This is a genomic window from Streptomyces sp. NBC_00388 (assembly GCF_036061255.1).
In the GTDB taxonomy this organism is placed as follows: Bacteria; Actinomycetota; Actinomycetes; order Streptomycetales; family Streptomycetaceae; genus Streptomyces.
This window is the reverse complement of sequence record NZ_CP107948.1, coordinates 5153747-5266406: the sequence shown is the minus strand read 5'-3', so window position 1 is coordinate 5266406 and position 112660 is coordinate 5153747. Positions and strand designations below refer to the sequence as shown.

Here is a 112660-nt window from a genome sequence, read left to right as displayed (position 1 = left end):
CGTGGTGCGGGCGTCCGATCAGCGGCCGGAGCTCCGCATCGGTGACGGTGAGCGGCAGCTCCTGCTCGCCCAGTTCGTGCTGGGCCGCGACCTTCCGCAGCAGCCTGGCGACGGACCGCTCCAGATTCCGCACGCCCGCCTCGCGGGTGTACTCGCCCGCCAGCCTGCGGAGCGCGGAGTCGTCGAGCGTCACCTCGCCCGGTTCGAGACCGGCGCGCTCCAGCTGCCTGGGCAGCAGGTGGTCGCGGGCGATGACGACCTTCTCGTCCTCGGTGTAGCCGTCGAGCCTGACCAGCTCCATCCGGTCGAGCAGTGCCTCGGGGATGGCTTCCAGCACGTTCGCGGTGGCCAGGAACACCACGTCGGACAGGTCGAGCTCGACCTCCAGGTAGTGGTCCCTGAAGGTGTGGTTCTGCGCCGGGTCGAGCACTTCCAGCAGAGCGGCGGCCGGGTCGCCCCGGAAGTCGGAGCCGACCTTGTCGATCTCGTCCAGCAGGACGACCGGGTTCATCGATCCGGCCTCCTTGATCGCGCGCACGATCCGGCCGGGCAGCGCACCGACGTAGGTGCGGCGGTGTCCGCGGATCTCCGCCTCGTCCCGTACGCCGCCGAGCGCGACGCGGACGAACTTGCGGCCCATCGCGTGTGCCACTCCTTCGCCGAGGGAGGTCTTCCCGACGCCGGGCGGCCCGACGAGCGCCAGTACGGCGCCGCCGCGCCGGCCGCCGACGATGCCCATGCCGCGGTCGGCACGGCGCTTGCGCACCGCCAGGTACTCGGTGATGCGCTCCTTGACGTCGTCGAGACCGGAGTGCTCCGCGTCCAGGACGGCCTTGGCGCCCCTGATGTCGTACTCGTCCTCGGTGCGCTCGTTCCACGGCAGTTCGAGGACGGTGTCGAGCCAGGTCCGGATCCAGGAGCCCTCGGGGCTCTGGTCGGACGAGCGCTCCAGCTTCTCGACCTCCTTGAGCGCGGCCTCCCTCACGTATCCGGGGAGGACGGCGGCCTCGACCCGGGCCCGGTAGTCGTCGGACTCGTCGTCCGCCTCGCCGTTGAGCTCGGAGAGCTCCTTGCGTACGGCCTCCAGCTGGCGCCGGAGCAGGAACTCGCGCTGCTGCTTGTCCACGCCCTCCTGGACGTCCTTGGCGATCGACTCGGCGACGTCCTGTTCGGCGAGGTGCTCGCCCAGCCACTGGACGGCGAGCTTCAGCCGGGCCACCGGGTCGGCGGTCTCCAGGAGCTCGGTCTTCTGGGCGAGCGTGAGGAACGGCGAGTAGCCGGAGTTGTCAGCGAGGGCCGATACGCCCTCGATCTGCTGGACTCTGTCGACGACCTGCCAGGCTCCACGCTTCTTCAGCCAGTCGGTGGCCAGCGCCTTGTACTCCTTGACGAGAGCGGTGACGGCGCCGGACAGCGGCTCGGGGTCGGTCTCGTCGACCCGGATCCCCTCGACCCAGAGCGCGCTGCCCGGGCCTGTGGTGCCCGCGCCGATGCGCACCCGGCCGCGGCCGCGGACCAGGGCGCCGGGGTCTCCGTCGGAGAGCCTGCCGACCTGCTCGACGGTGCCGATGACGCCGGTACTCGCGTAGCTGCCGTCGAGCCGCGGAACGAGGAGCACCAGCGGTTTGTTACCGCTGGAGCGTGCGGAGGACGCCTGGGCGGCCTCCACCGCGGCACGTACGTCCGCTTCGGAAAGGTCCAGCGGCACCACCATTCCGGGCAGCACGACCTCGTCGTCGAGCGGCAGCACGGGCAGGGTGAGCGGTGTGGACGTGTCAGCCATGATCTCCCCTTAGGCAGTGAAGTTGAGCTATGCAGACTCAATGCCGAGAAGGGGGCTGGTGTTCCCGGACGGGCGTTCGCTCTCAGCGATCGGGCCCTGCGGAGGCCGCAGGGGCCGTGCCGGGGGCGCCCTGGACGGCCCCGGAGGAGGTCACGGACGAGATCGCGGGGAGGCCGGGAAGGACAGGGGCGCCCGGGTCGTCCGGCGCGGCCCCGGGGAGGGCCGGCCCGCTCCTGGCGGCAGCCCAGCGGCGCACCAGCGGCCAGCAGGCCACCCCTATGGCGAGCGAGAGCGGATGGCCCCAGTCGGTGAGCGGGTCGCCGAGCACCAGCAGTGCCTGGACGAGCACGGTGGCCACGGCCGCCAGGAGCGGCCAGCGCAGCAGCGGCGGGAGCAGCCCGGCGAGGGCTCCGACCCCGGCCATCAGACCGAAGCTGATGCCGTAGTCCAAACGGTGGAGCGAGGAGTCGGGAAGGTGCCCCGCGGCGACCGCCACACCGACCGGGATCTCGGTGGCCAGCGTCGCCAGGACATGCCCGGTCAGGAACACGGCGCCGGTGCGCAGGGCCCCTATGCGGCGCTCCAGGGCGGTGAGGACGAGCAGGAAGCCGATCGCCGAGAGCGAGAGCATCCCGCCCGCTATCCACAGGGCGCTGCCCACCAGGACCAGCAGCGGGGTGCGGGCCAGGTGCGCCATGTCGGTACTGGAGTCGCGCAGCACGGTGGTGACGGTGTGCGGGTCGGCGTGCTCGGCGAAGAGCGAGGTGGCGACGAGCACCAGGGCGTAGACGAAGGTGAAGGGTGTCCCGGCGGGGGTGGGCAGCAGGCGCAGCAAGGGCAACAGGGCGCGACCGGCGGAACCGGTGGGTCGTCGCATCCGTTGTATGTGGTGCACTCTGCCTGTCCCGTCGGCCGTCGGTCTGTCCGTTCGACTCCACTCCCCCCAACGTTCACTCTCCGCGATAGCCTCCGACCGCGCCTATGACGCGCGCCACACGAAGCAACCCCCGCACCCCCCGAGGCGTCCGGGGTCCGGCCCTGGAGGAACCACCATCGAGACCGAGGACGTACGCACTCTTGACCGGCGCGATGGCCCGTTCGGCGAGGTCGTGCTGCGCGAGCGCGGGGAGCACTTCGAGATCATCGCCAACGGGTGCTTCCTGATGGACACCTCGGACGGACGTTCGGAGCGGTTGCTGATCGACGCGGCACTGGCAGCGCTGCCGGCCGGTCCCGACCGCCCCTCCGTGCTCATCGGCGGACTCGGTGTCGGCTTCTCACTCGCTCATGCCGCGGCGGACCCCCGCTGGGGCCGGATCACGGTCGTCGAGCGCGAGCAGGCCGTCATCGACTGGCACCGGGAGGGCCCGCTCGCCCGGATCTCGGGCGCGGCACTGGACGATCCCCGGACTGTGATCCTGCCCACCGACCTGGTCGCCCACGTCCGCGGATCCGCATCGGCATATGACGCTTTGTGCCTGGACATCGACAACGGGCCAGGGTGGACGGTCACCGAGGACAACGGTGGCCTGTACACCGCGAGCGGGCTCGCAGCCTGTATGGAACGGCTCAAACCGGGAGGAATCCTTGCCGTCTGGTCGGCCCAGCCCTCGGCGACTTTTGAGGAAGCCTTGCGGAATGCCGGGTTCACCGGGGTAAGGACCGAAGAGGTCCCCGTTGCCCGGGGCGTCCCTGACGTGGTCCATCTCGGTGTTCGCCCTGCGTAGCCGGGACGGCTTCCGTGCATCTAGTCTGCTGACCGGCAGATGAGATCTGGACGCCGTGTCCAAGAGCGCAGCTGGGAACACAGCCGCGTACGCAGCAGAACGCACACCAAGAGCGCACTTCCAGGGGCGGGCGATGGAGCAGACACACACCACCCAAAACGGCGTCGCGGCCACCCCGGGCGCTCAGCGCCGGGTCCTGGTCGTCGAGGACGACCCGACAATCGTCGACGCCATCGCCGCACGGCTGCGGGCCGAGGGCTTCCAGGTGCAGACGGCCACGGACGGCCCGGCCGCCGTGGACGCGGCCCAGGGCTGGCAGCCGGACCTGATGGTCCTCGACGTGATGCTGCCCGGCTTCGACGGCCTGGAGGTCTGCCGCCGGGTCCAGGCACAGCGGCCGGTGCCGGTCCTGATGCTCACCGCGCGGGACGACGAGACCGACATGCTGGTCGGCCTCGGCGTCGGCGCCGACGACTACATGACCAAGCCGTTCTCGATGCGTGAGCTGGCGGCGCGCGTGCATGTCCTGCTGCGGCGGGTGGAGCGCGCCACGATCGCCGCGTCGACACCGCGCAGCGGCATCCTGCGCCTCGGCGAGCTGGAGATCGACCACGCGCAGCGCCGGGTCCGGGTGCGCAACGAGGACGTCCACCTGACGCCCACCGAGTTCGATCTGCTGGTCTGCCTGGCGAACACGCCGCGCGCCGTCCTCTCCCGCGAGCAGCTGCTCGCGGAGGTCTGGGACTGGGCCGACGCCTCCGGCACCAGGACCGTGGACAGCCACATCAAGGCGCTCCGCCGGAAGATCGGCGCGGAGCGCATCCGTACGGTGCACGGCGTCGGATACGCGCTGGAGACCCCGGCGCCATGAGCCGGCTGCGGTTCCACCGGGGCCGGAGCGGTGCCCGGCCCCGCGATCCGGCGCGGAATCCGGGCCGGAGCGTGAGCCGGTTCCTGCTGCGGGCCCTGCCCTGGCCGCAGCCGAGGGACCGGCAGCGGCCCCTCCCGGTCTCGATCAAGGCCAAGCTGGGCACGCTCGTGGTGGTGTCCGTGTTCATCACCACAGGGCTGCTCCTGGTGGCGCTGCGCACCAAGACGGAGCTGCGCTTCATCACGGTGTTCTCGGTGATCGCCTCGATGCTGATCACCCAGTTCGTGGCGCACAGCCTGACCTCGCCGCTGGACGAGATGAACACCGTGGCCCGGTCGATCTCGCACGGCGACTACACCCGGCGGGTCAGCGGCGCCGACCGCAGGGACGAGCTGGGCGACCTGGCGACGACCATCAACCGGATGGCCGAGGACCTGGAGGCGGTGGACCGGCACCGCAAGGAGCTGGTCGCGAACGTCTCCCACGAGCTGCGGACCCCGATCGCGGCCCTGCGGGCGGTGCTGGAGAACGTCGTGGACGGGGTGTCGGCGGCCGATCCCGAGACGATGCGCACCGCGCTCAAACAGACCGAACGGCTGGGCAGGCTCGTCGAGACGCTGCTCGACCTCTCCCGTCTCGACAACGGAGTGGTTCCGCTCAAGGCGGCCCGTTTCGAGGTGTGGCCGTATCTCTCGGGCGTCCTGAAGGAGGCGAATCTCGCAGCCGCGCAGCGCGCGGGCGCTTCGGGCTCCGGGGGTCAGCACACCCGGACGGACGTCCATCTCCATCTGGATGTCTCGCCGCCCGAGCTGACGGCGCACGCCGACGCCGAGCGTCTCCACCAGGTGGTCGCCAACCTGATCGACAACGCGGTCAAGCACTCCCCGCCGCACGGCCGGGTCACGGTCCTCGCCCGCCGCGGGCCGCAGCCGGAATCCCTCGACCTGGAGGTCGTGGACGAGGGGCCGGGCATCCCGGAGTCGGAGCGGCACCGGGTCTTCGAGCGCTTCAACCGGGGCCGCGCCCCGTCCCCGCACGGCCCCGGCGGGGACGGCGGTACCGGGCTCGGTCTTGCCATCGCCCGCTGGGCGGTCGATCTGCACGGCGGACGGATCGGGGTGGCCGAATCATCCCGTGGCTGCCGCATACGCGTCACTCTTCCGGGCGTATCCCGAACACCAAGTTGACGTAAAGTCTTCAGCGGAAGCCCGCGTTCCGTGCAGAACCCGCGGGTAAGCGCGTCAGAGGGTGCCGGCCAAGGGGCGGTAGCTGTGACGCGTCATACCCGCATGATGGGGAACCACGCTTGTTTCCCGCCATTTCAAGCCCCGAAACCAGCTTTCGAGTGTGACTTACGCGACGTTGCCCCGCCCGGCCTGCACCTCCAGGCCGGGGAGGCGTAGCCTTTATTTCCGCTGTCCATCACCTTGTGAAGCGGAAGAGGGCGGTTCACGCCGTGTCGTCTCAGTCCCCCAGTAATTCGAGCATCTCGACCGACCAGGAGGGGCAGGAAAAGAGTCCTGCCGACGCTTTTGGTCCCAATGAGTGGCTCGTCGACGAGATCTACCAGCAGTACCTCCAGGACCCGAATTCGGTTGACCGTGCCTGGTGGGACTTCTTCGCCGACTACAAGCCAGGTTCTGCCGGTGCTCCCACCGCGGGTGCGGATCCCGTGAGCGCGAGCCCTCCGCACCAGTCGGGCGAGAGCGGCCGTGCCGCCGCCGCGCAGGGTGGTGCAGCCGCGGGGGCTGCTCCCACCACAGCAGCGGCTCCGGCCGCCGCACCCCGTACTCCCCAGGCTGCCGCGCCCGCAGCGCCGCAGGCCCCGGCTCCGGCCGCGCCTGCTGCCGCGAAGCCCGCGGCCGCCGCTCCGGCGGCCAAGCCCGCGGCCAAGGCCGAGGCGAAGCCCGAGGCCGCCGAGCCCGAGGCTCCGGCAGGCCCCGAGCTGGTGACGCTGCGCGGTCCGTCCGCCGCGGTCGCGAAGAACATGAACGCATCGCTGGAGCTGCCGACGGCCACGTCCGTCCGCGCGGTCCCGGTGAAGCTGCTCTTCGACAACCGCATCGTCATCAACAACCACCTGAAGCGCGCCAGGGGCGGGAAGGTCTCCTTCACCCACCTCATCGGCTTCGCGATGGTGCAGGCCCTCAAGGCCATGCCGTCGATGAACCACTCCTTCGCGGTGAAGGACGGCAAGCCGACGCTGGTCAAGCCGGCCCACGTCAACCTCGGCCTCGCCATCGACCTGGTGAAGCCGAACGGCGACCGCCAGCTCGTCGTCGCGGCCATCAAGAAGGCCGAGACGCTCAACTTCTTCGAGTTCTGGCAGGCGTACGAGGACATCGTCCGCCGGGCCCGCGCGAACAAGCTGACGATGGACGACTTCACCGGGGTCACCGCGTCGCTCACCAACCCCGGCGGCATCGGCACCGTCCACTCCGTGCCCCGCCTGATGCCCGGTCAGGGCCTCATCATGGGCGTCGGCGCGATGGACTACCCGGCCGAGTTCCAGGGCACGTCGCAGGACACCCTGAACAAGCTGGGCATCTCGAAGGTCATGACCCTGACCTCGACCTACGACCACCGGGTCATCCAGGGCGCGGCCTCCGGCGAGTTCCTGCGGATCCTCGCCAACCTGCTGCTCGGCGAGAACGGCTTCTACGACGACCTGTTCGAGGCGCTGCGCATCCCGTACGAGCCGGTCCGCTGGCTCAAGGACATCGACGTCTCGCACGACAACGACGTCACCAAGGCCGCGCGCGTCTTCGAGCTGATCCACTCCTACCGGGTCCGCGGTCACGTCATGGCCGACACCGACCCGCTGGAGTACAAGCAGCGCAAGCACCCCGACCTGGACATCATCGAGCACGGGCTCACCCTGTGGGACCTGGAGCGCGAGTTCGCCGTCGGCGGCTTCGCCGGCAAGTCGATGATGAAGCTGCGCGACATCCTCGGCGTGCTGCGCGACTCGTACTGCCGCACCACCGGCGTCGAGTTCATGCACATCCAGGACCCCAAGCAGCGCAAGTGGATCCAGGACCGCATCGAGCGCGGCGCACACGCCAAGCCCGAGCGCGAGGAGCAGCTGCGCATCCTGCGCCGGCTGAACTCGGCGGAGGCGTTCGAGACCTTCCTGCAGACCAAGTACGTCGGCCAGAAGCGCTTCTCGCTCGAAGGCGGCGAGTCCGTCATCCCGCTGCTCGACGCCGTCATCGACTCGGCCGCCGAGTCGCGCCTCGACGAGGTCGTCATCGGGATGGCCCACCGCGGCCGTCTCAACGTGCTGGCCAACATCGTCGGCAAGTCGTACGCGCAGATCTTCCGCGAGTTCGAGGGCAACCTCGACCCGAAGTCGATGCACGGCTCGGGCGACGTGAAGTACCACCTCGGCTCCGAGGGGACCTTCACCGGCCTGGACGGCGAGCAGATCAAGGTCTCGCTGGCCGCCAACCCCTCGCACCTGGAGACCGTCGACCCGGTCGTCGAGGGCATCGCCCGCGCCAAGCAGGACATCATCAACAAGGGCGGCACGGACTTCACCGTGCTGCCGGTGGCGCTGCACGGCGACGCGGCCTTCGCGGGCCAGGGCGTCGTCGCCGAGACGCTCAACATGTCGCAGCTGCGCGGCTACCGCACCGGCGGCACCGTGCACATCGTGATCAACAACCAGGTCGGCTTCACCGCCGCCCCGGAGTCGTCGCGTTCGTCGATGTACGCCACCGACGTGGCCCGCATGATCGAGGCGCCGATCTTCCATGTGAACGGTGACGACCCGGAGGCCGTGGTGCGCGTCGCGCGCCTCGCGTTCGAGTTCCGTCAGGCGTTCAACAAGGACGTCGTCATCGACCTGATCTGCTACCGCCGCCGCGGTCACAACGAGGCCGACAACCCCTCGTTCACGCAGCCGCTGATGTACGACCTGATCGACAAGAAGCGCTCGGTGCGCAAGCTCTACACCGAGTCCCTCATCGGTCGCGGCGACATCACGCTGGAAGAGGCGGAGCAGGCGCTCCAGGACTTCCAGGGCCAGCTGGAGAAGGTCTTCGCGGAGGTCCGCCAGGCCACCGCCGAGCCCGCCGAGGCCTCGGTCCCGGTCCCGCAGGCGGAGTTCCCGGTCGCCGTGGACACCTCGATCTCGCAGGAGGTCGTCAAGCGGATCGCCGAGTCGCAGGTCAACATCCCGGACCGGATCACCGTGCACCCGCGGCTGCTGCCGCAGGTGCAGCGCCGGGCCGCGATGATCGACGAGGGCACGATCGACTGGGCGATGGGCGAGACCCTCGCCATCGGCTCGCTGCTCCTTGAGGGCACCCCGGTCCGCCTCTCCGGCCAGGACTCGCGCCGCGGGACCTTCGGCCAGCGCCACGCGGTGCTCATCGACCGCAAGACCGGCGAGGACTTCACCCCGCTGCTCTACCTCGCCGACGACCAGGCGCGTTACAACGTCTACGACTCGCTCCTCAGCGAGTACGCGGTGATGGGCTTCGAGTACGGCTACTCGCTCGCCCGCCCGGAGTCGCTGGTCATGTGGGAGGCGCAGTTCGGCGACTTCGTCAACGGCGCGCAGACCGTGGTGGACGAGTACATCTCGGCCGCCGAGCAGAAGTGGGGCCAGACGTCCGGCGTCACCCTGCTCCTCCCGCACGGCTACGAGGGCCAGGGCCCGGACCACTCGTCCGCCCGCCCGGAGCGCTTCCTCCAGCTGTGCGCGCAGAACAACATGACGGTCGCCATGCCGACGCTCCCGTCGAACTACTTCCACCTCCTGCGGTGGCAGGTGCACAACCCGCACCACAAGCCGCTGGTGGTCTTCACCCCGAAGTCGATGCTCCGTCTCAAGGCGGCCGCGTCGAAGGCGGAGGAGTTCACCACGGGTGGCTTCCGTCCGGTGATCGGGGACGACAGTGTCGACCCGAGCGCCGTGCGCAAGGTCGTCTTCACGGCCGGCAAGGTGTACTACGACCTGGACGCGGAGCGCACCAAGCGCGGCGTCACGGACACCGCGATCATCCGGCTTGAGCGTCTGTACCCGCTGCCGGGTGCCGAACTGCAGGCGGAGATCGCCAAGTTCCCGAACGCCGAGAAGTACCTCTGGGCGCAGGAGGAGCCGGCGAACCAGGGCGCGTGGCCGTTCATCGCGCTCAACCTGATCGACCACCTGGACCTGGCGGTCGGCGCCGACGTCCCGCACGGTGAGCGCCTGCGCCGCATCTCGCGGCCGCACGGCTCGTCGCCCGCGGTCGGCTCCGCCAAGCGCCACCAGGCGGAGCAGGCCCAGCTGGTCGCCGAGGTCTTCGAGGCCTAGGCGGAACGAGCGGTTCACCCGCGGGGCCCGGACGCATCGTGTGATGCGTCCGGGCCCCGCGGCGTGCCGCGTGCCGTACGGGCCGCGCGCCCCGCCCGGACCAGGTGCGGCCCGGAGCCGCGGACCGTGAGCGGGCACGACCCGCTGCGGACCGGGCGGACCCGCGCCGCGCATAATCGGAAAAGGACCATCCGGAACACATCAGGAGCGACACGTGTACTTCACCGACCGCGGCATCGAGGAACTGGAGAAGCGGCGGGGCGAGGAGGAGGTCACCTTCGAGTGGCTCGCCGAGCAGCTGCGTACGTTCGTCGACCTGAACCCGGACTTCGAGGTCCCTGTCGAGCGGCTGGCGACCTGGCTGGCCCGGCTGGACGACGAGGACGACGAGGACGAGTGACGGCACCCGGCCGGGTGCCGTCGGCCGGCGCCGCCGTCAGACGCCCGCCCGCATCCGGTCGTAGGCGAGACCCAGGACCCCGTGCGCGACGAGCAGCGCGGCCGCCGTCGTCCAGCCGCCGCTGCGGCGGCTGAAGCCCCAGAGCACGAGCGGGACACCGGCCGCCAGCTGGGCGGCGCCGAGCGCACGGGCCCGCGGGCCGCGCAGCCAGGGGCCGAGGGCGCCGTCCTCGAAGGCCGCGAGCTCCGCACGTACGGCCTCCCCCAGACGGCTCTTCGGCTCGATCCGCCCGGTGGCCGGCTGGACCCTGGCCACCTCGCGCAGGCGGTCGGCGGGGTCGCCGGGGGTGAGGCCGGTGGGCAGGGCAAGACCGGCCCGCGCGAGGACGGCGATGAGACCTGTCAGCCGGGAACCCGAGTCGGCGAGCGGATCGGGGAGGGTGAGCTCGGTCAGGGTCGCGAGGTCGAGCACGGGGTCGAGGCCGAGCCGTGCTCCGAACGTGCGCATCGCGCCGTCCTCCCCCACCGGTGTGCCGTCCGCACGCCACATATAGCCGACCGGCCGCCGGAATCCGGAGGCCAGGGTGAGGCCTGCCCGGTCGCCGTCCCACCAGAGCGCGAGCACCGGCCAGGGCGAGGCGACCGCCAGGGTGGTGACCCAGCCGCCGGCCACCCGGTCGACCGGCTCGTCGCCGTGCAGCCAGGGCTTCCCCTCGGGGACGAGCACACTCCAGTCCTCGCCCGCCGGGGAGAGGAGCAGCCGCTCTCCCAGCATCCGGGCCGGGACACGTACGGCGGCCGGGGCCGCCCGGCAGAGCAGCAGGGCACCTGTGGCGTTCTCTGACATGGCACCACGCTAGGACAAAACCTCGCGTTCCACCCCTGCGCTTGACTTCATGGAACCGCGATATATCGTGTTCTGCAGAAGACGCGATATGTTGCGTCATGGTCGACCGGGGAGGTCAGTTCCATGTCCGTGAGGTCAGTGGCGGAGCCGCAGAAGCTTTCCTTCGACGAACCCGTGACAGCGCTGCAGGTGCGCATCGTCAACGGAACGGTCAACGTCGTGGGTACCGACGAGACCGTGCTCGACGAGCAGGGCGGCGCCCGGCTGGAGGTCTCCGAGCTGGAAGGGCCTCCGCTGGTCGTCACGGTGCAGAACGGCATACTGACCGTCGCCTACGAGGATCTGCCCTGGAAGGGCTTCCTGAAGTGGCTCGACCGGAGGGGCTGGCACCGGAAGGCCGTGGTCTCGCTCGCGGTGCCGGCGTCGGCGAGGGTCGAGGTCGGCGTGGTGGGGGCCGGCGCGGTCGTGTCCGGCATCCGCGGGCGCACGGAGGTGCGCGGGGTCACCGGCGACACCGCCCTGGTCGGCCTCTCCGGCACCGTCCTCGCCGAGACCGTGTCCGGGAACGTCGAGGCGCAGGCCGTCAGCGGCGACCTTCGCTTCCACTCGGTCTCCGGGGACCTCACCGTGATCGAGGGGGCCGGCTCGTCCGTACGGGCGGAATCGGTCAGCGGCGACATGGTCGTCGACCTCGACGCGACGGGCAGGCCCACCGACATCGCCCTCACCACCGTCTCCGGCGAGGTCGCCATCCGGCTGGCCCAGCCGACGGACGCGCAGGTCAGCGCGAACACGACGAGCGGCGCCGTGTCGAACGCCTTCGAGGATCTGCGGGTCAGCGGCCAGTGGGGTGCCAAGAAGATCACCGGTACCCTCGGCGCGGGCACCGGCCGCCTCCGGGCCACCACCGTGAGCGGGGCCATCGCCCTGCTGCGCCGCCCCGCACAGGACGACATCGCCGAGAAGGTGCTCTGACATGGCCCCCGTATTTGCCCACGGCCGACTGCGGCTCTACCTCCTCAAGCTCCTGGACGAGGCCCCGCGCCACGGCTACGAAGTGATCAGGCTGCTCGAGGAGCGCTTCCAGGGGCTCTATGCGCCGAGCGCGGGCACCGTCTATCCCCGCCTCGCCAAGCTGGAGGCGGAAGGGCTCGTCACCCACGCGTCGGAGGGCGGCAGGAAGGTGTACTCGATCACCGAGGCCGGCCGCACCGAACTGGCGGGTCGCAGCGGTGAACTGGCCGACCTGGAGATGGAGATCCGGGAGTCGGTCTCCGAACTGGCCGCGGAGATCCGGGCCGATGTCAGCGGCTCGGCGAACGACCTGCGGCGCGAGATCCGCCAGGCCGCGAAGGAGGCGCGCGGGACGGCGGGCGGGGGCAGCGCTCCCGGCACCGGGAAGCCGTTCCCCGGATTCCCGGAAGCATCCGACTTCTTCGACGGGAACTGGGCCGACAAGGAGGGCTGGCGCCAGGCCAAGGAGGAGTTCAAGCGCGCCAAGCAGGAGTGGAAGGAACAGGCCAGGAGGGCGAAGGACGAGTCGCGCCGGGCCCGCGAGGACGCGCAGCAGGCACGCCGCCAGGCCAGGGAGGCCCAGGAGTACGCCCAGGAGCAGGTGCAGCGGGTCGCCGCGCAGGTCCAGGACCATTTCGCGCGCGGGGACTGGCCCGCCGGGGTGCGTGAAGGACTCGCCGAATTCACCCGGGAGCTGGGCCGTTTCGGCCGGCCGGCGGAGCCAGGGGCAGGAGCGGGGAAGGACAGCCGCACGGACACCGGAGCCGGCCCGGACCCGCGCGGCGGTACGGACACGGACACCGGTCCGGACGCCGCGACGGGTCCCGCCGCGGGTACGGACACCACCGCGGGCACGGACACCACCACGGCCACCGGCGCGGCCGGGCCCGTCCGCTTCGGCAAGGACGATGCCCGGCCCGCACCCGGGCCCGCGTGGGCGCGGGAGGAGTCGTCCGGCAGCCCGGCACGCGATCTGGAGCGGCTGCTCGACCGCTTCCGCGACGACATCCGGGACGCGGCACGCGACCACGGGGTCACCGAAGGACAGCTCCGGGACGCGAGGCGGCATCTGTCGGAAGCCGCCGTACACATCGGCGCCGCGCTGCGTGGCACCGAGACCTGAGACGGGGCCGGGCCGCGCCCGTCCACCCCCCCCTCGCGGTGGGGCGGGCGGGCGCGGTCGCGTCACGCGGCGCTCACACCGCGCTGAGCAACCCGTCACCCGGCTCGCCCCCGTGGAGCACCCGCTCCACCGCCTCGTACGACACCCCGCACGCCGCCAGCGCGTCCGCGGCCACCCCGCCGCGCTCGACGAGGGCCAACAGCAGGTGCTCGTCGCCGAGATGGCGGTCCCGGTGCGCCGCCGCGGTCCGCAGGGCGATCCGCAGCGTCTCCTTCGCCCCGGGCGTGAGCGGCCTGCGCACCGCCCTGACCTGCGCCCGCCTCTCCGCCAGCGCGCCCGGCCCGTGCTCCTCCTCGATCCGCCCGACGACCTCGTCGAGATCGATGCCGAGCCCGGCCAGCGCTTCCGTGTCGGCCTGCGACAGCCCGCCCCGGCGCCTGGCGTCGTCCAGCGCTCCGGTCAGCCGCTCGCGCCACCGCGTGACACCGAGCGAGGCCAGGGCGGTGGACGCCTTCGTCCCGCGTGCGTCGAGCAGCGCCATCAGCAGATGCTCCTCGGTGATGCGGGGCTCACCCCCGCGGTCGGCGTACCCGACCGCCCCGCTGACCACGTCCCTGGCCCCCTGGGTGAAGCGTTCGAACATCACTGCCTCCCGTGCTTCTTGTGGACCGCCTGCCTGCTGACGCCGAGCTCCGCGGCGATGTCCTGCCACGACCAGCCCTGGTTGCGGGCGCTGCGCACCTGTACGGATTCGAGCCGTTCGAGCAGCCGCCGCAGCGCGGCCACCGCCCGCAACCCGACTCGCGGGTCACTGTCGCCCGCCCGGGCGGCGAGCTCCGTTGCCTCGGTCATGGTGTCAATTTACGTTGACACCCGACAAGTGTCAACCTTCATTGACAGTGCGAGCGGTGCGGGGCCGGCATCCGGAAACGGGAAGACCGCGGGCGGAGGACGGGCGTACCGTGCCGCCGTGATCGACTACTTGCACGGCGCCCCCGTCCCCTGCAGCCTCGATGTGGACTGGCACCACGGAAGCCCCTCCCCGGAAGGCGATCCAGGTCCGCGGATCCAGGTCCACGCCTGCACCGAGCACACGCTCATCCTGCGGCAGAACAAGTCCGTGCACTTCGAAGCGCCCTTCCTCTTCCTGCTCTTCGGGAACGACAGGGCGCTGCTGCTCGACACCGGCGCCTCGGAGGATGCGGCGCACTTCCCGCTGCGGGCCACCGTCGACGCGCTGACCGACCAGTGGCTGCTGCGCCACCCACGCGAGCGGTACGGGCTGCTGGTCGCCCACACCCACGGCCACGGCGACCACGTGGCGGGCGACGCGCAGTTCGCCGGACGGCCGCTGACCACCGTCGTGGGCCGGGACCAGGAGGCGGTCGCCGGGTACTTCGGGCTGACCGACTGGCCGCACCGGCAGGGCGAACTGGACCTCGGCGGGCGGGTCGTCGATCTGATCCCCGGCCCCGGCCACCAGAGCGCGGCGGTCGTCTTCCACGACCGGCACACCGGACTGCTCCTGACCGGTGACTCGCTCTACCCGGGCCGGATCCACGTATCCGACGAGGCCGCCTTCACCGCCACGGTCGAGCGGCTGCTGGCCTTCTGTGCGGACCGCCCGGTGACGCATGTGCTCGGCTGCCACATCGAGATGACCACCACCCCGCACGTGGACTACCCGCGCGGCACCGCGTACCAGCCGGACGAGCCGCCGCTCCAGCTCACGGCCGGGCACCTGCAGCGGTTGCGGCAGGCGCTGGCGGACGGAACGGACGACCCGCAGGGCGAGTTCCTGGTGGTCACCGGGTGCCCGCGGTTCAGGCCCCGGTCAGCACGATCTTGCCGAAGAGCTCACCCGACGCCATCTTCCCGAAGCCCTCACGGGCCCGGTCGAGCGGCAGCACCTCGTCGATGACGGGCCGCACCCCGGTGGCCGCGCAGAACGACAGCAGGTCCTCCAGCTCGTCCTTGGACCCCATGGTCGAGCCGACGACCCTCAGTTCCAGGAAGAAGATCCGGGTCAGCTCCGCCGACACCGGGTCCGAGCCGCTGGTGGCACCCGAGATCACCAGGGTGCCCCCGGGCTTGAGCGACTTGACGGAGTGCGACCACGTGGCGGCCCCCACCGTCTCGATGACGGCGTCCACCCGCTGGGGCAGCCGCGCACCCGGTTCGAAGGCCTCCACCGCGCCCAGCTCCACGGCCCGCTTCCGCTTGGCCTCGTCCCGGCTGGTGGCGTACACCCGCAGGCCCCCGGCCTTGCCGAGCACGATGGCGGCCGTCGCCACCCCGCCGCCCGCGCCCTGGACGAGCACGGAGTCACCGGGCCGCACACCGGCATTGGTGAAGAGCATGCGGTAAGCCGTGAGCCAGGCGGTGGGCAGGCAGGCGGCCTCCTCGAAGCTCAGCTCCTTCGGCTTGCGGAGCACGTTCCACTCCGGGACCGTGACCTGCTCCGCGAAGGTCCCCTGGTACTTCTCCGTCAGGATGGACCGCCCCTCCTTCGGGCCGACCCCGTACCCGGTCTGCCCGATCACCGAGTGCAGGACGACCTCGTTGCCGTCCTGGTCGACCCCGGCCGCGTCGCAGCCCAGGATCATCGGCAGCTTGTCGGCGGCGAGCCCGACGCCGCGGAGCGACCAGAGGTCGTGATGGTTGAGGGAGGCGGCTCTGACGTCGACCGTCGTCCAGCCGGGCCGGGCGGTGGGGGCCGGACGCTCCCCCAGCTCAAGGCCGTTGAGCGGGTGATCGCGGTCGATGCGGGCTGCGTAGGCGGCGAACATGCCCCGACGATAGGCGTGGCCGGTTCCGCAGGGAACCGGCCACGCGTGTGACGCTGCTAGCATCCGGCGGCCCGCACCGCCGGAGCGGCGCCGTCCCCCGCCCGCACCGGACCGCCGGGGCGTGGCAGTCACGGCCGCGAAACGGGCGGGGGCCGGGAGCCGTACCCGCGCTCCCGGCCCCCGCCCTCCGGATGCCTCAGCGCCGGGCCACGCCCTCCGCGCGGGCCGCGGCAGCCACGGCGGCGGTGACCGCAGGAGCGACCCGCTCGTCGAACGGCGACGGAATCACGCAGTCCGCGCTCAGTTCACCGGCCACCACGGCCGCCAGCGCCTCCGCGGCGGCGAGCTTCATGCCCTCCGTGATCCGCGACGCCCGCACCTGGAGCGCCCCGGCGAAGATCCCCGGGAACGCCAGCACGTTGTTGATCTGGTTCGGGAAGTCGCTGCGCCCGGTGGCGACGACCGCCGCGTACTTGGCGGCGATCGTGGGATGGATCTCCGGGTTCGGGTTGGCCATCGCGAAGATGAAGGAACCCTCGGCCATCGAGGCGACCGCGGGCTCGGGGACCGTACCGCCCGAAACCCCGATGAAGACGTCCGCACCGGACATCGCCTGCTCCAGCGAGCCGGTCAGGCCCGCCTTGTTGGTGTAGCTCGCGACCTCACGCTTGATCTCGGTGAGGTCCTCACGGTCGGAGGAGACGATGCCCTTGCGGTCGCACACCGCGACATCGCCGATTCCGGCCTCCACGAGGATCTTCGCGATGGCCACACCCGCCGCACCCGCACCCGAGATGACCGCACGCAGCTGCCCCAGCGAGCGCCCGGTGAGGGTGGCCGCGTTGCGCAGGGCCGCCAGGGTGACCACGGCGGTGCCGTGCTGGTCGTCGTGGAAGACCGGGATGTCCAGCTGCTCCTGGAGCCTGCGCTCGATCTCGAAGCAGCGCGGCGCGGAGATGTCCTCCAGGTTGACACCGCCGAAGGAGGGCGCGAGCCGGACCACGGTCTCGATGATCTCGTCCGTGTCGGTGGTCGCCAGCGCGATCGGAACGGCGTCGACGCCGCCGAACTGCTTGAAGAGGATGGCCTTGCCCTCCATCACGGGGAGGGACGCCTCCGGGCCGATGTCACCCAGCCCCAGCACCGCCGTACCGTCCGTCACGACGGCGACGACCTGCGACTTCCAGGTGTAGTCGTGGACGAGCTCCGGCTTCTCGGCGATAGCGCTGCAGACCTTGGCGACGCCGGGGGTGTACGCGAGGGACAGGTCGTCCCGGTCCCGCACGGGCACCGTGGCCTGGACCGCCATCTTGCCGCCGCGGTGCAGGGCGAAAACCGGGTCGAAGGTCTCCTCGTCCTGCGAGGAAGTGCTGAAACTTTCGCTGCGAGGATTGACGATCTCCGCTGCCATTGGTTGTTACCCCTTAAGTCTTCATCAGTTGAGGGTGGCCACTCCTGGTTGAGGAGGGGTGGGCGGGCACCGCGTATGCGCCCCGCGCCGGCCGGATGGCCCGCCGGGCGGGGGGAGGTGCATACGCGCGGGCGCGCCGCACACGCGCCCTGAGCCCCGGATGAGGGGTGTAACCGTCTGTTCTACCGGATGGACCGCACATCGGACGAGTCCATATCGAGTCCGCACCGACGCGGTGAGATGACTCATAGCGGGATATCGGGGCAGGTCGGCCCGGTCCCCGGAACAGGTCCATCCTTCGAGACGCGCCCCGGAACGGCACGGGGCTGACCGGAGATCCTCCGGCGGAAGGTGCCTTTGCCAGCAGATGGTCCGGTCGTGCCGTACCGGCCAAGTGGAGAACGGGGGTGACCCGTTACCCGATTTTGACATGAGCAGCGACCTGTTTGGACCAGTGCGGCTGGCAAGATGCCGTCATCCACACAGCGCCGTGGCACCGGAACACCGGGTGCCGCGGCTCCAGCATTCAGCTGTCTCTGATCCGCCGGAGGACCACCACCATGACCGCACGCCCCACTCGCCGCACGACCGCAGTGAAGTCCCGGACAGCCGCGGTCGGCGCGATCGCGGTCGCCGGCGCGCTGCTGCTGTCCGCCTGCGGCGACCAGACCAAGAACGACAGCGCCGGCACGTCCGCCGCGCCGCTCGCACACCTGCTGCCGCAGGCCGTCCGGGCCAAGGGCACCATCAAGGTGGGTTCCGACATCGCGTACGCCCCCGTCGAGTTCAAGGACAAGACCGGCAAGGTCGCCGGAATCGACCCCGACCTCGGCGCGGCGCTGGGCAAGCAGCTGGGCGTGAAGTTCCAGTTCGAGAACGGCACCTTCGACACCCTGGTCACCGGTCTGCGCGCCAAGCGCTACGACATCGCGATGTCGGCGATGACCGACACCAAGGACCGGCAGAACGGCATCGCGGACGGCAAGAAGGTCGGCGAGGGCGTCGACTTCGTCGACTACTACTCCGCCGGTGTGTCGATCTACACGCAGAAGGGCAAGGACGAGGGCATCAAGACCTGGTCCGACCTGTGCGGCAAGACGATCGTCATGGAGCGCGGCACGGTCTCCCACGACCTCGCCAAGGCGCAGGCGAAGAAGTGCCCGGCCGGCAAGAAGCTGACCATCCAGCCCTTCGACGACGACCAGCAGGCCCAGACCCGGCTGCGGTCCGGTGGCGCCGACGCCGGTTCGGCCGACTCCCCCATCGCCGCGTACGCGGTGAAGACCTCGGGCGGCGGCAAGGACTTCCAGATCGTCGGCCCGACGGTCGAGGCCGCCCCGTACGGCATCGCGGTCGCCAAGCACAACGACCAGCTCACCAAGGCCATCCAGCAGGCCATGGACGCGATCATCAAGAACGGCACGTACGACAAGGTCCTCGCCAAGTGGGGCGCCGAGCAGGGTGCGGTCACCTCGGCCAAGCTCAACGGCGGATCCTGACCGGACGCCGGCGCTGAGAGGTATCACCTATGACTGCTGACATGGAAAAGGCGGGCGCGGTCGACGCGCCGCCCACCGCCGGGCCGCAGGCCATCAAGGCCATACCGGTACGGCACTTCGGGCGCTACGTCGCCGCGGTCGTCGCCGTGGCCCTGCTCGCCTCGATCGTCTACGCCTTCTCCCAGGGCAAGATCAACTGGGGGGCCATCCCGGACTTCTTCTTCGACCACCGGATCATCCACGGGGTGGGCCAGACCCTGCTGCTCACCGTGCTCTCCATGGTGATCGGCGTGGTCGGGGGCATCGTCCTCGCGGTGATGCGGCTGTCCAAGAATCCGGTGACCGCGTCGATCTCGTGGTTCTACATCTGGTTCTTCCGGGGCACTCCGGTCCTCGTCCAGCTGATGGTCTGGTTCAACCTGGGCCTGGTCTTCCAGTACATCAACCTCGGTCCGATCTACAAGGACTACTGGTCGAGCTTCATGACGCCGCTGCTGACGGCGCTGCTCGGGCTCGGTCTCAACGAGGCCGCGTACATGGCGGAGATCTGCCGGGCCGGGCTGCTCGCGGTCGACGAGGGCCAGACCGAGGCGGCGCAGGCGCTCGGTATGAGCCACGCGAAGACGCTGCGGCGGATCGTGGTCCCGCAGGCGATGCGGGTCATCGTGCCCCCCACGGGCAACGAGGTCATCAACATGCTCAAGACCACCTCGCTGGTGGCCGCCGTGCAGTTCTACGAACTGCTCAGGACGGCCCAGGACATCGGACAGACATCCGGGGCCGCGGTCGAGATGCTGTTCCTGGCCGCCGCCTGGTATCTGGTGCTCACGACCATCTTCTCGATCGGTCAGTTCTATCTGGAGCGCTACTACGCGCGCGGCTCCAGCCGCAGCCTGCCGCTGACCCCGCTCCAGCGGGTCAGGGCGAATCTGGCTTCCTTCAGCAACCGCTCGGGGGTGTCCGCATGACCGCGATGGTGAAGGCCGAGGGCGTCCACAAGTCCTTCGGAGCGACTCAGGTACTCAAGGGGATCGATCTTGAGGTCGCCCCGCGTGAGGTGTTCTGCCTCATCGGCCCCTCGGGCTCCGGAAAGTCGACGTTCCTGCGGTGCATCAACCACCTGGAGAAGGTCAACGCCGGACGGCTGTACGTCGACGGGGACCTGGTCGGCTACCGCCAGAAGGGCGAGAAGCTCTATGAGCTGAAGGACAGCGAAGTCGCCCTGAAGCGCCGGGACATCGGCATGGTCTTCCAGCGCTTCAACCTCTTCCCCCACATGACGGCCATCGAGAACGTCATGGAGGCGCCGGTCCAGGTGCGCGGTGAGGCCAGGGCCGTCGCCCGCGCCCGCGCCGAGCGGCTGCTCGACCGGGTGGGGCTCTCCGACAAGGCGGGCAACTATCCGACCCAGCTCTCGGGCGGCCAGCAGCAGCGGGTGGCGATCGCCCGTGCGCTGGCGATGGAGCCGAAGCTGATGCTCTTCGACGAGCCGACGTCGGCGCTCGACCCGGAACTGGTGGGCGACGTCCTGGACGTGATGCGCGGCCTCGCCGAGGACGGCATGACGATGATCGTCGTCACCCACGAGATGGGCTTCGCCCGTGAGGTGGGCGACGCGCTGGTGTTCATGGACGACGGCGTGGTGGTCGAGTCGGGCCATCCGCGGGACGTCCTGACGGCCCCGCAGCACGAGCGGACCAAGTCGTTCCTGTCGAAGGTGCTGTGAGCGGGCGCACGAGGCAGCCGTGAGAGGGGGTACGGGCCGGCGAGGCCCGTACCCCCTTCGCGCTGCGGACTCCCGGCGCACTACTTCACCGCGAGCACCAGAGTGTCCGAGGGCGAGGCCCAGACGGTCCTGGCCTCGGCGAAGCCCGCCGCGCGGAGGGTGTCCGCGTGCCACCGCGCGGACGGCATGTCCCCGTCGGCGTGCTCCCCGTAGATCCGGTACCGCTCGGCGGTCGGCCCTGCGAGGACCGGGTCATCGGCCGCGAGGGCCCACCAGTCCGCCCAGTCCAGGGCGCCCGCGGCCCTGGCCCGGTCCATGGCTGCGTGCCGGTGGGCGCGCTCGGCCGCGTTGATCCGCGGGGTCCCTTCGTCGATCATGTGGTCGGCGTTCATGAAGACGCCGCCGTTCACGACGAGGGAGCCGAGCTGTCCGTAGAGCGCGGCGAGCGGCTCGGTGTGCAGCCAGTGCAGCGCGGTCGCGGTGAGCACCGCGTCGTACTCCCGGTGCGGCAGGAGGCCGGTCCAGCCGGGATCCTTCAGATCGGCGGTCACGAAACGGGCCCGTTCGTCGCCGGCGAAGCAGCCCTCGGCGATGGCGAGCAGCGCCGGGTCCAGGTCGACACCCGTGCTGGTGGCTCCGGGGAACCGCTTGAGCAGCCGATCCGTGATACTTCCCGTACCGCATGCGAGATCAAGTACCCGGGGCGCGGACCCCACCAGCGCCTCGACCATGTCCAGCATGACCCGGAAACGTTCCTCGCGGTCGGGCATGTACCACTCCTGCTGGCGGTCCCAGCTCTCCTGCCAGGCCCACCAGTCCGTACCTGCCGCCGACTCCGACTCCGTCACTGCCGCCTCCACCGATGCCGATTCCGCCGCCGCGAACCGTCCGTACCGTCCGCAATATCCGCGTAAGTAATACCCTCGAAGGATGAGCAGCCATTACGGCCGCACGCCCGTCGACACTAGACCGCCTCCGTAAGGACTACAAGTGGAACTGGCCTATTACTCGGACTACGCCGTGCGCCTGGTGAACACCGAGGAGCCGGCCCGCAACAAGGACTCACTCACCTCGGTCGACGCGGTGCGCGAGCTCTTCGGCGCGAACGCGTCCGCGGCGCGGCGTGCCACGGACGCCGACGTCACCCGCTTCCGCTCGGTACGGAGCAGACTGCGCGCCGTCTTCACGGCGGCGGACGAAGGGGACGAGACCCTGGCGGTCGACCTGCTGAACTCACTGCTGCTGGAGTTCCCCGTCTCGCCGCAGATCTCCGGCCACGACCACCGGGACGACGACGACCGGCCGCTGTGGCACATGCACCTGGCCGACCACCCGTCCAATGCGACGTCCGGCTACGCGGCCATCGCCTCCATGGGGCTCGCCTTCCATCTCACGGAGTACGGGGTGGACCGGCTCGGTCTGTGCGAGGCGGCGCCGTGCCGCAACGCCTATCTCGACACATCGACAAACCGCTCGCGGCGCTACTGCTCGGACCGCTGCGCGACCCGCGCCAACGTGGCCGCCTACCGTGCGCGCAAGCGCCTGGAGACGTCGCGGTCCGCGAACACGGGTCGCACCGCCGAGGCCAGCCAGGAGAGCACCACCCCGGCCGAGCGCTGACGCCCCCGGGTGATGGGCCGGTACCGGGCCCGCACCCGGCCGAGGAGCAGCTCATCGGGAACGGTGCCGAACGCGCGGCTGTCCACCCCTTCGGAGTGGGCGTTGTCCCCCAGCACCCACCAGCCGGCCTCACGCCGCTCGACCAGCCGTTTCACGATCAGCAGGTCCTGCTGCAGCGGATGACGGAGCACAGCCACATCCCCCGGCCTGAACTCGGCGCCGTAGTGCACCAGTAGCTGGTCCCCGTGGAGCAGAGTGGGCAGCATAGACGGCCCCGTCACCTCTGCCACACCCAACGGAGCCCGCGTCTCGCGCGCCTGATCCGTCATCCGGCCCTCCCGGTCCGATCGTCCACCCGTCCCATATTGACCCTGGACTTTTGTCCTAAGCCCCAGGGGGCACTCGCGAAAAGGGGCTACTCACGGAGTAATGTCCCACCCGAGAAGACGATCACGAGGAAGGACAGCTCCATGCTTTCCCGCCTGTTTGCCCCCAAGGTGAAGGTCAGCGCCCACTGCGACCTCCCCTGCGGCGTGTACGACCCGGCCCAGGCCCGTATCGAGGCCGAGTCGGTCAAGGCCGTTCAGGAGAAGTACCAGGCCAACGAGGACCCGCACTTCCGGGCCCGCGTCACGGTCATCAAGGAAGAGCGCGCGGAGCTCGCGAAGCACCACGTCTCGGTGCTCTGGAGCGACTACTTCAAGCCCCCGCACTTCGAGAAGTACCCCGAGCTCCACCAGCTCGTCAACGACGCCCTCAAGGCGCTGTCGGCGGCCAAGGGCTCGACGGACCCGGCCACGGGCCAGAAGGCGCTGGACTACATCGCCCAGATCGACAAGATCTTCTGGGAGACCAAGAAGGCTTGATCTCCGGTTGGGCCGCCTGACCTGCGTTTTCGCCGGTCACGTCGCCTACCTCTCCGCACCCGGCCCGCAGGCCGCCGAGAACGGCGTCCCTGACGGACCGGGTGCGGTCTTCTTTTTCCGTCCGCGGTCGCGCACGGGTCCGCCGGGTGACGTGTGCGGCGTTACGACGGGTCGGCCCTCCGGCAGGACCGAGCCGGCGGGTCAGGAGGCGGCCGGTTCGACCTGGATGTCGACGGCGTCGTCGACCGGGTCCTTGACGCGCCAGATCTTCAGGACCTTGATCCGGACGCCGTAGTCGGTGAGCGTGTCGCCCTGCTTCACCGTGTGGAAGTGCGCCTTGGCGGTGTCACCGTCGAGAAGCACATCGATCCGGGCGGTGCGCGGCGCCGTACCGTCGTCACGCTTGAGCAGCCCCAGCCCCGCCCTGGTGCCGTCGGTGAGCGTGACCCCGCCGGTGGGGTCGGAAGGATTACCGACCCGTATCACGGTGAGACGCTGGACGCCCGCAGCGTGGGAACCCAGCGGCGGTGGCCGGTCCGTGCCGTCGTCGTGCCCGCCGGGGGCCCTGAGTACAACGACAGCCACGACGGCGACGGCGGCGAGCAGGACTGCCGCCGACCCGAGCCACAGGGCACGGCGGGGGCGGATGGCGGTCACTGCGGGAGCCCCCGGTCGACGGTGAAGGCGATGTGGCCGTCTCGGGTACCGGGGACCACCTCGGTGAAGACGAGGACATGTGCGCCGGTCCTGACTTCGTCGCCGGGCCTGACATCCCGGATCTCACCGTAGCCGGAGCCGCGGTCGACGATGTTCACGCGGGCGAACGGGTCCTCCGGGTCGGTGCTGGTCCGCACGATGCCCAGGGTGAGGTCGCCGTGGCTGAACTGGCTGCGCCGGCCGAGGCGGAAGAGCTCGGGCATGCGGTCAGACTCCCGTCTTGGTGAGGCCGATTTCGTCGAAGTTCTTGCGGTACTCGTCCTGGGTCAGGGTGATCTCCTGCGGCATGACCCTGCCATTCTCCACACCACCGCTGCCCCACGGATTGAGCAGCGTGATGGTGGGCGGATCGGCGTTCATGTCGACCCGCTCGACGGAGTACTCGTGTCCGCTGACGATACGGTCGTCATGGACGTCACCGTCGCCCCTGGTGCCGGAGGTCACGGCCTGACCGTCGTTGATCTTCTCGTCGATGTCGGCCAACGAAAGGTCACCGGTGTCCGTTCGCTGCGTGGGCTGCCCGGTGAGGTCACGCAGGCCGACATCGCCCCAGCCTCCGTCGATCTTCCCGTAGCCGCCGCGGAACTGCGCGTACGCCTTCTCGTAGACGGCCACCCACATGACCTGATCGGGGGCTTTCGCGTAGGCCGGGCCGCCGTCGGAACCCACGGGAAGCTTGTTGTCGACGGTGATCTCGACGGGCTGCGCCGGCATGCCGGGGAGCGGACCCTGCTGGTAGAAGGTGACCGTGTAGGTCCCGTTCGGGTTCTGCGTGATGTGCTGCTGGAAGAAGGACGGGTCCCGCTCCGATATAGCCGCGAGCGACGAGAGGAACCAGCAGTCACCGTCCTGTCCCTGGTGCAGGTCGTGCTTGATGTCCACGCCGTTCGGGCCGAAGAGGGCGCCGTCCACGGGCTGGTAGGTGAGCCCGTCGGTGTACTGGGTGTCGGGGTCGGGCTGGAACTGCAGATTCGACAGCACCGGAGTGATCTTCGCCAGCGTGGCGGGGCCGAGGCCCTTCGTCAGCATGTTGACCCACTGGGCCTTGACGCTGCCGTCGGCCCCGCCCGCACCCCACCACGAAGAGCCCTCACCCAACTGGCCGTTGAGCTCCTGCACCTGCTTCGGGGTCATACGGCTCATCACCGCATCGAGCTCGGCCGGTGACAGAGACCTGAACTTGTCCAGCACCTCCTCAGCGCCCTGTGCGGAGTTGGACCACAGGAAGCCGCCGGAGTCGTCGATGTGGTCGTCGAAGTACGACAACGCGTCATCGATCTTCTTCTGGTCCGGCACCGGCTCGTCGTCGAAGTACAGGCCTGGGTCGACGTGGTAGCCCTTGAGCTCCAGCTGCTGTATGCCGTCGATCTGGGCGCAGCGCCGGGTCAACGAGTCCGATGTGTCGTCGAGTTCGGGGTGCAGTGAGGCCGGCAGGCCCGAGTAGAACATCGGTATGACCTGGCCGACGAGTGGTTCGAGCAGGGGGCTGGTGGTGGCGGGCTTGCCGTCGAGGAGGCCCTGCGCCTCCCTGAGGACGCTCGCCACATCACCGTGGAGTCTGCGGGCCCCCGGTCCGATCTTCTTCATATCGCCGGCCATGGCGCGTATCTGTGCGCTGTCGAAACCGCGGAAGGCCATCAGTGGTGCCCTCCGGGCTTCTTGGCCGCCTGTTTCGTCGCCTCGTCCTCGATCCTTCCGGCCTCGGACTCCCAGCGCGCCACGTCCCGCAGCAGATCACCGGCCATGTCGCGCAGATGACTCTGCCGCTGCCCCAGCGTCAGCGTGGTGTCCTCCGCATAGGGGCCGGTCCAGATGGGCGGCGCAGCGGTTGCCTGTTTCACCGTCTTGTCCAGGTACGGTCCGAGAGTCCCTGCCAGCCCGCGCGCACGGCGGGCGCAGTCCCTGAGTTTCCTGGCCCGTTCCTTCATCTGCTGAACCGTCTCGGCCTGCGCTTTCTGGTTCCCCACCGTTCCCCCGTGTCTCGTCCGGCACCCCACGACAGTGGCTGGATTGTACGGTGCACCGGCATTCGGCGGAGGTACGGCGCCGGGCGCCGCCCACCCCCCTCCGCTGTCGTGGCCGACGGTGAAGGACGCCCTTCCGTGACCGGCAGTCATGTCCCGGGCACGGATGCCCCCTTCGACCCGGCCGCCCCGCCCGGGCACGCGCAGCCGCGGCCCGCGGCAGGGTGGGGGCAGCACCTCAGATGTCGAGGAAGCGGACGTCTCCGGCGTTGCGCTGGATGAAGGAGCGGCGCGCTTCGACGTCCTCGCCCATCAGGACGGCGAACAGGTCGTCCGCCACCGCCGCGTCGTCGAGGGTGACCTGCCCCAGGACACGGTGATCGATGTCCATGGTGGTGACGCGCAGTTCCTCCGCGTTCATCTCGCCCAGGCCCTTGAAGCGCTGGATGGAGTCGTCCCTGACGCGGCGGCCCTCCCGCAGGCCGCGCTCGACGAGCAGGTCGCGCTCCCGGTCGGAGTAGGAGTACTCCACGTGGTCCCGGCCCCACTTGAGCTTGTAGAGCGGGGGCCGGGACAGGTACACGTGTCCGTGCTCGATCAGGGGGCGAAGGAAGCGGAACAGGAACGTCAGCAGCAGGGTGTTGATGTGCTGACCGTCGACATCGGCGTCCGCCATCAGGATGATCTTGTGATAGCGCAGCTTCCCGATGTCGAAGTCCTCATGGACCCCGGTACCGAAGGCCGAGATCAGCGCCTGGATCTCCTGGTTGTGCAGGATCTTGTCGATCCGCGCCTTCTCGACGTTGAGGATCTTGCCCCGGATCGGCAGGATCGCCTGGAACTCCGGATTGCGGCCGGATTTCGCCGAGCCGCCGGCGGAGTCGCCCTCGACGATGAAGATCTCACTCGTCGCCGGATCGCTGGACCGGCAGTCCGACAGCTTTCCCGGCAGTGCGGCGGACTCCAGCAGACCCTTGCGGCGGGTCAGATCGCGCGCCTTGCGGGCCGCGATGCGGGCGGTGGCCGCCTGGATCGCCTTGCGGACGATGCCGGCCGCCTCCTGGGGATGGCGGTCGCACCAGTCCGTGAGGTGTTCGTGCACCACCTTCTGCACGAAGGCCTTCGCCTCCGTGTTGCCCAGCTTGGTCTTCGTCTGGCCCTCGAACTGCGGCTCGCCCAGCTTCACCGAGATGATCGCCGTCAGACCCTCGCGGATGTCCTCGCCCGAGAGGTTGTCGTCCTTATCCCTCAGCAGCTTCCGCTCCCGCGCATAGCGGTTGACGACGGTGGTCAGCGCCGCACGGAAGCCCTCCTCATGGGTACCGCCCTCGTGGGTGTGCACGGAGTTGGCGTACGAGTAGACGCTGTCGGAGAACTGGCTGTTCCACTGCAGCGCGACCTCCACCGACAGCCGCCGCCCGCCGTCCTCGGCGGCGAGGGACACGACGGTCGGGTGGACCGGCTCGCCCTTACGGGCGTTGAGGTGGGAGACGTAGTCGGTGATCCCCCCGTCGTAGCGGTAGACGACCGTCCTTGCCTGCCGGCCCTCCCCGGTGCCCGGTCCGGCCTCGTCGGCCGCGGCCGTAGCGCGGGCGGACGGGCGTTCGTCGGCGAGGGTGAGGGTGAGCCCCCTGTTGAGGAACGCCATCTCCTGGAAGCGCCGGGACAGCGTCTCGAAGGAGTACACGGTGGTCTCGAAGATGCCGCCGTCCGCCCAGAACGTCAGCGACGTGCCCGTGGACGCGGTGGCCTCGTGGCGGACGAGCGGCGCGGTGGGCACCCCGTTCCGGTACTCCTGGGTCCACCGGTGACCGTCGGTCCGGATCTCCGCCGACAGCCGGGTCGACAGCGCGTTGACCACCGACAGGCCCACCCCGTGCAGCCCGCCGGAGACCGCGTACCCGCTGCCCCCGAACTTCCCGCCGGCGTGCAGCGTGGTCAGCACGAGCTCCACGGCCGGTTTCCGCTCCACCGGGTGCATCCCCACCGGGATGCCCCGCCCGTTGTCCACCACACGTACGCCGCCGTCGGCCAGGATCGTCACCTCGATCCGGTCGGCGACGCCGGCCAGCGCCTCGTCGACCGAGTTGTCCACGATCTCCTGCACCAGGTGGTGCAGGCCCCGCTCCCCTGTCGTACCGATGTACATGCCGGGCCGCTTGCGCACCGCGTCGAGTCCGTCCAGCACGGTGATCGCGCTCGCGTCGTACGCGGCAACGCCTGCGAGGCCGGAGCCAGGGGTCCCCGGTGAGCCGGAAGGGGCGGGGTCGGAGGCCTGGGAAGCGGATGCGGCAGGGGCGGGAAGACCGGAATCGGTCACGGTTGCTCTCTTTTCTGGCACGACAAGCCGCGCTCCCGCGCAGGGCGGCGGAAGCGGACTGATCACTCGGCGGATGACGGACCGCGGGCATGGCGAAGGGACCGGCGGCCCGGATGTTCCGGATCTCACCACGACCCGAAGACAGCGCCCATCCTACCGAGCCACCACCTCCCAGCCGGGCCCACAAGACCCCTGCGTGCCCCCGTGACGCCCCGGCGCCCCGTCACCCCATCCCCCCTGCGTCACGAGCCGATCAGGGCCGCAGAGGTGCCGTCAGGGTCCCTGTGGATACGGCGCCGCACGCCGTTGAAGAGGGTTTTTTACCGCCTGCCCGACCGGCCGGCCCGTCGTCGCTGCCGCTGCCGCTGCGTCATGACCGTGCGGGCCCGAGCAGGTCCCGGCGCAGAGCGGCGACCGTACGGTCGCCGATGCCCAGCCGGTCGGTGGCGTAGCCGTGCACGGAGCCGTACCGCTCCTTGAGGGCGGCGATGAAGAGGCGCATCACCTCTCCGGGGGCGCGGCCGTAGCCGGGCCAGATCGCCCCACGGTCGGGGTGTTCCGCCCGCCAGTCGGACAGGAGACGTTCGGTGGCGAGCCCGGTGAGGGCGAAGTCGTCGATGATGTCGGGCTCCGGCACCCCCAGGAGCGCCAGCATCAGCGCTGCGAGCAGGCCGGTGCGGTCCTTCCCCGAGGTGCAGTGGAAGACAGCGGGGCGGCCCCCGGCTGCGGCGATCACCTCGACGGCCTGCCGCAGCTCCCCTGCGCCGTCGTGGGCTACCTCAAGGTACCGCTCGGCGAGGTAGGGCCCGGCCTCGACCTCCGGGCCGAGACCCGGCTGGTCGTAGGGCCGGTGCTCGACGCTGAGGTGGTGATAGGCGAACGACGGGTGCTCCGGGACACGGCCCTTCGTGTCGATCTCCCAGGAGTACCGCAGATCGATGACGGTGCCGACGTCCAGCGCGAGGAACCGCTCCCAGTCCGAGCCCCCGAGCTTGCCCAGCGAGTCGGCACGAAACAGCCGCCCGGGGAGAACCGTTCGGCCGTCCTCTGCCGAATAGCCGCCCAGGTCACGGAAGTTGTGCAGCCGGTCGAAAGGCAGGTGTCTGTCCATAGCGCGGCAGCCTAGTGAGACGGACCCCGGACCGGCGGACGGCCCGGCCGCGGCCGTCGCTGCCCGGAACGGCGAGTGGTGCGGCCCCGGTCGCGAGCGACGCGCTGCTCCGGGACGCCCGGGGCCTGTGCCCCGAGCGGGCCCCCCGCCCCGTCTCACCCGTGGAGTTGCCGGTCGGCGGGGCCGACCGCGAACCGGGTGAAGCGGACCCGCAGCCCCGCCCGCTGCGGTGAGCAGCAGAACGGTCCCGCAAGGGCCTTCGCTCCCGGGTCGAGCGGTGCCAGCCGGATCATCCGCCACGGCTCACCACCGGCGCGGGCCCGCACCGTCACGGCGTCCCCCGCGCGGCTGACCCGGACCGTGACGGGGCGGCCCGCCCACTCCGGGACCGGGGCCATGGACCAGTCCGACACCCCGCGGGTGGCCACCGCGCCCACATGCGGTGCGCCGTCCGTCATCTCGACGCCTGCCTTGATCCAGTTCTCCTCGTCGGTGCGGACCAGGACGCCCGCCTGGTCGTAGAGCGTGTCGAAGTCGGCCAGGAAGGTCACCTCCACCGCGGACCCCGCGCTCAGCTCGGTCAGCAGGGCATGCCCGTCGTCACGGACGAAGCCGTAACCGGTCGTCCGCCAGAAGTCGGTGTTCTCGCGGGTGGTCACGACCAGTTCCGCGCCGTCGGTCGCGGCGTGCGCGGGCGGGTTGAGCCAGTCGGCGTCCGACCAGCCGAGTGCGTATCCGTTCTGCCAGGGAATCACCTGGGTGACGGCTTCCACCGGGAGCGGTCCGTAGAGGTGGGGGAACGCGTCGGCGCCGGGCGCGGGGACCTCGTAGCGCAGCGGTACGGAGAGCCGGTCGCTGTCGATGACGAGGACGACCAGGTCACCATGGCCCTCCCCTGCTCCGCCGCCCTTCCCGCCTCCGTAGAGGAAGGTGGCGACCGCGACCAGCTGTCCGCGCAGGGAGCAGTGGATGAACCCCTCCTCCTGGAGGGTGCGGCCGCGGGTCGACATCTCGTACGTGCCGGCCGCGCGGGCCGCCTCCCACAGGGAACGCTCAGTGATGTGCAGCAGTTCGGTCATGAGCCAACGCTATGCGTCACACGGCTCAGGCCCGGCCCGGAAATCCCTGCCCGCGGTCGCCCTGCCCCCGGTCGCCCTGTCCCGGCACGCCGTGTGCCGGGCCGGCGGGCTTCGCGGTCTCGGTGAGCAGGCCGTGTTCGGCGAAGACCTTCCTGGCCACAGCGGTGGCGTTGAGCGCCTTGGGCATCCCGCAGTAGACCGCGGAGTGCAGCAGCGCCTCCACGATCTCCTCCGCGCTGAGGCCGACCCTGAGTGCGGCATTGATGTGGACGTCGAGCTGCGGTTCGCAGCCGCCGAGCGCGGTGAGCATGCCGAGGGTCACCAACTGCCGGTCGCGCAGGGCCAGCTGGGGCCTGGAGTAGATGTCGCCGAACGCCCAGGCGACGATGTGGTGCCCCAGGTCGGGCGAGATGTCGGCGAGTGAGTCGATGACCTGCCGGCCGCCCTCGCCGACGACGCGGTCGAGCATCCCCATCCCCCGCTGCAAACGGTCCTGCCGGGTCTCGGCGACGGTGTCGGACGAGAGATCCGTGACGCCCTCCGGGGTGGCCGGATCGCTTGTGGTTCTCATAGCTGCTCCGTTCCGGGCCGCCCCTCGGGTGTGGAGCGGCCGTACAAAGTGACCGTACGAGGTGGCCGTACGAAGTGACCGTACGGGCTGCCCGTACAAGGTGGTTGAACGTTCGCCGTTCTCTGGGAAGACGGTAAGTGCTGGGCCCGGTAAGGGAACCCGCCGGGACCCGGCGGACCGTACGGCAATCTCGCGGCGGGTTCCTGAGCGGCAGGGCAGGCCCGGCTCACGGCGGCCGGCAGCGATCGGCGTACTTCGCGTGCCCACCGGCGCCGGGGCCCGCGGCCCCGCGCCGCGGCTAGGGTGCGGGGATGGGCGGACGGTGGTGGGCGTGCGGCGCGGCGGTGGTGACGGTCGCGGCGGGGCTGGGCGTACGCGCCCTGGCCGACGGGGCGTTCGCCAAGTACGCGGGGGACGCCCTCTATACGGTCCTGGTGTTCCTGGTGGTGCTGATCGTCGCACCACGTCTGCGGGCCGCACCGGCTGCCGGGATCGCCCTCGGCTTCAGCTGGGCCGTGGAGTTCCTCCAGATCGCCGGGGTGCCCGCTCCGCTGCGACCGGTGCTCGGCTCCACGTTCAACGCACCGGACCTGCTCTGGTACGCCGTCGGGGCGGGGTTCTGCTGGGCGGCGGCCGTCCGCAGGGCCAGGTGAAGGGAACGGACGGCGCCACCGCACCGGCCGCCCCGTCCACCGGCCACAGGGCGGAGAGGGAGCGCGGCCGTCAGTCCGCGCTGTGGTGGGCGGAGAACATGTCCACCAGCCCCTTGGGGGCGTCGTCGCTGAAGCAGACCAGGAGATTGGCCGCGGACTCCGCGGCGGACGATTCCGCGCGGCGGAACATGGCCTGTTCGTACCCGGCCAGCGCGGTCTCGGTGTCACCGCGGTGGGCGGCCAGCGCCACGCCCAGGTCGGCGCCGTCGATCATGGCCAGGTTGGCACCCTCTCCGGCCAGAGGGGACATCACATGCGCGGCATCGCCCAGCAGGGTCACGCCGGGCACCCGGTCCCAGCGATGGCCCACCGGCAGCGCGTGGACGAGGCGCGGCACCAGAGGGCCCTCGGCGTCGGCCACCAGCGCGCGCAGGCTGTCGTCCCAGTCCTCGAACTGCCGCAGCACGGCGGCCTTGGCGCCCTGGACATCGGTGAAGTCGATGGTGGAGGCCCACTCCTGGGGAACGGTCAGGGTGGCGTAGACGTGCAGGCTGCCGTCGGACTCGCGGTGGCCCAGGAACCCCTTGCGGTCACCGAGGGCGAAGAGCATGCCGCCGCCGACCACCACGGCGGAAGCCGGGTGGCGGGTCGCGGCGTCCGGCAGATCCGCCTCCACCATGCTGATCCCGGTGTACGCGGGCACAGCCGGTGACAGCAGCGGACGGACCTTCGACCAGGCGCCGTCCGCTCCGACCAGGAGGTCGGCAGTGAAGGTGGTGCCGTCGGTCAGGGTCACCTCATGGCGGCCGTCGGCCAGGGTGCGGGCCCCGGCTGCCCTGGCCCCCCAGCGCACGGCCCCCTCGGGCAGCGAGTCGAGCAGCAGGTCGCGCAGGTGGCCGCGGTCGACCTCGGGGCGGGTGTTGCCCGAGTGTTCGTCCTCCTCGTCCAGGTGGACCACGGCGTGCTTGTCGAGGACCCGCATGGCCTCTCCGCCGGGCAGGACGAGGGCGCGGAAGCCCTCCAGCAGTCCGGCGGCGCGCAGGGCCACCTGGCCGGAGTCCTCGTGGATGTCGAGCATGCCGCCCTGGCCGCGGACGTCGCGGGAGGCCTCCAGGTCGTAGACGGCGGCGGACACGCCGTTGACGTGGAGGACGCGGGCCAGGGTCAGGCCGCCGAGGCCGGCTCCGACGATCGCGACGGCGTGGTGGGGGGTGCTCATGGCGCTTCTCCTTACGAGGGGGCGGCGGGCCGGCCGGTGCGGTCAGCGCTGCGGGGGCGGGCTCACGCCGGGACGGGACGCGGTCGCCGGCGCCGGAGTGTGGGCGACACCGTTGATCAGGACCTGGAAGCCCCAGGAGAGGCGTTCGCCCGGTGCTCCGGAGATCAGCTGCCCGGCCAGGGCCGCGATCCGCGGATGGGTCTGTCCGTCGGCGGTGTGCACGGCGTGGGCCAGCGCGTCCCACTCGTCCTGGGAGTCGATGGCCTGGTCGCGGGTCGACTGCTCGGCGGCGGTCGCGGTGGCGTGCTGCATCAGCACATCCACCCCCCAGGCCGCCTGGCCGTCGGGCACGCCGCCCTCTTCCAGAAATCCCAGCAGGGACTCGATCAGGTTCAGGTAGTGGGGGCCGCTGGGCCGGGACACCAGCGCGGAGCGCGCCAGTCCGGGGTGGGCGAAGAGGATCACCGTGTAGGCGGTCAGCAGCTGTTCCAGCCGCGTGCGCCAGGGGCCGTCGGGAGGCTGCGGCACTGAGCCCAGGAGTTCGTCGAGGATCGCCGCGTGCAGCTCAGCGGTGTTGCTGACGTAGACGTAGAGCGAGGCCGGGCCGGTGTCGAGATCCTGCGCCAGGCGGCGCATGGTGACCTTCCCCAGACCGTCGGCCCGCATGATCCCCATGGCGGCAGCCACGATCCCGTCCCTGGTCAGAGCCGGTTTGGCGGGCCGCTCACGGCGGCTGCGAGGTGCGGAACGAGGAGGCATGCCCCCACCGTAACGAACCCGTCCGTCAGGAACAAGTACGTGACGAACGACATCGTGGCGAGCGCGTTCGTGAAGAACAGCATCGTCACGAACGCGCACGTACCGAACGTGCACGTAACGAACATGTTCGCTACGGTGAGATCCCGGCCCCCACCGCACCGTCCGTCCGGACGGCGCGGGACGGCGCGGGCCGGAATACGGACCGAGATACGGAGATGATCACCATGACTACCGAAACCGCACCGCCCACCCCGCGCGCCCCGGGCATCGCGGCCCTCTCCAGGGCGGCCTTCTGGCTGACCCTGGCGCTGGTCCTGCTGGCCGACGCGCTCGACATGATCGATTCCACCGTCACCAACATCGCCGCGCCCACGATCGTGCACGAGATCGGCGGCGGCGAGGCCCTGATCAAATGGCTCGGCTCGGCCTACGCACTGGCCATGGGCGTCCTGCTGGTCATAGGGGGGCGCCTGGGCGACAGACTCGGCCGGCGCCGTCTCTTCCTGATCGGCATGACCGGCTTCACCGCCGCCTCCGCCGTCGCCGGCCTCGCCCCCGACCCGGCCCTGCTGATCGTCGCCCGGGTACTCCAGGGGGCCTTCGGCGCCCTCCTGATACCGCAGGGTATGGCCATCATGACCCGCACCTTCAGCCGCGAGCAGATGGCCAAGGCGTTCAACCTCTTCGGCCCCCTCCTCGGTGTGGCCACGATCGGCGGCCCGGTCCTGGCCGGCTTCCTCATCGACGCGGACGTGGCCGGCCTGTCCTGGCGCCCGGTCTTCCTGATCAACCTGGTCCTCGGCACCCTCGGCGTCCTCGCCGCCGCCCGGCTCCTGCCCCGCGACACCGGCGACCGCTCCCTCACCGTGGACGGCGTCGGTTCAGGACTGCTGGCGGTGACCATGTTCGGCCTGCTGTTCGGCCTCATCGAGGGCTCCACCGGCGGATGGGGCATCCTGCCCGGTGCATCCCTCCTGCTCGGGATGGCCGCCCTGGCCCTGTTCGCACGCCGCCAGCGGACCGCCGCCGACCCGCTGATCAGGCCCAGCCTGTTCAAGAACCGCGGATTCACCTCCGGCACCGTCGTCGGCCTGCTCTACTTCGCGGTCACCAGCGGGCTCCTCTACGTCATCTCGCTGTTCCTGCAGCAGGCGCTGCACGCCACCCCCGGTGACACCGCCCTGGCGCTGCTTCCGCTGACCCTGGGCATCATCGTGGCGGCCTTCGCCGGAATGGGCGGCCTGACCCGGAAGCTGGGCCGCAACCTCGTCGCGCTCGGCATGCTCCTCACCCTCGCGGGCGGCGGCTGGCTGCTGGCCCTGGTCCTGGCCGAGGGCACCGGCGTGAGCCTCTGGTCCCTGTCACCAGCCGTCTTCGTCACCGGCCTGGGCATGGGCGCGTGCTTCGGCACCATCTTCGATATCGCCCTCGGCGACATCTCCCCCGAGGAGGCCGGCAGCGCAAGCGGCTCCCTGACCGCCGTCCAGCAACTCGCCAACGGCATCGGGTCCGCCACCGTCACCACCGTCTACTTCCACGCAGGAGCGCCCGCCCACGCCATGACCGTCAGCCTCGTCGTCGTCCTCGCCATCACCGCAGCCTGTCTGCCCGCCCTGCGCCTGCTGCCCCGCAAGGCTCCCGAGGAAGGCACCCACGGCTGACGTGCCCACCCGGGGACCCGGTGTCCGCGTGCGCGGCAGGACGGTGCCCGTCCGGGCCCGCCGGAGGAGCGGGAAGCGGAGGCTGCGGCGACTCGGACCCGGAGCGGGATGCGAGATGCGGGATGCGGGATGCGGGATGCGGACAGACTCCTCCTCCCCGGCACTCGACACCGAGTACCGGGGAGGCCGTCCGGTGAACCGGGGTGCCCACCGCCGCCGCGGGCGGCGGGCTACACGGCGGCCGGGAAGGGCGCCTGCAGGGTGGACCCGGGCGGGAGCTGCTCCTGGATCAGGGCGACCGCCGCACCGAAGTCGCCCTGGTCGTTGCCCGATACGTAGCTCGTGCCGCCGTAGTGCAGCGTGACGCCGAGATCGGTGGCCGGCCGGCGCAGGGCCAGCAGACAGCTCAGCGTGGCCTGCTGCGCCGTACTGTCCCCGGCGACGACCGGGAGCGGCATGTCCCACTCCAGGACACAGTCGCTCAACGGCCCGGCCCCCTCCGGCGCGTCGTCGCCCACCGGCGCGAACGTGTCGAACGAAGCTCCGGCGTAGTCGACTCCCCTGATCCGGGTGCGGAGTTGACGCTCTACTGCGCTGATCACTAGGGCATCTGATCCATGGCTGTCCCGGTACCAGCCGGCCCATGACTGTGGTGTCATGAGCGCGACTGTAGCGCTGCCACCAGCCCTGCGTCACCAAGAGTGATCAAGTCCGGAATTACTGGTTCCTGGTGCGCTTCGCGCCGGGCGCCCCATTCCTGACGTCCCGAAAGGTACCCGTCCGGCCGTCGGGACCCCGGCCGAACGTGCCGAGGCCACCGACGTGCGCACGTACGAGTGACCGGCCGGGCCCCGAACGGGTGAGCCGCACACGGCCCGCCCCCGGACTCGCAGACGGCCGGACGCAACCCCACTGCTCAACCCCACTGCTCCCAGCCCCTGTTCGACACCCTGCTCAGCGGCGCGGCTCACGCCACATGGGCCACATCTGCGGGCCGTCGGGCAGCTGGACCGCGGTGCCCATGAACGCGAACCCGAGCCGCTCGTACAACCCGCGGCTGCGCGCACTGCTCGCCTCCAGATACGCCGGGACCCCGTCGCGGTCGCAGCGCTCCAGTACCGGGGCCATCAGCGCGCTTCCCAGGCCCTCACCCTGGCGTTCCGGGGCCACCCCGATCATCAGCAGGTAGGCGTGCGCCCGGTCATGCGGATGGATCCGGCCCATCAACCGCCCTACCAGTTCTGCCCGTTCGTTCTCCGGATCGGCGGCCTCCCGCATCCGGGCCGGGGTGTCGTCCTTCCCCTCCGGCACCCCGGCGGGGATGTCGAGCCAGAGCGCCATCGCCGTGTGGTCCTCGGCCAGGTCCACCCGGCCCTCGGCGAGGGCCACATCGATGAACACCCCGAGGAACTTGCCGTGCACGTCCTTGCGGTGGGCCTCGTCGGGAAACACCCAGGTGCTCACCGGATCCTGCATGAAGGCCTCGTCGAGCAGCCGCACGAGCACCTCTCGGTCGGCTTCGCCCGCCTGTCGTATCGCCACGCCCATGGTCCGGTCCCTCTCTCACGTTCACATCGCTCGGTCCGGTGGATGATCCACCGATAACTCGCAGACGTGATCCTAGAGTTGACCCTGCAGGACCGGGCCATGGGCAGTACCGTCAGCGACTGCGCCGCGTCACGTACTCCGCGAGGGAGAGCAGACCGCCTGCCGCCGCGAGGTCGGGGACCGCCCGCGAGAGATGGCCCACGGCTCTGGCCATCCGGTCGGCCGCCTCGGTCTGCGCCCAGTCACGGCCGCCCGCCCGGTCGACCGCGTCGGCGGCCCGCCTGATGCCGTCCGCGTCGAGCGGCCCCGCGTACAGCTCGGCCAGCTCCGCCGCCGCCGGTGTGCCCGAGCCCAGCGCGGCCACCACCGGCAGGGACTTCTTGTGGGCGGCGAGGTCCGCACCGGCCGGTTTACCGGTGTGGGACGGCTCGCCCCAGATGCCGATCAGGTCGTCGATCAGCTGGAAGGCGAGCCCGGCCTCCCGGCCGAACGCGTCCATGGCTGCCGCGGCCTCAGGACCGGCGCCCGAGTAGAGCGCGCCCATCGCACAGGCGCAGCCGAGCAGCGCCCCGGTCTTGGCCTCGGCCATGGTGAGGCATTCGTCGAGCGAGACCTCCGCGCGGGTCTCGAAGGCGCAGTCCGCCTGCTGGCCCGCGCAGAGCTCGATGACGCAGGCCGCAAGCCGCCCTGCCGCCCCCTTCGCCGCGGGGTGCGGATCCTCGGCGAGCAGTCGCAGAGCCAGCGCCTGCATCGCGTCCCCGGCGATGATCGCATCGGGTATGCCGAAGACGGTCCACGCGGTCGCCCGGTGTCTGCGCGTGGCGTCCCGGTCGATGACGTCGTCGTGGAGCAGGGTGAAATTGTGCACCAACTCCACGGCGGTGGCTGCCCGTACGGCCTGCCCCATCTCGCCGCCCAGAGCCTGGACAGCGGCGAGGACAAGCGCGGGTCTGATCGCTTTGCCCGCCTGCCCGGCGGCCGGCGAGCCGTCCGCGTGCTCCCAGCCGAAGTGGTACTTCCCGATGTTCCGCATGGGCCCGGGCAGGGACTCCAGCGCGGAGCGGAGTTCCGGGTCGACGACGGTGCGGGTCTGTTCCAGGAGCGCCGCGGCCTCGTGCCCCTCGGTCGCGGCGCTCGTTCTCGTCATGGTCATGTTCGCTTCCTCTGCAGCGTGCGTACGGCGCGGTCGCCACGGGGCGCCGGGGACGCACCGGTCCCGGCGGCGGAGTGACCGCCGCCGTCCGGGCCGGTGCGTCCGGGCGTCACCTCACCGCCAGCGGCTGACTTCGACGTTCTCCAGCACTCCGAGGGCGTCCGGCACCAGCACCGCCGCGGAGTAGTAGGCCGTGACCAGGTAGGAGATGATCGCCTGCTCGTCGATCCCCATGAAACGGACCGAGAGGCTCGGCTCGATCTCGTCGGGGATGCCGCTCTGCTGGAGCCCGATGACGCCCTGCTCGGCCTCGCCGGTCCTCATGCAGATGATCGACGTGGTGCGGGCGTCGCTGACCGGGATCTTGTTGGACGGGAAGATCGGCACTCCCCACCAGGCCGGCACGTGGTGGCCCCCGACATCGACACTCTCGGGCACGAGTCCGCGCCTGTTGCACTCACGTCCGAAGGCGGCGATGGCCTTCGGGTGGGCGAGGAAGAGCTTGGATCCGCGCCGTCGCGACAGCAGCTCGTCCATGTCGTCCGGGCTGGGCACTCCGTCGTGCGGCTGCAGCCGCTGTCCGTAGTCGCAGTTGTTGAGCAGACCGAACTCGCGGTTGTTGATCAGCTCGTGCTCCTGGCGCTCCCGCAGCGCCTCGACCGTGAGCCGCAACTGGTGCTCGGTCTGGTTCATCGGCTGGTTGTACAGGTCGGCGACCCTGCTGTGGACCTTCAGGACGGTCTGCGCGACGCTCAGCTCGTACTCACGGGGAGCACCGTCGTAATCGACGAAGGTGTGCGGGACGACCGCCTCACCGACATGACCGGCGGAGAGGTCGATCTCCGCTTCACCGTATTTGTTGGTGCGCTGCGCCGGCAGCGCCGCCAGTGACGCGAGATGCTCACGCAGCGAATCCGCGCGCTCCGCCAGGTTCAGCACGTCCGACCTGGTCAGTTCGAGCACGACGCACGAGGTCGTGGCACGTGCCGTGTAGTCCCAGGTGGCACCCTCCTCCAGCAGTGCCTGGTCACCGAAGTAGGCCCCGTCTGCCAGCGAGCCGAGTGCGGTCTCGTCGCCGTAGGGCCCGGTGCCGACCTTCTGGACCCTGCCGTGGGCCAGCAGGAACACCCGGTCCGCCGTGTCACCGGCGGTGGCCAGCACCTCGCCCTCCGCGAACTGGCGCTGGGTGCAGCGCTGCGCCAGCTCTGCCAGGGCAGCCTCGTCCTCGTAACCCCGCAGTGCGGGCAGCTCGCCGAGCTCGGCCGGGATGACCTGGACCCGGTCCCCGGTCTGCACGAACGTCACCCGACCGTCGCCGACCGAGTAGCTCAGCCGCCGGTTGACCCGGTACGTACCACCCTGTACCTGGACCCACGGGAGCATCTTCAGCAGCCACCGTGAGGTGATCTCCTGCATCTGGGGCGCGGACTTGGTGGTCGTTGCGAGGTTCCGCGCAGCTGCCGTCCCCAGACTCTGCTGCGGCGGTGCCTGCGTGTCACGAACCTCTTCACCAACGGACATCTGACGTCCTCTCGCTCATCGACTGACCTGCCTGAAGAGCCTTTCAGGGCAGGGTGAAGGAGCGCCATTACACAAAAGAGTGTGACTAATAGGCCTTTGGACTGGGCACGCTGTCGCTCGTTGTCGATCACGGTCAGAAGTTGCATCGTTTTGCGCGTTACGGACGGAGTACCGGGCCGCCGCGCCGGAGCCACCCGCTCCAGCCCGCACCTGTCGCCTCCGCACCGGACCGCTGCCCCGGGGCGGCCGGGGGCGGACAATGGACCCATGTTCCCTGGAGCCCGCGGTCCCGGCCGGGACCGGCCGCCTCAGCCGTCCGCCCTGCCGGCAGCCGCCCTGCCGCCGCCCCTGCTGCCGTCACCGCTGGAGCCGCTCGACGACGACCGGTTCGCGCGCCACGGCGTACAGCTGCTGCTCAAACGGGACGACCTGATCCATCCGGACCTGCCGGGCAACAAGTGGCGCAAGCTCGTCCCCAATCTGACGGCCGCCGCCGGGCGGACCGTCCTGACGTTCGGCGGCGCCTACTCCAATCACCTGCGGGCCACCGCGGCGGCGGGCCGGCTGCTCGGATTCCCGACCGTCGGTGTCGTACGGGGGGACGAGCTGGCCCACCGCCCGCTGAACCCGTCCCTCGCCCGGTGCGCGGCCGACGGTATGCGGCTGCACTTCGTGGACCGGGCCGCCTACCGCGCCAAAGCGGTGCCGGCCGGTCTCGACACCTCCGCGATGTACATCGTCCCGGAGGGCGGCAGCAATGCGGCGGCGGTGCACGGCTGCCTCACCATCGGCCGGGAGCTGCACGGGCTCGCCGACACGGTCGCGGTGGCCGTCGGCACCGGCGGCACGCTCGCGGGGCTCGCGGGCGGCCTCACGGCGGACCAGCGCGCCCTCGGCTTCCCCGTCCTGAAGGGCGGCTTCCTCGGCACCGAGGTCGCACGGCTCCAGCAGGCCGCCTTCGGTGCCAGGACCGGGGACTGGCTGCTGGACGAGCGGTTCCACTTCGGCGGTTACGCCCGCACGGCCCCGGAACTCGACCGCTTCGCCGATGGGTTCGAGGAGCTCCACGGTGTCCCGGTCGAGCGGGTCTATGTCGCCAAGATGCTGTACGGACTCACGGTGCTCGCCGCCGAAGGGGCCTTCGCGCCGGGCACCCGGATCGCCGCCGTCGTCACCGGTCAGCCCGCCTCCTCCTCGCGGTAGGCCGCGGCCTCCTCCAGGTCGAGCCTGCGCAGCAGCGTCCTGAGCAGTTCGTCGTCGATGCGCCGCCGGTCGCGCAGCTCGACGAAGACGGCGCGCTCGGCGCCGATCATGGCGCGTGCGAGCCGCCGGTAGGTGTCGTCCGCGCTCTCCCCGGTGTGCTCGTTCACCGTGCCGAGCCGCTCCCAGACGGCGTTCCTGCGCCGGGCCATCACCGCGCGCAGCCGGTCGGCGAGCGGCTCCGGGAGGCTGTTGTCCTCGTCGGCGAGCATCGCGTCCAGCAGCTCGTCCGCCGCCTGGGACGCCGCGTTCTGCGCCTGGGCCTCGGCGAGCGTCTCGGCGTGCACGTCGCGGCCCGGGATCTTCAGCAGCCGGATCAGCGGCGGCAGGGAGAGCCCCTGGACGACGAGGGTCGCGATCACCGTCGTGAAGGTCAGGAACAGCACCAGGTTCCGGGCCGGGAACGGTGCGCCGTGCGCGGTCAGCGGGATCGAGAAAGCGATGGCGAGCGAGACCACACCGCGCATTCCGGCCCAGCCGACGACGACCGGTGCGGTCCAGTCCGTATCCGGTTCGCGTTCCCGGATCCTGCGGGAGAACACGCGCGGCAGGAAAGTGGCGGGAAACACCCAGACGAACCGCACCACCACGACCACCAGGAAAACGGCCAGCGCATACCAGAGGGCCTCCCCTCCCCCGTAGGTGCCGAGTCCCCTGAGCACAAAGGGCAATTGCAGCCCGATCAGAGCGAAGACCGTCGATTCGAGAATGAAGGAGACCATTTTCCACACCGCCTCCTCCTGGAGCCGGGTGGCGAAGTCGACCTGCCAGGAACGGTGTCCCAGATAGAGCGCCACGACCACCACGGCGAGCACCCCCGAGGCGTGCACCCGCTCCGCGGCCGCATAGGCGACGAAGGGAATGAGCAGCGAGAGCGTGTTCTGCAGCAGCGCTTCCCTGAGGTGGGTGCGCAGCCAGTGCAGCGGCACCATCAGGACCAGGCCCACGCCGATTCCGCCGACCGACGCCAGCGCGAATTCCCTGAGCCCCTCCGCCCAGGAGACCCCGGCGCCGACCGCGGCCGCGAGCGCCACCTTGTAGGCGGTGATCGCGGTCGCGTCGTTGACGAGTGACTCGCCCTGCAGCACCGTCGTGAGCCGGGACGGCAGCCCGAGGCGCCGGGCGATGGCGGTGGCCGCCACCGCGTCGGGCGGCGCGACCACCGCACCGAGCACCAGGGCCGCGGTCAGCGAGAGGTCGGGCACGATCAGATAAGCGAGCCAGCCCACCGCGAGGGTCGCGAAGAGCACATAGCCGACCGAGAGCAGCGCGACCGGCCGCAGATTGGCCCGGAGATCCAGGTACGAGGAGTCGACGGCCGCGGTGTAGAGCAGCGGCGGCAGCACCACCGGCAGCACGATCCCCGGGTCCAGCGTGTACTCGGGCACTCCCGGCAGATAGGCGGCGCCCAGCCCGACCGCGACCAGGAGCAGCGGTGCGGCCACCGGTGTCCTGCGGGCGACGCCCGCCACCGCCGCGCTGCCCGCCACCAGTGCCACCAGCGGCAATGCGTCCATGGGTCTCCCCGCCCTCACTCCCGGTCCGTCGTAACCTGGCAATCATGAGCGAGTGCCAGCATGTTGCAGAACTGCCGCGCCCCGAGCCGGCTCCGTTGAAGGACACCTGTCCCGAGTGCCTGGCCATCGGGAGCCATCCCGTACAGCTGCGTCTGTGCCTGGTGTGCGGGCACGTCGGCTGCTGCGACTCCTCCCCGTACCAGCACGCCACCGGCCACTTCGAGGAGACCGGGCACCCGGTGATGCGGAGCTTCGAGCCGGGCGAGAGCTGGCGGTGGTGCTTTGTCGACGGTTCGATCGTCTGAGCACTGGGTACGTCAACCGTTCGCTGCGTCTTTCCAGTTGGCCGAAGCACCCCGGGAAACCCGCGGAGCCGCCCGGACATTCCGGAGAATCACAGCGCCGCAATCGGATGTGCACACCCCTGACGACGTTACGTACGCATGGGCTTACCATGAGTGACAGTCGTGGGGTGGGGGTCCTGGCGACAGGGAACCTTGGATCGCGATAGCGTCACGGCGTCAGGAAGCGACCATGTCACGCACGGTTGCGGGAGCACTGTTTCCCCGACCATGAACGAGCTTGTGCCACCTTGGAGGTGAGGGTGTCCCAGATCGCAGGCGAGCCCGGGACCCAGGACTTCGTGGAAGTCCGGCTGCCCGCTGAGGGTGCCTACCTGTCCGTGCTGCGTACGGCCACGGCCGGCCTCGCAGCACGTTTGGACTTCACCCTCGACGAGATCGAGGATCTGCGCATCGCGGTCGACGAGGCCTGCGCGATCCTGCTTCAGCAGGCCGTGCCCGGCTCCGTGCTGAGCTGCGTGTTCCGGCTCATCGAGGACTCGCTCGAAGTGACGGTGTCCGCGCCCACCACGGACGGCCGCGCGCCGGAGCGCGACACCTTCGCCTGGACGGTGCTCTCGGCACTGGCGGGCAAGGTCGAGTCGACGGTGGCCGACGACCGTACGGTCAGCATCAGTCTGTACAAACAGCGCGGCGCTGGACCTGGACCGGCGTGAACGGGGACGGTCCGGTGCGGGACGACGAGCGCGGCGCGCGGGCGCTGGGCGCGGGGGACATCCCGGAGCAACAGGCCCGCCCGCATCCGGTGGAAGGCCTTTTGGAGTCGGCGGATCAGGCGGGCCTCATGAGCGAGCATCACGAGCACCACGAGCACCACAATCCGCGGGACCGCAGCGGGGCGCGGGCGCTCTTCATCGAGCTGCGCGAGCTCTCGGACGGTTCACCCGAGAAGGCCGAGCTGCGCAACAGGCTGGTGCGGATGCATCTGCCGCTGGTCGAGCACCTGGCCCGCCGGTTCCGCAATCGCGGAGAACCGCTGGACGACCTGACACAGGTCGCCACGATCGGTCTGATCAAGTCGGTTGACCGGTTCGACCCCGACCGGGGGGTGGAGTTCTCCACGTACGCGACTCCGACGGTGGTCGGCGAGATCAAGCGGCACTTCCGCGACAAGGGCTGGGCGGTCCGGGTGCCGCGCCGCCTCCAGGAGCTGCGGCTGTCGCTGACCACGGCGACCGCGGAGCTCTCCCAGCAGCACGGCCGGGCGCCCACGGTGCACGAGCTGGCGGAGCGGCTGGGCATCTCGGAGGAAGAGGTCCTGGAGGGCCTGGAATCCGCGAACGCCTACTCGACCCTCTCGCTGGACGTCCCGGACACGGACGACGAGTCGCCTGCGGTGGCGGACACCCTGGGCTCGGAGGACGAGGCGCTCGAAGGCGTCGAGTACCGGGAGTCGCTCAAGCCCCTGCTGGAGGATCTGCCCCCGCGAGAGAAGCGGATCCTGTTGCTCCGGTTCTTCGGGAACATGACGCAGTCGCAGATCGCCCAGGAAGTAGGGATCTCGCAGATGCACGTCTCGCGGCTGCTGGCCAGGACGCTGGCGCAGCTGCGCGAGCGTCTGCTGGTCGAGGAGTAGGCAGGCCGCTGGGGGCTCCGCACGAGGCGCGACTGCGCGGTGCGGGGCCCCTTCTCCGTTTTCTCCGTGTCCCGTGGGCTGCCCGTCCGCAGCGGGGCAGGACCGGCGCACGCGGGGGCGGCCCTCAGGCCCCCCGCGGCCCCCTGATGCCGAGTGCCTTGGCCGTCGTCGGGTTCACCAGCAGCACGAGCGCCGCCACGGCCACCACCGCGAGCACGACACCCGCGGGAATCAGCATCGCCTGGGCGGAGAGCAGCGTCCACGCCACCGGCAGGGCGATGATCTGGGTGACGATCGCGGGGCCGCGGCTCCAGCCGCGGCGGAGCAGCAGCCCGCGGGCCGCGAGCAGCGGGATGAGGGCGAGCACGATCAGGGTGAGACCCGCCAGGACCGACTGCTCGGGGCTGTCGCCGCCGGCGAGGACCCCCTTGCCGATCACGTACAGTCCCCCGGCGGCCATCGCCGCCCCTTCCAGCGCGGCCAGCGCCGCCGCGGCGGTCAGACGGGCGGGGCGCGGTCCGCTGGGCTGCTCTGCGGTCTGGTCGGTACTCACCCCTGCAGCGTAGCGGGCGCCGTCCGGGCCGGATCGAGGCCGGGGCTGGGCCCGGTTCCGCGCGGTAGGTAATCTTCAGGTCATGCGCGCACTCCTCGTGGTCAATCCGGCAGCAACCACCACCAGTGCCCGCACACGCGACGTACTGCTCCACGCGCTGGCCAGCGAGATGAAGCTGGAAGCCGTGACGACCGAGTACCGGGGGCACGCCCGCGATCTGGGCAGACGGGCTGCGGAGAGTGACGACATCGATCTCGTCGTCGCCCTGGGCGGTGACGGCACGGTCAATGAGGTGGTCAACGGTCTGCTCCACCACGGGCCCGATCTCGAAGGGCTGCCCGGCCTGGCGGTCGTCCCCGGTGGCTCCACCAATGTCTTCGCCCGCGCACTCGGCCTGCCCAATGACGCGGTGGAGGCGACCGGCGCGCTCCTGGACGCGCTGCGTGAGCGCCGGGAGCGGACGGTCGGCCTGGGGCTGGCGGCCGGCACCCCGGGGACACCGGACGAGGGGGTTCCCTCGCGCTGGTTCACTTTCTGCGCCGGACTCGGATTCGACGCGGGCGTCGTCGGCCGGGTCGAACAGCACCGGGAACGCGGAAAGCGCTCCACGCACGCTCTCTATATGCGTCAGGTGGTCCGCCAGTTCCTCGACGAGCCGAGCCGCAGGCACGGCGCGATCACCCTGGAGCGCCCGGGCGAGGAGCCGGTCACGGACCTCGTGATGTCCATAATCTGCAACACGTCTCCCTATACCTACCTGGGCAATCGCCCCATGTACGCCTCCCCCGAGGCCTCCTTCGACACCGCGCTCGACGTGCTGGGTCTGTCGAAAATGTCACCCGCTCATGTGGCACGTTTCGCTACTCAATTGCTCACCTCGACGCCCGAACGAGGTCCCCACGGAAAGCACGCAGTTTCGCTGCACGACCTGACGGACTTCTCCTTGCATTCCAAGGTCCGACTCCCCTTCCAGATGGACGGCGACCACCTGGGACTGCGTACGAGCGTGACGTTCACAGGCGTACGCCGTGCACTGCGTGTGATTGTGTGAGTGGAAGTGGCCAAAGTCCTTTAACTCGAACGTTTGGGCTGGGATCCACCCCATGGAAGTACGGCTGTGACCTAGCCGACACCGAGGAATCAAAAAAAACTTTCCAGAAGGGGTTGTATCCGCCGCCGAGGTTTGCGAATCTCTACATGGCGCTCGGGACGGCCCGCAACACCGGCCTCCCTGAAAGCCAGAACCCCTCCTCAACACACTGGACCGCAACCAGGTCATCTGGAAGTCGGCCCTTCACTTGCGGGGGGATTCGTGAAAGCGTTCACATTCACAAGCACCTGCACGTAACACCCTAAGAGAGGTAGCAGCCATGGACTGGCGTCACAACGCCGTTTGTCGTGAGGAAGACCCGGAGCTGTTCTTCCCCATCGGCAACACCGGTCCCGCGCTGCTGCAGATCGAGGAAGCCAAGGCCGTCTGCCGCCGCTGCCCCGTCATGGAGCAGTGCCTGCAGTGGGCGCTTGAGTCCGGCCAGGACTCCGGCGTCTGGGGTGGACTCAGCGAGGACGAGCGCCGCGCGATGAAGCGCCGTGCCGCTCGCAACCGGGCGCGTAACGCGACCGCCTGACCACCCTGTTCACGAGCTTGAGCCCGGCGGCGCGCGTACAGCGAGTACGCACCACCGTCGCCCCCGAAACGCAGCGCGCAGTACCCCCGATGCGCACGCAGTACTAGAACGCCAGGGAGAGTTCTTCTCCCTCAGGCACAGAGTGAGCCCCGGACCGTGTCAGATCATCGGTCCGGGGCTCACTGCTGTGCCCGTGGGTCGCGGCCCGGCTACGCGTCGCCCGGGACCGGTATGTCGAGCACCACCTGGGTGCCGCGTCCAGGAGCGGGCACCATATCGAACGATCCGCCCAACTCCCCCTCCACCAGCGTCCGTACGATCTGCAGGCCCAGATTCCCCGCCGTCTTGGCGTCGAACCCCTCGGGCAGCCCGCGCCCGTCGTCCTGCACCGTGATGAGCAGCCTGGCGTCCTCGCGCGTCCCGCCCCGGACGGCCGAGACCTCGACGGTGCCCAGCTCGCCCGGCCCGAAGGCGTGCTCAAGCGCGTTCTGCAGGACCTCGGTCAGCACCATGGAGAGCGGGGTGGCGACCTCGGCGTCCAGGATGCCGAAGCGGCCCGTACGGCGGCAGTCGACCTTGCCGGGCGAGATCTCGGCCACCATCGCGATGACGCGGTCGGCGATCTCGTCGAACTCGACGCGCTCGTCCAGGTTCTGCGAGAGCGTCTCATGGACGATCGCGATGGAACCGACGCGCCGCACCGCTTCGTTGAGCGCCTCCTTGCCGCGGTCCGAGTCCATCCGCCTGGCCTGGAGGCGCAGAAGCGCCGCCACCGTCTGGAGGTTGTTCTTCACCCGGTGGTGGATCTCCCGGATGGTCGCGTCCTTGGTGATCAACTCGCGCTCGCGGCGGCGCAGTTCCGTGACGTCGCGCAGCAGCACCAGAGAACCGATCCGTACGCCCTTGGGGGAGAGCGGGATGGCGCGGAGCTGGATCACCCCGTCGTTCCCCTCGACCTCCGTCTCGCGCGGCGCGTAGCCGCTGGCCAGTTTGACCATGGCCTCGTCGACCGGGCCGCGGGCCGGCGCGAGATCGGTGGTCAGCTGGCCGAGGTGCTGGCCCACCAGGTCGGACGCGAGTCCGAGGCGGTGGTAGGCGGAGAGCCCGTTGGGGCTCGCGTACAGGACCACTCCGTCCGCGTCGAGCCGTATCATCCCGTCCCCGACGCGGGGGGACGCGTCCATGTCGACCTGCTGGCCGGGGAAGGGGAACGAACCCGCCGCGATCATCTGGGCCAGGTCGGAGGCCGACTGGAGATAGGTCAGTTCGAGGCGTGAGGGCGTACGGACGGTGAGCAGATTGGTATTGCGGGCGATCACCCCGAGCACCCGTCCCTCGCGGCGCACCGGGATGGACTCGACCCGTACCGGCACCTCCTCGCGCCACTCGGGGTCGCCTTCGCGCACGATCCGGCCCTCGTCGAGAGCGGCGTCGAGCAAGGGGCGCCTGCCGCGTGGAACGAGATGGCCGACCATGTCGTCCTGGTAGGAGGTGGGGCCGGTGTTCGGCCGCATCTGCGCCACGGAGACATAGCGGGTGCCGTCGCGGGTGGGCACCCACAGCACGAGGTCGGCGAAGGACAGGTCGGAGAGCAGCTGCCACTCCGAGACCAACAGGTGCAGCCACTCCAGGTCGGTGTCGCCCAGAGAGGTGTGCTGACGTACGAGATCGTTCATGGAGGGCACGTGTGTGAGCGTACCCGCCGGATTCTTTCTGTCGTACGCATGGACATCGGCGAATGGTCTAGTCCACAATGTGCGTGCAAAGACTTCCGCTCTCCCCGCACAGGAGAGTGGAGACGAGGTACGCGGCGCTCTCTGCCCTGACTGCGCCAAGTCCTCCCCACGGCCGCCGGGCACCGCACACCTGACGGCCGATGCAGCTGAGGGCTGCGGTGCCGTACGGCCGGGCCGAGGGTCCCGACCGCACCGGCGCCGCGGCCCGCAGTCGTTTCCGGGGGTTCACCCCGCCACCGCACTCCCCGCCGGCCCGGGTCAGGCCCGCCACGGCCCTGGCCGCCGACCCGGCGTTTCCTCGTCCCGTTCCGGCCTCGATCCACATGCGTTCGCCGCGCCTTCGGCCGACCATGGGAAGACGGAGGGAATCGCAGGCAGGGACGGCTCGCTCTGCTAGATTGGTCTATACCACATGTTTGCACTCTCCAGATCGGCAGGCCCAGCGTGGAAGTTGTCATCGTCCCGGACGCCAAGGCAGGCGGCGCGGTCATCGCGGAGGCCATGGCCGGCCTGCTGCGGCGCAAGCCCGATGCTCTGCTCGGCGTGGCCACCGGATCGACGCCGCTCCCCGTCTACCAGGCGCTGGTCGCCACGGTGCGTGCCGGGGCCGTCGACGCGGGGCGGGCGCGGATCTGCCAGCTCGACGAGTACGTGGGCCTGCCGGCCGGCCACCCCGAGTCGTACCGCTCGGTGGTGCTGCGCGAGGTCGTGGAACCACTCGGACTGACCGAGGCCTCCTTCATGGGCCCCGACGGCTCCGCCGACGACGTCCCGGCCGCCTGTCAGGAGTACGACCGGGCGCTCGCCGCGGCCGGCGGGGTCGACCTCCAGCTCCTGGGCATCGGAACCGACGGGCACATAGGCTTCAACGAGCCCTGCTCCTCGCTCGCCTCCCGCACCCGGATCAAGACGCTCACCGAACAGACCCGGGTCGACAACGCCCGGTTCTTCGACGGCGACATCGACCAGGTGCCGCACCACGTCATCACCCAGGGCATCGGGACCATCCTGGAGGCCCGCCACGTGGTGCTGCTGGCCACCGGCGAGGGCAAGGCCGAGGCCGTCGCGCAGACCGTCGAAGGCCCGGTCGCGGCCGTGGTGCCCGCCTCCGCACTCCAGCTGCACCCGCACGCGACCGTCGTCGTGGACGAGGCGGCCGCGTCCAGGCTGAAGCTGGCCGACTACTTCCGTCACACCTTCGCCTCGAAGCCGGCGTGGCAGGGGCTGTAACCGAGCAGTACGGAGAAGGCCGGGCACCCCGCGGGTGCCCGGCCTTCCTTCATGTTCCGCTTGCGGCCTTCCCCTCCGGACGTCCCGCCCCGGGCAGACCGCTCCGGAGCCCTACGCTCCGCTGACGCCCGCGATGACCTCGGCTGCGGCGCGGCCGCAGACCCGGGCTGCGCCGTGCGTCGCCACGTACAGCGCTCCGCGCGGCTCCGCCCGCGGTACGCCCATCTCGACCACGACGGTGTCGGGGCGGGCCGCCAGCAGCGCGTCCAGCATGCGCGCCATCCACGGGTGCCGGTGCTCGTCGCGGACGACCGCGACGATGGTGCGCTCCCCCGCGGCGGTGAGCACGTCGGCCGGTGTGCCGGCCGCTCCGTACGCGCCGGTCAGGGTGGAAGGCAGCAGCGCGGCCAGCTCGGCCGCGATGCCCCACGGCGTCTCGTCGCCGACGGCGATGTTCGCCCCCGGGGCGAAGGCGGCGACATACGGCGCCGCGGTCAGCGGCTGGTGACCGGCCGGGGTGGCCCGGACCGCCCTGCGCGCCGCCACGAGCCCGATATCGGTGCCGGGCGCGGTCCCCTCCTGCGACGCCGCGCCCGGCTCCGAAGCCCTCCTGGCCCGGTGCGTCCACCCCGCGAGCTCACGTACCCGCGCGGCGGCGTCCGCCAGCCGTTCCTCGGGCAGTTCGCCCGCCCGTACCGCCGCCACCAGCGCGTCACGCAGCCGCAGTACGGTGCCCTCGTCCGAGAGGCCGCCACCCACGCAGATGGCGTCGGCGCCCGCCGCGATGGCGAGGACGGTGCCGCGTTCGATGCCGTACGCCGACGCGATGGCGCGCATCTCGATGCCGTCGGTGACGATCAGCCCCTCGTAACCGAGTTCGTGCCGCAGCAGCCCGGTGAGGATCTGCGGGCTCAGCGTCGCCGGCCGCTCGCGGTCGAGCGCCGGGAGCAGGATATGCGCGCTCATGACCGATTTGGACCCCGCCGCGATGGCGGCCCTGAAGGGCACCAGCTCACGGGCGTTCAGCGTCTCCAGGCCGGCGTCGATCCGGGGCATCGCGTGGTGCGAGTCGACGGCGGTGTCGCCGTGGCCGGGGAAGTGCTTGGTGCAGGCCGCGACCCCGGCGGACTGGAGACCCTCGACGTACGCGGCGGTGTGCCGGGCCACCAGTGCGGTGTCGGAGCCGAAGGACCGTACACCGATGACCGGGTTGTCCGGATTGGAGTTGACGTCGGCGGACGGGGCCCAGTTGTGGTTGACCCCGCACTCGGCGAGACGCCGGCCCAGCTCGCGGGCGACGGCCCGGGTGAGCTCAGGGTCGTCGACCGAGCCGAGCGCGAGGTTCCCGGGGAAGGACGAACCGGTGCGCACTTCCAGGCGGGTGACGTCGCCGCCCTCCTCGTCGATGGCGACGAGGACGTCGTCCCGCTCGGCCCGCAGCTGAGCGGTGAGCGCGGCGACCTGGGAGGCGCTGGTGACGTTGCGGCCGAACAGGGCGACGGACGCGAGCCCTTCGCCGATCCTGCGCAGCAGCCAGTCCGGGGCCGTGGTGCCGGTGAAGCCGGGCTGGAGGACGGCCAGCGCGTCGCGCGTGAGCTTGTCCGTGCCCGTGGTGATGGTGGTCATGGGGCGCCGTTATCCCTTCACCGCGCCGGCCGTCAGACCTGCGGCCATCTTGCGCTGGACCAGGAGGAAGAGCACCACGACGGGGACGGCCATCATGCTTGATCCGGCCATCATGGGCGCGTACTCCGTACCGTGCTGCGTCGTGAAGTTGCTCAGCCAGACGGTGGCCGTCTGCTTCTCCTGGCTCATCAGCATCAGAGCGTAGAGGTACTCGTTCCACGCCTGGATGAATCCGTAGACCGAGGTCGCGACCAGGCCGGGAGCGAGCAGCGGGAAGACCACCCGGATGAAGGCACCGGTGCGGGTGCACCCGTCGACCATCGCCGCCTCCTCCAGCTCCTTCGGAATATTGACGATGAAGCCGCGCAGTGTCCAGACCGTGAACGGGAGGATGAAGGTCAGGTACGTGATGATCAGGCCCGTGAGCTGGTCGTACTGGCCGAGGTCGTTCAGCAGCAGGAAGACCGGGATGATCATGGCGACCAGCGGCACCATCTGCACCGCGAGGATCCCGACGATCACGATCTTGCGGCCGCGGAAGGCGAACCGGGAGATCGCGAGAGCCGCCAGCATGCCCACCACGATCCCGATGGCGACCACCGAGAGCGAGACGATGGCGCTGCGCGAGATGGCACCCCAGAAGTCGGCGACCTGAAGGGCTCGCCGGAAGTTGTCCAGGGTGAACACGTGGGGAAAGAGGTGCGGGTTGGGGTCGATCGCGTCCTTCGACGGCTTGAACGCCGTGTTCAGCATCCAGTAGACCGGGAAGCCCATGGTCACGAAGACCAGCAGACCGGCCAGGTTCCAGCCCAGCTTGGACTTCTTGCGACGCGGGCGTGAGCGGGGGCGGGTGGCGGCAGGAGCCGTCGCAGTCGTGGTCACTCCACCTCTCCGATCTTGAGCATCTGGCGCATATAGACGGCAACCACGCCCAGCAGCAGCAGCACGGTGACGAGAGCGATCGCCGAGCCGCCGGAGTAGTCGTTGACCACGAAGGCCTTGTCGTACGAGTACGTGGTGAGGAGCTGGAACTCGGGCTCGGGGTGGCCGCCCCGCATCACGAAGACCTGAGGGAAGACGCCCATGTCCCAGATGACCGAGAGAGTCGTCAGCATCACGATGATCGGCTTCAGGATCGGCAGGGTGACGTGCCGGAAGACACCCCAGGACCCGGCGCCGTCGAGCCTGGCGGCCTCTTCGAGCTCCTGGGGCACCTGGGTGAGCCCCGCGCTGAGCGTGATGACGACGAACGGCACCGCGCCCCACACCACGAGCAGCATGATGACGGAGAGCCCCTGCGGACCGCTGGCGAACCAGTTGTGGCCGATGAAGTCGACACCGGGGATCTTGCTGATGAGCCAGTTCAGGACGCCGTAGTCGGAGTCGAACATCCACTTGAAGATCGTGACAGCCACGATGATCGGCATACCCCAGCTCGCCACGAGCGCGACGTTGACGAGGGTCTTGACCCAGCCGGACACCCGCTGGAGCAGCAGCGCGATGAACATCCCGATGACCATCGTCAGAACGACCGCGCCGACGGCGAAGACGATGGTCCTGACGACGACAGCCCAGAACTCGCTGTCACCGAGGATGTTGCTGAAGTTGTCGAAGCCGGCCCACTCCGCGGGCTTGAACCCCCAGAGCTGGGGCTGCCCGAACTTCTGGAAGGAGAGGGTGACGAGGCGGTAGAGCGGATACCCGAGAACGAGGGCGAGGATGAGCAGGCAGGGCGCGAGGAGCGCCCACGGCACTGCGGAGCTCCCGGCTGAGGACTTCTTCCCCGGTGGGCGGGGGCCTGCTTCGGCATCCGGTGATGGTGAGCGCCGCTGCGGCGGCACCTTGGCGGTGGTTGTCTCTGCGGCACTCATCAAGTGCTCCTCAGCATTCCCTCTCCTGGTACGGGGCCGGAGCGGGGCCTTTCTTCTGGGGGGATGGAAAGGCCCCGCTCCTCAGATCACTTGGTGTTGATGACCTTGTCGATGGCGGCGTCCGCGTCCCGGGCGGCAGCCTGGACCGACTGCTTGCCGGTGCCGATGGACTGCAGCATCTTCTGCAGAACCTGGGCCTTCTCGATCTGGCCCCAGCCCGGCGCCATCGGGACGAACCAGCTCGACTCGGCCGCCGTGGCCGGGACCGCCGTCTTCGGGTCCTTCTTCAGCGGCGCGAGGTCGGCCTTGTTGTTGGGCAGGTTCTGCTTGGCGATCAGGCCCTGCTGGCCCTTCTCACCGGTGAAGGCGTTGATCCACTCCGCCGCCGTGTCCTGCGCCTTCGACTTCACCGGAATGGCCAGGTCGGAGCCGCCGAGGAAGACCGGCAGGGGCTTGCCGGACGGGCCGGGCATCACGAAGTCCTGGAGCTTGTCGGCGAGTTTGCCGACCTTGTCGTTCTCGGGGAGGGCGGCCGTGCTGCCCTCCCAGCCCGCGGCGAACATCATCGCGGACTTGCCCTGGCCGAAGACGATCGGGCGGTCGGCCTCGTCCTTGGTCTTGTCGCCCTTCATGTACTTGTCGAGGACGTTCTTGTACTCGCCGAGGCCCTTGAGCGACTCGGGCGAGGAGAGGTTGGCCTTGAACTTGCCGCCTTCCTCCTTCGCGATGGAGCCGCCGGCGTCGTACACGAAGGACATACCGGCGTACCAGTCACGGCTGGGCTGATACCACGCGCTGAACGTGCTGCCCTTCTTCTGCTGGATCTTGTCCAGGTCGGAGGTCAGCTCGGAGTACGTCTTGGGCGTGGACTTGATACCGGCGGACGCCGCCACGTCCTTGCGCCAGGTAGCGACCCGCCCCCCGGCGTAGTACGGCACGCCGTAGGTCTTGCCGTCGTAGGTGACCGAAGCCTTCAGGCCGTCGAGCCACTGGCCCGAGTTGTCGAACTTCGAGGGGTCGACCTCGGCGAACGCACCCTTGAGTGTGTAGGGGAGCATCTCCGTGTTGCCCATCTCGACCACGTCGGGGGCCTTGTCCGTGGCCAGCACCGCGTCGAGCTTGGCGTTCTTGTCCGGCCAGCCGTAGTACTCGTGGTTGATCTTGATGCCGGGGTGCTTCGCGACGACCGCGTCGTCGGCCGCCTTGACCAGGCCCGGCCAGTTCTTCTGGGCGTCGACCGTCAGCCACACGGTCAGCGACTTCGCCTCCGCCGCCTTGCTGTCGCCGTCCCCTCCGGAGCCGCACGCCGAAATGCCCACCATGATGCCTGCGACGCCGATTGCCGCGATGAGTTTGCGCTTCACGCCATCCTCCTCAGGGATGCCTGCCACCCCCCATCCACCGCGCAGGTACCGGCTATTGACTAGCACCGCCTGTGGGGCTGGGTTCTGGTCTCTAATGGTTTAGACCAGTACCCGGAGCTTGGCCTAGACCTATTCACGTGTCAAGGTCGGCGAGAAGACCCGTCTCGTCCGTTATCGGACCGTCATCAAGGCCCCGGTGGCGGACCCGGGCCACCTGAAACGGACCGCACAACACGGCAGTGCCGGCGCGCGGGAAAGAAAGAATCCGCGGGCGACTACCGCTGGGGGCGCTCACCCCGCTTTAGTGGTTTAGACCAAACCTTCCGGCGCTATTGTGCCGATGTACGGAGCGCCACTCACTCATGAGGCTCCGTGCGGGACGGTGCGATCAAGGGGCTGTCATGCTCGGTGCATGACGACACCCGGGGCCACGGCCTCGCGTGACCGGCCGTGACACCATGTGGGCCGCAACAGACGGAGGAGCCGGTGACGGCAGCAGCGCAGCGCTCGGGAGGGCAGGCCATGGACGTCGGGGGCAGCGCCGAGACGGAGGGGGCCACGGTCGGACGAACCGCACGCGTTCCCAAGTACTACCGGCTGAAGAGACACCTGCTCGACATGACCGAGACCCTCCCGCCGGGCACCCCGGTCCCGCCCGAACGGACTCTGGCTGCCGAGTTCGACACCTCGCGGACGACCGTGCGCCAGGCGCTCCAGGAACTGGTGGTCGAGGGCCGTCTCGAACGCATCCAGGGCAAGGGCACGTTCGTCGCCAAGCCCAAGGTCTTCCAGGCCCTGCAACTGACCTCCTACACCGAGGACATGCGGGCCCAGGGGCTGGAACCCACCTCCCAGCTCCTCGATATCGGCTACGTGACCGCCGACGACACCCTGGCCGGGCTGCTCGACATCACCACGGGCGGCCGGGTGCTGCGCATCGAGCGGCTGCGGCTGGCGAGCGGCGAGCCGATGGCCATCGAGACCACACACCTGTCGGCGAAGCGCTTCCCGGCTCTTCGCCGTTCGCTGGCCAAGTACACCTCTCTGTACACCGCGCTCGCGGAGGTCTACGACGTGCGCCTCGCCGAGGCCGAAGAGACGATCGAAACCTCGCTGGCCAGCCCGCGCGAGGCCGGACTGCTCGGCACGGACGTCGGCCTGCCGATGCTGATGCTCTCCCGGCACTCGATCGACGGCGCCGGCGAACCGGTGGAGTGGGTGCGCTCGGTCTACCGCGGCGACCGCTACAAGTTCGTGGCCAACCTCAAGCGACCGGTCGACTGAGGACCTCCCGGGCACCCGGCGCGGTACTGGCCGGCACAGCACCCGGGGCCCAGGGCCCCGCCATCGGGGACCGGGCGGTCAGGGTACGGACCCTCCGGTCCGCACCCTGACCCGGGACCGGTCTCAGACCCAGCCGCGGCGCGAGGCCTCGACACCCGCCTCGAAGCGGCTGCGCGCCTCAAGACGCAGCATGAGCTCCGCGTTGATCCGCCGTACAGTGCGCAGCGAGACGCCCAGGCGGCGGCTCGCATGGGCATCCGTCTGCCCGCTCGCCAGCATGTGCAGCAACTCCCGCTCCTGAGGGGTCAGCTGGTGCCTGTCCTTGCTCGGCGGCATGCCCAGCTGTGTTCCCGACGCCCAGAGCATGTCGAAGAGCAGGCAGAGAGCGCTGATCACTCCGGCCGCGCGCACTTCCAGCGCACCGGCGCGACCGTCCTCCGGGTCGATGGGGAGCAACGCGGTCTCCCGGTCGACGACGACGAGCAGCATCGGCAGCGAAGGCACCGTCCTCGTATCACCTCCCAGCGAACCGAGCCAGTTGACGTACTGCAGCGTGGCCGGATCATTGCGGTAGCTGTCCTGGTAGATGCTTCGAATTCGAACACCGCGCTCCAGGGCCCGCTGGTCGAGCGGTTTGCTCGCACTCATGGTGTCCGGGGCCTGCGCGCCACCAGGCAGCAGGGAGAGGCACTCGCGCTTCGCCGACAGCGCCAGTTCCTCCAGCCGCGTCCGCACGGCGTCCAGGCCGACGATGCGTTCCACGGCCTCGTACCGGTACGCACCCCTGGTGCCGTACTGCTCGGCGAGATCGGCGACCGCGGCCCGCACGGTTTCGATCTGCTGCTGCTGGCGCTCCAGTTCGGCCTCACGCCGGGAGACCAGGGAAGGAAGGCTCACGCCCGGGTCGGTCGGATGGAAGACACCCGACGCCCGGTCGTAGAGGAGAAGACAGAGGTCCGCCAAATCGTCCAGTGCTGCCTTCACTTCGCTCTCCGGACGGCCGAGCCGCTCGATGATTTCGTCCATGCCGAGTGCGGGCTGTTCCAGAAAGAGCCGGTAGACCTCTTCTGTTCTTACGTCCAACCCCAACGCCGCAAACACACGTCCCCCTAGACGTTCTGTGCCGGCAATGACCGTCTCTCATGGCCACGCACAAGACCGGAACGATACAGAGCGGAGACTTGGTCTAGACCGACGATCCGAGGAATGGCCGAAATCAATCCCCCTGTTCGATTTTCGGCCAGGTGGCCACAAGGTGCCTGGCACCGGCTGCCACCCGGAAGAAGCGCCAGCTCCCCGCCCCGTGGAGCTGCCCGGCAACTGGCAGCAACCTGCCGAGCACTCGCTGCCACCCCGGAACCGATGACATCCCACCCCCGGCACCCCAAGCTGATGCTCGTCCCGAGAGGCCACGGAAACCCGTCGGCCACTCCCCTCGGCGAAGTGCCTGACCAGGCACGATTCCACGAACCCAGCTTGGAGATCCTCACCATGCGTATCGCCGCGTCCCCCGTCAACAGCCGTCTGGTCCTCGCCGCTTCGGCGGCGATCGCCGTATCGCTCGCCGTCGCCCCGGTCTCTCTCGTGTCGGCAGGGCGGGACGGCGGCGTCGGGGCGGCGGTAGCACAGCCGCACTCCTCCACCTCGTCCCCGGCAGGCGGACCTCTGGATTCCGACAACGGATTCAGCTGGGGCTGACAGCCGACTGCTCCCGAGCCGGCATGTATGTCGTCACGGCCCTGCTGCTCCGGCAGCCGGATGCCCCGAGGAACACCCAGAACGCCGCCGCCCTGACAACGCTGCTGCGGTCCTGCACGCCCGACCGCAGCCAGATCGCCCACCTGCGTGTTCAGGTGGGGCCCGAACGCGTTGACGTCGCCTTGTTCGTCTCCGCGCAGAGCCCCTGGCTCGCCGAGCGCGCGGCCCTGGCCGTCATCACCAGGATGCTGCGCGGCACGCCCGCCTTCGAAGGCTGGGTGGTCTCAGGTCTCCGCTGCCCCGACCTGGACCAACTCCACGAACTCCGCACGCCGGCCGACCCGTGCGGTGCTGGTGACGCCCCCTGTCCACCCACTCAGGAGAATCCCCGAGGAGGCACTATGCCCAGGGCTCGTCCCAGCGTGTCCGTCATCATTCCCAACTACAACTACGAAAAGACCCTCAGGGCGTGCCTGGAGTCGGTGTTCGCCCAGAGCCACCCGCCGCTCGACGTGGTCGTCGTCGACGACGCGAGTACGGACACCTCGCGCGACATCGCACGACAGTTCCCGTGTGTGCTGGTTGCCTCTCCGGTCAACCGCGGGGTGTCGGCTGCGCGCAACCTGGGCGTGGCTGCCAGCCGCGGAGAGATCCTCTTCTTCCTCGACTCCGACACGGCCCTGGCACCCGACGCCCTGGCCAACGCGGTGGATCTGCTGCTCAGTGATCCGGAGACCGGTTGCGTCCACGGGATCCTGGCACCCGAGCCCCTCTTCGACGACGGACCTGTCGAGCGCTACCACGCGCTGCACGCGCACTTCTGGCGACGGCGGGGCGTGGGCATCGTCCGTACGGCGTTCTTCGCGCTGGCCGCGATCCCGCGGGCCGTATTCGAGGAGACCGGTCCGTTCGACGAGAACCTGCGTGACTCCGAAGACGTCGAGTACAGCGGGCGGCTGGCGGCCCGGCACCGGATCAGGATGACCGAGACCGTGATCGGCCGGCACGACGACGTGGACAAGTACGGGGACATGCTCCGTGAGCAGTACCGGCGGTCCCAACTGCTCATTCCCACGGCAGCCGTTCAGCAGGCACGGGCGGGCGGACTGACCGCCAACCGGCCGCTCGGAGTCGTCGCCACCGGTCTGGCCATCGCCACCGCGCCGCTGGGCTTCCTCTCCCTCTGGCTGCTGCTCCTGCCCGCGCTGTGCGTCGCCGTGTTCACGGCCTCCGACCCGGGGCTGAGCCGCTTCGTGCGGCAGAGCCGGGGCTGGAGATACCTCCTCTGGTTCACCGCAGTCCACTTCACGGTCCACATCGCGCTCGTGCTCGGCGCCGTGCACGGAGCGGTCCGCTGGCGTCTGGACCCGAACTTCGGTCCCGGCCGGACGCGGAGGCCGGTCGCCGCGCCGACCACGCAGTGACCCGTACACCGCCCCCTTCCTGGAGTCCGATCATGGCCCTGCCCGGTCCGCTGCTCGACATCGAACCCGCCCTCAGCAGATCCGCCCCATCGCCGCCCGGCCGCACCCGTGACCTCTTCGTCCTGATCCGCCCCGGGCAGTGGTCCAAGAATCTCGCCGTGGTCCCGCTCGCCCTGGCCGACTCGCCCGCATGGAATGTGCGGCTGCTGGGCCAGGCGGCTCTCGCGGTCGTCGCGTTCACGCTCGCCTCCTCACTCGTCTATCTGCTCAACGACATCTTCGACCGGGACCGCGACCGGCTGCATCCCACGAAACGCCTGCGGCCGATAGCCGACGGCCGGGTGTCGATACGCGCGGCGACGGGCTTCGGCGCTGTGCTGGCCGTGCTCCTCGCCGCCGTGCTCCAGACCGACCCACTGGCACACTGGTGGCCGCTGGCGGCCTACCTCGTGATCAACATCGCGTACAGCAAGGGCCTCAAGAACGTCCCGCTGGTGGATGTCTTCGTCGTCGCTCTCGGTTTCCTGCTCCGCCTCGTCCAGGGCTATCTGGTGATGGACCACGATGTGTCCAGCTGGCTGGCGCTGAGCGTGCTCTCCCTCTGCCTCCTGCTGACCCTCGGCAAGCGACGCCACGAGATGGCGGTGGGCGGGGAGGTCCACCGCCCCGCACTCCGCGGCTACTCACTGACCTTCCTCGACCAGCTCCTGGGCCTGACGACCGTCTTCGCCGCCGTGTCCTACGTCCTCTACATCTACCTCGACGCTCCGGTCGGAGACTCGGGGCCACTCCTCACGCTCCTCTCCGCTCCGTTCGCCCTGTTCGGCCTGGCGCGGAACCTGCAGGTGCTGCTGGTCGAGGACGGCGGTGGCGAACCGGTGCGCACCCTCTTCCACGACCGGATCATGGTGATCAATTCCGCGCTGTGGGGCGCGCTGATCGGCACCGCGCTGGTCCTCGCCCACACGGGCTCATGACAACGCCGGCCGTCCGTGGACGGTTTCTGTCCGGGCGTGCCCGCACGGCCTTGATGGCTGTGTTCGTCATCGCCGTGGGCGCCGGGATCGCACTCACCCTGCGCGGCCAGGTCACCGACGCCGTCGACCTGCTCGCCCGCCCCCGTTCGCTTCCCTTCCTCCTCACTGCGCTCGCCGCCAACGGTGCCGGCGTTCTGCTCGGCACGGCCTCCTGGCAGGCCCTGCTCGCCGATCTCGGTCCCGGGGTCGGCCGCGCCACCGGGGCGCGCATCTACTTCACCTCCTTCCTCAGCAAGTTCGTGCCCGGCCGGGTGTGGGGGCTGATGACCCATATCCAGATGGGCCGGGACGCCGGCGTCACCGGCCCGGTGATGGTCACCGTCTTCCTCCTCAATCTCGTGGTCAGCGTGCTGACGGGCCTCGCTCTGGGGATGATCGCCGCGCCTGCCGTGCTCGGCGGCCAGGCGTGGTGGCTGATCGCACCGGCCCTCGTACTGGGGAGCTGGGTCGCCCGGCCCGGAATCCTGGGCCGCATGGCGGTCACCGCGGCCCGGCTGACCCGGCGCAAGCCGCCGGCCGCGTTCGCCACCGATCCCGGTATGCGCAGGGCGATGGGGCTGGCGGCCGCCTCCTGGCTCGTCTCAGGTCTGCACCTGTGGGCGATCGCGGTCCTGCTGGGTGCCAACCCCTGGGCCGCCCTGCCGCTCTGCGTCGGCGGCTTCGCGCTGGCCACCTCACTCTCCAGCCTGGCGCTCTTCCTGCCGGACGGGTGGGGGGCGCGGGAGGCGCTGCTGACCGCGGGCCTGTCCACCGTGCTGCCCTGGCAGGCCGCGGCCGCTGCCGCCATCGCCAGCAGGCTGGTCTGCACCACGAGCGAGGTCCTCGTAGCCGGGACCGTGCTGGTCCGCACCCGCAGGGCAGGCAAGCCCCTGCCGTCCGCCGCACTGACCGAACCCGAAACGATCCTGAATCGAGTCGAATCGTGACCACCGCACAGCCTGAGCTGTTCAGCGTCGAGGACGCCGAGAACCTCACCACCAAACAGATCCACGGCCTCTACCGCGGGCATGTCAACCGCAGCCAGGTCTCCCTGATGACGTCCTTCGGCTTCGGCCGCGAGCGCGTGGAACGCGCCGAGGGCGCCTACATATACGAGCACGGCGGCAAACGGATTCTGGACTTCACCGGTGGCGTCGGCGTCTTGAGCCACGGCCACAACCATCCCCGGATCCTCGCCGCTCGCCGACGCTTCCAGGAACAGCAGCGGATGGAGGTGCACAAGACCTACTTCTCCCCCTACGTCGCGGCACTCGGCCACAACCTCGCCCAGCTGCTCCCCGGCGACCTGAACCTCTCGTTCTTCCCCAACTCGGGTGCCGAGGCGGTGGAGGGAGCGGTGAAACTCGCGTACAAGTACCACGGCGGGCGCCGTACGAAGGTCATGCGGGCCGACATCAGCTTCCACGGCAAGCTGCTCGGATCGGGCTCGCTCACCGGACAGTCCCAGGAAACCTTCCGCTTCCCCGGAATCGACGGTGTGCTGACCTTTCCGTACGGGGATCTGGAAGCCGTGCGCCGGCACGTCGCCGAGGCCAGGACCGCCGGCGGCGAGTCCGATGTGTACGCGCTGCTCATCGAGCCGCTCTCCGCCTCCACCATGAACCACTGCAGCGAGGAATTCCTGCGCGGACTGCGGGACTTGTGCACCCGCGAGAGCATCGTCCTCATCTTCGACGAGATCTACACCGGATGGGGAAAGACCGGAACGCTCTTCTACTTCATGCGTCACGAGGGTCTGGTGCCCGACGTCGTGACCACGTCGAAGTCCTTCGGTGGGGGGAAGTCGTCCATCTCGGCCTACGTCGCCAGTGAGCGGATCTTCCGCAAGGCGTACGACAACATGACCGACGCCCTCCTGCAGTCCACCTCCACCACCTACTACGGCTTCGGCGAGGAGGCCGCCACGGCGATCGAGGCGGTCAACATCGCTGTGGAGGACGACTATCCGGCCCGCGCCCGGGCCATCGACCGGATACTCGCCCCCGGCCTCGAACGCATCGCGAAGGAGCATTCCGACAGCGTCGCCGAGGTACGCGGCACGGGCGCACTGCACGGGGTCTTTCTGCGCGAAGGCCCGAAGCTGCTCGAACTGGCGGCCAAGCTGGCCCCCGGCGGGCTGGCCCGTGATCCGCGCTTCCGCACCAAGCTGATCACCTCGTCCGTCGTCAGCGCCATGTACCGCGATCACGGCATCTACAGCTACTACACCCTCAACGGCTCCAACCCGTTGATGGTCGCCCCGCCGCTGATCGTGGAGAACCACGAGGTCGAACACTTCCTGGAGTGCCTCGACAGCACTCTCGCCAAGGGCCTCCCCCGACTGCTGACACGCTTCGTACAGGAAAAGGTGGCCTCGCTGTGGTGACTCCCACTCCCCCGGCACAGCATGTGGTGGTGACCGGCGGCGCCGGCATGCTCGGTTCGACCCTGATACGCCGGCTGCTCGCTGACGGACACCAGGTGCACTGTGTGGACCTGCGTGAACCGGGCGTACGTCACGAGCGACTGGAGAACAGCATCGCCGACGTACGCGACCCGGTGGCGATGAAGCGGGCCCTGGCCGACGCGGACGCGCTGGTGCACTGTGCCGCCGCGCTGCCGAGCTACCCCGAGGAACAGATCCGCTCCATCATCGTCGGCGGTACGGAGTCGGTCATGAGCGCGGCGGCCTCCAGCGCCCTGCCGCGCGTGGTGCACATATCCTCGACCGCCGTCTACGGGCTGCCCCGCACCGTGCCCACCACGGAGGAGTACCCGCGCGAGCCCGTCGACACGTACAGCGCGGCGAAGGCGGAGGCCGAGGAGGTCGTGGAGCGCCACCGCGGCGGTGAGATGTGCCTGCCGATCCTCCGTCCCAAGACGTTCCTGGGCCCCGGCCGGATGGGCCTGTTCGCCATGCTCTTCGAGTGGGCCGAGGAGGGAAGGCACTTCCCGGTGCTCGGCAGGGGCGACGTACGGATCCAGATGTTCGACGTGGATGATCTGGTGGACGCGGTCCTGGTGGCGCTGAGCGCACCCCCCGAACGGGCGGACGGCACCTTCAACCTCGGCGCCGCCGAATTCGGCACCCTGCGCGAGGACTTCCAGGCCGTGCTGGACGCAGCGGGACACGGCAAGCGGGTGAAGTCGCTGCCGGCGAGGCCCGCCCTCCACACCCTCCGTCTGCTGGAGGCCACGAAGCTCTCCCCGGTGTACGGGCGGCTGATGCACAAGCTGCTCGACGATTCGTACGTGAGCACCGACCTGGCCCGGGAACAGCTCGGGTTCGCGCCCAAGTACTCCAACCAGGACGCGATCCTGCGCACCTACGCCTGGTGGCGCGAGCAGCGTGCCGCGAAAGCCGCGTCCGGTGCCGGAAGGCGCGGCGCGGGAAAGCGCGGCGGCGCGGGGGTCACCAGCGTGGACGCCTGGAGCCAGGGAGCCCTGTCGCTCGCCAAGTTCCTCTTCTGACGGGCCCCGCACGGCCGCACACAGCTCCTCCCCCGCCCCCTTCTCCTCTGCCTATCCGAATTGGTGTGACCATGCCCAACGACGGACCTCTCGTCTCGGTCATCGTGCCGAACTACAACTACGGAGCCTCACTCGCGCTGTGCCTGCGGGCCATCCAGGAACAGACCTATCAGCCACTGGAGATCGTTCTCGTCGACGACTGCTCGACCGACGACTCCGTGGCCGTCGCGGCCGGTCTGGGCATCCGCGCCGTGAGTACCGGCGTCAACAGCGGCGTGGCCGTGGCCCGCAACCTCGGCGCCGAGCACGCAGCGGGCGAACTGCTCGTCTTCGTCGACTCCGATGTCGCACTGGCTCCCGACGCCGTGTCCAACGCCGTCGCGGTACTGCGCAACGACCCCTCACTGGGCGCGGTGTGCGGAGTGTACGAGCCGCACCCGCTGATCCGGGACAGCCTGGTGGAGGAGTACCGCTCGCTTCAGCAGTACTACCTGCTCATCGAGTCCGAGGGCCCGCTGTCCACGGTCCACACCAGTCACTTCACCACTCCGGCCGCCGTCTTCCGCGACCTGGGCGGCTTCAACCCGCAGTTGCGCCACACCGAGGACCAGGACTTCGGACTGCGGCTCGTCCAGCGCTACGGTTCGGTCAGCGTCAGCACGGTCCGCGGCACTCACGACCACGACGACACGATGGCCGTCGTGGTGCGCAAGGCCTACGCCCGTACCCGGCTGGCGATCCCGCTGTACCTGAAGCGGCGCAGCATGCCGGGCGGATTCGTGACCGGCCCGCGCACCTTCGCCACCGTGCTCTCGCTGGCGACCGTGGCCGCGGTACTGCTGCCGGTACTCCTCGGTGCCCTCTGGACGGTGGCGCCGGTCCTGCTGCTGGCAGCCGCACTCGCCTGCGACGCGGGGCTGTACCGATGCGCGGCGCGCCACAAGGGGTGGTCGTTCGTCCCGTACTTCGCGGCGGTCAACTTCGTGGTGAATCTGACGGTGGCCGCCGGCATCATCACCGGTGGCGCGCGCTGCCTCGTCTCCAGCCGGTTCCGTGAGCTGTACACCAGCGCGCTCGCCCCGGCCCGGCGGGTGGATGCCTGATGACGACGACAGCGGAGACCTCTTCCGCCGGCACCGGCACGGAATCCGGCAGCGGGGCCACCGAAGTGCCGCGGGGGCACCGGATCCGCAGGACCCGGGTCCTGCTGGCCGTGGCCGGGGGGTGGCTGCTCTTCACCCTGCTGGACCGGCTGCTGACGCACTCGCTGACACTGTGGGCGCTCACCGACATGATGCCGCCCGAGCTGCTGCTCGCGGTGCCCCTGACGGTCCTCGCCGCGACCTGGTGGGCCAGGCCCGGGGTGCGGCGGTGGATCGCCGCTGCCGCTGTGGTGGCCCTGCTGCTCGGCTTCGGGCGCAGCGGCATCAACCCGTACGCGCTGTGGAACGGCTCGGACACCACGCCGTCGGCCGGAGCGGTGAAGATCGTCTCCTGGAACACCGAGTACTGGGAACAGGGCGACGATCCGGCCGCGTTCTACGCCTACATCAGGAGCCTGGACGCGGATGTCTATCTGCTTCAGGAGTACATCCACCAGGGCAAGGGAACCGAGCTGATCCCACTGCATCTGGAGGACCGCCTCAAGAAGGAGTTCCCCGGTTACCGGGTGCTGGTACAGGGCGAGTTGGTCACCCTGTCCCGCTTCGATGTCGTGGGTACGCCCCACGAGGTGGCACCCCAGGTCATGCGGGTGGACGTCCGGACCGGCAGGTCGGCGGACGCCCCGGTGCTCTCCACGTACAACGTGCATCTTCCCGTACACGTCTACCTGGACAATCCTTTCAAGCCCAGTGTGCTGAGCGGCGTGCGCCGGCAGACCGGTGTGCGCAACGGCGAGCTGGACGACCTCATCGCCGACGTGCGGGCCCGGAAGCACCAGCCGGCCTTCATCGCCGGGGACTTCAATCACAGCCGCACGCAGGACGACACCGGCCGGCTGGGCAAGGTGGCCACCGACGCGGTGCGCGTCAACCACGATCTCTTCCCCCGCAGCTGGCGTGCCAGCACCCCGGTGATGGATCTGTGGCGGCTCGACCTGGCCTTCACCGCCGGCGGGGCGAAGGCGGACCGGTACGACTTCGCCGGTCCGCGGGGCCACTCGGACCACAGTGCCCAGTCGTTGACCATCGAGCCGGGGCACTGACGGGGGGCCGCCCGGACGGGGGCGGCCCCCGCCCGGTCAGACCGCGTCGAGCCGGGTGCGCTGCTCGGCGTCGAGTTCGAGGTCGACGGCGGCGAGGCACTCGTCCAGCTGGGCGACGGAGCTGACCCCGATGACGGGCAGCACGGCGGGCGAGCCGCCGAGGAGCCACGCCAGGACCACCTGGTTCGGCGTGGCTCCCGTCTCGGCCGCCACCGCGCGCACCGCGGCGATACGGGCGGCTGTGCCCGGGTGGTCGTACTCGGCGGGCACGGGCCGGTCGTCCCGGCTGTACACACCGCTCAGCAGCGTGGAGTACCCCAGCAGCGTCAACTCGTCGGACTCGGAACGCACATAGTCGAGAAGCTCCTCGCTCGCGTGCGGATTGACACCGAAATCGACGCCGGGGCGTGGCTGGAGATAGGTATAGCGCTGCTGCACGCAGCTGTACCCGGCCACCGAGAGCTCCCGGGCCGCGGCGCGGGCCTGCTCTATGCGCCACGCGGTGTGGTTGCTGGCCCCGAGCACCCGTACCTTGCCGTCCGAGACCAGTGAGCCGAGCCCCGCGACCTGCTCGTGGACCGGCGTCTTCCGGTCTTCGATGTGCGAGTAGAAGACATCGATACGGTCGGTGCCGAGACGGCGCAGACTGGCTTCCGCCTGACGCCGCATGACCTCCGGGGCCAGCCCCTCGGCCTCTTCGGGCCAGGGCGCGTCCAGCGGGTCGGGCAGGGCGCCGGCCTTGGTGGCGAGCACGACCTTGTCCCGGACGCCCCGGCCGGCCATCCAGCGGCCGATGAGGTTCTCGCTCTCCTCGCCGGTACAGCCGTCGACCCAGAACGCATAGGTGTTGGCGGTGTCGATGAACGTGCCGCCCGCGTCGAGGAACCGGTCGAGGATCGCGAACGCGGTGGCCTCGTCGGTCATCGAGCCGAAGCGCAGCGCGCCCAGGCAGAGCGCGCTCACATCGAGGCCTGCGGTCCCGCCCGTCCTGACGTACTTCATATGTTCTCCCAGCCACTTGAAGGCGCCGGGCTGCCCGGCTCCGGGCTCGACTGTAGGAGCCGGCGGGCCGTCAGGTGGCTGTATCCGCAAAAAGGTCTAGGCCAATTGGCGGGAGGGGGACGGTCGCCGTCGAAATCGACCGATTGAACGGCGTTGCCGTTCCGGTATGCGGATAGGGGTTCCGCCGCATGAGCATCCTCGCCTAGATTTCCTGCGCGTTGTACCAGGTGCTCAGCGAGGGGACGGACCGCACCATGACCGAGAAAAGACCGGTGATCACGCCGGTGCGCGTGATCATCGCGGTATGCCTGATCGCACCCTTTGTCGCCATGCTCTGGGTGAGTTCGTACGCGAAGGTGGACCCGGCCTTCATCGGCATCCCGTTCTTCTACTGGTACCAGATGCTCTGGGTGCTCATCTCGACGGCGCTCACCATGACCGCGTACAAGCTGTGGCAGCGTGACCAGCGCGCCCGCAAGGGGGGTGCGTCCGCATGAAGGACGGTGTGAACGGCGTCGCGCTCGGCGTCTTCATCTTCTTCTTCGTGGCCGTCACGGTCGTCGGCTTCCTGGCCGCCCGCTGGCGCCGCGCCGACAACGCCGCCACCCTCGACGAATGGGGCCTGGGCGGGAGGTCGTTCGGTACCTGGGTCACCTGGTTCCTGCTCGGCGGCGACCTCTACACGGCGTACACCTTCGTCGCCGTACCCGCGGCCATCTACGCGGCGGGCGCGGCCGGATTCTTCGCCGTGCCGTACACGATCCTGGTCTACCCGCTGATCTTCACCTTCCTGCCGCGGCTCTGGTCGGTCTCGCACAAGCACGGGTACGTGACCACCTCGGACTTCGTCCGCGGGCGGTTCGGCTCGAAGAGCCTCTCGCTGGCCGTCGCGGTCACCGGCATCATCGCGACGATGCCGTACATCGCGCTCCAGCTGGTCGGTATCCAGGCGGTGCTCGACGTCATGGGCGTCGGCGGTGCGGGCAGCAACTGGTTCGTCAAGGACCTCCCCCTGCTGATCGCGTTCGCGGTGCTCGCCGCGTACACGTACTCCTCGGGGCTGCGGGCGCCCGCACTGATCGCCTTCGTCAAGGACGGCTTGATCTACATCGTCATCCTGGTGGCGATCATCTACATCCCGATCAAGCTCGGCGGCTTCGACGACATCTTCGCCAAGGCAGGCCACGCCTTCTCGCAGACGAACCCGGCAACGGGCAAGCCGCGCGGAGCGCTCGCACCGGGCGCCGCCGGCCAGTGGGGTTACGCGACGCTGGCGCTCGGATCGGCGCTCGCGCTGTTCATGTACCCGCACTCGATCACGGCAACGCTCTCCTCGCGCAGCCGCAACGTGATCCGCCGCAACACCGCGATCCTGCCGCTGTACTCGCTGATGCTGGGGCTGCTCGCGCTCCTCGGCTTCATGGCGATCGCCGCGGGGATCAAGGTGAAGAACGGCCAGCTGGCGATCCCGCAGCTCTTCGAGAACATGTTCCCCGACTGGTTCGCCGGCGTGGCCTTCGCGGCCATCGGCATCGGCGCACTGGTACCGGCCGCGATCATGTCCATCGCGGCGGCGAACCTCTTCACCCGCAACATCTACAAGGACTTCATCAAACCGGGCGCCACACCCGCGCAGGAGGCCAAGGTCTCCAAGCTGGTCTCGCTCGTGGTGAAGGTCGGCGCGCTTCTCTTCGTGCTCGCCATGGACCCGACCGTGGCGATCAACTTCCAGCTCCTCGGCGGCATCTGGATCCTCCAGACGATGCCGGCCCTGGTCGGCGGACTCTTCACCCGGTGGTTCCACCGCTGGGCGCTGCTCGCGGGCTGGGCGGCCGGCATGATCTACGGCACGCTCGCCGCGTTCGGCGTCGCCAGCCCGACCCAGGCGCACTTCGGCGGCTCCTCCAAGGAGATCCCGGGCATCGGCCAGATCGGCTACATCGGTCTGACGGCGTTCGTGCTGAACGTCGTGGTGACGCTGGTCCTCACCGTCGTGCTCAACGCGGTGAAGGCGCCCGCCGGGATCGACGAGACCTCCCCGGAGGACTACACGGCGGATGCCGGTGACAAGGGCGTCCAGGTGGAGCTCCCGCCGGCCACGGCGGGCGCCCCGGCCGGCCACTGAGCCACCCCGTACGGCAGGGGCCGCCGCATCTCACCTCTGGGAGATGCGGCGGCCCTTCGCTGTACGGAGGCGTTACGGACGCCGTACGGAGCCGTGCCCGGGCGGCTCCCGCCGGCCGACGGCAGGCGCCTCCGGCCCGCAGCCCCGGACCGTACGACACAACATATGGGGGGTGCTTTCCGACGGGCACCCCACATGTATGCTCGTGCTCGCTGTCGTCGCAGGGGAATCCGGTGCGAATCCGGAACTGTCCCGCAACGGTGTGATCAGTGCGCTTTCGCGCACCGCGGAGTCCGAGGACCTGCCGACAGCGCATCCGGCTCGACCGATCCGGATGAGAAACGTCCGGGCCTCGCGGTAGGGCCTGCGGATGCTGTGCGGTGTGCTGCTCTGCTGTGCCCGTACATGCCCGCGCCCCCGCCGGCCCCAGCCGAGCGAGGGAGAGCGCACCGTGACCATCGCGCCCACCGCACCTGTCTCCGAGCAGGTGGCGGATGCCCCGGGAACCGTACTGCTGCGGACCCTGACCGACCTCACCGCCGATCTCACCGACACCGACCCCGGCCGGGTCGCCGCCGCCGCCCTGCGCGGGCGCAACGCCGCGTCGGACGAGGCCGAGTTGCGGGAGCTCGCCACCGAGGCGGCCGCGGGTCTCATCTCCGAGGACCCCGCGTACTCGCGGCTGGCCGCGCGGCTGCTGACCCGCACCATCGCGGACGAGGCGGCGGGGCAGGGCGCGGTGTCGTTCTCCTCATCGGTCGCCGCCGGACACCGTGAGGGCCTGATCGCCGACCGTACGGCCGCCTTCGTGCGGCTCCACGCGGAGCGGCTCGACGCGGCCATCGACACCGGGGCCGACGACCGCTTCGGGTACTTCGGGCTGCGCACCCTCTACAGCCGCTACCTGCTGCGCCACCCGATCACCCGCCAGGTCGTCGAGACCCCCCAGCACTTCATGCTCCGGGTCGCCTGCGGTCTGGCCACCGACGAATCGGCCGGCGCCCTGGACGAGGTGACCGCGCTCTACGCGCTGATGAGCCGCCTCGACTACCTGCCCTCCTCCCCCACCCTCTTCAACTCGGGCACCAGGCACCCGCAGATGTCCTCCTGCTATCTGCTGGATTCCCCGCTCGACCAGCTGGACTCGATCTACGGGCGCTACCACGAGGTGGCCCGCCTCTCGAAGCACGCGGGCGGCATCGGCCTCTCGTACTCCCGTATCCGCTCCCGCGGTTCACTGATCCGGGGCACCAACGGGCACTCCAACGGCATCGTGCCCTTCCTCAAGACCCTCGACGCCTCGGTCGCCGCGGTGAACCAGGGCGGCAGGCGCAAGGGCGCCGCCGCCGTCTACCTGGAGACCTGGCACTCGGACATCGAGGAGTTCCTGGAGCTGCGCGACAACACCGGCGAGGACGCCCGGCGCACCCACAACCTCAACCTGGCCCACTGGGTGCCCGACGAGTTCATGCGCCGGGTCGACGCGGACGGCACGTGGTCGCTGTTCTCCCCGTCCGACGTGCCCGAGCTGACCGACCTGTGGGGCGACGACTTCGACGCCGCGTACCGCGAGGCCGAGGCCGGAGGGCTGGCCAGGAAGACCATCCCCGCGCGGGAGCTGTACGGGCGGATGATGCGTACCCTCGCCCAGACCGGCCAGGGGTGGATGACCTTCAAGGACGCGTCGAACCGTACGGCCAACCAGACGGCGGAGCCCGGCTCGGTCGTGCACTCGTCGAATCTCTGCACCGAGATCCTCGAAGTGACGGACGACGGCGAGACCGCGGTCTGCAACCTGGGCTCGGTCAACGTCGGCGCGTTCGTCTCGGGCGACTCCCTCGACTGGGAGCGCCTGGACGCGACCGTCCGCACCGCTGTCACCTTCCTCGACCGGGTCGTGGACATCAACTTCTACCCGACCGAGCAGGCAGGCCGCTCCAACGCCAAGTGGCGTCCGGTGGGCCTGGGCCTCATGGGGCTCCAGGACGTCTTCTTCCAGCTGCGGCTGCCCTTCGACTCCCCCGAGGCCAGGGCGCTCTCCACCCGGATCTCCGAGCGCATCATGCTGGCCGCCTACGAGGCGTCCTGCGACCTCGCCGAGAGCAACGGCCCGCTGCCGGCCTGGGAGCGGACCCGCGCGGCGCGCGGTGTGCTGCACCCCGACCACTACGCGACCGAGCCGGCCTGGCCGGAGCGCTGGGCGGCGCTGCGCGCCAGGATCGCGAAGACCGGTATGCGCAACTCGCTGCTGCTCGCCATCGCGCCGACCGCCACCATCGCCTCGATCGCCGGGGTGTACGAGTGCATCGAGCCGCAGGTCTCCAACCTCTTCAAGCGCGAGACTCTGTCGGGTGAGTTCCTCCAGGTCAACGCGTACTTGGTGAACGAGCTCAAGCAGCTCGGCGTCTGGGACGCGCAGTCCCGCGAGGCGCTGCGCGAGGCCAGCGGTTCGGTGCAGGGCTTCAGCTGGATCCCCGAGGAGGTCCGGGCGCTGTACCGCACGGCGTGGGAGATCCCGCAGCGCGGCCTGATCGACATGGCCGCGGCCCGCACCCCGTACATCGACCAGAGCCAGTCGCTGAACCTCTTCCTGGAGACGCCGACCATCGGCAAGCTCTCCTCGATGTACGCGTACGCCTGGAAGCAGGGCATCAAGACCACGTACTACCTGCGCTCCCGCCCGGCGACGCGCATCGCGCGGGCGGCGCGCTCCGCCACCGTCCCCGCCCAGCAGGCCCCGGCCGCCGCGGACGCGGACGCCATCGCCTGCTCCCTTGAGAACCCCGAGTCCTGCGAGGCCTGCCAGTGATGAGCACCGATTCCCAGAAGTCCGAGAAGAACCTGCTCGACCCGGGCTTCGAGCTGACCCTGCGTCCGATGCGCTACCCGGACTTCTACGAGCGCTACCGCGACGCGATCAAGAACACCTGGACGGTCGAGGAGGTCGACCTCCACTCGGACGTCACCGACCTGGGCAAGCTCTCGCCGGGTGAGCAGCACATGATCGGCCGGCTGGTCGCGTTCTTCGCGACGGGCGACTCGATCGTCTCCAACAACCTGGTGCTGACGCTCTACAAGCACATCAACTCCCCCGAGGCGCGGCTGTACCTCTCCCGCCAGCTCTTCGAGGAGGCCGTGCACGTCCAGTTCTACCTGACGCTGCTCGACACCTATCTGCCCGATCCGGAGGACCGCGCGGCGGCCTTCGACGCGGTCGAGGAGATCCCCTCCATCCGGGAGAAGGCGCAGTTCTGCTTCCGGTGGATGGACTCGGTCGAGAAGATCGACCAGCTGGAGACGCAGGCGGACCGCCGCCGCTTCCTGCTGAACCTGATCTGCTTCGCCGCGTGCATCGAGGGGCTGTTCTTCTACGGGGCCTTCGCGTACGTGTACTGGTTCCGCTCGCGGGGGCTGCTGCACGGCCTGGCGACCGGCACCAACTGGGTGTTCCGTGACGAGACGATGCACATGAACTTCGCGTTCGAGGTGGTCGACACGGTTCGCAAGGAGGAGCCCGAGCTCTTCGACGACGCGCTGCGGCAGCAGGTCACCGACATGATGCGCGAAGCGGTGGAGGCGGAGCTGCAGTTCGGCCGGGACCTGTGCGGCGAAGGGCTGCCGGGGATGAACACCGAGTCGATGCGCGAGTACCTCCAGTGCGTCGCCGACCAGCGGCTGACCCGGCTGGGCTTCGCGCCGGTGTACGGCTCGGAGAACCCGTTCTCCTTCATGGAGCTGCAGGGCGTGCAGGAGCTGACGAACTTCTTCGAGCGGCGCCCCTCCGCCTACCAGGTCGCGGTCGAGGGCTCGGTCTCCTTCGACGACGACTTCTAGGAGAGCCGGGGCCGTTCCAGGAGTGTTCAGGGCCGTCGGGTGGCGCGTCCGCGGCGTACGCGGGCGCGCCACCCGGCTGTCCGGCTGCCTTCCGGCCGCTAACGCAGTGCCACGGTGTCACCGGCGGAGGTGATCGCCATGGTCGTGTGCGTGCCGGGGAAGTTCCAGCGCCAGGTGCCCGGCGCGGTCGCCGTGACCGTGGTGCTCAGGGTGCCCGTGGAGCTGGTCCTCACCGTCTTGACCGTGGTGTACGCGGACGCCCCGGCCTTCTTGAACTCCAGCCGCACGTTCTGCTTCGTGTAGCCGTGATACTTCAGGTCGCTCCAGTCGGCCCGCGCGAGCTTGCCCCTGACCGTGAGCCTGCCGCCCTTGGCGACGGGCTCGGGGGTGGCGTCGGTCGTGAGGGTCGAGGCGCGCTTGAAGTCGAAGTGCGCGAGGTCGTCGTGGATCCAGTAGTCGCCGTCCCTGGCCTGGACGGTGGCGTTGACCTGCCAGGTCCCCGCGAGTGCGTTGGGGTCGATGTCCACCGACGACTTGAACCCGGCCGGGTGCTCCTCGAAGACCGCGGTGCAGACCGACGTGGTGCTGGTCGACTTGTGGCAGCTGTTGCCCGTCCAGTCCCCGGGTCCGTACCCGTTCTTGGCGTTGAAGACGCTGACGTGGCTGAGGCCCTTCACGCCGGAGTTGTCCCGGACCGTGAAGGTGACCGGGAAGGTCTTGACGTCGTGCACCCCCACGATGACGTTGCCCCCGTTGTTCACCACCGTCTTCGTGACCCGGATGTCCCCCTTGCCCTCGGCGTGAGCCGCCGGAGCCCCCAGTACCGCCAGAGCCACGGCACCGGATGCCGTGCTCCACAGCGCAGTTCTGCGCATGTCCCCTCCTTGGTGATCTTCTGACGGAGGCGAGCGTAAGCGAGTTCGCGCGGTGGCGTCGCCGGGCCGGGGGCTCAGCGGGCGGGGCGGGTCAGGGCGGGGCGGCGGCTCCCGTCCTGCCGGAGTGCCGGGCGCGGGCGGGGCGGCAGCGGTGCGGGGCCTTCCGCCGTACTGGGGCCGGTGTCCGGTGCACGCCGGGCGAGCGCGCGGTCGATACGGCGCTCGTGGGCGTACCAGATCAGCGAGGGCAGGGCCAGGATGACGGAGACGGCGAGGACGGTCAGGTAGTCCAGGAAGGTGTTCATGCCGTCCACTGTGGCGCCGGTGGCTGCGGAAAGTCAGTGGCAGGACTGACATGCGACGTCGAATTACTGCCACACTTGGTCCATGCTGAAAAACGTCGTCGCGGTCCTGATGGACGGAGTCCACCCCTTCGAACTCGGCGTGGTCTGCGAGGTGTTCGGGCTCGACCGGAGCGATGAGGGGCTGCCGGTCTACGACTTCGCGGTGGCGTCGGCCGAGGGGCCGGTACTGCGGACGCACGCCGGATTCACCCTGCGCACCGAGCACGGCCTGGAGCGGCTGGAGGAGGCCGACCTGATCGCGGTTCCTGCCGCCGAGTCGCGGGGGGACCGGGGCTATCCGCCCGCGCTCCTCGCAGCGCTGCGGCGGGCGGTGGACCGTGGCGCCCGGGTCCTCAGCGTCTGCTCCGGTGTCTTCGTGCTCGGCGCCGCGGGGCTGCTCGACGGCCGCCGCTGCGCCGCGCACTGGCGCCACGCGGAGGAGCTGGCCCGGGCCTTCCCGCTGGCCCTGGTGGAGCCCGACGTGCTGTACGTGGACGAGGGGCCGGTGATCACATCGGCGGGCACCGCCGCCGGCATCGACGCCTGTCTGCACATCATCCGCAAGGAACACGGCCCGCACATCGCGAACAGGATCGCCCGGCGCATGGTGGTTCCGCCCCACCGCGACGGCGGCCAGGCCCAGTTCGTCGAACGCGCGGTGAGCCCCGAGCGGGCGGACAGCGTCGCCGGTGTCCTCGGCTGGATGGAGCAGCATCTGGACGAGGAGCAGACGGTGGAGCAGCTGGCGGCCCGGGCCCTGATGTCACCGCGCACCTTCGCCCGCCGCTTCCAGCAGGAGACGGGGACGACGCCGTACCGCTGGCTGCTGCGGCAACGGGTACTGCTGGCACAGGAGTTGCTGGAGGCGTCGGACGAGACGGTGGACGCGATCGCGGGGCGGGTCGGCTTCGGTACCGGCGCCGGGCTGCGCCACCACTTCCTCCGCACACTCGGTACCACCCCGAACGCCTACCGGCGCGCGTTCCGCGGACCGGCCGCCGCTCTCCCGGGCGCGTCCTGAGGCCTGGCCGTACGCATGGCCAGCCATCCGATGTCACACGTCAGTTTTGTCCAACAACAGGGGCGTCCTACCCATGGACATGCCATCCGGTTGCCATAAAGATCGGGGCACCAGTCTACGGAAGGACAAAAACGATCATGCGGATGGCGAGCCGACAGAGGGTGGCCGCGGCGGTGGTCGCGGCACTGTGCGCCGCGGTGCTGCCCGTGCAGAGCGCGGCGGCCGGGGAGACGACCGGCGGCGGCGCACCGCCCGCGGTGCTGCCCGCACTGAGCGCGTGGCACGGTGAGGCAGGCAGCTTCACGCTGACCGACCGCGCACGCATCGTGCCGCAGGGGGCGGACCACCGTACCGAGAGCGATACCCGGCGTTTCGCCGGCGAGCTGACTGGCCACCACCGGGTCACCCATGGCGGAGCCAGGAACGGCGACGTCGTCCTCGCGGAGAAGCCGTCCCTCAGGGACCGGTTGGGCAGTGAGGGCTACCGCATATCCGTGGGTGAGCGGGTGACCGTCACCGCGGCCACCTCCACCGGCGTCTTCTACGGCACCCGGACGGTCCTCCAGCTCCTGAACGACGACAGCCGGGCGGCCCGCGGCTCCGCCACCGACATCCCCGCCTACCGCGAACGCGGTGTCGGCGTCTGCGCCTGCTACATCCACGTCTCCGTCCCGTGGTTCGAGCGGCTGATGAAGGACATGGCGTCGCAGAAGCTCAACCAGCTCTGGATCGAGGCCAAGGTCAAGAGCGATGTCGACCCGAGGACCGCCTTCTGGGGCTACTACACCAAGACCGAGGTCCGCCAACTGGCCGCGCTGGCCGCGAAGTACCACATCGAGCTGGTCCCCGAGATCAACTCCCCCGGTCACATCGACCCCTATCTGAAGAACCATCCCGAGCTCCAGCTCAAGGACAAGAACGGGGTGCCGTCCCCGACCCGGCTGGACATCTCCCAGCCGGCGGCGCTGACGTACTACACCTCACTGGTCGACGAGGCGCTGAAGGCCTGGGGCGCCAGGCAGTGGCACATGGGCGCGGACGAGTACATGATCGGCTCCGCGTACCCCGACTACCCGCAGCTGCAGACCGAGGCGGTGAAGCGGTTCGGCGCGGGAGCGACCCCGGACGACCTCTTCACCGACTTCATCAACCAGGTCAATGCCCATGTGAAGGCGGGCGGGCACCCGCTGCGCATCTGGAACGACGGGCTGACCGGCAAGAACTCGGTCGTCCCGCTCGACCGTGACGTCACCGTCGAGCACTGGACCAGCGGCGGCACCATGGAGACGCCGTCCCAGCTGCTCGCCGAGGGCCGTCCCGTGATGAACTCCGCGTACTCGCTCTATCTCGTGCGCGGCGGCTACACGACCGAGACGCAGCGGCTGTACGACAGCAACTGGACCCCCCTGGAGTTCGAGGGCCAGACCCTGGCGTCGAAGCCCGCGAACCTGACGGGTGCGAAGATCTCCCTCTGGCCGGACAGTGCGGCGGCCGAGACCGAGAACGAGGTCGAGGCGAAGACCTTCATGCCGCTGCGGTTCATCGCTCAGGCGACCTGGGGCGGCCCGAAGCCGAGCCCGACGTACGCCGGTTTCGAGGCACTGGCGAAGAAGATCGGGCATGCGCCGGGCTGGTCGGACACCGACCGCACGCCGGTCGCCGACGGCACCTACGAGCTGACGGCCGGGGACCACAGGACGCTGGCCCCGGCGGCCGGTTCGGACGTGGTGTTCGGCACGGACCCCGCAGCGGCCTGGACGCTGAAGGCCACGGACGACGGGTACTACACCCTGACATCGGCCACCACCGGCCAGTGCCTGGAGGACGACCGGGGCGAGCTGCACACCGGGGCTCCGCTCGAAGTGGGCTCGGAGCTCTCGGTGAACACCTGCTCGGGCGGCTCGCGCACCCAGCGCTGGCAGCTGGAGCGCACCGGCGGCCGTCTGCTGATCCGCAACGCCATCTCCCAGCTCGCCATCGGCGAACGGGCGTCGGACGGTGCGGCGGTCCAGGCGCTGCGCGGTCAGACGTTCGGCACGGTCTCGTAGCGCGGCGTGCCCTCTTCCATCTGGCGGAGCGCGTCCTTGCGGTCGCGCTTCGACAGACGGTCGATGTACAGGTAGCCGTACAGGTGGTCGGTCTCGTGCTGGAGGCAGCGGGCGAAGTAGCCGGTGCCACGCACCTTCACCTGGTTGCCCTCCGCGTCCTGGCCGGTGACCTCCGCGTAGTCCGGGCGGGCCAGCTCGGCGTAGGCGGTCGGGACGGAGAGGCAGCCCTCGTTGGACTCGTCGAGGTGGCGGCGGTCCGCCGGGGTCTCGGTGAGCACCGGGTTGCAGACGGCACCGACGTGGCGCCTGCCGTCGTCGTCGAGGCAGTCGTAGACGAAGACCTTCAGGTCGACACCGATCTGGTTCGCGGCCAGGCCCACGCCCTCGGCGGCCTTCTGGCTGGCGAACATGTCGTCGATCAGCCGGCCGAGCTCGGCGTCGAACGACGTGACGTTCTTGCACTCCCGGTGGAGCACCGGGTTGCCCACGACGGTGATGGGACGGGCGGTGCCGCGGGCGCGGTGCGCTTCCTCGCGCTCCTCGCAGTCCTCGGTGTCCACGACGAAACCGTCATTGACCTGCTGGTCCGTCTGCTGCTGCGCCATGTCCGCCGTACGCCTTCCTCAAAAACCCGGATCGATCCCGTACAGCTTAGACCGAACGGGAATCCCGGGAGCGGGCTCAGCAGACCTCTTCGAGGTCCCGCCACTCCCTGCTGTCCGGGCTGTCGGCGACCCATCCGTCGAGCAGGCCGCGCACCAGGCCCGCCGGGGCGGCTATCCCGCACTCGCGCTCGGCGACCCAGAGCCCGCCCGCCGTGCGGTGGCCGAGCGGACCGGGGTGGCCGGGCTCACTGTGGTCGTGCGGGTCCGGGGGTTGCTCGCCGCCGCCCTCGTCGCTCTCCATCGGCGACTCGGAGCAGGCACGGCAGAGCAGCCGCACCGAGGACGACCAGTCCTCGGCGGCGAATCCGGCGTCGGCCGCCAGCTGCTCCAGCGCGTCCCGGTCCGACTCGGTCGCCGCCTCCAGCAGCACCACCCAGGTCGGCACGGGTGACGGCGCCCACAGCTCGATCTCGTCGAACACCGGGTAGGAGGGTCCGGCGGCCGTGACGCGCTCGCCGTTCGGGACGCCGTCGTGCAGGACGACCTCGCCCCAGCGCCTGCCGGACGACGGCAGCGGGATGGAGAGCACCTCGATCCGGGCGGGGTCGAGCCTGCGGCCCCAGACCACCTCGGCCTCGCCCTCGGGGGAGAGCCGCACGGCGGCGGAGCCCAGCTCCATACCGACCGGTTCGCTGCTGGCCGCGGGCTCGCCCGGGACCCGCAGCCCGTACGCCTGCCAGGCCCTGCGGGCCAGTGGCCAGTCCTGCAGGGCGGTGGCGGCGATCCCGACGTTCCACCAGTCCGGGGCGCCCGCCTCACGGTCCAGGAGCGCCACGGCGCGCAGCCCGGCCGTCCTGGCCCGGTCCCAGTCGTGCCGGAACTTGTGCAGCAGGGCCAGATTGAACCAGGACTCGGAGAGCCACGGTTCGAGATCGGCCGCGCGGGTGAGCAGCGCCCCGGCATCGTCGTACCGACCGTCGCCGATCAGCGTGAACGCGCGGTCCGTGGCCTGCCGCCAGGATGCGGAGGGCCGATGCCGTACCTTCCCGAAGATCCTCACGATTCCCGCCTGCCGGTCGCTGAAAAGACTCTGCTTCCCGGGCTCCGAATCCCCCGGACACCCTCTCTTCGCATCCAACCATGCTCAGTCGGAGCGGCGCTCATTACCCACTGGTTACCCGCTCGGGGGCCCGGTTCACGCCCCGGGGTACCGTCAGGCGCCACCGCCCCGGGAGAGCACCCGGGCGAGGGCTTCCACGACTTCCGGCTGGTAGTCGTGGCCAGTGCCCAGGCGCAGCCGCTCCAGTGCGCCCAGCGGCCGGCCCGCGCCCCGCTCCTCTTCATTTTCCCCCGCCAGGTCCGCGTACGCATTGACGGCCCGGACAATCCGGGCGGTGAGCGGTTGCTCGCGGTACGGGTCCGCCTGGCGCTCCACGATGACGGCGACCTTCACGCCGACCCCGGTCTGCCGGACCACGGCGCCGCCCAGGAGCGCGATCCGGCGCTGTTCGCCGGGTGCCAGCGGCGCGGTGGCGCCGCCCGGCACCGGGTCGACCAGGGAGAGCTGGCCGATGTCGTGCATCAGGGCCGCGTACTCCAGGACGGTCAGCGCAGGTTCGGACAGCCCCAGCTCCCGGCCGACGGCGCGGCTGAGCGCGGCGACCCTGCGCGCGTGGCCGTGCGGGGTGTATCCGGCGATCTCGGTGGCGCGGGCGAGCGAGGTGATGGTCTGCCGGCAGGTCGTACGGACCAGCGCGTGGCGGCGCAGGGAGAGTTGGGTGAGCAGCAGCGGAACGGAGAAGAACGGGAGCGCCCACAGCCCGGCGACCGCGACGCCGAGCGCCATCACGACACCGGTGGCACACACGGCCGGGCCGATCCCCGCGAGTGCGCGCAGCTCTTCGCGGAGCAGCGGCCCCATGGGGGCTCCCCTGCTCCCGCGGGACCCGGGGGAGCCCGGGGAGGGGTGGCGGGCGCGGGCGTGCGCCAGCGCGGCGGCCAGGACCGCGTCGCACAGGGCGCTGAGGCCGAGCAGGAGCAGCAGCACGACCGCGTACGAGGGGCCGCGCACCGCCCAGGCCGCTGTCCGGCCGGCCCCGCACAGCGGCTGGAAGCAGACGGCGGCGAAGGTGACGGTGAGCACCCGGCGGGCCAGCTGGTCGGCGGTGGGACCACGGCCGCGCGCGACGTGCGGCGCGGTGCCGGCGAGCGTGCCGGCGAGGACGACGGCGATGACCTGGGGGACGCCGTGGACCGTCGGATGGCCGCCGTTCTGGCCGAGCAGGGCGTAGGCGAGCGCTCCGGCAGCGCCCAGCGGGGCGGGTTCGCGCTCGTTGCCCGGGCCGGTGCGGCGGGTGAGCTCGCCGGCCGCGACGAGCATCCCGAAGGCGAGCGCGGTGTCCGCGTCGCCGACGCCGTGCCAGAGGGTCCCGCCGAGTCCGGCCAGGGCGGCCAGGGCGGCCGCGCCGTGGACGAGGCGCACGGCGCGGGGTGTGCGGGCGCTCACGCGGGGTGCTCCAGGTCGGCGGGCGCGGTCCTGGCGGACGGGAGGGGGCCTGGCGGACGGCTGCCGGGTTCGTCGGCGGTGACGGCCGGGTGCCAGCCGTACCGGTCGAGCGCGCGGACGAACGCCTGGACCATCAGGGGGTCGAACTGCGTCCCGGCGCACCGCGACAGCTCCTGCAGGGCGGCTTCGACGGGCCGGGCCCGGCGGTAGGAGCGGGTGGACGTCATGGCGTCGAAGGCGTCCGCGATGGCGACGACCCGGGCGAACTCGGGGATCTGCTCCCCGGAGAGCCCGTACGGGTAGCCGGAGCCGTCGAGCCGTTCGTGGTGGTGGAGGATGGCGGCCCTCGCCTCGCCGAGGAAGCCGATGCCGCGGACCATCTCGTGCCCGTACTCGGGGTGCAGCTCGATGACGCGGCGCTCGTCTGGCGTCAGCGGCCCGTCCTTGCGCAGCAGTCTGGTGGGCACGCCGAGCTTGCCGACGTCGTGCAGGATCCCGGCGAAGCGCAGGGCCTCCAGGCGGTCACCGGCCATCCCCAGCTCCCCCGCGATCATCGCCGATGCCTGGCCGACGCGTTCGCTGTGGCCGCGGGTGTACCGGTCCTTGATGTCGACGGCCTGGACCAGCGCCCTGATGGTGGCCCGGTGGGCGGCGCGTTCACGGTGGTACTGCGCGAAGACCCAGCCGGAGATGGACATGGGCAGCAGGACGAAGAGAGCGGCGGTCGGCCCGTAGGGGCTGCGCCACAGGACGGCCATCATGAGTCCGGCCGACCCGTGCACGGCGTACGGGGCGAGTGAGCGCAGCAGCGCGTCCCCTGCCGTGCGCACGGGCAGCCGCTCGGCGGTGACCCGGACGCAGCCGTCCAGTGCGGTCACGGCCAGACAGAAGGCCAGGGTGGCGGCGAGGGCGGGCAGCAGCGCGCAGGGCAGGCCGGGCGGCCGTCGTGCGCCGCCGAAGAGCGCGGCCGCCTCGGCCGCGGCCCACACGGCGAGCGCCAGCTGCGCGGCGTGCCAGAGCCGCCGGACACCGTACGGGGGGTGCCCGGCGCTGCCGAGCAGCGCACCGGGCACGGCGGTGAGCGCCGCGGCGGCGGGCGGCAGGAGCAGGGCGGCGGCGAGGAGCACGGCGAAGAACGACCCGCTCTCCTGTGCCCTGCGGGCAGGCAGCTCGCACCCCGCGTACACCGCGGCGAGCAGGGCGACAGCCGCCCACGGTGTGCCGGGGCCGGTGACGGCGGGCAGCACGCACCCGGCGGCGCCCAGCAGCGCGCACAGGATGCAGACGCGTGCCCGCCGCGGCAGTGCCCGCATGGCGGCCTCCTCCCCCAGGGCCCGTACGGCTCGGGCGTCCGTACAGGTGGGGGAGAATAGGCCCGGCCGGGCCGCCGGGGGGCCGGTTCGGCGGATCGACAGCCCATCGGGTGACACGCGGGGCCGCGAACCGGGGGGGGCCGCACACGCCGGGACCGCGGCGCGCTGCGCGCCGCGGTCTGGGGTGGATGTGTGCCGGACGGCCGTGCGGACGGCGGCCCGGGTGCCGTCACCGGGAGGGACGGCGGACGGTCACTCCTTGGCCGCCGCCGGGCGGTCGGTGACCGTGATGTCCTGGTCGGGGACCTTCTGACCGGCCCGGATCAGGTCGATACGGCCCATGACCTTGGACCGGAGGTCCGCGGGTACGTCGTCACTGCCGCAGCAGCGCTTCACCAGTTTCTTGACGGCCTGTTCGAGCCCGTACTTCTCCAGGCACGGGGAGCACTCCTCGAAGTGCACCTCGAACTTGGTGCAGTCGTTGTCCGGCATCTCGTGGTCGAGGAACTCGTAGAGATGGTCCAGGACCTCGGAGCAGTCCGTTTCGTGCGGCTCTCCGCAGCTCATGAGCCCGAACCTTTCGCTTCGTTCGACTCTCCGGCGCCGGCGGGGACCAGACCGCGGTCGCGGGCGTAGTCCTCCAGCATGCCGCGCAGCTGACGGCGGCCCCGGTGCAGGCGGGACATGACCGTCCCGATGGGTGTCCCCATGATGTCTGCGATCTCCTTGTACGCAAAGCCCTCGACATCGGCGAGATACACCGCGATGCGGAACTCCTCGGGGATCGCCTGGAGAGCGGACTTCACATCCGAGTCGGGCAGGTGGTCGAGCGCCTGCGACTCGGCGGAGCGCAGACCGGTGGACATGTGCGACTCGGCTCGTGCGAGCTGCCAGTCCTCGATCTCCTCGGCGGCACTGCGCTGGGGCTCGCGCTGCTTCTTGCGGTACGAGTTGATGAACGTGTTCGTGAGGATGCGGTACATCCACGCCTTGAGGTTGGTCCCCTCGCGGAACTGGTGGAACGAGCCGTACGCCTTGGCATACGTCTCCTGCACCAGGTCCTCGGCATCGGCCGGATTGCGCGTCATGCGCAGCGCGGCCGAGTACATCTGGTCGAGGTAGCCGAGGGCATCCCGCTCGAAGCGCGCATTGCGCTCCGCGGCCGTCTCTTCCGGATGGCCGTCTTCGGTCCCTGTGTCGGTCCCAGTGACCGGACCCACCTCCCTCAACGCCGTGGCGGATCCGAATGCGGACCCACTCGAATCGGAGGATAGACGACGATCCGGTCCGCCCGCCGCCCGGGAAGAAGCGCTCCGGTCTGCCGGAAGCACAGTCCACTCCAGCTCAGCGGCGTGCGGGCGGCGCGGGCAGATGGTCGAACCCATGCGACGGACTCCCTCTCCACGAACAAGCTTCTGTGTACCGGTGCCCAGCACCGATGTTCCCCACAACAGCGTTCCGTGACTCAGCATTCCCGCAGGCGTACGGCCCACCCGGCCACGGCGTCGGTGAGGGTCCGCAACGCCTGTTCCTGGCCGGTCGCCGCCCGCTTCGGCACGGCGAAGCCGTGGTCGGCGTCCGCGACCTCCACCAGCTCGAAGTCCCCGGCGGGGAAATCGGCGGCGCCCGGGAACTCGGCAGGTTTGCCGAACGGGTCCTTGCCGCCCTGTACGACCAGAGTGCTGACCCCGGCCCCGGTCAGCTCCTTCTGCCGGGACTTCTCCGGCTTCCCCGGAGGGTGCAGCGGGAAGCTGAGCGCCAGGACCCCGCGGGCGCCCAGCTCCCCCGCGGTCCGGCAGGCCACCCTGGCCCCGGCGCTGCGCCCGCCGGCCACCACGGGGAGCCCGGGCCTGCGCAGCGCGGGCCAGACCGCGCGCCACCCGGTGTCCAGGGTCTTCGGCGCGGGCGCGACCTTCCGGCCCGCGACCCGCCAGGGCTGCTCCACGAGCGCGACGCCCACCCCGAGCGGCGGCAGCGCGGCGGCCAGCGCCCGGAGGTCGCGCGCCTCGATACCGCCGCCGGCGCCATGGCCCAGGGCGATCACCAGGTGGGGCCGGGCTGCGGGGTGCCAGGTGATGCGGGCTTCACCGGCGGGGGTGTCGACACTCTCCACGATCATGCTCTGAGTCACATCAGAAGAGTGTGCCCTCCTCGGGGCCCTCCAGGGCGGTCAGCAGCTCCGGGCCGTTGTTGCGGACATTACTGACCGCCGTCGGCACGGGGTACGCCCGTACGAGTCCGGCGGGCGGCGGCTCCAGCAGGGGGGCCAGCTGCGCCGGGTCGGTGTGCGCGGGGTCCAGCCAGTCGTCCCAGTGGCCGGGGGTCAGGACCAGCGGCATCCGGGGATGGATCGCGGCCAGCGACCGCGGGCCGCCTTCGTCGCCCTCGGTCCTTCCGGCGCCCTGCCCCGCCGGGGCGTCCTGGCCGGCGAGCGGCGTGGTCTCCGCCTCGGTCGTCAGGATCGTGCAGGTCGCCCACCACGCCTGCGGGTGGTCCCCGGGGAGCGCCGGGTCCCGCCAGAACTCGTACAGACCGGCGAAGGCCATCACCGAACCGTCGGCGGGTGTGACGAAGTAGGGCTGCTTCCTGGCCCGCTTCTTCTTGCCCTCGACCTCCAGGAGGCGCTCGTCCGGCGCGGTCATCCACTCGTAGTAGCCGTCGGCAGGGACGAGGCAGCGGCGCGCGGCGAAGGCCCGGCGGAAGGCCGGCTTCTCCTGGACCGTCTCCGCCCGTGCGTTGATCATCCGGGCGGCGCTCTCGGGGGTCTTCGCCCAGGACGGCACGAGTCCCCACCGCAGATTCCGCAGCTGCCGAACCGGACGGCGCGAAGCGGCGTCTTTCAGTGGACGCTCCAGTACGGCCTGGACCGTCTTCGTCGGCGCCACGTTCCAGTCGGGGACCACCGTCTCCGCGGGGTCCCCCTTCTCCGTCCCGAAGACCTCTGCGAGATCCTCGGGTCCACGACTCGCTGCAAACCGTCCGCACATATTTGCCAGACTGCCACGACCGTCAACTGCCGAGGAGCCCCTTCCCCCCATGGACCGCGTCTTCGCCACCCAGTCCGACCCCGACCAGTGGCTGGTGATCGTCACCGGCGCCGTCGCACTGCTCGCGGTCCTCCCGCACCGCATATGGCGGCTCACCCGCAACGCCGTCACCATCGCCCACGAGGGCGGCCACGGACTGATCGCCCTGCTCTCCGGGCGCCGCCTCGACGGCATCCGGCTGCACTCCGACACCAGCGGCCTGACCGTCAGCCGCGGGAAGCCGTCCGGGCCCGGCATGGTCCTCACCGCGGGCGCCGGGTACACCGCACCGCCGCTGCTGGGGCTCGGCGGAGCCTGGCTGCTCGCCGCCGACCACATCACGCTCTTCCTCTGGGCCGCCTGCGTCCTCCTCCTGGCGATGCTCGTGATGATCCGCAACGCGTACGGGGCCCTCACGGTGATCCTCACGGGTGCCGCCTTCGTCCTGATCTCCTGGCTGACCAGCGCCGAGGTCCAGGCGGCCTTCGCGTACACGGCGGTCTGGTTCCTGCTGATCGGCGGGGTGCGCCCGGCCTTCGAGCTCCAGCGCAAGCGGACGCACGGCCACGCGGGCGACTCGGACGCCGACCAGCTCGGCCGGCTCACCCATGTCCCGCCGGTGGTGTGGCTGCTGCTCTTCCACGTCGTCTCGCTCTGCTCACTCATCGGCGGCGGGCGCTGGCTGCTGGGTCTGTGAGCCGGGCCGCGCCCCGGCCCCCCGGCCATCAGTAAAGTGAGGGCCATGACCGAAAGTTCCGTGCACACCGCTCACTGGCCCGCCCCGTACGCGTCAGGAGCCGTCGACGCGACGGTGACCGTGCCCGGATCGAAGTCCGTCACCAACCGCGGTCTCGTGCTCGCCGCCCTGGCCGCAGAACCGGGCTGGCTGCGCCGCCCGCTGCGCTCCCGCGACACGCTCCTGATGGCCGATGCCCTGCGGGCGCTGGGCGTCCGTATCGAGGAGACCGTCTCGTCCAGCTCCGCAGCGGTGAGCGCGACGGGCGGCACCGGTGAGGCCTGGCGGGTCATCCCCGCGGGGCTGCACGGCCCGGCCACCGTCGACGTGGGCAACGCCGGGACGGTCATGCGCTTCCTGCCGCCGGTCGCCGCGCTCGCCGACGGCCCCGTCCGCTTCGACGGCGACCCCAGGTCGTACGAGCGTCCGCTGCACGGCGTCGTGGACGCGCTGCGCGCGCTCGGTACCCGGATCGACGACGAGGGGCGCGGGGCGCTCCCGCTGACGGTGCACGGCAGCGGGGCGCTCGACGGCGGCCGGGTCGAGATCGACGCTTCGTCCTCGTCGCAGTTCATCTCGGCGCTGCTGCTGTCGGCGCCGCGCTTCAACCAGGGCGTCGAGGTCCGGCACACCGGCGCCACGCTGCCCTCGCTGCCGCACATCCGGATGACCGTGGACATGCTGCGCGCGGTCGGCGCCCAGGTGGACGAGCCGGAGACGGGCGGCGAGCCGAATGTCTGGCGGGTCTCCCCCAGCGCCCTGCTGGGGCGGGACCTGACCGTCGAGCCCGACCTCTCCAACGCCCAGCCGTTCCTGGCGGCCGCCCTCGTCACCGGCGGCCGGGTCACCATCCCCGACTGGCCCGCGCGGACCACCCAGCCGGGGGACGCGCTGCGGGAGATCTTCACCGCGATGGGTGGCGGCTGCGCCCTCACCGAGCACGGCCTGGAGTTCACCGGGACCGGACGGATCCACGGCATCGACGTGGATCTGAGCGAGGTCGGCGAGCTCACCCCGGGCATCGCGGCCGTCGCGGCGCTCGCCGACTCACCGTCCACGCTGCGCGGCGTGGCCCACCTGCGGCTGCACGAGACGGACCGGCTGGCCGCGCTGACCGCCGAGATCAACGGTCTCGGCGGTGACGTCAGCGAGACCGAGGACGGACTGCGGATCCGCCCGCGCCCGCTGCACGGCGGCGTCTTCCACACCTACGACGACCACCGCATGGCCACGGCCGGTTCGGTCATCGGGCTCGCCGTCGACGGCGTACAGATCGAGAATGTGGCGACAACCGCCAAAACACTCCCCGATTTCACTGAGATGTGGACCGAAATGCTCAAGGCCTGACGCGATGCGCCGATACGGCAAGAACCCCGACGAGGACGACATCCGCGTCCGCCCCAACCCCAAGGGCAACCGCCCCCGTACGAACATCCGCCCCAAGCACGAGGAAGCCGCCGAGGGCATGGTCCTCACGGTCGACCGCGGCCGGCTCACGTGCCTGGTCGACGGCCGCGCCGTGACCGCGATGAAGGCCCGCGAGCTGGGCCGCAAAGCCGCCGTGGTGGGCGACCGCGTCATGATCGTCGGCGATCTCTCCGGCGCCAAGGACACCCTGGCGCGCATCGTGCGCATCCAGCCGCGGAAGTCGGTGCTGCGCCGCACGGCCGACGACGACGACCCGTTCGAGCGGGTGGTCGTCGCCAACGCCGACCAGCTGGCGATCGTCACCGCCCTGGCCGACCCCGAGCCGCGCCCCCGCATGATCGACCGCTGTCTGGTGGCCGCGTACGACGGCGGGCTCTCCCCCCTGCTGGTCCTCACCAAGTCCGACCTCGCCTCGCCGGACGAGCTGCTCGCCTCCTATGTGCCGCTCGACATCCCGTACGTCGTGACCAGCCGCGACGAACTGGCCAAGGGTGAGGCGGCCGACCGGGTCAGGGACTTCCTGAACGACAAGGTCACCGCGTTCGTCGGCCACTCGGGCGTCGGGAAGACGACTCTGGTCAACGCGCTGGTGCCACAGGACCGGCGGCGCAGTACCGGTCATGTCAACGCGGTCACCGGCCGGGGCAGGCACACCACGACCTCGGCGCTGGCCCTTCCGCTGCCCGGCGATCGCGGCTGGGTCGTCGACACCCCGGGGGTGCGCTCCTTCGGACTGCACCATGTGGACCCCTCGCGGGTGATCCTCGCCTTCCCCGATCTTGTACCGGGCACGGAGGAGTGCCCTCGCGGCTGCAGTCACGACGAGCCGGAGTGCGCGCTGGACGCCTGGGTGGCCGGGGGGCACGCCGATCCTGCGCGGCTGGACTCGCTGCGCCGGCTGCTGTCGACCCGGGAGCGGCGCGAGGGCGACTGATCCGCAGGTCTGCCGCCGCGCCGACCTGCCGGAATGCATAATCGCTCCCAGTGAGGCCGATCGGGCAGCACCGGACTGTCGGAGCGGTCACCTATGGGGAGGCACTGAATGGCCTGGCTGCTGGTCGTGGTCGCGGGACTCCTGGAGACCGGCTTCGCCGTGTGTCTCAAGCTCTCGCACGGATTCACCCGGCTCTGGCCGACGATCGCCTTCGCCTCGTTCGCGCTGGGCAGCTTCGGGCTGCTGACGCTCTCGCTGCGGAAGCTGGACGTGGGGCCTGCCTACGCCGTGTGGACCGGTATCGGCGCGGCAGGCACCGCCATCTACGGGATGGTTTTCCTCGGCGACATCGTCTCCACCCTCAAGCTCGTCTCGATCGGGCTGGTGATCGTGGGCGTGATCGGCCTGCAGATCTCCGGGTCGGCGCACTGACCCGCAGCGCACTGGCCCGGAGCGCCCCGCCCCCGGGAGCACACCGGCCCGGCCGTTCACCCGCCCTGAGCGCCCCGGGCCGGCGCAGACCGCGGACCGCGGACCGCGGACCGCAGCGGCTCACACCACCTCGCGTACCGCGGGGAAGTGACAGGCCGCCACATGGCCGGTGGCGTGCTCCTGATCCCGTGGCACCTCACTCTCGCAGCGGGTCCGCTCGTCCGCGCCGAGCCGCGCGTAGACGGGGCAGCGGGCCCGGAAGCGGCAGCCCTCGTAACGGTGGGTGGGGCTGGGCGGGTCGCCCGCCAGCAGGATCCGGGTGCGCTGCCGCTCGCGCTCACGCACCGGGTCGGGCAGCGGCACGGCGGAGAGCAACGCCTGCGTGTACGGGTGCCTGGGCCGTTCGAAGACCTCCCCGACCGCCCCGGACTCGACGGTGCGCCCGAGGTAGACGACGCTCACCCGGTCCGCGATGTGGCGTACGACCGACAGGTCGTGCGAGACGAAGAGGTAGGCGAGACCCAGCTCCGACTTGAGCCGCCGCAACAGGTTGAGGACACCCGCCTGGACGGACACGTCCAGCGCGGATACCGGCTCGTCGAGCACCAGCAGCTTCGGCCCGACCGACAGGGCGCGGGCGATCCCGATGCGCTGGCGCTGGCCGCCGGAGAACTCGTGCGGGAAGCGGCCGGCGTGCGCCGCTTCGAGGCCGACCTGTTCGAGCAGCCCGCAGACGCGTCCGGCCGCGGTCCTGCGGTCCATGCCCTGGGCGCGCAGCGGCTCGGTGACGATGTCACCGACCGTCATCCGCGGGTCGAGGCTGGCCATCGGGTCCTGGAAGACGATCTGCACCTGCCCGCGCAGCGCCCGTCGGGCGGCGGCGCCGAGCCCGTCCAGGGACTGCCCGAAGAGCTCGATCTCGCCGCCCTCGGGGCGGGCGAGGTTGAGCAGTTCGAAGAGCGTGGTGGACTTGCCCGAACCGGACTCCCCGACGAGTGCGAGGGTCTCGCCCCGGCGGATCCGCAGATCCACCCCGTCGACGGCGTGCACGGTCCCGACCCGCCGTTTGAAGGCACTCCCCTTCAGCACGGGGAAGGTCTTGACGAGGCCGCGCACGTTCAGCACGGTGTCGCCGCCGGTCCGTTCGGCCTCCGGGGCGTCCGCGGGATCCGCCGGCGGGATCTCCGGTACGGGGAACACGTCGAGCGGTCCGAGCCGCTTCTCCGCGATCTCGTCGGCGCGTACGCAGGCGACCGCGTGCCCGTCCACGGCCCGCAGCGGCGGCTCCTCCGTCAGACAGGGCTCCCCGGCCAGCGGGCAGCGCGGTGCGAAGGGGCAGCCGGGGCCCGTGCTCCCGGCCGCGGGCGGCGAGCCGGGGATCGGCACCAGCACCTCGCCCTCGGTGTCGAGCCGGGGCACCGCGCCGATCAGCCCCAGCGTGTACGGCATCCGGGGGCGCTCGAAGAGCTCTTCGGCGGGGGCGCTCTCCACGATCCGCCCCGCGTACATCACCGCCACCCGGTCCGCTGCGCCCGCGATCACCCCCAGGTCGTGGCTGACGAGGACCAGCGCCGCGCCGGTCTCGCGCTGCGCGGTGCGCAGCACGTCCAGCACCTGCGCCTGGATGGTGACGTCGAGAGCCGTGGTGGGCTCGTCGGCGAGGATCACGTCCGGGTCGTTCGCCATCGCCATCGCGATCATGGCGCGCTGGCGCATGCCGCCGGAGAACTCGTGCGGGTACGACTGCGCCCTGAGCGCGGGCTCCGGGATCCCGACGAGGTCGAGCAGTTCCACGGCGCGGGCCCTGGCCGTCTCGCGCGAGACGTCCTGATGGGCCCGGACCGCCTCGGCGATCTGGTCACCGATCCGGTAGACGGGGGTGAAGGCGGAGAGCGGGTCCTGGAAGACCATGCCGATCCGGCTGCCGCGTACGGCGGACAGCGCACGGTCGGACGCGCCGACGAGTTCCGTACCGTCGAGTCTCACCGATCCGCGTACGGCGGCGTTCCCGGGCAGCAGCCCGAGGACGGCGAGCGCGGTCGCGGACTTCCCGGACCCCGACTCGCCCACCAGGCCGAGCACTTCGCCCCGCCGGAGCGAGAAGCTCACCCCGCGGACCGCGGGGGCGCCGTCGAAATCGACCTCCAGGCCGCTCACTTCGAGTACCGAGGTCATCGCTTTGCCCCCTTGCGGCTGCGGCGCCGGCGCGAGGTCGGGTCCAGCGCGTCGCGCAGCCCGTCGCCCACCAGGTTCACCGCGAGTACGAAAATGATCAGAAGCCCGGCTGCGAAGAAGAACATCCAGGGATAGGTGACGGCCGCCCCCGTCGTCGAGGCGATGAGCGTGCCCAGCGAGACGTCGGGCGACTGGACACCGAACCCGAAGTACGACAGCGCGGTCTCGCTCATCACCGCACCGCCCACCGCGACGGTCGCGTCGATGATGAGGAACGAGGCGATGTTCGGCACCACATGGCGCCAGATGATCCGGAACGGCCCGACCCCCATGTACTGGGCCGCGCGGACGAATTCACGCTCCTTGAGCGAGAGCGTCATCGACCTGACCACTCGTGCGGTGATCATCCAGCCGAAGACGGCGAGCAGCCCGACGAAGGCGAACCAGCCGCCGTCCCGCAGCCGCGGCGAGATGATCGCGATGATCAGGAAGGACGGGAAGACCAGCAGCAGATCGACGAAGAACATCAGGATCCGGTCGGTCCAGCCGCCGAAGTACCCGGCGCAGGCGCCGGCCAGCGAGGCGAGGACGGTGGAGAACAGCGCCACCAGGAGACCGATCAGCAGGGACTTCTGCAGTCCGCGGATGGTCTGGGCGAAGACGTCCTGGCCGATGCGGTTGGTGCCCCACCAGTGCCGGGCACTCGGGGCCTCCCGCAGCGCGGTGTAGTCGATGTGGCTGTAGTCCCAGCGGCTGATCAGCGGGCCCGCGAAGGCCAGCAGGAAGAGCAGCAGCAGGAGGACGGCTCCGGTGAGCGCTCCCGGATTGCGTACGAAACGGCGCAGTACCACGGATGCGCGGCCGGCGGGGCGTATCGGCTCCGCACCCTGGCCTGCCGCGTCGGCGGCGGCGGTCTCTATGACAGCGGTCATGGTGTCCGTACTCCTCAGGCGTTCCGGATGCGCGGGTCGAGCGCGGCGTGCAGGACGTCCGCGAGGAAGCCGGAGAGCAGCACCAGCACGGCGGCGAACACATTGACGGCGACGACCGAGTTGACGTCGTTCTTGCCGATGGAGGAGACGAACCACTCGCCCATGCCGTGCCAGCCGAAGATCGTCTCGGTGAAGGTGGCGCCGGTGAACAGCGCGAGGAACCCGTAGCTGAAGTACGTCGACATGGGGATCAGCGCGGTCCGCAGCCCGTGTTTGACGAGAGCGGTGCGCCGGGTGAGGCCCTTGGCCTGGGCGGTGCGCAGATAGTCCGAACCGAGGACGTCGAGCATGGTGGAGCGCTGGTACCGGCTGTAACTGGCGATGGTGCCGAGCGCGATGGAGACGGTCGGCAGCAGCAGGTGCACCGACCGGTCCTTGAGTACGGCCAGAAAGCCGGAGTCCACACCGGGGGTCTTCTCACCGGTGAACTCGATGAAGTCGGTGCCGGTCTTCTGGTTGAACCAGATCGCGCCGATCTTCAGCAGCACCGCGAGCAGGAACACCGGTGTGGAGAGGAGCACGAAGGAGATCAGGGTCACCGTGCGGTCGGAGAGCCGGTACTGGCGGACTGCGGTCCAGGCGCCTGCGAGGACGCCGATGACCGTGCCGAGGATGCTGCCGAGCAGCAGCAGCCGCAGGCTGACCCCGATCCGGCGGCCGAACTCCGCGCCCACCGGGGTCCCGTCGATGGTCTGCCCCAGATCACCGCGCAGGGCGTGTCCGGCCCAGTGGGTGAAGCGGGTGAGCAGCGGCTGGTGGTCGTTGACGCCGAGCGCGGTGAGGTGGTGGTCGACGGAGCTGGGCGAGAGCGGCGGCTGGCGCCCCTCGTAGTACGCGCGCGGGTCCAGCGCGAGCGAGGCCAGCAGGTACGAGAGACAGATGGCGACAAGCAACAGGACGGCGTAGTAGCCGAGTCGCTTGGCCAGGAAGGCGGCCACGGGTGTTGGTCCTCCGCTGGGGTTCGGTCGCTGGGGATCGTGGTGGGATCACGGCCGCGGCAGGCCCCATCGGTGTCTGTGCCCGGTGTTGATCGTCAGGTATTGATCGGTCCGGCGCTGTTCATCGGGTGCTTTTCGTCGGCTTGTTGATCCAGTTTGACCATTGTTTGTTGCGCGCATGCAAAGAATGGATAACAGCATCACCGGAGCTCTCCCGTTGCGCAAGGAGATCGCCTTACCGTTTCGAGAGCCTGTGGCCTCGATCAGGTCACCTTGAACCGGAGGAACAACACCGATGCGCAGAACCACCGTTGTCGCCATCGCCGCAGCACTGTCGGCCACCCTGGCGGTGGCGGGCTGCAGTTCTTCCGACTCCGACAGCAAGCCGGCCAAGAAGCAGGCGGCCCCGCAGGCGGACGGGCAGAGCGTCAACACGCATCCGGTGAGCGACCTCAGGCAGGGCGGGTCGCTGCGGTTCGGGATCGACCAGTGGATCACCCAGTACAACATCAACCAGGTGGACGGCCAGCAGGGTGACGGCGCGGACCTCGCCGGTGCGATCCTGCCCGATCTCTTCGACGCCGACGCCAAGGGGATCGGCCACCCCAACCCGAACTTCCTGGTGTCGGCCAAGGTCACGTCGACCAGCCCGCAGGTGGTGACGTACACGCTGAACCCGAAGGCCAAGTGGTCCGACGGGAAGCCGCTGAGCTGGAAGGACTTCCACGCCCAGTGGAAGGCGCTGAACGGGAAGGACAAGGCGTACGAGGCGGCCGACACCACGGGCTACGACCAGATATCCAAGGTCGAGCAGGGCGCCGGCGCGCACGGGGTGAAGATCACCTTCGGTACGCCGTACGCCGACTGGCAGCGCCTCTTCGACCCGCTGTACCCGGCCGCGTACCTCGACACCCCGGCGAAGTTCAACACGGGATGGACCCAGAAGGCCCCGGTCACCGCCGCCGCGTTCAAGGTCGGCACGTACGACAAGACCGGCCAGACCGTCACCCTGGTACCCGACCCCAAGTGGTGGGGGAACAAGCCCCGGCTGGCCTCGATCGTCTACCGCGTCCTCGACCTCAGCGCCAACACCGAGGCGTACCTCAACAAGGAGGTCGACGACGCCCCGGCCATCCAGCCCGAGGACTACCAGCGGCTGGCCAAGGCCCCGGACACCGACATCCGCCGCGGCGCGCGCTGGGACGAGGTGCACATCACGCTCAACGGCGGCCGCGGACCGCTGCAGGACGTCAGGGTGCGCAACGCGCTGCAGGCGGCGACCGACCGCAAGGGCATCAACGCCAGCTTCGCCAAGGACCTCGCCTTCGACCTGAAGCCGCTGGACAACCACTTCTTCATGCCCAACCAGCAGGGATACCAGGACAACAGCAGCGAGTTCGACAAGTTCGACCCCGAGAAGGCCATGAAGCTCCTGGACGAGGCGGGCTGGAAGAGCGCGGGTGAGGGCAAGCCGCGCACCAAGGACGGCAAGAAGCTCACCCTCGACTATGTCCTGAGCGCGGGCGGCAACTCGTCCTCCACCGACCAGGCCGAGCTGGTGCAGCAGATGTACGGCGCGGTGGGCGTCCGGGTCGAGATCAAGAAGGTCCCGGCCAACGACTACTTCACCAAGTTCGTGAACACCGGCAACTTCGACCTCGCCAGCTTCCGTAACGTCGACGAGAGCTACACCAGCAAGCTCTACCCGGTCTTCCAGCAGCCGCAGGGCAAGAACCTCTTCCAGAACTTCGGCTCGATCGGCTCCCCGAAGATCGACGCGCTGATGAAGAAGGCAGGAGAAGCCACCGACCACGCCGCGGCCGTCAAGCTCTACAACGAGGCCGACGTGGAGATCTGGAAGCTCGGCCACTCGATCGAGCTGTACCAGCGCCCGCAGATCATCGCGGTCCGCAAGGGCCTGGCCAATTACGGCGCGCCCGGCCTCGCCGACATCGACTACAGCAAGGTCGGCTGGCTCAAGAAGTAGCAGGCGAAAGGCGGCCGGCGCCGCTCACGCCGCCCGCACCACCGCGTCGCGCACCAGGTGACCGAGTGTCAGGTCACCCGGTGCGACGATGTGCGAGAGCGCGAGCCGTACGGCCACCTCACAGCGGTACACGAGAGCGGCCGTGTCCTCCTCCGGCCGGCCGGCCGTCAGCACCAGCGCCGCCCTGTGCCGCACCGCCGCGATCAGCTCGGCGGGCGCGGGCGGTCCCGCGTCGGCGCGGCGCTGTGCGGGTACGTACGAACGGCCGGGCCTGGGCGCGGGGCCGGGGGCCGGCAGCCGCCCGGCCCAGCAGCCGGTCAGCAGCGCCCGGACCAGCGGATGCGAGGCGGCAGCGGTGACCGTCCACTCGGCTAAGGCCACCATCAGCTCGCACTCCGGGGCCGGCCCGGCAAGCGCGCGGTCCACCCCCTGGAGGTACCGGTCGGCCTCGCGCCGTACCAGGGCGCGGGCCAGGCCGTCCCTGGAACCGAACTCGTTGTAGAGGGTCTGGCGGGAGACCCCGGCCGCGGACGCGACATCCACCATGCGCATACCCGGCCAGTCGTGGTCGGTGAGAGCTGCGAGGGCGGAGTCGAGCAGGGATTCGCGCGCTGCGGGCATCGTCGCCTCCGGGGGCGGTACGGCTCTGCCCTCAGAGTTGACGCAGGGCGCGGGGGTGTCAATACCCGTACCCGCACACCGCCCGTCCGCACGCCCCCCCCCCAGCGCGCCCGGCAGCGCGCCCGGCAGGGCCCTGTGGCTCGATCGGGCGCCCGGTGGATACTGTGACGACCATGCCCGACTACCACGATGATCTGCGCCTCGCCCATGTCCTCGCGGACGCCGCCGACGCGGCCACCATGGACCGGTTCAAGGCCCTCGACCTGAAAGTCGAGACGAAGCCGGACATGACCCCCGTGACGGAGGCCGACAAGGGGGCCGAGGAGCTGATCCGCGGACAGCTCCAGCGCGCCAGGCCCCGCGACGCCATCCTCGGTGAGGAGTACGGCCTGTCGGGCACGGGCCCCCGCCGCTGGATCATCGACCCGATCGACGGCACCAAGAACTACGTACGCGGGGTGCCGGTCTGGGCCACGCTGATCGCCCTGACCGTGGCGGGCGACGAGGGCCACGAGCCGGTGGTCGGCGTCGTCTCGGCGCCCGCGCTGGGCCGCCGCTGGTGGGCGGCGAAGGGCGGCGGCGCCTACACCGGGCGCAGCCTGACCTCGGCCACCCGGCTGCATGTCTCCCAGGTCGCCAAGATCCCGGACGCCTCGTTCGCCTACGCCTCGCTGGGCGGCTGGGAGGCGCAGGGGCGGCTCGACGGCTTCCTGGATCTGACCAGGGACTGCTGGCGCACCCGGGGATACGGGGACTTCTGGCCGTACATGATGGTCGCCGAGGGGTCGGTGGACATCTGCGCCGAACCCGAGCTCTCCCTCTGGGACATGGCGGCCACCGCCATCGTCGTGCAGGAGGCCGGCGGGGAGTTCACCAGCCTGGACGGGGTGCGCGGTGTCGAGGGCGGTAACGCGGCGGCCTCCAACGGGCTGCTCCACCAGGATCTGCTGGGCTATCTCAACCAGCGTTACTGAACGCCGAACAGCCGCCCAGGACTTCACCCTCCCGGACCCTTGCCGGGTTCACCGGCTGATGGGACTCTGAGAGTCCCCCCACTTGTGAACTTGTGAATTCACGCGCATGCTGGATTCCCCAGGAGGTGGCACCCGCCATGTTCGTCCGCGACGCCATGAGCACGGTGGTCCTCACCATCGGCCCGGCCCACACCCTCCGACAGTCCGCCACCCTGATGTCCGCCCGCCGTGTCGGCGCGGCTGTCGTCCTCGACCCCGATACCTGCGGGGTCGGCATCATCACCGAGCGCGACATCCTCAATGCCCTCGGCGGCGGCCTCGACCCCGACCGCGAGACGGCGGGCTCCCACACCACCACCGACGTCGTCTTCGCGGCGCCCTCCTGGACCCTGGAGGAGGCAGCCGACGCCATGGCGAACGGCGGCTTCCGCCATCTGATCGTGCTGGACGACACCGGCCCGGTCGGGGTCGTGTCGGTGCGCGACATCATCCGCTGCTGGGCGCCGGAGCGGAGCGAGGACGCGGCGCTGGTTCCCTCCTGATACGAGCGGAAGGACAAGCACAGCAGGAGGGCCGGCCCCCCACGGGGAACCGGCCCTCCTCAGGCGCGGCGCGGTTCAGGCGCGCAGCGCCAGGACCGCTGCTTCCAGCCGCTTGCCGAGGTCACCGTCGGCCCGGCGGAAGTTGTCCACCGCACGCTCGGCGATGTCGTCACGCGAGACCTGCGAGATGAAGCCGGCCAGGTTGTCGACGAGCCTGCCCTTCTCGTCCTCGGTCATCCGGCGGTACAGGTTGCCGGGCTGCACGAAGTCGTCGTCCTCGGCATGGCGCGGCGCCGGATGGTTGCCCGTGACACCGCCGACCCGGGTGGACCTCCAGAGCGGCTGCTCCGTCTGGAAGGGGCCGCCGAAGCTGTTCGGCTCGTAGTTCTTGCTGCCCCGGTGACGGCCGTCGTACAGCACACCGTCCCGGTAGTTGGTGCGCGCCTCGGCGGCGTGCGGGCGGTTCACCGGCAGGTGGTCGGCGTTGATGCCGACGCGGTAGCGGTGGGCGTCGCCGTACGCGAAGAGACGGCCCTGGAGCATCTTGTCCGGCGAAGGGCCGATGCCCGGCACGAAGTTGGCCGGCGAGAAGGTGGACTGCTCGACCTCGGCGAAGATGTTCTCCGGGTTGCGGTTGAGCTCCAGCTTGCCGATCTCGATCGGCGGGTAGTCCGCGTGCGGCCAGACCTTGGTCAGGTCGAACGGGTTGAAGCGGTAGTTGTCCGCCTCGGCCACCGGCATGACCTGGATCTGCACCGTCCAGGACGGGAAGTCACCGCGCTCGATGGACTCACGCAGATCACGCTGGTGGCTGTCCGGGTCCACGCCCGAGAGGCGGTTGGCCTCGTCGGTGGTGAGATTCTTGATGCCCTGGTCGGTCTTGAAGTGGTACTTGACCCAGAAGGCTTCGCCCTCCGCGTTGTTCCACTGGTACGTGTGCGAGCCGTACCCGTTCATGTGGCGGAACGTCGCCGGGATGCCGCGGTCGCCGAAGAGCCACGTCACCTGGTGGGTCGACTCGGGGCTGAGCCCCCAGAAGTCCCAGACGTTGTCGGCCTCCTGCGAACCGGTGTACGGGTCGCGCTTCTGGGTGTGGATGAAGTCGGGGAACTTGATGGCGTCCTTGATGAAGAAGACGGGCGTGTTGTTCCCGACCAGGTCGTAGTTCCCCTCCTCCGTGTAGAACTTCAGCGCGAAGCCGCGGGGGTCGCGCACCGCGTCCGCCGAGCCGAGGTTCCCGGCGACGGTGGAGAAACGCAGGAAGGTCTCCGTCTCCTTGCCGACCTCGGAGAGGAACTTCGCCCGTGTCCACTGCGAGACGTCGCGGGTCAGCGTGAAGGTGCCGTACGCGCCGGCGCCGCGGGCGTGCACGATGCGCTCCGGAATGCGCTCACGGTTGAAGTGCGCGAGCTTCTCCAGGAGCAGCTGGTCCTGCACCAGAACCGGACCGCCGGCGCCCGCGGTCTCGCTGTTCTGGTTGTCGGCCACCGGCGCCCCGGTCTCCGTGGTGAGTGGTCCCTGTGTCACGAGCGCCTCCTGCGTCATTCCTGCCGTGTCCTGTCCCTTGTCTGTGCCGTAGCCGATCCTACAATGGACAATGTCTAAGTCAAGTGATAGTCCAAAGTCACATCCATTCGGGACTCGCCCCTTCTCCTGTTAGGCTGGACCTTATGAGTGACCTGTTGGAACGCCTGCGCGACCGCGGCTGGCGGATGACCGCCCAGCGTCGCGTCGTGGCCGAGGTCCTCGACGGGGACCACGTTCATCTGACCGCCGACGAGGTGCACGCCCGCGCCGTATCGAAGCTTCCGGAGATCTCCCGGGCGACGGTCTACAACACCCTGGGCGAGATGGTCGTCCTCGGTGAGGTGATCGAGGTCTCCACGGACCGCCGCGCCAAGCGGTACGACCCGAACGCCCACCGGCCGCACCAGCACCTGGTCTGCGCCCAGTGCGGGTCCATCCGCGACGTGCACCCCGCGGGCAACCCCCTGAGGGACCTCCCGGACACGGAGCGCTTCGGCTTCACGGTCTCCAACGTCGAGGTGACGTACCGGGGCATCTGCCCGTCCTGCGCCTCGGCCTGACCACCACCCGCACCGCACGCCGGAGCCCCGGGGCGTTCACCCCGGGGCTCCGGCGTGCGCGCACCCCTTCCGGTATCTGACGCCCCGTCATATCCTCTGCGGCGATCGCCCGTCCACCACCTCCGCCAGGAGACACCGTGGGAGACCCGCACCCGCCCCCACCCGCCCCGGGACCGGCACCCGACCGGCCCCCCAAACTCCACGCCCGGTCCCTCACCCGTACCTTCGGCCGGGGCCGCAGCGCCCTCGAAGCCCTCGGGCCGGTGGACCTGGAGATCGCGCCCGGGGAGTTCACCTGCATCGTCGGCCCCTCGGGCTGCGGCAAGTCCACCCTTCTGCGGATCGCGGCGGGGCTGCTGCGCCCCAGCGCCGGCGAGTTGTCCATCCGTACCGCGTCCGCCCGCCCCGCCGCGATGATCTTCCAGGAGTACGGCATCCACGACTGGAAGAACGTCCTGGCCAATGTCCGCTTCGGCCTCGACATCCAGCGCGTCCCGCGCAAGGAGGCGAACCGCCGGGCCGCCGACTGGCTGGCACGCATCGGGCTTGCCGACTTCGCGGACGCCTACCCCGCAGCCCTCTCCGGCGGCATGCGCCAGCGCGTCGCCATCGCCCGTGCCCTCGCCGTGGAGCCCGAGATCCTGCTGATGGACGAACCGTTCGCCGCCCTCGACGCGCAGCTGCGCACCATCCTCCAGGACGAACTGCTCGAACTCACCCAGACCACCCGCACCACGGCCCTCTTCATCACCCACAGCCTCGAAGAGGCGATCGTCCTGGGCGACCGCGTCCTGGTGATGTCGGCGCGCCCCGGCCGGATCATCGCGGAACGCCGGCCGCCGTTCCCCCGGCCCCGCACGGGCGACATGCGGTCCGCTCCCGAGTTCACCCGGCTGAAGTCCGAACTGTGGGAGCTGCTGCGCGGCGAGGTACGCGGAGAGGCGGTCCCGGCATGAGCACCGCGATCAGGGGCCCGCGGGACGGAGTGCTGGTCAGACGGCCCGGCCCGCAGGAACTGCACCCGGTCCGCACCCACCGCAGGCGCCGCGCCCTGGAGCTGGCCCTCGCCGTCGCCGTCCCGGTCGCCCTGGTGCTGCTCTGGCAGCTGGCGGCGTCCCGCTCCTGGATCGACGACCGGGTGTACCCCGCGCCCTCCACCATCCTCTCCGACGGCTGGGACCGCGCCGCCAGTGGCGCGCTCTGGCCCGACGTGCAGGCCACGCTCAGGCGGGTGATCGGCGGCTACGCGATCGGCACGGTCTCGGGGTACGTGCTCGGCCTGCTGATGGGCTCGCTCGCCCTGGTACGGGCCGCGCTCGAACCACTGCTCGACGCGCTGTACGTGGTGCCGAAGCTCGCCCTGCTGCCGGTCTTCCTCAACATGTTCGGGCTGGGTGAGGGCCCGCAGATCGCGCTGGTCGCCGCCACGGTCTTCTTCTTCGTCTGGATCTCCACGATGGCCGCGGTGCTTGCCGTCCCTTCCGGGCACCGGGACGCAGGACAGGTCTTCGGAGCCTCGCCCTGGCAGATGTTCCGGCACGTACTGCTGCCCGCCTCCCTGCCTGCGGTGCTCGTCGGGGCGCGCATCGCGGCGGGTGTGGCCGTCCTCGTCATCGTGGCGTCGGAGCAGATCGCGGCGGACGACGGCCTCGGGCATCTGATCTTCGACTCCCGCGCACTCTTCCAGAACGACGTGATGTTCGTCGGGATCGTCTGCGTCGCCGTGCTCGGGGTGCTCTTCTCCGAACTGGTGCGCATCGCCGGACGGCTGCTCACCCCGTGGGCCCCGCGCGACCGCGGCCGCAGCCAGTCCTGAACCGGCCCGCCCGCGGGCACCCCGTCCCGCAGCCCCGATGTCCGTACGTACGGAGGCTCCATGCGTATCAGCACGCTCTGCACGGCCCTGTTCGCCGCCGGTTCCCTGCTCGTCTCCGCCGGATGCGCGGCACACGACACCGCCCCCGCGCCCGGTGCGAAGCCCCGCCCGGTGCGAGCCGTCGCCGGCTGCGCCAAGGGCTGGACCGACCCCGCCGGCCTCTCCCCGCGCCGCGCGCCGGCCCGCTGCGCGAAGGGCGCGCCCGCCCCACGGCCACTGGCGAAGAAGCGCAAGCTGGTCCTGGCGACCGGCACGCTGGCAGCGGAGTACGTCGCGCCCCTCGAAGTGGCGGTGGCGAAGGGCGAGTTCAGGAAGGAGGGGCTGGACGTCCAGTTGAAGGTGCTGCCGACGCCGGACGCGCTCCCACTGCTCGCCAAGGGCGATATCGACGCCCAGTGGGCGGCGCCCGAGGCAGCCGTGATGAACGGCATCAGAGGTGGCTTCGACATCAAGTGGGTCGCGGGTAACTTCTCCCCCGGCCCGGCGTCCAGGAGCGGGCTGTGGGCACGGCTCAGGGACGGCGAGACCCCAGCGACGGTGACCATGAAGGACCGGAAGATGGGCACGATGATCGGCAAGGGGTCGGTCGTCACGTACGCGATGGAGAAGGCCCTCCGGAAGCACGGCGGCGGGCTGGACTCGATCAGCTTCCAGCAGCTCGGCTCGGCGGACGTCCTGACGGCGCTCCAGAACGGCGGCGTCGACTCCGCCTGGCTGCTCGACCCGGTCTGGCGCAAGGTCGACGGAGACCCGAAGTACACGTTCCTGGGCGGCCAGCCGCTGGGCGAACCGCTCGGCGGGCTGCTCTTCGGCCCGAACCTGCTGACCGGGGACCCGGACGCGGGCGTCGCCCTCCTGCGCGCGTACATCCGGACCGTGAACACCTACTTCGCCGGTGACTACAAGGCGGGCAAGGGCTTCACCGCCTCGCTGGCACGGCTGTTGAAGACCGACGAGTCGGTCCTGACCGCGACACCGTCGCTCCGGATGGACTGGGAGATCCGGAAGGGGACGACGGACCGGCTGCAGAAGGCGTACCGGGAGGCCGGGGTCGGCCAGGGCGATCCGGTGCCGGAGGACAAGGTGGTGGACCGCTCGCTGTACGAGGAAGCCGTGGGCCACAGGCCCTGAGTCCCGGGGGCCGGAGGCGCACTCCGCGCGGCGGCGGCCGGGTACACAGCGGACCGACGCTGTGCGGGCGGGCACAACGAGAGCCGTCCGGACATGCCGAAGGCCCGGACTCTCAAGAGTCCGGGCCTTCGGTTTTCAGTAGCGGGGACAGGATTTGAACCTGCGACCTCTGGGTTATGAGCCCAGCGAGCTACCGAGCTGCTCCACCCCGCGCCGTTGTGATTGCAACTCTACGTGGGGGCGCCCACCAGTGCAAATCCGTTCCCGCGGTCGCCCGGGGCCGCGGCTCCACCCCTGTACGGGGGCGGAGCCGCGGCCCCGGGCAGGGCTGCCCGGCCCTGGCCCCGGACCCGGCCGGCCTCCGCCTCACGCGGTGAGCTCCTGACGCAGCGCCTCGCTGAGCCGCGCCGCGCGCTCGGCGACCTCGGCGGGCCCGAGCTCCACCGCACGGTTGCACCACTTCTGGCCCTCACCCAGCTCGCCGCGGCGGATGGCGAGCAGCGCGAGGCGCAGGGCGGCCCGGCCGTGCCCGGCGTTGGCGGCCCTGGCCCACCACAGCCCGGCCTCACGCTCGTTGCCCTCGCGGGCCAGCAGCAGCCCGAGGTTGAAGGCCCCGTTGCGGCTGCCCGCCTCGGCGGCCTCGCGGTACCAACCGGCCGCCGCCTCGACGTCGTTGCGGGAGGCGGCGAGCATGCCGACCCGTACCTGGGCACGGCGGTGACCCTGCTCGGCGGCGCGCTCGTACCACTCCTCGCACTCGCTCTTCTCGGTGACGGGCTCACCGAGCACCGGCGGCCCCGGCGGCGGCATCCGGGCGTCCAGCAGGGCGCCGAGCCGGAAGGCCGCCTCGGTGCTGCCGCCGCCCGCCGCGCAGCGCAGGTGCCGCTCCGCCGTGTGCTCCTCGCCGTCCCTGAGCAGCGCGATGCCGACCTGGAGCGCGGCCTCGGTGTGTCCGGCCGCAGCCGCCCGCTCGTACCAGACGAAGGCCCCCCGGTCGTCGTCACGGCCCGCGTGCAGGATGCCCAGGTTGAAGGCCGCGTCCACGCTGCCCGCCTCTGCCGCCTTGGAGAACCACGGCTCGGCGCCGGCCGGGTCGCCGTTCTGCAGCAGCAGGACGGCGAGGGCGTTGGCCGCCTCGCGGTGCCCGGCGTAGGCAGCCCGGCGGTACCACTGCTCGGCCTGCGCCGTCCGCTCCTGGGCGGCGCAGAGCAGGGCCAGGTTGTACGCGCCGTTGACGTCACCCGCGTCCATGGCGGCCCGGTACCAGCGCTCGGCGGTCTGCTGCTCGCCGCGGGCCGCGTGCAGAGCGCCCAGGGCGTTGGCCGCGTTGCCGTCGCCGTCCTGGGCAGCGCGCAGCCACCAGACGGCGGCGCTCTCCTCGTCGCCCGCGTCGCGCAGCAGGAAGCCGAGCGCGCAGGCCGCGCGGGCCTCCCCGTCCTTGGCGGACGTCAGGTACCAGCGGCCGGCCTCCTTCAGGTCGCCGCGCTTCTCCAGGATCACGCCGAGGTGCAGCGCGGCGCGCCGGTGGCCGCGCGCGGCGGCCTGCCGGTACCACTGCTCGGCCTCGGCTGCGGGGTCCTCCCCCGACGCGGCCCGGTCCAGCGCGCGCGCCAGCCGGTACGCGGCCTCCCGGTGCCCCTGCTCCGCTGCGGCGCGCAGCCAGCGCTCCGCTCCGATGTCGCCACGGTGCTCCAGCAGGTCCGCGAGGGCGTACGCCCCCAGCGCGTGACCCGACTCGGCGGACTGGCGCAGCCAGTACTCGGCGGCGGGCTCGTCCCCGCGCTCGCGGTAGTGCCTGCCCAGCGCGTGCGCCGCGGCGGCGGAGCCGGCGACGGCGGCGATGCGCCACCAGCCCGCCGCCTCATCGGCATAGCCCCGCTGGTGCAGCAGGACACCCAGGTTGTTCGCCGCTGCCCGGTCCCCCTCGCCGGTGGCGGCGCGCAGCCAGCGCTCCGCGCCGTCGAGGTCACCGCGGCGCAGCAGCAGCGCGCCCAGCACGCTCATCGACGCGGCTTCGCCGCTCTCGGCGCCACTCCTGTGGCGTGCCTCGGTCTCGGCGTCAGCCGTTTCCTCCGCTACGACGGCGTCGTGGCCGTCATCGGCGTGCTTCTGCACAAACCGCCCTGTCTCCAACAGAGTTGCCCTGTCCCCCATAAACACCATCGTCCCACTACGTGCAACTCGCGCACACCCGGTATATCGCAGTCGACTAGGTCACTACAGCGTTTTGTCGACTTCCCGCAGCGCGGTAAGTGAAACATGAACCAGTCCCAACTTCCCGTAGGCGGCGCCTTCTTCACAGGAGTCGCACGGACGGGAAAACAGCCGGACACGTCAGCAGGCACATGAAGAAGGCCCGGATCTCTTTCGAGATCCGGGCCTTCGACTTCAGTAGCGGGGACAGGATTTGAACCTGCGACCTCTGGGTTATGAGCCCAGCGAGCTACCGAGCTGCTCCACCCCGCGCCGTTGTGTTGCAACCGTACCACGGCACGGAGGGGGTCTTTACCGCCCCGCGATCGGGCCTGATCAGGGCTTTTACCCCCTGATCAGGCCCGCGCCCGGTCATCGGTCAGCCGGTCTTGCCGCTCGGCTTGACCTTGGCCCCCGCGTCGGACGCCCGCTGGAGGGCGTCCTGCAGGTCCTTCTGCGCCTTGCCGTAGGCGGTCCAGTCCGGGGTCTTCCCGGCCAGCGCCGCCTCGCTCGCGTCGTACGCCTTCTGGGCGTCGGCGATGGCCTTCTTGACCGTGTCGTTCGCCGGGGGTCTCGTGGTGTCCCCGGTCGACGGCGGATTCTCCTGGCCGTTCACCCCGAAGACCGTGTTCAGCGCCGCGCCCAGGTTGTTCTCGAACGCCGTGGTGTCCCCGTCGGGCGAGTCGGCGTCCGCATACGAGACGGCCACCTTCTTCAACAGCGGGTAGTGCGCGTTGCGACCCTGGGCGTACACCGGCTCGACGTAGAGGAACCCGCCGTCCAGCGGCACCGTGAGGAGGTTCCCGTACTCGATGTCCGAGTCGGCGCCCTTCATGTCCCGGACGAACTTGCCCACGTCCGCGGAACCGTTGAGCTTGTTCTGCACCTGTTCGGGGCCCGGCACTTCCGAGGTGACTCTGAGGAGTCTGATCGTTCCGTAGTCCGGACTCGCGGCGTCGGCGTCCACCGCCATGAAGCCGCCCAGGTTGGGGCGCCCGCTGGGGGTGAACGTCGTGGTGAGCGAGAACTGCTGTTTGGCGCTCTTCTGGCCCGGCATCTTCAGCGACAGATAGTAGGGCGGCACGGCCCTGTTGTCCCTGGTGGTCGGGTCGTTGGGCACCTGCCAGGCGTCACTGCCGCTGTAGAACTGCTTGGGGTCCTTGACGTGGTAGAGCGCCAGCAGCTCGCGCTGCACCTTGAACATGTCCTGCGGATAGCGCAGATGGGCCTTCAGGTCGGCCGGGATGTCCGCCTTGGGCTTGACCGTGTGGGGGAAGGCCTTCATCCAGGTCTTGAGGACCGGGTCCTTGGTGTCCCACTGGTACAGCTTCACCGCACCGGTGTAGGCGTCGACCGTGGCCTTCACCGAGTTGCGGATGTAGTTGACCCGGTTCTGCTGGGCGACCACCGCCCGCTGGTTGTCGGTCAGCGAGTCGGCCGTGCTGTCACCGAGCGTCGTACGCGAGGCGTACGGATATCCGTTGGTCGTGGTGTACGCGTCGACGACCCACTGGATCTTCCCGTCCACCACCGCCGGGTAGGAGTCGCCGTCGATGGTCAGCCAGGGGGCGACCGCCTCGACGCGCTGCTTCGGCGTGCGGTTGTAAAGGATCTTCGAGCCCTTGCCGATCGCGCCCGAGTAGAGCATCTGCGGCTCGTTGAAGGCCACCGCGTACGCGGCGCGGTTCAGCGGGTTGGAGATGTCCACCCCGCTCTTGCCCGTGTAACTGGTGGTCTTCTCACCGTTGTTCTCGTAGTCGAGTTCCTTCTGCGGGCCCCCGACGATCGAGTACTGGGTCGTCTTCTCGCCGTAGTAGATCCGCTGCTGGTACGTGGCAGGGAGATCGCCCTTGGTCGGCAGGCCCGACTCGGTGAAGACCGGGGCTCCGTTGCTGTCCGTGGCCGTGCCCTTGGCCGCGATGGCTCCGAAGCCGTGGGTGTAGGTGAAGTGGTCGTTGATCCAGTTGTGCTTCTGGATGCCCGCGATGTTCAGCTCGCGCAGGCCGATCACTGTGTCCTGGCCGTTGTAGCGGTCCACGTCCAGCGTCGCGGGGAAGCCGTAGTACTTCCGCTTCTGCTCTATCTGCTGGAAGGTCGGCGAGACGATGTTCGGGTCGTTCAGCCGGTAGCTGGCCGCCGAGTCCGCGTCGTCACGCTGCTTGGTGGTGTCCTTGGTGTTGCTCTTGCCCGAGTAGTCGTCGACGTCGGTGCCGGCGATGTTGTACGCCTTGCGCGTGGCGTCGATGTTCTTCTGGATGTACGGCGCTTCCTTGGCCTGCTCGTTCGGCTCGACCGTGAACTTCTGCACGATCGCCGGGTAGAGCCCGCCGATCAGGATCGCCGAGAGCACCATCAGCCCGAAGCCGATCACCGGAAGCTGCCAGGTGCGGCGCCAGAGCGTCGCGAAGAACAGCAGGGCGCAGATGACCGCGATGCAGAAGAGGATCGTCTTCGCCGGGAGGTAGGCGTTGGCGTCCACATACCGCAGGCCCGTCCAGTTGCCCGTGGCCTTGAAGTCGCTGGACTTCACCGCGAGTCCGTACCGGTCGAGCCAGTACGCCACGGCCTTGAACGCGACGAAGATGCCGAGCAGCACCGACAGATGACCGGTGGCCGCCGAGGTGGCACGCGCGCCGGGACTCGTGACGCGCAACCCGCCGTACAGGTAGTGCACCAGCGCGGCTGCGATCAGCGAGAGCACCGCGGCGGCGAAGCCGAAGCCCAGCAGGAAGCGGTACCAGGGCAGATCGAAGGCGTAGAACGACACGTCCAGCTTGAACTGCGGGTCCTTCTGGCCGAAGGGCACGCCGTTCACGAACATCAGCCAGGTACGCCACTGCCCGGAGGCGGAGGCACCCGCGATCAGGCCGATGACCGCCGTCACCCCGAGCAGCAGCCACTTCTTGTACGGGGCGATGCCCATCCGGTAGCGGTCGAGATTCTGCTGCTCCAGCGACATCGCGCTCAGCGGCGGCCGGAGCCGGTGCGCCAGCCAGATGTTCAGCCCGACGGCGGCCGCCATCAGCACGCCGAAGACGAGGAAGAGCCCGATCTTCGTCCACAGGGTGGTGGTGAAGACGGATGAGTAGTGGACGGAGCGGTACCAGAGCCAGTCGGTCCAGAACCCGGCGAACATGACGAACGCCATGGCCAGAACGACCAGGGCCCCCAGTGTCATCAGCAGGGTCCGGGCGCGGCGGGACGGCCGTCCCACTCTGATCCGTGGCCCGGTCGGGCCTCCGCCGCGGTCCGGCATCTGGAAAGCCAACGTGCGCACCTCGAAGTTTGCGGTCGTGTGGAGCAGGCCCCGCGATCGTAGAGCCCACTCATGCAACTTACTGAGGCTTTACCCAGTTCCCGTTCCCGGGGTGGAAGAGGGCAGGATATTGCCCATGCCCAACCTTTCTTCGCCCTCAGGCCCTCCGATGGCCGCCAGTCCGCTCACTGTGGCGGTGCTCGAAATCGACGAGTACGCGTCCGGTCTCGGCTGGGACCAGCCCGCCCGGCTCTTCGCACTCGTGGACACCGCGAAGCTCCGCACCCAGGAACCGGGCCTCGCCGCCCAGCTCGGTCTCGACGACGGCGAGCCCGCCGCGTCGCTGACCCCCGTCGAGCAGGACGAGATCCCGGACACCACGCCGCTCGACGAGTTCCTCGCGACCATCGCCTGGCCCGACGCGGTCGCCGGCTGCGCGATGACCGTGGAGCGGCTGATGCTGCCGCCGTCGGCGGAGGCGACCGTGCCGGAGGGTATGGACGAGGCGCAGCTGACGGCCTGGGTGGCCGAGCACCCGGACCGGCAGGAGGTACGGATGACCGTGGCGGTGCTGCGGGACGGCACTCGCGAGTCGGCGCTGCGGCTGCGCGCGAAGGACTCGCCGAACGAGGTGCTCACCGGCTCGGAGCTGGTCCCGGGTCTCGCCGAGGCGCTCTCGGTGACGTTCGAGGCCTGACCCTGCCGCAGGGGGCGGCCCGGCGCGGCCGGGCTGCCCGGTGGCCGGGTGGCGCGCGGCGCCTGAACCTCCCGGCCGGGCTGCCCGGTCATCGGGAGCCCGGTCACGGGGCGCCCGGTGGTGCGGTTACTTCGCGGAGCAGCTGGGCAGTCCGGCGGTGTCACCGGTGCGGATCTTGTCCAGCGCCTGCTTCGCGTCCTTCATCGCCTTCACCTTCACCAGGGTGAGGCCCGAGGGGGTGTCGGCCGCCGCCGCCGCACAGTTGTCGCTGGGCGTCAGGAAGTACCGGGCGCCCGCGTCGCGTGCGGCGACGAGCTTCATCTCGATGCCGCCGATCGGCCCGACCACGCCCTTGTCGTCGATCGTGCCGGTGCCTGCGACGAACTTGCCACCGGTCAGATCGCCGGGCGTCAGCTTGTCGACGAGGCCGAGTGAGAACATCAGCCCCGCGCTGGGACCGCCCACGTCGGCGAGCTTGATGTCGATGTGGAACGGGAACGTGTGGTCGGTGCCGGCCTGGATACCGACGATGGCCCGGCCCGGGTCCGGAGCAGGGGCCTTGGCCGTGACGATGGACACGCGCTTCGTGCCCTTCGGCTCGGTGCCGGCCTTCTCCGCGGCCGCTGCGGTCCCGGCCGGTACGACCGTGAAGACGACCCGCTGGCCCGGCTTGTGCTTGGTCACCAGCTTCGCCACGTCACCGGGTTCGGTGACGGCAGCGCCGTCCACGGCCCTGATCACGTCGCCGGCGTGCAGCCTGCCCTGCGCGGGGCTGTCCTTGACCACGGTGGAGACCACGGTCCGCGACTTCACCGGGATACCCAGCTCGTCCAGGGCCGCGACCTTGGCGCTCTCCTGGGACTGGCTGAACTCCTCGGCGTTCTGCTGGCTCGACTGCTGCTCCGTCGTGCCGTCCGGGTACAGGGTGTCGTGCGGGACGACGACGGTGTCGTGCGCGAGCCAGCCGTAGACCGCCTCGACCAGGTTCATGCTGTAGTCGGAGCGCGTGACCCGGACCGTCACCATGTTGAGGTGACCGCTCGTCGGGTACGTCTTGTGGCCGGACACCTGCAGCACCGGCTGGCCGCCCGCCTTGCCCAGCGTGTTCACCGTCGGCCCCGGGCTCATCTCGGCGTACGGGACAGTGAGGAACACTCCGCCGCACAGCAGCGCGATCAGCACGAGAGTGGACGTGAGCAGCGTCAGGGTGCGGCGTGGCATGGAACGACAGTACGGGACGGGTCTGTGCCGCACCGCTCGGGGCCGGGCCTGCGACCCGCTCGCACCGGGCGTGGAGTCAGAGCGCGTCGGAGCCGGCGTTCGCCTTCTCCATCGCCTCCCGGAACCGGGCGTAGCCGGCGAGTTCCTCGCCGTCACCCGCGGTGCGCTGTCGCGCGGCCCACCTGCCCCACAGGGCGGCTCCGACCGCAGCGAAGAGCGGAATCAGCAACCAGGCGAGTGCACCCATAACCGACCTCCGGACCCCCGTGAACAGCCGCGAACCGACTGATCAGCAGATTAGTCATCTGCTGCTCCAACGCTCACGGCAGGGGTCCGGTTACGCAAATCGATCACATGGCGGACAGGGAACCACCTGTCCGGGCGCGGCCCGGGGCGGGGCGGTCCGGTACCGGGGGTCAGATGCCGACCCACTCCTCCGTACCGTTCGAGAACGTCTGGTGCTTCCAGATCGGTACTTCGTGCTTCAGAGCGTCGATGAGCATCCGGCAGGCCTCGAACGCCTCGCTGCGGTGCGCGCACGAGACGGCGGCCACCACGGCCAGATCCCCCACCGCCAGATCGCCCACCCGGTGGACGGCGGCCAGTGCCCGCACCGGGAACTTCTCGGTGACCCGCTCGGCGATGCGGCGCATCTCGTCCTCGGCCGACGGGTGGCAGGAGTAGCCGAGGGCGTCGACGTCCGTGCCCCCGTCGTGGTTGCGCACCGTGCCGACGAAGAGCGCCGTCCCGCCCGCCGCCTCGTCGCCCACGACCTTGAACACCTCGTCGATGCTGAGCGGGGTGTCGCGGATCTCCAGCAGCCGGATGGGGTCCTGAGCCGCGTGTTCGCCGGGGTGGTCGTCGGTGAGTGCCATGCCGTCCATGGTGCCGCACCGGGCCGACCGTACGGAATGGCCCTTTCGACCGGCACCGGAGCGTCGGCCTTGGAGCGTCCTACAGGACGGCCCGGCCGGCCCGCGCACGCGCCCCTGGCTCCCGGGAACGGCCGGCCTCCCCGCCGCGCGCAGGTGCGCGGCGGCGTCAGATGCGGCCCCGCCGGGCCCGCCGCGCCCTGCGGACCAGCGCCGCCGTACCGAGCAGCGCGACCGTCGCCCCCGCGGCGCCCGCGGCCGTGGCGTCCTTGCGGCCGAGCCTGCGACCGGCCACGGTGTGCCGCCCCGCGACCTCCTCCAGGAGTTCCGCCAGGACCTCCTCGTTGGTCCATTGGGGTCGCCAGCCGGCGTCGTGCAGCCGGCCGACACTCACGACCCAGGGGTGCATCGTGTACGCCAGGTCGCCGGCGGGCGACGGGGTGAGGCCGATCCGGTGCAGCCGTGCCGCGGCGCCGAGGGCGACGGCGGACGGCAGTTCCATCCGGCGGATGCCGCTGAGTTCCTCGACCTCGCCCTGCTCCAGCCAGCCGTCGCAGCCGACCGCGAACTCGCCGTCGACCTTTTCGAGCGCCGCGTACTCCAGGGCGCTGACCAGGTCGTCCACGTGGCAGAACTGCCAGGTGGGGCGGGTCCCCGCGACCACCAGCAGGCGGGGGGACTCGAAGTAGCGGGTCAGTGCGGTGTCCGTACCGCCCACCAGGACCGCGGGCCTGACCACCGTGACGTTCAGCCCGGGGTGCGCACGCGGCGCACGGCGGGCCAGGCGTTCGATCTCCAGCAGGTCGCCCACGCCGGTCGCCTCGGCGGTGGCCCGCAGCTCGGCGTCCTCGGAGAGCGGGATGGCGTTGTCCTGCAGCGCGCCGTAGACCATCGCCGACGTGCAGAGCACGACGCGGTGGACACCTGCGGCCGCCGCTGCCGTCAGGACCGTCTGGGTGCCGCGCACGTTGTAGGCCGAACGGGCGGCGGCGTCGGTCTCCAGATCGAGATCGAGGGCGAGGTGCACCACGACGTCTGCGCCGCGCAGCTTCTCGGCGATGGCCGGGTCGCGCACGTCCAGGATGTGCCACTCGGCATCGGCCACGTCGCCGCGCCGCTCGTCCATGGCCACGACCTGCTTGACCTCGTCGGATGCGGCGAGGCGCCGGGTCAGCAGGGCACCGATACCGGAGGCGGCTCCGGTGACCGCGACGATGGGTCCTCGGGAGGGCTTGGCTGAGAGGTTTCGCGCTGCGCGAACCTGCGGATCTGGGGAACTCACCGGGCGTCTCCAGCGGTTGTCTTCAGTACGTACGCGAACTGACACGTACGGACCAGGTGGCGTCCATCCTGCCGCAGCCCATGCGTCAGCCAAGCACTGAGCCCTCATCGGGCACCGGTGTCTGGGGAGAGCCGCCCGGTCGGACCCGGCCTGACCGGGCGGTCACCCCCTACCCTGGGTGGTGTTGTCGGGCAATCGCTGTCGGCCAGTCGGCCGGCGGCCCTACGAGCCGAGGAAACCCGTGAGTGACACTCCATTCGGATTCGGCCTTCCGCCGGAGGAGCCGGAGGACGGCGACGAGGGCAAGAGCAAGGGCAGCCCGGGCAGTGGAGGCTCCCCGCAGAATCCCCTCGGGTTCGGTCCCGGCAGCGGCGGTGACAATCCGTTCGCGGCGATGTTCGGTTCGATGAACCCGAACGACCTCGGCGCGGCCTTCCAGCAGCTCGGCCAGATGCTGAGCTACGAGGGCGGCCCGGTCAACTGGGACATGGCCAAGGACATCGCACGGCAGACGGTCGCCCAGGGCACCAGTGACGGCACCAAGGACACCAGTGTCGGCCCGGCCGAGCGGTCGGCCGTCGAGGAAGCCGTACGCCTGGCGGACCTGTGGCTGGACGGGGCGACCTCGCTGCCCTCCGGGGCCGGTACGGCTGTCGCCTGGAGCCGCGCCGAATGGGTCGAGGCGACCCTCCCGGTGTGGAAGGAGCTCGTCGACCCGGTCGCGGAGCGTGTCGGGGCTGCCATGGGCGGTGTGCTGCCCGAGGAGATGCAGGCCATGGCGGGCCCGCTGCTCGGCATGATGCGGTCCATGGGCGGCGCCATGTTCGGACAGCAGATCGGGCAGGCCGTCGGCGTCCTGGCTGGCGAGGTGGTCGGCTCCACCGACATCGGCCTGCCGCTCGGTCCGGCCGGCAAGGCGGCGCTGCTCCCGCTGAACATCGAGGCCTTCGGCAAGGACCTGGGCATCGACAAGAACGAGGTCCGGCTCTACCTGGCCCTGCGGGAGGCCGCCCACCAGCGGCTCTTCGCCCATGTGCCGTGGCTGCGCTCGCACCTCTTCGGCGCGGTCGAGGGATACGCCCGCGGCATCAAGGTCGACACCTCGAAGCTGGAGGACCTGGCCGGGCAGCTCGACCCCTCGCACCCCGAACAGCTGCAGGAAGCCCTCCAGCAGGGCATGTTCCAGCCGGAGGACACCCCGGAGCAGAAGGCCGCGCTGGCCCGTCTGGAGACGGCGCTCGCGCTGGTCGAGGGCTGGGTGGACGCTGTGGTGCACGAGGCCGCGAAGACCCGTCTGACCTCGGCCGACGCCCTCCGCGAGACGCTGCGCAGGCGCCGGGCGTCCGGTGGCCCCGCCGAGCAGACCTTCGCCACGCTGATCGGCCTGGAGCTCCGTCCGCGGCGGCTGCGGGATGCCTCCCGGCTGTGGGCCTCGCTCACGGACGCCCGGGGCGTCGACGGCCGTGACGGTCTGTGGGAGCACCCGGACATGCTGCCGACCGCGTCCGACCTGGACGACCCGGACGGTTTCGTCCACCACGAGCACGCGGACTTCTCCGAGCTGGACAAGATGCTCGGTGAGGCTGCCGGAGGTGGCAGGCCGGGCTCGGGCAAGGCCGATCCGGCCAAGGGCGCCGGGACGGGCACCGAGTCGCAGGAGCGAGCCGGGGACGACACCACGGACGGCTCCGGCAGGGCCGGTCGCACGGACGAGAGCGACGCGGACGGGAACGGCGCGGACGGGAACGGCGCGGGCGAGGACCCCACCGGCGAGAAGAAGGACGACTCCGGCCAGTGACGCTCCCGGGCACCCTGCAGGACGACGCGGTCCGCGTACTGGAGACCCACCGGGGCCAGGACGCGTTGCGCCGGAGCTATCTGGACCATCTGTCGGCCCACCCGGACGGCATGTGGAAGTCCTGCGGCTCCGGGCATCTCACGGCGAGCGCTCTGGTGCTGGCCCCGGAGCGCGGGCAGGTGCTGCTCACGCTGCACAGGAAGCTGCGGATGTGGCTCCAGATGGGCGGGCACTGCGAGCCGGGCGACGCGACAGTGGCAGGAGCCGCGCTGCGCGAGGCGGCCGAGGAGTCCGGTATCGAAGGTCTTGAGCTGCTGCCCGGCGGCCCGCTGCGGCTGGACCGGCACTCGATTCCGGGGCCCTGTACGCAGCACTTCGATGTGCAGTACGCAGCCCTCGTCCCGCCGGGAGCAGTGGAACTGATCAGTGACGAGTCACTGGATCTGCGATGGTTCGCCTACGACGACGTGGCGGGCGTCGCCGATGTATCGGTCCAGCGACTGGTCGACGCCGCCCGCGCTGCGCTCTGAGGCGCGGCTGCGGCACGAGCCCGGTGAGCCCGGGGTGTGTGCGTCTTCGCTGAGACGCACGCGCCCCGGGACCCGGCGCCTCAGCTCCAGACGTTGCCCTGGTTCTGGCCGTGGGCGCCCTGCTGGCCCATGCCGAACTGCGCCAGCGCCCCCTCCCCGATGTTCGCGTGCTGCGGGGGCA

At 70.4% G+C, this 112660-nt stretch carries 104 protein-coding genes, 2 tRNA genes, 2 pseudogenes and 1 riboswitch (2 of these 109 cut by a window edge); of the genes and pseudogenes, 51 read left to right on the top strand and 57 right to left on the bottom strand.

Going from position 1 to position 112660, the window contains the following annotated elements:
- Both lon and OG917_RS23630 read right to left on the bottom strand, forming a co-directional pair.
- On the bottom strand, window positions 1-1783 hold the 5' portion of the coding sequence (gene lon, locus OG917_RS23635) for an endopeptidase La (protein ID WP_328319614.1). Its footprint begins 620 nt before the window's first position; 1783 of the gene's 2403 nt are visible here — the first part of the coding sequence; the start codon lies at window positions 1781-1783; the stop codon falls past the left edge of the window.
- A gap of 82 nt (window positions 1784-1865) precedes the next feature.
- Window positions 1866-2660 carry a rhomboid-like protein gene (locus OG917_RS23630; protein ID WP_328319613.1) on the bottom strand — a complete coding sequence of 265 codons (795 nt, stop codon included), beginning with the start codon at window positions 2658-2660 and terminating at the stop codon, window positions 1866-1868.
- Between the two features lie 175 nt (window positions 2661-2835).
- Here OG917_RS23630 and OG917_RS23625 point away from each other — a divergent pair, with 175 nt between their 5' ends.
- From OG917_RS23625 to OG917_RS23605, 5 genes are all read left to right on the top strand, one after another.
- The gene (locus tag OG917_RS23625; RefSeq protein WP_328322120.1) at window positions 2836-3510 is read left to right on the top strand and encodes a spermidine synthase; all 675 of its coding nucleotides are present in this window, start codon (window positions 2836-2838) and stop codon (window positions 3508-3510) included.
- Between the two features lie 133 nt (window positions 3511-3643).
- Window positions 3644-4381 (top strand): response regulator transcription factor, encoded by a 738-nt coding sequence (locus tag OG917_RS23620; protein WP_328319612.1) that lies wholly within the window; start codon window positions 3644-3646, stop codon window positions 4379-4381.
- The gene (locus OG917_RS23615; RefSeq protein WP_443059009.1) at window positions 4378-5568 is read left to right on the top strand and encodes a HAMP domain-containing sensor histidine kinase; all 1191 of its coding nucleotides are present in this window, start codon (window positions 4378-4380) and stop codon (window positions 5566-5568) included. The genes OG917_RS23620 and OG917_RS23615 overlap by 4 nt, the downstream gene beginning before the upstream one ends.
- 269 nt (window positions 5569-5837) lie before the next feature.
- Complete coding sequence (locus OG917_RS23610) at window positions 5838-9686, top strand: multifunctional oxoglutarate decarboxylase/oxoglutarate dehydrogenase thiamine pyrophosphate-binding subunit/dihydrolipoyllysine-residue succinyltransferase subunit (RefSeq protein ID WP_328319611.1); 3849 nt, start codon at window positions 5838-5840, stop codon at window positions 9684-9686.
- Window positions 9687-9900: 214 nt separating this feature from the next.
- Window positions 9901-10086 carry a DUF6104 family protein gene (locus OG917_RS23605; protein WP_010061466.1) on the top strand — a complete coding sequence of 62 codons (186 nt, stop codon included), beginning with the start codon at window positions 9901-9903 and terminating at the stop codon, window positions 10084-10086.
- Between the two features lie 36 nt (window positions 10087-10122).
- On the opposite strand, the gene OG917_RS23600 is transcribed toward OG917_RS23605, so the two are convergent.
- Window positions 10123-10932: a hypothetical protein gene (locus tag OG917_RS23600; protein WP_328319610.1), complete on the bottom strand. Its 810-nt coding sequence runs from the start codon at window positions 10930-10932 to the stop codon at window positions 10123-10125.
- Between the two features lie 123 nt (window positions 10933-11055).
- Between OG917_RS23600 and OG917_RS23595 the strand changes: the two genes are divergently transcribed.
- Both OG917_RS23595 and OG917_RS23590 read left to right on the top strand, forming a co-directional pair.
- On the top strand, window positions 11056-11907 hold the full coding sequence (locus tag OG917_RS23595) for a DUF4097 family beta strand repeat-containing protein (RefSeq protein ID WP_328319609.1): 852 nt from the start codon (window positions 11056-11058) through the stop codon (window positions 11905-11907).
- A 1-nt stretch (window position 11908) separates the two neighbouring features.
- The gene (locus tag OG917_RS23590) at window positions 11909-13069 is read left to right on the top strand and encodes a PadR family transcriptional regulator (protein ID WP_328319608.1); all 1161 of its coding nucleotides are present in this window, start codon (window positions 11909-11911) and stop codon (window positions 13067-13069) included.
- Window positions 13070-13142: 73 nt separating this feature from the next.
- Here the strand turns inward: OG917_RS23590 and OG917_RS23585 are convergent, their stop codons facing one another.
- Together OG917_RS23585 and OG917_RS23580 are read right to left on the bottom strand one after the other, a co-directional pair.
- Window positions 13143-13712: a Clp protease N-terminal domain-containing protein gene (locus OG917_RS23585; protein ID WP_328319607.1), complete on the bottom strand. Its 570-nt coding sequence runs from the start codon at window positions 13710-13712 to the stop codon at window positions 13143-13145.
- Window positions 13712-13921 carry a helix-turn-helix domain-containing protein gene (locus OG917_RS23580; RefSeq protein WP_328319606.1) on the bottom strand — a complete coding sequence of 70 codons (210 nt, stop codon included), beginning with the start codon at window positions 13919-13921 and terminating at the stop codon, window positions 13712-13714. The genes OG917_RS23585 and OG917_RS23580 overlap by 1 nt, the downstream gene beginning before the upstream one ends.
- Before the next feature lie 118 nt (window positions 13922-14039).
- Between OG917_RS23580 and OG917_RS23575 the strand changes: the two genes are divergently transcribed.
- Window positions 14040-14990: an MBL fold metallo-hydrolase gene (locus OG917_RS23575; RefSeq protein ID WP_328319605.1), complete on the top strand. Its 951-nt coding sequence runs from the start codon at window positions 14040-14042 to the stop codon at window positions 14988-14990.
- Here the strand turns inward: OG917_RS23575 and OG917_RS23570 are convergent.
- Complete coding sequence (locus OG917_RS23570; RefSeq protein WP_328319604.1) at window positions 14893-15858, bottom strand: zinc-binding dehydrogenase; 966 nt, start codon at window positions 15856-15858, stop codon at window positions 14893-14895. The genes OG917_RS23575 and OG917_RS23570 overlap by 98 nt on opposite strands.
- Before the next feature lie 196 nt (window positions 15859-16054).
- Window positions 16055-17269: an NAD(P)-dependent malic enzyme gene (locus tag OG917_RS23565; RefSeq protein WP_328319603.1), complete on the bottom strand. Its 1215-nt coding sequence runs from the start codon at window positions 17267-17269 to the stop codon at window positions 16055-16057.
- Between the two features lie 560 nt (window positions 17270-17829).
- Here OG917_RS23565 and OG917_RS23560 point away from each other — a divergent pair.
- The 3 genes from OG917_RS23560 to OG917_RS23550 are packed head-to-tail and all read left to right on the top strand — an operon-like array spanning window position 17830 to window position 20494.
- Window positions 17830-18768 (top strand): ABC transporter substrate-binding protein, encoded by a 939-nt coding sequence (locus OG917_RS23560; protein ID WP_328319602.1) that lies wholly within the window; start codon window positions 17830-17832, stop codon window positions 18766-18768.
- 29 nt (window positions 18769-18797) lie between these two features.
- Complete coding sequence (locus OG917_RS23555; protein ID WP_328319601.1) at window positions 18798-19736, top strand: amino acid ABC transporter permease; 939 nt, start codon at window positions 18798-18800, stop codon at window positions 19734-19736.
- Window positions 19733-20494: an amino acid ABC transporter ATP-binding protein gene (locus OG917_RS23550; protein ID WP_328319600.1), complete on the top strand. Its 762-nt coding sequence runs from the start codon at window positions 19733-19735 to the stop codon at window positions 20492-20494. The genes OG917_RS23555 and OG917_RS23550 overlap by 4 nt, the downstream gene beginning before the upstream one ends.
- 80 nt (window positions 20495-20574) lie before the next feature.
- Here OG917_RS23550 and OG917_RS23545 read toward each other — a convergent pair whose 3' ends face one another.
- Window positions 20575-21264, bottom strand: a complete 690-nt coding sequence (locus tag OG917_RS23545) for a class I SAM-dependent methyltransferase (protein ID WP_328322116.1) — start codon at window positions 21262-21264, stop codon at window positions 20575-20577.
- A 220-nt stretch (window positions 21265-21484) separates the two neighbouring features.
- On the opposite strand from OG917_RS23545, the gene OG917_RS23540 reads away from it, so the two are divergent.
- The gene (locus OG917_RS23540) at window positions 21485-22114 is read left to right on the top strand and encodes a CGNR zinc finger domain-containing protein (protein WP_328319599.1); all 630 of its coding nucleotides are present in this window, start codon (window positions 21485-21487) and stop codon (window positions 22112-22114) included.
- Here the strand turns inward: OG917_RS23540 and sodX are convergent.
- Window positions 22018-22443, bottom strand: a complete 426-nt coding sequence (sodX, locus tag OG917_RS23535) for a nickel-type superoxide dismutase maturation protease (RefSeq protein ID WP_328319597.1) — start codon at window positions 22441-22443, stop codon at window positions 22018-22020. The genes OG917_RS23540 and sodX overlap by 97 nt on opposite strands.
- A gap of 141 nt (window positions 22444-22584) precedes the next feature.
- Here sodX and sodN point away from each other — a divergent pair, with 141 nt between their 5' ends.
- Window positions 22585-22980, top strand: coding sequence for a superoxide dismutase, Ni (sodN, locus tag OG917_RS23530; protein WP_328319596.1), 396 nt, complete (start codon window positions 22585-22587; stop codon window positions 22978-22980).
- Window positions 22981-23181: 201 nt separating this feature from the next.
- Here sodN and OG917_RS23525 read toward each other — a convergent pair whose 3' ends face one another.
- From OG917_RS23525 to OG917_RS23485, 9 genes and pseudogenes are all read right to left on the bottom strand, one after another.
- Window positions 23182-23637, bottom strand: a complete 456-nt coding sequence (locus OG917_RS23525; protein WP_328319595.1) for a hypothetical protein — start codon at window positions 23635-23637, stop codon at window positions 23182-23184.
- On the bottom strand, window positions 23634-23900 hold the full coding sequence (locus tag OG917_RS23520; protein ID WP_328319594.1) for a hypothetical protein: 267 nt from the start codon (window positions 23898-23900) through the stop codon (window positions 23634-23636). The genes OG917_RS23525 and OG917_RS23520 overlap by 4 nt, the downstream gene beginning before the upstream one ends.
- A 4-nt stretch (window positions 23901-23904) precedes the next feature.
- Entirely contained in the window at window positions 23905-25335 is a 1431-nt protein-coding gene (locus tag OG917_RS23515; RefSeq protein ID WP_328319593.1) for a C2 family cysteine protease, read from the bottom strand.
- Window positions 25335-25664, bottom strand: coding sequence for a hypothetical protein (locus OG917_RS23510; RefSeq protein ID WP_328319592.1), 330 nt, complete (start codon window positions 25662-25664; stop codon window positions 25335-25337). Before OG917_RS23510 ends, OG917_RS23515 begins: the two co-directional genes overlap by 1 nt.
- A 235-nt stretch (window positions 25665-25899) precedes the next feature.
- Window positions 25900-27981: a DNA topoisomerase (ATP-hydrolyzing) subunit B gene (gene gyrB, locus OG917_RS23505; RefSeq protein WP_328319591.1), complete on the bottom strand. Its 2082-nt coding sequence runs from the start codon at window positions 27979-27981 to the stop codon at window positions 25900-25902.
- A gap of 370 nt (window positions 27982-28351) precedes the next feature.
- The gene (locus OG917_RS23500) at window positions 28352-29092 is read right to left on the bottom strand and encodes a tyrosine-protein phosphatase (RefSeq protein ID WP_328319590.1); all 741 of its coding nucleotides are present in this window, start codon (window positions 29090-29092) and stop codon (window positions 28352-28354) included.
- A 155-nt stretch (window positions 29093-29247) separates the two neighbouring features.
- Window positions 29248-29787: pseudogene (locus OG917_RS23495) on the bottom strand (DUF1349 domain-containing protein); the annotation flags it as partial.
- Between the two features lie 45 nt (window positions 29788-29832).
- Window positions 29833-30171, bottom strand: a pseudogene (locus tag OG917_RS23490) (DUF952 domain-containing protein); the annotation flags it as partial.
- Between the two features lie 25 nt (window positions 30172-30196).
- Window positions 30197-30646, bottom strand: coding sequence for a carboxymuconolactone decarboxylase family protein (locus tag OG917_RS23485; RefSeq protein WP_328322112.1), 450 nt, complete (start codon window positions 30644-30646; stop codon window positions 30197-30199).
- Window positions 30647-31053: 407 nt separating this feature from the next.
- Here OG917_RS23485 and OG917_RS23480 point away from each other — a divergent pair, with 407 nt between their 5' ends.
- The gene (locus OG917_RS23480; RefSeq protein WP_328319589.1) at window positions 31054-31395 is read left to right on the top strand and encodes a DUF2809 domain-containing protein; all 342 of its coding nucleotides are present in this window, start codon (window positions 31054-31056) and stop codon (window positions 31393-31395) included.
- A gap of 70 nt (window positions 31396-31465) precedes the next feature.
- On the opposite strand, the gene OG917_RS23475 is transcribed toward OG917_RS23480, so the two are convergent.
- Together OG917_RS23475 and OG917_RS23470 are read right to left on the bottom strand one after the other, a co-directional pair.
- Window positions 31466-32614, bottom strand: a complete 1149-nt coding sequence (locus OG917_RS23475) for an FAD-dependent oxidoreductase (RefSeq protein WP_328319588.1) — start codon at window positions 32612-32614, stop codon at window positions 31466-31468.
- Between the two features lie 42 nt (window positions 32615-32656).
- Window positions 32657-33373 carry a TetR/AcrR family transcriptional regulator C-terminal domain-containing protein gene (locus tag OG917_RS23470; RefSeq protein WP_328319587.1) on the bottom strand — a complete coding sequence of 239 codons (717 nt, stop codon included), beginning with the start codon at window positions 33371-33373 and terminating at the stop codon, window positions 32657-32659.
- A 224-nt stretch (window positions 33374-33597) separates the two neighbouring features.
- On the opposite strand from OG917_RS23470, the gene OG917_RS23465 reads away from it, so the two are divergent.
- Window positions 33598-35034: an MFS transporter gene (locus OG917_RS23465; protein WP_328319586.1), complete on the top strand. Its 1437-nt coding sequence runs from the start codon at window positions 33598-33600 to the stop codon at window positions 35032-35034.
- A gap of 230 nt (window positions 35035-35264) precedes the next feature.
- Here OG917_RS23465 and OG917_RS23460 read toward each other — a convergent pair whose 3' ends face one another.
- The 4 genes from OG917_RS23460 to OG917_RS23445 all read right to left on the bottom strand — a co-directional run bounded on the left by OG917_RS23460 (window position 35265) and on the right by OG917_RS23445 (window position 39256).
- Window positions 35265-35693, bottom strand: coding sequence for a DUF6304 family protein (locus tag OG917_RS23460; protein ID WP_328319585.1), 429 nt, complete (start codon window positions 35691-35693; stop codon window positions 35265-35267).
- Between the two features lie 295 nt (window positions 35694-35988).
- Window positions 35989-36582: a GNAT family N-acetyltransferase gene (locus OG917_RS23455; protein ID WP_328319584.1), complete on the bottom strand. Its 594-nt coding sequence runs from the start codon at window positions 36580-36582 to the stop codon at window positions 35989-35991.
- A gap of 112 nt (window positions 36583-36694) precedes the next feature.
- Entirely contained in the window at window positions 36695-37729 is a 1035-nt protein-coding gene (locus OG917_RS23450) for a family 2 encapsulin nanocompartment cargo protein polyprenyl transferase (protein WP_328322110.1), read from the bottom strand.
- 120 nt (window positions 37730-37849) lie between these two features.
- On the bottom strand, window positions 37850-39256 hold the full coding sequence (locus tag OG917_RS23445; RefSeq protein ID WP_328319583.1) for a family 2B encapsulin nanocompartment shell protein: 1407 nt from the start codon (window positions 39254-39256) through the stop codon (window positions 37850-37852).
- 267 nt (window positions 39257-39523) lie between these two features.
- Between OG917_RS23445 and OG917_RS23440 the strand changes: the two genes are divergently transcribed.
- Window positions 39524-40459: a 1-aminocyclopropane-1-carboxylate deaminase/D-cysteine desulfhydrase gene (locus OG917_RS23440; RefSeq protein ID WP_328319582.1), complete on the top strand. Its 936-nt coding sequence runs from the start codon at window positions 39524-39526 to the stop codon at window positions 40457-40459.
- Here OG917_RS23440 and OG917_RS23435 read toward each other — a convergent pair.
- Entirely contained in the window at window positions 40435-42033 is a 1599-nt protein-coding gene (locus tag OG917_RS23435) for a Na+/H+ antiporter (protein ID WP_328319581.1), read from the bottom strand. The two genes, OG917_RS23440 and OG917_RS23435, sit on opposite strands and share 25 nt — an antisense overlap.
- 44 nt (window positions 42034-42077) lie before the next feature.
- Between OG917_RS23435 and OG917_RS23430 the strand changes: the two genes are divergently transcribed.
- From OG917_RS23430 to OG917_RS23420, 3 genes are all read left to right on the top strand, one after another.
- Window positions 42078-42338, top strand: a complete 261-nt coding sequence (locus tag OG917_RS23430) for a UBP-type zinc finger domain-containing protein (protein WP_328319580.1) — start codon at window positions 42078-42080, stop codon at window positions 42336-42338.
- Between the two features lie 299 nt (window positions 42339-42637).
- On the top strand, window positions 42638-43051 hold the full coding sequence (locus OG917_RS23425) for an anti-sigma regulatory factor (protein WP_328319579.1): 414 nt from the start codon (window positions 42638-42640) through the stop codon (window positions 43049-43051).
- Complete coding sequence (locus OG917_RS23420) at window positions 42940-43971, top strand: RNA polymerase sigma factor SigF (protein WP_443059098.1); 1032 nt, start codon at window positions 42940-42942, stop codon at window positions 43969-43971. The genes OG917_RS23425 and OG917_RS23420 overlap by 112 nt, the downstream gene beginning before the upstream one ends.
- 124 nt (window positions 43972-44095) lie before the next feature.
- On the opposite strand, the gene OG917_RS23415 is transcribed toward OG917_RS23420, so the two are convergent.
- Complete coding sequence (locus tag OG917_RS23415; protein WP_328319578.1) at window positions 44096-44524, bottom strand: hypothetical protein; 429 nt, start codon at window positions 44522-44524, stop codon at window positions 44096-44098.
- 82 nt (window positions 44525-44606) lie between these two features.
- Between OG917_RS23415 and OG917_RS23410 the strand changes: the two genes are divergently transcribed.
- Complete coding sequence (locus OG917_RS23410; protein WP_328319577.1) at window positions 44607-45575, top strand: diacylglycerol/lipid kinase family protein; 969 nt, start codon at window positions 44607-44609, stop codon at window positions 45573-45575.
- A gap of 319 nt (window positions 45576-45894) precedes the next feature.
- Window positions 45895-46152, top strand: coding sequence for a WhiB family transcriptional regulator (locus OG917_RS23405; RefSeq protein ID WP_004937597.1), 258 nt, complete (start codon window positions 45895-45897; stop codon window positions 46150-46152).
- 209 nt (window positions 46153-46361) lie between these two features.
- Here OG917_RS23405 and OG917_RS23400 read toward each other — a convergent pair whose 3' ends face one another.
- Window positions 46362-47828 carry a sensor histidine kinase gene (locus OG917_RS23400; RefSeq protein ID WP_328322106.1) on the bottom strand — a complete coding sequence of 489 codons (1467 nt, stop codon included), beginning with the start codon at window positions 47826-47828 and terminating at the stop codon, window positions 46362-46364.
- 504 nt (window positions 47829-48332) lie between these two features.
- Here OG917_RS23400 and nagB point away from each other — a divergent pair.
- A complete protein-coding gene (gene nagB / locus OG917_RS23395; protein ID WP_328319576.1) occupies window positions 48333-49118 on the top strand; it encodes a glucosamine-6-phosphate deaminase in 786 nt (261 codons plus the stop codon).
- Between the two features lie 111 nt (window positions 49119-49229).
- Here the strand turns inward: nagB and OG917_RS23390 are convergent, their stop codons facing one another.
- From OG917_RS23390 to OG917_RS23375, 4 genes are all read right to left on the bottom strand, one after another.
- Entirely contained in the window at window positions 49230-50744 is a 1515-nt protein-coding gene (locus tag OG917_RS23390; RefSeq protein ID WP_328319575.1) for a glycoside hydrolase family 3 protein, read from the bottom strand.
- Window positions 50745-50753: 9 nt separating this feature from the next.
- Window positions 50754-51626 (bottom strand): carbohydrate ABC transporter permease, encoded by an 873-nt coding sequence (locus OG917_RS23385; protein ID WP_328319574.1) that lies wholly within the window; start codon window positions 51624-51626, stop codon window positions 50754-50756.
- Window positions 51623-52615: a carbohydrate ABC transporter permease gene (locus tag OG917_RS23380; protein ID WP_328319573.1), complete on the bottom strand. Its 993-nt coding sequence runs from the start codon at window positions 52613-52615 to the stop codon at window positions 51623-51625. Before OG917_RS23380 ends, OG917_RS23385 begins: the two co-directional genes overlap by 4 nt.
- 86 nt (window positions 52616-52701) lie before the next feature.
- A complete protein-coding gene (locus tag OG917_RS23375) occupies window positions 52702-53979 on the bottom strand; it encodes an extracellular solute-binding protein (protein ID WP_328319572.1) in 1278 nt (425 codons plus the stop codon).
- A 522-nt stretch (window positions 53980-54501) separates the two neighbouring features.
- On the opposite strand from OG917_RS23375, the gene OG917_RS23370 reads away from it, so the two are divergent.
- Window positions 54502-55263: a GntR family transcriptional regulator gene (locus OG917_RS23370; protein WP_328322104.1), complete on the top strand. Its 762-nt coding sequence runs from the start codon at window positions 54502-54504 to the stop codon at window positions 55261-55263.
- A 123-nt stretch (window positions 55264-55386) separates the two neighbouring features.
- On the opposite strand, the gene OG917_RS23365 is transcribed toward OG917_RS23370, so the two are convergent.
- Entirely contained in the window at window positions 55387-56346 is a 960-nt protein-coding gene (locus OG917_RS23365) for a helix-turn-helix transcriptional regulator (protein WP_328319571.1), read from the bottom strand.
- Window positions 56347-56625: 279 nt separating this feature from the next.
- On the opposite strand from OG917_RS23365, the gene OG917_RS23360 reads away from it, so the two are divergent.
- The 8 genes from OG917_RS23360 (at window position 56626) to OG917_RS23325 (ending at window position 65078) form a co-directional block, all read left to right on the top strand.
- Entirely contained in the window at window positions 56626-56961 is a 336-nt protein-coding gene (locus OG917_RS23360) for a hypothetical protein (protein WP_328319570.1), read from the top strand.
- A 23-nt stretch (window positions 56962-56984) separates the two neighbouring features.
- Window positions 56985-58385, top strand: coding sequence for a glycosyltransferase family 2 protein (locus tag OG917_RS23355; RefSeq protein ID WP_328319569.1), 1401 nt, complete (start codon window positions 56985-56987; stop codon window positions 58383-58385).
- A gap of 32 nt (window positions 58386-58417) precedes the next feature.
- The gene (locus OG917_RS23350) at window positions 58418-59362 is read left to right on the top strand and encodes a UbiA prenyltransferase family protein (protein ID WP_328319568.1); all 945 of its coding nucleotides are present in this window, start codon (window positions 58418-58420) and stop codon (window positions 59360-59362) included.
- Window positions 59363-59415: 53 nt separating this feature from the next.
- On the top strand, window positions 59416-60348 hold the full coding sequence (locus tag OG917_RS23345) for a lysylphosphatidylglycerol synthase domain-containing protein (protein ID WP_328319567.1): 933 nt from the start codon (window positions 59416-59418) through the stop codon (window positions 60346-60348).
- Window positions 60345-61787 (top strand): aspartate aminotransferase family protein, encoded by a 1443-nt coding sequence (locus OG917_RS23340; RefSeq protein ID WP_328319566.1) that lies wholly within the window; start codon window positions 60345-60347, stop codon window positions 61785-61787. The genes OG917_RS23345 and OG917_RS23340 overlap by 4 nt, the downstream gene beginning before the upstream one ends.
- Window positions 61781-62872: an NAD-dependent epimerase/dehydratase family protein gene (locus OG917_RS23335; RefSeq protein WP_328319565.1), complete on the top strand. Its 1092-nt coding sequence runs from the start codon at window positions 61781-61783 to the stop codon at window positions 62870-62872. The genes OG917_RS23340 and OG917_RS23335 overlap by 7 nt, the downstream gene beginning before the upstream one ends.
- Before the next feature lie 71 nt (window positions 62873-62943).
- On the top strand, window positions 62944-63975 hold the full coding sequence (locus OG917_RS23330; RefSeq protein ID WP_328322102.1) for a glycosyltransferase family 2 protein: 1032 nt from the start codon (window positions 62944-62946) through the stop codon (window positions 63973-63975).
- Window positions 63975-65078, top strand: coding sequence for an endonuclease/exonuclease/phosphatase family protein (locus OG917_RS23325; RefSeq protein WP_328319564.1), 1104 nt, complete (start codon window positions 63975-63977; stop codon window positions 65076-65078). The genes OG917_RS23330 and OG917_RS23325 overlap by 1 nt, the downstream gene beginning before the upstream one ends.
- Before the next feature lie 36 nt (window positions 65079-65114).
- On the opposite strand, the gene OG917_RS23320 is transcribed toward OG917_RS23325, so the two are convergent.
- Window positions 65115-66080 (bottom strand): aldo/keto reductase, encoded by a 966-nt coding sequence (locus OG917_RS23320; RefSeq protein WP_328319563.1) that lies wholly within the window; start codon window positions 66078-66080, stop codon window positions 65115-65117.
- A gap of 254 nt (window positions 66081-66334) precedes the next feature.
- Between OG917_RS23320 and OG917_RS23315 the strand changes: the two genes are divergently transcribed.
- The 4 genes from OG917_RS23315 to OG917_RS23300 all read left to right on the top strand — a co-directional run bounded on the left by OG917_RS23315 (window position 66335) and on the right by OG917_RS23300 (window position 72039).
- Window positions 66335-66577, top strand: coding sequence for a DUF3311 domain-containing protein (locus OG917_RS23315; RefSeq protein WP_328319562.1), 243 nt, complete (start codon window positions 66335-66337; stop codon window positions 66575-66577).
- Window positions 66574-68205: a monocarboxylate uptake permease MctP gene (gene mctP, locus OG917_RS23310; RefSeq protein ID WP_328319561.1), complete on the top strand. Its 1632-nt coding sequence runs from the start codon at window positions 66574-66576 to the stop codon at window positions 68203-68205. The genes OG917_RS23315 and mctP overlap by 4 nt, the downstream gene beginning before the upstream one ends.
- Window positions 68206-68404: 199 nt before the next feature.
- A riboswitch (cobalamin riboswitch) is annotated at window positions 68405-68528 on the top strand.
- A 128-nt stretch (window positions 68529-68656) separates the two neighbouring features.
- Window positions 68657-71014, top strand: a complete 2358-nt coding sequence (locus OG917_RS23305; RefSeq protein WP_328319560.1) for a ribonucleoside-diphosphate reductase subunit alpha — start codon at window positions 68657-68659, stop codon at window positions 71012-71014.
- Entirely contained in the window at window positions 71014-72039 is a 1026-nt protein-coding gene (locus OG917_RS23300; RefSeq protein WP_328319559.1) for a ribonucleotide-diphosphate reductase subunit beta, read from the top strand. The genes OG917_RS23305 and OG917_RS23300 overlap by 1 nt, the downstream gene beginning before the upstream one ends.
- A 98-nt stretch (window positions 72040-72137) precedes the next feature.
- On the opposite strand, the gene OG917_RS23295 is transcribed toward OG917_RS23300, so the two are convergent.
- Entirely contained in the window at window positions 72138-72914 is a 777-nt protein-coding gene (locus OG917_RS23295) for a hypothetical protein (protein ID WP_328319558.1), read from the bottom strand.
- A 74-nt stretch (window positions 72915-72988) separates the two neighbouring features.
- On the bottom strand, window positions 72989-73219 hold the full coding sequence (locus OG917_RS23290; protein ID WP_328319557.1) for a hypothetical protein: 231 nt from the start codon (window positions 73217-73219) through the stop codon (window positions 72989-72991).
- Window positions 73220-73301: 82 nt separating this feature from the next.
- Here OG917_RS23290 and OG917_RS23285 point away from each other — a divergent pair, with 82 nt between their 5' ends.
- Window positions 73302-74279, top strand: a complete 978-nt coding sequence (locus tag OG917_RS23285) for a helix-turn-helix domain-containing protein (RefSeq protein WP_328319556.1) — start codon at window positions 73302-73304, stop codon at window positions 74277-74279.
- Between the two features lie 143 nt (window positions 74280-74422).
- On the top strand, window positions 74423-76327 hold the full coding sequence (locus OG917_RS23280) for a family 20 glycosylhydrolase (RefSeq protein WP_328319555.1): 1905 nt from the start codon (window positions 74423-74425) through the stop codon (window positions 76325-76327).
- Here OG917_RS23280 and def read toward each other — a convergent pair.
- From def to OG917_RS23240, 8 genes are all read right to left on the bottom strand, one after another.
- Window positions 76303-76932 carry a peptide deformylase gene (gene def / locus OG917_RS23275; protein WP_328319554.1) on the bottom strand — a complete coding sequence of 210 codons (630 nt, stop codon included), beginning with the start codon at window positions 76930-76932 and terminating at the stop codon, window positions 76303-76305. The genes OG917_RS23280 and def overlap by 25 nt on opposite strands.
- A gap of 76 nt (window positions 76933-77008) precedes the next feature.
- Window positions 77009-77992, bottom strand: a complete 984-nt coding sequence (locus tag OG917_RS23270) for a tetratricopeptide repeat protein (protein ID WP_328319553.1) — start codon at window positions 77990-77992, stop codon at window positions 77009-77011.
- Window positions 77993-78145: 153 nt separating this feature from the next.
- The gene (locus tag OG917_RS23265; RefSeq protein ID WP_443059008.1) at window positions 78146-79438 is read right to left on the bottom strand and encodes an HD-GYP domain-containing protein; all 1293 of its coding nucleotides are present in this window, start codon (window positions 79436-79438) and stop codon (window positions 78146-78148) included.
- A complete protein-coding gene (locus OG917_RS23260; protein ID WP_328319552.1) occupies window positions 79435-80751 on the bottom strand; it encodes an HD-GYP domain-containing protein in 1317 nt (438 codons plus the stop codon). Before OG917_RS23260 ends, OG917_RS23265 begins: the two co-directional genes overlap by 4 nt.
- Before the next feature lie 252 nt (window positions 80752-81003).
- A complete protein-coding gene (gene rsrA, locus OG917_RS23255) occupies window positions 81004-81318 on the bottom strand; it encodes a mycothiol system anti-sigma-R factor (protein WP_328319551.1) in 315 nt (104 codons plus the stop codon).
- The gene (locus tag OG917_RS23250; protein WP_328319550.1) at window positions 81315-81971 is read right to left on the bottom strand and encodes a sigma-70 family RNA polymerase sigma factor; all 657 of its coding nucleotides are present in this window, start codon (window positions 81969-81971) and stop codon (window positions 81315-81317) included. Before OG917_RS23250 ends, rsrA begins: the two co-directional genes overlap by 4 nt.
- Window positions 81972-82216: 245 nt before the next feature.
- A complete protein-coding gene (locus OG917_RS23245; protein WP_328322098.1) occupies window positions 82217-82870 on the bottom strand; it encodes an alpha/beta hydrolase family protein in 654 nt (217 codons plus the stop codon).
- A gap of 13 nt (window positions 82871-82883) precedes the next feature.
- Complete coding sequence (locus OG917_RS23240) at window positions 82884-83738, bottom strand: SOS response-associated peptidase (RefSeq protein WP_328319549.1); 855 nt, start codon at window positions 83736-83738, stop codon at window positions 82884-82886.
- 49 nt (window positions 83739-83787) lie between these two features.
- Here OG917_RS23240 and OG917_RS23235 point away from each other — a divergent pair, with 49 nt between their 5' ends.
- The 4 genes from OG917_RS23235 (at window position 83788) to OG917_RS23220 (ending at window position 87307) form a co-directional block, all read left to right on the top strand.
- Window positions 83788-84474 (top strand): M50 family metallopeptidase, encoded by a 687-nt coding sequence (locus OG917_RS23235; protein WP_328319548.1) that lies wholly within the window; start codon window positions 83788-83790, stop codon window positions 84472-84474.
- 45 nt (window positions 84475-84519) lie between these two features.
- On the top strand, window positions 84520-85860 hold the full coding sequence (gene aroA / locus OG917_RS23230) for a 3-phosphoshikimate 1-carboxyvinyltransferase (protein WP_328319547.1): 1341 nt from the start codon (window positions 84520-84522) through the stop codon (window positions 85858-85860).
- A 4-nt stretch (window positions 85861-85864) separates the two neighbouring features.
- Complete coding sequence (rsgA, locus tag OG917_RS23225) at window positions 85865-86875, top strand: ribosome small subunit-dependent GTPase A (protein WP_328319546.1); 1011 nt, start codon at window positions 85865-85867, stop codon at window positions 86873-86875.
- Between the two features lie 108 nt (window positions 86876-86983).
- Complete coding sequence (locus OG917_RS23220) at window positions 86984-87307, top strand: DMT family transporter (protein WP_328319545.1); 324 nt, start codon at window positions 86984-86986, stop codon at window positions 87305-87307.
- A gap of 120 nt (window positions 87308-87427) precedes the next feature.
- On the opposite strand, the gene OG917_RS23215 is transcribed toward OG917_RS23220, so the two are convergent.
- Genes OG917_RS23215 through OG917_RS23205 form a run of 3 tightly spaced genes read right to left on the bottom strand, consistent with a single transcriptional unit; the run spans window position 87428 to window position 91412 of the window.
- Window positions 87428-89482: an ABC transporter ATP-binding protein gene (locus OG917_RS23215; RefSeq protein WP_328319544.1), complete on the bottom strand. Its 2055-nt coding sequence runs from the start codon at window positions 89480-89482 to the stop codon at window positions 87428-87430.
- Complete coding sequence (locus tag OG917_RS23210) at window positions 89479-90414, bottom strand: ABC transporter permease (RefSeq protein WP_328319543.1); 936 nt, start codon at window positions 90412-90414, stop codon at window positions 89479-89481. Before OG917_RS23210 ends, OG917_RS23215 begins: the two co-directional genes overlap by 4 nt.
- Window positions 90415-90428: 14 nt before the next feature.
- Entirely contained in the window at window positions 90429-91412 is a 984-nt protein-coding gene (locus OG917_RS23205) for an ABC transporter permease (protein WP_328319542.1), read from the bottom strand.
- Window positions 91413-91707: 295 nt separating this feature from the next.
- Between OG917_RS23205 and OG917_RS23200 the strand changes: the two genes are divergently transcribed.
- A complete protein-coding gene (locus OG917_RS23200; RefSeq protein ID WP_328319541.1) occupies window positions 91708-93399 on the top strand; it encodes an ABC transporter family substrate-binding protein in 1692 nt (563 codons plus the stop codon).
- Window positions 93400-93423: 24 nt separating this feature from the next.
- Here OG917_RS23200 and OG917_RS23195 read toward each other — a convergent pair whose 3' ends face one another.
- Window positions 93424-94020 carry a TetR/AcrR family transcriptional regulator gene (locus OG917_RS23195; protein ID WP_328319540.1) on the bottom strand — a complete coding sequence of 199 codons (597 nt, stop codon included), beginning with the start codon at window positions 94018-94020 and terminating at the stop codon, window positions 93424-93426.
- Between the two features lie 173 nt (window positions 94021-94193).
- Between OG917_RS23195 and hisN the strand changes: the two genes are divergently transcribed.
- Together hisN and OG917_RS23185 are read left to right on the top strand one after the other, a co-directional pair.
- Window positions 94194-94994: a histidinol-phosphatase gene (gene hisN / locus OG917_RS23190; protein ID WP_328319539.1), complete on the top strand. Its 801-nt coding sequence runs from the start codon at window positions 94194-94196 to the stop codon at window positions 94992-94994.
- A 137-nt stretch (window positions 94995-95131) separates the two neighbouring features.
- Complete coding sequence (locus tag OG917_RS23185) at window positions 95132-95536, top strand: CBS domain-containing protein (RefSeq protein ID WP_328319538.1); 405 nt, start codon at window positions 95132-95134, stop codon at window positions 95534-95536.
- Between the two features lie 75 nt (window positions 95537-95611).
- Here the strand turns inward: OG917_RS23185 and OG917_RS23180 are convergent, their stop codons facing one another.
- Window positions 95612-97081: a catalase gene (locus tag OG917_RS23180; protein ID WP_328319537.1), complete on the bottom strand. Its 1470-nt coding sequence runs from the start codon at window positions 97079-97081 to the stop codon at window positions 95612-95614.
- Between the two features lie 125 nt (window positions 97082-97206).
- On the opposite strand from OG917_RS23180, the gene OG917_RS23175 reads away from it, so the two are divergent.
- From OG917_RS23175 to OG917_RS23160, 4 genes are all read left to right on the top strand, one after another.
- A complete protein-coding gene (locus tag OG917_RS23175) occupies window positions 97207-97623 on the top strand; it encodes a Fur family transcriptional regulator (protein WP_328319536.1) in 417 nt (138 codons plus the stop codon).
- A gap of 137 nt (window positions 97624-97760) precedes the next feature.
- Entirely contained in the window at window positions 97761-98579 is an 819-nt protein-coding gene (locus OG917_RS23170) for an ABC transporter ATP-binding protein (protein ID WP_328319535.1), read from the top strand.
- The gene (locus tag OG917_RS23165; protein WP_328319534.1) at window positions 98576-99439 is read left to right on the top strand and encodes an ABC transporter permease; all 864 of its coding nucleotides are present in this window, start codon (window positions 98576-98578) and stop codon (window positions 99437-99439) included. The genes OG917_RS23170 and OG917_RS23165 overlap by 4 nt, the downstream gene beginning before the upstream one ends.
- Window positions 99440-99499: 60 nt before the next feature.
- Window positions 99500-100630 carry an ABC transporter substrate-binding protein gene (locus OG917_RS23160; RefSeq protein WP_328319533.1) on the top strand — a complete coding sequence of 377 codons (1131 nt, stop codon included), beginning with the start codon at window positions 99500-99502 and terminating at the stop codon, window positions 100628-100630.
- Window positions 100631-100769: 139 nt separating this feature from the next.
- On the opposite strand, the gene OG917_RS23155 is transcribed toward OG917_RS23160, so the two are convergent.
- The 4 genes from OG917_RS23155 to OG917_RS23140 all read right to left on the bottom strand — a co-directional run bounded on the left by OG917_RS23155 (window position 100770) and on the right by OG917_RS23140 (window position 106079).
- A tRNA-Met gene (locus tag OG917_RS23155) sits at window positions 100770-100843 on the bottom strand.
- A gap of 153 nt (window positions 100844-100996) precedes the next feature.
- Window positions 100997-102793, bottom strand: coding sequence for a tetratricopeptide repeat protein (locus OG917_RS23150; protein WP_328319532.1), 1797 nt, complete (start codon window positions 102791-102793; stop codon window positions 100997-100999).
- A 229-nt stretch (window positions 102794-103022) separates the two neighbouring features.
- Window positions 103023-103096, bottom strand: a tRNA-Met gene (locus tag OG917_RS23145).
- A 106-nt stretch (window positions 103097-103202) separates the two neighbouring features.
- Window positions 103203-106079, bottom strand: a complete 2877-nt coding sequence (locus OG917_RS23140; protein ID WP_328322096.1) for a UPF0182 family membrane protein — start codon at window positions 106077-106079, stop codon at window positions 103203-103205.
- Between the two features lie 136 nt (window positions 106080-106215).
- On the opposite strand from OG917_RS23140, the gene OG917_RS23135 reads away from it, so the two are divergent.
- Window positions 106216-106776, top strand: a complete 561-nt coding sequence (locus tag OG917_RS23135; protein WP_328319531.1) for a PPA1309 family protein — start codon at window positions 106216-106218, stop codon at window positions 106774-106776.
- 126 nt (window positions 106777-106902) lie between these two features.
- Here OG917_RS23135 and OG917_RS23130 read toward each other — a convergent pair whose 3' ends face one another.
- The 4 genes from OG917_RS23130 to OG917_RS23115 all read right to left on the bottom strand — a co-directional run bounded on the left by OG917_RS23130 (window position 106903) and on the right by OG917_RS23115 (window position 110151).
- Window positions 106903-107997: a YlbL family protein gene (locus OG917_RS23130; protein ID WP_328319530.1), complete on the bottom strand. Its 1095-nt coding sequence runs from the start codon at window positions 107995-107997 to the stop codon at window positions 106903-106905.
- Window positions 107998-108073: 76 nt separating this feature from the next.
- On the bottom strand, window positions 108074-108244 hold the full coding sequence (locus OG917_RS23125; protein WP_328319529.1) for a hypothetical protein: 171 nt from the start codon (window positions 108242-108244) through the stop codon (window positions 108074-108076).
- Window positions 108245-108413: 169 nt separating this feature from the next.
- Window positions 108414-108872: a molybdenum cofactor biosynthesis protein MoaE gene (locus OG917_RS23120; RefSeq protein WP_328319528.1), complete on the bottom strand. Its 459-nt coding sequence runs from the start codon at window positions 108870-108872 to the stop codon at window positions 108414-108416.
- A gap of 166 nt (window positions 108873-109038) precedes the next feature.
- Window positions 109039-110151 (bottom strand): SDR family oxidoreductase, encoded by a 1113-nt coding sequence (locus tag OG917_RS23115; RefSeq protein WP_328319527.1) that lies wholly within the window; start codon window positions 110149-110151, stop codon window positions 109039-109041.
- A gap of 241 nt (window positions 110152-110392) precedes the next feature.
- On the opposite strand from OG917_RS23115, the gene OG917_RS23110 reads away from it, so the two are divergent.
- Both OG917_RS23110 and OG917_RS23105 read left to right on the top strand, forming a co-directional pair.
- Entirely contained in the window at window positions 110393-111949 is a 1557-nt protein-coding gene (locus tag OG917_RS23110; protein WP_328319526.1) for a zinc-dependent metalloprotease, read from the top strand.
- Complete coding sequence (locus tag OG917_RS23105; RefSeq protein ID WP_328319525.1) at window positions 111946-112479, top strand: NUDIX hydrolase; 534 nt, start codon at window positions 111946-111948, stop codon at window positions 112477-112479. The genes OG917_RS23110 and OG917_RS23105 overlap by 4 nt, the downstream gene beginning before the upstream one ends.
- 80 nt (window positions 112480-112559) lie before the next feature.
- Here OG917_RS23105 and OG917_RS23100 read toward each other — a convergent pair whose 3' ends face one another.
- Window positions 112560-112660, bottom strand: the 3' portion of a protein-coding gene (locus OG917_RS23100; protein ID WP_328319524.1) for an AIM24 family protein. It continues 655 nt past the right edge of the window; 101 of the gene's 756 nt are visible here — the last part of the coding sequence; its start codon lies beyond the right edge, outside the window — the gene reads right to left on this strand; it ends in the stop codon at window positions 112560-112562.

Bases quoted from the DNA above. Each gene is read 5' to 3' on its own strand.
- OG917_RS23630 (WP_328319613.1), bottom strand. From the start codon at position 2,660: ATGCGACGACCCACCGGTTCCGCCGGTCGCGCCCTGTTGCCCTTGCTG.
- OG917_RS23620 (WP_328319612.1), top strand. From the start codon at position 3,644: ATGGAGCAGACACACACCACCCAAAACGGCGTCGCGGCCACCCCGGGC.
- OG917_RS23615 (WP_443059009.1), top strand. From the start codon at position 4,378: ATGAGCCGGCTGCGGTTCCACCGGGGCCGGAGCGGTGCCCGGCCCCGC.
- OG917_RS23600 (WP_328319610.1), bottom strand. From the start codon at position 10,932: ATGTCAGAGAACGCCACAGGTGCCCTGCTGCTCTGCCGGGCGGCCCCG.
- OG917_RS23595 (WP_328319609.1), top strand. From the start codon at position 11,056: ATGTCCGTGAGGTCAGTGGCGGAGCCGCAGAAGCTTTCCTTCGACGAA.
- OG917_RS23590 (WP_328319608.1), top strand. From the start codon at position 11,909: ATGGCCCCCGTATTTGCCCACGGCCGACTGCGGCTCTACCTCCTCAAG.
- OG917_RS23585 (WP_328319607.1), bottom strand. From the start codon at position 13,712: ATGTTCGAACGCTTCACCCAGGGGGCCAGGGACGTGGTCAGCGGGGCG.
- OG917_RS23580 (WP_328319606.1), bottom strand. From the start codon at position 13,921: ATGACCGAGGCAACGGAGCTCGCCGCCCGGGCGGGCGACAGTGACCCG.
- OG917_RS23570 (WP_328319604.1), bottom strand. From the start codon at position 15,858: ATGTTCGCCGCCTACGCAGCCCGCATCGACCGCGATCACCCGCTCAAC.
- OG917_RS23565 (WP_328319603.1), bottom strand. From the start codon at position 17,269: ATGGCAGCGGAGATCGTCAATCCTCGCAGCGAAAGTTTCAGCACTTCC.
- OG917_RS23560 (WP_328319602.1), top strand. From the start codon at position 17,830: ATGACCGCACGCCCCACTCGCCGCACGACCGCAGTGAAGTCCCGGACA.
- OG917_RS23555 (WP_328319601.1), top strand. From the start codon at position 18,798: ATGACTGCTGACATGGAAAAGGCGGGCGCGGTCGACGCGCCGCCCACC.
- OG917_RS23550 (WP_328319600.1), top strand. From the start codon at position 19,733: ATGACCGCGATGGTGAAGGCCGAGGGCGTCCACAAGTCCTTCGGAGCG.
- OG917_RS23545 (WP_328322116.1), bottom strand. From the start codon at position 21,264: ATGCCCGACCGCGAGGAACGTTTCCGGGTCATGCTGGACATGGTCGAG.
- sodX (WP_328319597.1), bottom strand. From the start codon at position 22,443: ATGACGGATCAGGCGCGCGAGACGCGGGCTCCGTTGGGTGTGGCAGAG.
- sodN (WP_328319596.1), top strand. From the start codon at position 22,585: ATGCTTTCCCGCCTGTTTGCCCCCAAGGTGAAGGTCAGCGCCCACTGC.
- OG917_RS23520 (WP_328319594.1), bottom strand. From the start codon at position 23,900: ATGCCCGAGCTCTTCCGCCTCGGCCGGCGCAGCCAGTTCAGCCACGGC.
- OG917_RS23515 (WP_328319593.1), bottom strand. From the start codon at position 25,335: ATGGCCTTCCGCGGTTTCGACAGCGCACAGATACGCGCCATGGCCGGC.
- OG917_RS23500 (WP_328319590.1), bottom strand. From the start codon at position 29,092: ATGGACAGACACCTGCCTTTCGACCGGCTGCACAACTTCCGTGACCTG.
- OG917_RS23485 (WP_328322112.1), bottom strand. From the start codon at position 30,646: ATGGGGATGCTCGACCGCGTCGTCGGCGAGGGCGGCCGGCAGGTCATC.
- OG917_RS23480 (WP_328319589.1), top strand. From the start codon at position 31,054: ATGGGCGGACGGTGGTGGGCGTGCGGCGCGGCGGTGGTGACGGTCGCG.
- OG917_RS23475 (WP_328319588.1), bottom strand. From the start codon at position 32,614: ATGAGCACCCCCCACCACGCCGTCGCGATCGTCGGAGCCGGCCTCGGC.
- OG917_RS23470 (WP_328319587.1), bottom strand. From the start codon at position 33,373: ATGCCTCCTCGTTCCGCACCTCGCAGCCGCCGTGAGCGGCCCGCCAAA.
- OG917_RS23465 (WP_328319586.1), top strand. From the start codon at position 33,598: ATGACTACCGAAACCGCACCGCCCACCCCGCGCGCCCCGGGCATCGCG.
- OG917_RS23460 (WP_328319585.1), bottom strand. From the start codon at position 35,693: ATGACACCACAGTCATGGGCCGGCTGGTACCGGGACAGCCATGGATCA.
- OG917_RS23455 (WP_328319584.1), bottom strand. From the start codon at position 36,582: ATGGGCGTGGCGATACGACAGGCGGGCGAAGCCGACCGAGAGGTGCTC.
- OG917_RS23450 (WP_328322110.1), bottom strand. From the start codon at position 37,729: ATGACGAGAACGAGCGCCGCGACCGAGGGGCACGAGGCCGCGGCGCTC.
- OG917_RS23445 (WP_328319583.1), bottom strand. From the start codon at position 39,256: ATGTCCGTTGGTGAAGAGGTTCGTGACACGCAGGCACCGCCGCAGCAG.
- OG917_RS23440 (WP_328319582.1), top strand. From the start codon at position 39,524: ATGTTCCCTGGAGCCCGCGGTCCCGGCCGGGACCGGCCGCCTCAGCCG.
- OG917_RS23435 (WP_328319581.1), bottom strand. From the start codon at position 42,033: ATGGACGCATTGCCGCTGGTGGCACTGGTGGCGGGCAGCGCGGCGGTG.
- OG917_RS23430 (WP_328319580.1), top strand. From the start codon at position 42,078: ATGAGCGAGTGCCAGCATGTTGCAGAACTGCCGCGCCCCGAGCCGGCT.
- OG917_RS23410 (WP_328319577.1), top strand. From the start codon at position 44,607: ATGCGCGCACTCCTCGTGGTCAATCCGGCAGCAACCACCACCAGTGCC.
- OG917_RS23405 (WP_004937597.1), top strand. From the start codon at position 45,895: ATGGACTGGCGTCACAACGCCGTTTGTCGTGAGGAAGACCCGGAGCTG.
- OG917_RS23400 (WP_328322106.1), bottom strand. From the start codon at position 47,828: ATGAACGATCTCGTACGTCAGCACACCTCTCTGGGCGACACCGACCTG.
- OG917_RS23390 (WP_328319575.1), bottom strand. From the start codon at position 50,744: ATGACCACCATCACCACGGGCACGGACAAGCTCACGCGCGACGCGCTG.
- OG917_RS23380 (WP_328319573.1), bottom strand. From the start codon at position 52,615: ATGAGTGCCGCAGAGACAACCACCGCCAAGGTGCCGCCGCAGCGGCGC.
- OG917_RS23370 (WP_328322104.1), top strand. From the start codon at position 54,502: ATGGACGTCGGGGGCAGCGCCGAGACGGAGGGGGCCACGGTCGGACGA.
- OG917_RS23360 (WP_328319570.1), top strand. From the start codon at position 56,626: ATGACATCCCACCCCCGGCACCCCAAGCTGATGCTCGTCCCGAGAGGC.
- OG917_RS23355 (WP_328319569.1), top strand. From the start codon at position 56,985: ATGTATGTCGTCACGGCCCTGCTGCTCCGGCAGCCGGATGCCCCGAGG.
- OG917_RS23350 (WP_328319568.1), top strand. From the start codon at position 58,418: ATGGCCCTGCCCGGTCCGCTGCTCGACATCGAACCCGCCCTCAGCAGA.
- OG917_RS23345 (WP_328319567.1), top strand. From the start codon at position 59,416: ATGGCTGTGTTCGTCATCGCCGTGGGCGCCGGGATCGCACTCACCCTG.
- OG917_RS23330 (WP_328322102.1), top strand. From the start codon at position 62,944: ATGCCCAACGACGGACCTCTCGTCTCGGTCATCGTGCCGAACTACAAC.
- OG917_RS23325 (WP_328319564.1), top strand. From the start codon at position 63,975: ATGACGACGACAGCGGAGACCTCTTCCGCCGGCACCGGCACGGAATCC.
- OG917_RS23320 (WP_328319563.1), bottom strand. From the start codon at position 66,080: ATGAAGTACGTCAGGACGGGCGGGACCGCAGGCCTCGATGTGAGCGCG.
- OG917_RS23315 (WP_328319562.1), top strand. From the start codon at position 66,335: ATGACCGAGAAAAGACCGGTGATCACGCCGGTGCGCGTGATCATCGCG.
- mctP (WP_328319561.1), top strand. From the start codon at position 66,574: ATGAAGGACGGTGTGAACGGCGTCGCGCTCGGCGTCTTCATCTTCTTC.
- OG917_RS23300 (WP_328319559.1), top strand. From the start codon at position 71,014: ATGAGCACCGATTCCCAGAAGTCCGAGAAGAACCTGCTCGACCCGGGC.
- OG917_RS23295 (WP_328319558.1), bottom strand. From the start codon at position 72,914: ATGCGCAGAACTGCGCTGTGGAGCACGGCATCCGGTGCCGTGGCTCTG.
- OG917_RS23290 (WP_328319557.1), bottom strand. From the start codon at position 73,219: ATGAACACCTTCCTGGACTACCTGACCGTCCTCGCCGTCTCCGTCATC.
- OG917_RS23285 (WP_328319556.1), top strand. From the start codon at position 73,302: ATGCTGAAAAACGTCGTCGCGGTCCTGATGGACGGAGTCCACCCCTTC.
- OG917_RS23280 (WP_328319555.1), top strand. From the start codon at position 74,423: ATGGCGAGCCGACAGAGGGTGGCCGCGGCGGTGGTCGCGGCACTGTGC.
- def (WP_328319554.1), bottom strand. From the start codon at position 76,932: ATGGCGCAGCAGCAGACGGACCAGCAGGTCAATGACGGTTTCGTCGTG.
- OG917_RS23260 (WP_328319552.1), bottom strand. From the start codon at position 80,751: ATGCGGGCACTGCCGCGGCGGGCACGCGTCTGCATCCTGTGCGCGCTG.
- rsrA (WP_328319551.1), bottom strand. From the start codon at position 81,318: ATGAGCTGCGGAGAGCCGCACGAAACGGACTGCTCCGAGGTCCTGGAC.
- OG917_RS23245 (WP_328322098.1), bottom strand. From the start codon at position 82,870: ATGATCGTGGAGAGTGTCGACACCCCCGCCGGTGAAGCCCGCATCACC.
- OG917_RS23240 (WP_328319549.1), bottom strand. From the start codon at position 83,738: ATGTGCGGACGGTTTGCAGCGAGTCGTGGACCCGAGGATCTCGCAGAG.
- OG917_RS23235 (WP_328319548.1), top strand. From the start codon at position 83,788: ATGGACCGCGTCTTCGCCACCCAGTCCGACCCCGACCAGTGGCTGGTG.
- aroA (WP_328319547.1), top strand. From the start codon at position 84,520: ATGACCGAAAGTTCCGTGCACACCGCTCACTGGCCCGCCCCGTACGCG.
- rsgA (WP_328319546.1), top strand. From the start codon at position 85,865: ATGCGCCGATACGGCAAGAACCCCGACGAGGACGACATCCGCGTCCGC.
- OG917_RS23220 (WP_328319545.1), top strand. From the start codon at position 86,984: ATGGCCTGGCTGCTGGTCGTGGTCGCGGGACTCCTGGAGACCGGCTTC.
- OG917_RS23215 (WP_328319544.1), bottom strand. From the start codon at position 89,482: ATGACCTCGGTACTCGAAGTGAGCGGCCTGGAGGTCGATTTCGACGGC.
- OG917_RS23210 (WP_328319543.1), bottom strand. From the start codon at position 90,414: ATGACCGCTGTCATAGAGACCGCCGCCGCCGACGCGGCAGGCCAGGGT.
- OG917_RS23200 (WP_328319541.1), top strand. From the start codon at position 91,708: ATGCGCAGAACCACCGTTGTCGCCATCGCCGCAGCACTGTCGGCCACC.
- OG917_RS23195 (WP_328319540.1), bottom strand. From the start codon at position 94,020: ATGCCCGCAGCGCGCGAATCCCTGCTCGACTCCGCCCTCGCAGCTCTC.
- hisN (WP_328319539.1), top strand. From the start codon at position 94,194: ATGCCCGACTACCACGATGATCTGCGCCTCGCCCATGTCCTCGCGGAC.
- OG917_RS23185 (WP_328319538.1), top strand. From the start codon at position 95,132: ATGTTCGTCCGCGACGCCATGAGCACGGTGGTCCTCACCATCGGCCCG.
- OG917_RS23180 (WP_328319537.1), bottom strand. From the start codon at position 97,081: ATGACGCAGGAGGCGCTCGTGACACAGGGACCACTCACCACGGAGACC.
- OG917_RS23175 (WP_328319536.1), top strand. From the start codon at position 97,207: ATGAGTGACCTGTTGGAACGCCTGCGCGACCGCGGCTGGCGGATGACC.
- OG917_RS23165 (WP_328319534.1), top strand. From the start codon at position 98,576: ATGAGCACCGCGATCAGGGGCCCGCGGGACGGAGTGCTGGTCAGACGG.
- OG917_RS23160 (WP_328319533.1), top strand. From the start codon at position 99,500: ATGCGTATCAGCACGCTCTGCACGGCCCTGTTCGCCGCCGGTTCCCTG.
- OG917_RS23150 (WP_328319532.1), bottom strand. From the start codon at position 102,793: ATGGTGTTTATGGGGGACAGGGCAACTCTGTTGGAGACAGGGCGGTTT.
- OG917_RS23140 (WP_328322096.1), bottom strand. From the start codon at position 106,079: ATGCCGGACCGCGGCGGAGGCCCGACCGGGCCACGGATCAGAGTGGGA.
- OG917_RS23135 (WP_328319531.1), top strand. From the start codon at position 106,216: ATGCCCAACCTTTCTTCGCCCTCAGGCCCTCCGATGGCCGCCAGTCCG.
- OG917_RS23130 (WP_328319530.1), bottom strand. From the start codon at position 107,997: ATGCCACGCCGCACCCTGACGCTGCTCACGTCCACTCTCGTGCTGATC.
- OG917_RS23125 (WP_328319529.1), bottom strand. From the start codon at position 108,244: ATGGGTGCACTCGCCTGGTTGCTGATTCCGCTCTTCGCTGCGGTCGGA.
- OG917_RS23120 (WP_328319528.1), bottom strand. From the start codon at position 108,872: ATGGCACTCACCGACGACCACCCCGGCGAACACGCGGCTCAGGACCCC.